The 112,255-nt window shown below is 74.1% G+C and carries 104 protein-coding genes (2 of these 104 only partly in view); 59 read left to right on the top strand and 45 right to left on the bottom strand.

What is annotated here, in order from left to right; translation table 11 throughout:
- Positions 1-804, bottom strand: partial view of an AEC family transporter gene (locus tag HCC30_RS19625; protein ID WP_169443899.1) — the 5' portion only. The gene continues 120 nt to the left of window position 1, outside the view; only the first 804 of its 924 coding nucleotides appear in the window; its start codon is at positions 802-804; the stop codon falls past the left edge of the window.
- A 108-nt stretch (positions 805-912) separates the two neighbouring features.
- Positions 913-1,728: an aminoglycoside adenylyltransferase family protein gene (locus HCC30_RS19620; protein ID WP_240979724.1), complete on the bottom strand. Its 816-nt coding sequence runs from the start codon at positions 1,726-1,728 to the stop codon at positions 913-915.
- Positions 1,729-1,839: 111 nt separating this feature from the next.
- On the opposite strand from HCC30_RS19620, the gene HCC30_RS19615 reads away from it, so the two are divergent.
- The 4 genes from HCC30_RS19615 to HCC30_RS19600 all read left to right on the top strand — a co-directional run bounded on the left by HCC30_RS19615 (position 1,840) and on the right by HCC30_RS19600 (position 4,531).
- On the top strand, positions 1,840-2,550 hold the full coding sequence (locus tag HCC30_RS19615; RefSeq protein ID WP_240979723.1) for a hypothetical protein: 711 nt from the start codon (positions 1,840-1,842) through the stop codon (positions 2,548-2,550).
- A 262-nt stretch (positions 2,551-2,812) separates the two neighbouring features.
- A complete protein-coding gene (locus HCC30_RS19610) occupies positions 2,813-3,994 on the top strand; it encodes a Tat pathway signal protein (protein WP_169443898.1) in 1,182 nt (393 codons plus the stop codon).
- Between the two features lie 82 nt (positions 3,995-4,076).
- Entirely contained in the window at positions 4,077-4,313 is a 237-nt protein-coding gene (locus HCC30_RS19605; protein ID WP_169443958.1) for a hypothetical protein, read from the top strand.
- Complete coding sequence (locus tag HCC30_RS19600; RefSeq protein ID WP_346776704.1) at positions 4,310-4,531, top strand: helix-turn-helix domain-containing protein; 222 nt, start codon at positions 4,310-4,312, stop codon at positions 4,529-4,531. Before HCC30_RS19605 ends, HCC30_RS19600 begins: the two co-directional genes overlap by 4 nt.
- 76 nt (positions 4,532-4,607) lie before the next feature.
- Here the strand turns inward: HCC30_RS19600 and HCC30_RS19595 are convergent, their stop codons facing one another.
- The gene (locus HCC30_RS19595) at positions 4,608-5,006 is read right to left on the bottom strand and encodes a hypothetical protein (RefSeq protein ID WP_169443896.1); all 399 of its coding nucleotides are present in this window, start codon (positions 5,004-5,006) and stop codon (positions 4,608-4,610) included.
- Between the two features lie 228 nt (positions 5,007-5,234).
- Between HCC30_RS19595 and HCC30_RS19590 the strand changes: the two genes are divergently transcribed.
- Genes HCC30_RS19590 through HCC30_RS29035 form a run of 3 tightly spaced genes read left to right on the top strand, consistent with a single transcriptional unit; the run spans position 5,235 to position 7,305 of the window.
- Positions 5,235-5,567, top strand: a complete 333-nt coding sequence (locus tag HCC30_RS19590) for a hypothetical protein (protein WP_169443895.1) — start codon at positions 5,235-5,237, stop codon at positions 5,565-5,567.
- A gap of 17 nt (positions 5,568-5,584) precedes the next feature.
- Positions 5,585-6,952: a hypothetical protein gene (locus tag HCC30_RS19585; protein ID WP_169443894.1), complete on the top strand. Its 1,368-nt coding sequence runs from the start codon at positions 5,585-5,587 to the stop codon at positions 6,950-6,952.
- Positions 6,949-7,305, top strand: coding sequence for a hypothetical protein (locus tag HCC30_RS29035; protein ID WP_169443893.1), 357 nt, complete (start codon positions 6,949-6,951; stop codon positions 7,303-7,305). Before HCC30_RS19585 ends, HCC30_RS29035 begins: the two co-directional genes overlap by 4 nt.
- Positions 7,306-7,322: 17 nt before the next feature.
- Here the strand turns inward: HCC30_RS29035 and HCC30_RS19575 are convergent, their stop codons facing one another.
- Complete coding sequence (locus tag HCC30_RS19575) at positions 7,323-8,207, bottom strand: DUF4231 domain-containing protein (protein WP_169443892.1); 885 nt, start codon at positions 8,205-8,207, stop codon at positions 7,323-7,325.
- Between the two features lie 168 nt (positions 8,208-8,375).
- On the opposite strand from HCC30_RS19575, the gene HCC30_RS19570 reads away from it, so the two are divergent.
- A complete protein-coding gene (locus HCC30_RS19570; RefSeq protein ID WP_169443891.1) occupies positions 8,376-9,164 on the top strand; it encodes an SDR family oxidoreductase in 789 nt (262 codons plus the stop codon).
- 102 nt (positions 9,165-9,266) lie between these two features.
- Here the strand turns inward: HCC30_RS19570 and HCC30_RS19565 are convergent, their stop codons facing one another.
- The 4 genes from HCC30_RS19565 to HCC30_RS19550 all read right to left on the bottom strand — a co-directional run bounded on the left by HCC30_RS19565 (position 9,267) and on the right by HCC30_RS19550 (position 12,655).
- Positions 9,267-9,692, bottom strand: a complete 426-nt coding sequence (locus tag HCC30_RS19565) for a CBS domain-containing protein (protein WP_169443890.1) — start codon at positions 9,690-9,692, stop codon at positions 9,267-9,269.
- 213 nt (positions 9,693-9,905) lie between these two features.
- Positions 9,906-10,211 carry a hypothetical protein gene (locus tag HCC30_RS19560; RefSeq protein ID WP_169443889.1) on the bottom strand — a complete coding sequence of 102 codons (306 nt, stop codon included), beginning with the start codon at positions 10,209-10,211 and terminating at the stop codon, positions 9,906-9,908.
- A 232-nt stretch (positions 10,212-10,443) separates the two neighbouring features.
- Positions 10,444-11,901 carry an MDR family MFS transporter gene (locus HCC30_RS19555; protein ID WP_169443888.1) on the bottom strand — a complete coding sequence of 486 codons (1,458 nt, stop codon included), beginning with the start codon at positions 11,899-11,901 and terminating at the stop codon, positions 10,444-10,446.
- A 325-nt stretch (positions 11,902-12,226) separates the two neighbouring features.
- Positions 12,227-12,655, bottom strand: coding sequence for a MarR family winged helix-turn-helix transcriptional regulator (locus tag HCC30_RS19550; RefSeq protein ID WP_169443887.1), 429 nt, complete (start codon positions 12,653-12,655; stop codon positions 12,227-12,229).
- Between the two features lie 267 nt (positions 12,656-12,922).
- On the opposite strand from HCC30_RS19550, the gene HCC30_RS19545 reads away from it, so the two are divergent.
- The gene (locus HCC30_RS19545; RefSeq protein ID WP_169443886.1) at positions 12,923-14,008 is read left to right on the top strand and encodes a PP2C family protein-serine/threonine phosphatase; all 1,086 of its coding nucleotides are present in this window, start codon (positions 12,923-12,925) and stop codon (positions 14,006-14,008) included.
- A gap of 9 nt (positions 14,009-14,017) precedes the next feature.
- Here HCC30_RS19545 and HCC30_RS19540 read toward each other — a convergent pair whose 3' ends face one another.
- A complete protein-coding gene (locus tag HCC30_RS19540; RefSeq protein WP_169443885.1) occupies positions 14,018-14,914 on the bottom strand; it encodes an aminoglycoside phosphotransferase family protein in 897 nt (298 codons plus the stop codon).
- Between the two features lie 218 nt (positions 14,915-15,132).
- On the opposite strand from HCC30_RS19540, the gene HCC30_RS19535 reads away from it, so the two are divergent.
- Positions 15,133-16,530 carry a glutamine synthetase gene (locus HCC30_RS19535; RefSeq protein ID WP_169443884.1) on the top strand — a complete coding sequence of 466 codons (1,398 nt, stop codon included), beginning with the start codon at positions 15,133-15,135 and terminating at the stop codon, positions 16,528-16,530.
- A 66-nt stretch (positions 16,531-16,596) separates the two neighbouring features.
- On the opposite strand, the gene HCC30_RS19530 is transcribed toward HCC30_RS19535, so the two are convergent.
- On the bottom strand, positions 16,597-18,231 hold the full coding sequence (locus HCC30_RS19530; protein ID WP_169443883.1) for an amidase family protein: 1,635 nt from the start codon (positions 18,229-18,231) through the stop codon (positions 16,597-16,599).
- 273 nt (positions 18,232-18,504) lie between these two features.
- Here HCC30_RS19530 and HCC30_RS29220 point away from each other — a divergent pair, with 273 nt between their 5' ends.
- Positions 18,505-18,978 carry a hypothetical protein gene (locus HCC30_RS29220; RefSeq protein WP_169443882.1) on the top strand — a complete coding sequence of 158 codons (474 nt, stop codon included), beginning with the start codon at positions 18,505-18,507 and terminating at the stop codon, positions 18,976-18,978.
- 49 nt (positions 18,979-19,027) lie between these two features.
- Here the strand turns inward: HCC30_RS29220 and HCC30_RS19520 are convergent, their stop codons facing one another.
- The 6 genes from HCC30_RS19520 to HCC30_RS19495 all read right to left on the bottom strand — a co-directional run bounded on the left by HCC30_RS19520 (position 19,028) and on the right by HCC30_RS19495 (position 26,014).
- Entirely contained in the window at positions 19,028-19,693 is a 666-nt protein-coding gene (locus HCC30_RS19520; RefSeq protein WP_169443881.1) for a response regulator transcription factor, read from the bottom strand.
- Positions 19,690-21,096, bottom strand: coding sequence for a histidine kinase (locus HCC30_RS19515; protein WP_169443880.1), 1,407 nt, complete (start codon positions 21,094-21,096; stop codon positions 19,690-19,692). The genes HCC30_RS19520 and HCC30_RS19515 overlap by 4 nt, the downstream gene beginning before the upstream one ends.
- A gap of 119 nt (positions 21,097-21,215) precedes the next feature.
- Positions 21,216-24,134, bottom strand: coding sequence for an FxSxx-COOH system tetratricopeptide repeat protein (gene fxsT / locus HCC30_RS19510; protein ID WP_206324044.1), 2,919 nt, complete (start codon positions 24,132-24,134; stop codon positions 21,216-21,218).
- 144 nt (positions 24,135-24,278) lie between these two features.
- Complete coding sequence (locus tag HCC30_RS19505; RefSeq protein WP_169443879.1) at positions 24,279-24,776, bottom strand: nucleoside deaminase; 498 nt, start codon at positions 24,774-24,776, stop codon at positions 24,279-24,281.
- Positions 24,777-24,880: 104 nt separating this feature from the next.
- On the bottom strand, positions 24,881-25,351 hold the full coding sequence (cynS, locus tag HCC30_RS19500) for a cyanase (protein WP_169443878.1): 471 nt from the start codon (positions 25,349-25,351) through the stop codon (positions 24,881-24,883).
- A 66-nt stretch (positions 25,352-25,417) separates the two neighbouring features.
- A complete protein-coding gene (locus HCC30_RS19495; RefSeq protein WP_169443877.1) occupies positions 25,418-26,014 on the bottom strand; it encodes a carbonic anhydrase in 597 nt (198 codons plus the stop codon).
- Positions 26,015-26,156: 142 nt separating this feature from the next.
- Between HCC30_RS19495 and cynR the strand changes: the two genes are divergently transcribed.
- The gene (gene cynR / locus HCC30_RS19490; RefSeq protein ID WP_169443876.1) at positions 26,157-27,059 is read left to right on the top strand and encodes a transcriptional regulator CynR; all 903 of its coding nucleotides are present in this window, start codon (positions 26,157-26,159) and stop codon (positions 27,057-27,059) included.
- A gap of 9 nt (positions 27,060-27,068) precedes the next feature.
- On the opposite strand, the gene HCC30_RS19485 is transcribed toward cynR, so the two are convergent.
- Both HCC30_RS19485 and HCC30_RS19480 read right to left on the bottom strand, forming a co-directional pair.
- A complete protein-coding gene (locus tag HCC30_RS19485) occupies positions 27,069-27,722 on the bottom strand; it encodes a response regulator transcription factor (RefSeq protein ID WP_169443875.1) in 654 nt (217 codons plus the stop codon).
- Complete coding sequence (locus HCC30_RS19480) at positions 27,719-28,969, bottom strand: sensor histidine kinase (protein ID WP_346776703.1); 1,251 nt, start codon at positions 28,967-28,969, stop codon at positions 27,719-27,721. Before HCC30_RS19480 ends, HCC30_RS19485 begins: the two co-directional genes overlap by 4 nt.
- A gap of 283 nt (positions 28,970-29,252) precedes the next feature.
- Here HCC30_RS19480 and HCC30_RS19475 point away from each other — a divergent pair, with 283 nt between their 5' ends.
- Together HCC30_RS19475 and HCC30_RS19470 are read left to right on the top strand one after the other, a co-directional pair.
- Positions 29,253-29,822, top strand: a complete 570-nt coding sequence (locus HCC30_RS19475) for a heme-binding protein (RefSeq protein WP_169443874.1) — start codon at positions 29,253-29,255, stop codon at positions 29,820-29,822.
- Between the two features lie 197 nt (positions 29,823-30,019).
- A complete protein-coding gene (locus HCC30_RS19470) occupies positions 30,020-30,595 on the top strand; it encodes an ankyrin repeat domain-containing protein (protein WP_240979745.1) in 576 nt (191 codons plus the stop codon).
- 57 nt (positions 30,596-30,652) lie between these two features.
- On the opposite strand, the gene bla is transcribed toward HCC30_RS19470, so the two are convergent.
- Positions 30,653-31,597, bottom strand: a complete 945-nt coding sequence (gene bla / locus HCC30_RS19465) for a class A beta-lactamase (protein ID WP_169443873.1) — start codon at positions 31,595-31,597, stop codon at positions 30,653-30,655.
- A gap of 164 nt (positions 31,598-31,761) precedes the next feature.
- On the opposite strand from bla, the gene HCC30_RS19460 reads away from it, so the two are divergent.
- Complete coding sequence (locus tag HCC30_RS19460; RefSeq protein ID WP_346776702.1) at positions 31,762-32,646, top strand: LysR family transcriptional regulator; 885 nt, start codon at positions 31,762-31,764, stop codon at positions 32,644-32,646.
- A complete protein-coding gene (locus HCC30_RS19455) occupies positions 32,643-33,545 on the top strand; it encodes a serine hydrolase (RefSeq protein ID WP_169443871.1) in 903 nt (300 codons plus the stop codon). The genes HCC30_RS19460 and HCC30_RS19455 overlap by 4 nt, the downstream gene beginning before the upstream one ends.
- Before the next feature lie 46 nt (positions 33,546-33,591).
- Here the strand turns inward: HCC30_RS19455 and HCC30_RS19450 are convergent, their stop codons facing one another.
- Positions 33,592-34,233: a PhzF family phenazine biosynthesis protein gene (locus HCC30_RS19450; protein ID WP_169443870.1), complete on the bottom strand. Its 642-nt coding sequence runs from the start codon at positions 34,231-34,233 to the stop codon at positions 33,592-33,594.
- A 242-nt stretch (positions 34,234-34,475) separates the two neighbouring features.
- Here HCC30_RS19450 and HCC30_RS29030 point away from each other — a divergent pair, with 242 nt between their 5' ends.
- Positions 34,476-34,943 carry an SH3 domain-containing protein gene (locus HCC30_RS29030; RefSeq protein ID WP_277348009.1) on the top strand — a complete coding sequence of 156 codons (468 nt, stop codon included), beginning with the start codon at positions 34,476-34,478 and terminating at the stop codon, positions 34,941-34,943.
- A 112-nt stretch (positions 34,944-35,055) separates the two neighbouring features.
- Here HCC30_RS29030 and HCC30_RS19440 read toward each other — a convergent pair whose 3' ends face one another.
- Positions 35,056-35,589 (bottom strand): MSMEG_1061 family FMN-dependent PPOX-type flavoprotein, encoded by a 534-nt coding sequence (locus tag HCC30_RS19440; RefSeq protein WP_346776710.1) that lies wholly within the window; start codon positions 35,587-35,589, stop codon positions 35,056-35,058.
- 446 nt (positions 35,590-36,035) lie between these two features.
- Here HCC30_RS19440 and HCC30_RS19435 point away from each other — a divergent pair, with 446 nt between their 5' ends.
- From HCC30_RS19435 to HCC30_RS19410, 6 genes are all read left to right on the top strand, one after another.
- Positions 36,036-37,025: an iron chelate uptake ABC transporter family permease subunit gene (locus HCC30_RS19435; RefSeq protein WP_346776709.1), complete on the top strand. Its 990-nt coding sequence runs from the start codon at positions 36,036-36,038 to the stop codon at positions 37,023-37,025.
- Positions 37,022-38,086: an iron chelate uptake ABC transporter family permease subunit gene (locus HCC30_RS19430; protein ID WP_169443867.1), complete on the top strand. Its 1,065-nt coding sequence runs from the start codon at positions 37,022-37,024 to the stop codon at positions 38,084-38,086. The genes HCC30_RS19435 and HCC30_RS19430 overlap by 4 nt, the downstream gene beginning before the upstream one ends.
- A gap of 56 nt (positions 38,087-38,142) precedes the next feature.
- Positions 38,143-38,949: an ABC transporter ATP-binding protein gene (locus tag HCC30_RS19425; RefSeq protein WP_169443866.1), complete on the top strand. Its 807-nt coding sequence runs from the start codon at positions 38,143-38,145 to the stop codon at positions 38,947-38,949.
- 94 nt (positions 38,950-39,043) lie between these two features.
- On the top strand, positions 39,044-40,090 hold the full coding sequence (locus HCC30_RS19420) for an iron-siderophore ABC transporter substrate-binding protein (RefSeq protein WP_169443865.1): 1,047 nt from the start codon (positions 39,044-39,046) through the stop codon (positions 40,088-40,090).
- 218 nt (positions 40,091-40,308) lie between these two features.
- Entirely contained in the window at positions 40,309-41,064 is a 756-nt protein-coding gene (locus HCC30_RS19415; RefSeq protein WP_169443864.1) for an SDR family oxidoreductase, read from the top strand.
- Between the two features lie 82 nt (positions 41,065-41,146).
- Positions 41,147-42,061 (top strand): LysR substrate-binding domain-containing protein, encoded by a 915-nt coding sequence (locus HCC30_RS19410; RefSeq protein ID WP_169443863.1) that lies wholly within the window; start codon positions 41,147-41,149, stop codon positions 42,059-42,061.
- A 56-nt stretch (positions 42,062-42,117) separates the two neighbouring features.
- Here the strand turns inward: HCC30_RS19410 and HCC30_RS19405 are convergent, their stop codons facing one another.
- Positions 42,118-42,687, bottom strand: coding sequence for a GNAT family protein (locus HCC30_RS19405; RefSeq protein WP_169443862.1), 570 nt, complete (start codon positions 42,685-42,687; stop codon positions 42,118-42,120).
- Positions 42,688-42,808: 121 nt separating this feature from the next.
- Here HCC30_RS19405 and HCC30_RS19400 point away from each other — a divergent pair, with 121 nt between their 5' ends.
- Complete coding sequence (locus HCC30_RS19400) at positions 42,809-43,909, top strand: M20 family metallopeptidase (RefSeq protein ID WP_169443861.1); 1,101 nt, start codon at positions 42,809-42,811, stop codon at positions 43,907-43,909.
- 28 nt (positions 43,910-43,937) lie between these two features.
- On the opposite strand, the gene HCC30_RS19395 is transcribed toward HCC30_RS19400, so the two are convergent.
- The gene (locus HCC30_RS19395; RefSeq protein WP_169443860.1) at positions 43,938-44,537 is read right to left on the bottom strand and encodes a dihydrofolate reductase family protein; all 600 of its coding nucleotides are present in this window, start codon (positions 44,535-44,537) and stop codon (positions 43,938-43,940) included.
- Positions 44,538-45,008: 471 nt separating this feature from the next.
- Between HCC30_RS19395 and HCC30_RS19390 the strand changes: the two genes are divergently transcribed.
- Genes HCC30_RS19390 through HCC30_RS19375 form a run of 4 tightly spaced genes read left to right on the top strand, consistent with a single transcriptional unit; the run spans position 45,009 to position 47,911 of the window.
- Positions 45,009-45,782 (top strand): tRNA-dependent cyclodipeptide synthase, encoded by a 774-nt coding sequence (locus HCC30_RS19390; protein ID WP_169443859.1) that lies wholly within the window; start codon positions 45,009-45,011, stop codon positions 45,780-45,782.
- Entirely contained in the window at positions 45,779-47,017 is a 1,239-nt protein-coding gene (locus HCC30_RS19385; protein WP_169443858.1) for a cytochrome P450, read from the top strand. Before HCC30_RS19390 ends, HCC30_RS19385 begins: the two co-directional genes overlap by 4 nt.
- A complete protein-coding gene (locus HCC30_RS19380) occupies positions 47,014-47,604 on the top strand; it encodes a nitroreductase family protein (RefSeq protein WP_169443857.1) in 591 nt (196 codons plus the stop codon). The genes HCC30_RS19385 and HCC30_RS19380 overlap by 4 nt, the downstream gene beginning before the upstream one ends.
- A complete protein-coding gene (locus tag HCC30_RS19375) occupies positions 47,567-47,911 on the top strand; it encodes a DUF6092 family protein (RefSeq protein ID WP_240979722.1) in 345 nt (114 codons plus the stop codon). The genes HCC30_RS19380 and HCC30_RS19375 overlap by 38 nt, the downstream gene beginning before the upstream one ends.
- A gap of 64 nt (positions 47,912-47,975) precedes the next feature.
- Here the strand turns inward: HCC30_RS19375 and HCC30_RS19370 are convergent, their stop codons facing one another.
- Together HCC30_RS19370 and HCC30_RS19365 are read right to left on the bottom strand one after the other, a co-directional pair.
- On the bottom strand, positions 47,976-49,646 hold the full coding sequence (locus HCC30_RS19370; protein WP_169443856.1) for an FAD-dependent oxidoreductase: 1,671 nt from the start codon (positions 49,644-49,646) through the stop codon (positions 47,976-47,978).
- Between the two features lie 42 nt (positions 49,647-49,688).
- The gene (locus tag HCC30_RS19365) at positions 49,689-50,606 is read right to left on the bottom strand and encodes a diiron oxygenase (protein ID WP_169443855.1); all 918 of its coding nucleotides are present in this window, start codon (positions 50,604-50,606) and stop codon (positions 49,689-49,691) included.
- Positions 50,607-51,154: 548 nt separating this feature from the next.
- Between HCC30_RS19365 and HCC30_RS19360 the strand changes: the two genes are divergently transcribed.
- Positions 51,155-52,402, top strand: a complete 1,248-nt coding sequence (locus HCC30_RS19360; RefSeq protein ID WP_346776701.1) for a SpoIIE family protein phosphatase — start codon at positions 51,155-51,157, stop codon at positions 52,400-52,402.
- 129 nt (positions 52,403-52,531) lie between these two features.
- Complete coding sequence (locus HCC30_RS19355) at positions 52,532-53,677, top strand: hypothetical protein (protein ID WP_169443854.1); 1,146 nt, start codon at positions 52,532-52,534, stop codon at positions 53,675-53,677.
- Positions 53,678-53,727: 50 nt separating this feature from the next.
- On the opposite strand, the gene HCC30_RS19350 is transcribed toward HCC30_RS19355, so the two are convergent.
- Complete coding sequence (locus HCC30_RS19350; RefSeq protein ID WP_169443853.1) at positions 53,728-53,892, bottom strand: hypothetical protein; 165 nt, start codon at positions 53,890-53,892, stop codon at positions 53,728-53,730.
- Between the two features lie 347 nt (positions 53,893-54,239).
- Between HCC30_RS19350 and HCC30_RS19345 the strand changes: the two genes are divergently transcribed.
- The 5 genes from HCC30_RS19345 (at position 54,240) to HCC30_RS19325 (ending at position 60,385) form a co-directional block, all read left to right on the top strand.
- On the top strand, positions 54,240-55,778 hold the full coding sequence (locus tag HCC30_RS19345) for an ATP-dependent DNA ligase (RefSeq protein WP_169443852.1): 1,539 nt from the start codon (positions 54,240-54,242) through the stop codon (positions 55,776-55,778).
- 101 nt (positions 55,779-55,879) lie between these two features.
- Positions 55,880-57,007: an FAD-dependent oxidoreductase gene (locus HCC30_RS19340; RefSeq protein ID WP_169443851.1), complete on the top strand. Its 1,128-nt coding sequence runs from the start codon at positions 55,880-55,882 to the stop codon at positions 57,005-57,007.
- Positions 57,008-57,162: 155 nt separating this feature from the next.
- Positions 57,163-58,254 carry an isopenicillin N synthase family oxygenase gene (locus HCC30_RS19335; protein WP_169443850.1) on the top strand — a complete coding sequence of 364 codons (1,092 nt, stop codon included), beginning with the start codon at positions 57,163-57,165 and terminating at the stop codon, positions 58,252-58,254.
- Positions 58,251-59,606: a nucleobase:cation symporter-2 family protein gene (locus HCC30_RS19330; protein WP_346776700.1), complete on the top strand. Its 1,356-nt coding sequence runs from the start codon at positions 58,251-58,253 to the stop codon at positions 59,604-59,606. Before HCC30_RS19335 ends, HCC30_RS19330 begins: the two co-directional genes overlap by 4 nt.
- 263 nt (positions 59,607-59,869) lie before the next feature.
- Positions 59,870-60,385 carry a lytic polysaccharide monooxygenase auxiliary activity family 9 protein gene (locus HCC30_RS19325; RefSeq protein WP_169443849.1) on the top strand — a complete coding sequence of 172 codons (516 nt, stop codon included), beginning with the start codon at positions 59,870-59,872 and terminating at the stop codon, positions 60,383-60,385.
- Positions 60,386-60,479: 94 nt separating this feature from the next.
- Here HCC30_RS19325 and HCC30_RS19320 read toward each other — a convergent pair whose 3' ends face one another.
- From HCC30_RS19320 to HCC30_RS19295, 6 genes are all read right to left on the bottom strand, one after another.
- Positions 60,480-60,977 (bottom strand): dihydrofolate reductase family protein, encoded by a 498-nt coding sequence (locus HCC30_RS19320; RefSeq protein ID WP_346776699.1) that lies wholly within the window; start codon positions 60,975-60,977, stop codon positions 60,480-60,482.
- A gap of 90 nt (positions 60,978-61,067) precedes the next feature.
- Positions 61,068-61,889, bottom strand: coding sequence for an ABC transporter ATP-binding protein (locus tag HCC30_RS19315; protein ID WP_169443848.1), 822 nt, complete (start codon positions 61,887-61,889; stop codon positions 61,068-61,070).
- 3 nt (positions 61,890-61,892) lie between these two features.
- Complete coding sequence (mdlC, locus tag HCC30_RS19310; protein ID WP_169443847.1) at positions 61,893-63,554, bottom strand: benzoylformate decarboxylase; 1,662 nt, start codon at positions 63,552-63,554, stop codon at positions 61,893-61,895.
- A complete protein-coding gene (locus HCC30_RS19305) occupies positions 63,551-64,363 on the bottom strand; it encodes an ABC transporter permease subunit (protein ID WP_346776698.1) in 813 nt (270 codons plus the stop codon). Before HCC30_RS19305 ends, mdlC begins: the two co-directional genes overlap by 4 nt.
- Positions 64,360-65,184, bottom strand: a complete 825-nt coding sequence (locus HCC30_RS19300) for an ABC transporter permease subunit (RefSeq protein ID WP_346776697.1) — start codon at positions 65,182-65,184, stop codon at positions 64,360-64,362. Before HCC30_RS19300 ends, HCC30_RS19305 begins: the two co-directional genes overlap by 4 nt.
- Complete coding sequence (locus HCC30_RS19295) at positions 65,181-66,140, bottom strand: ABC transporter substrate-binding protein (RefSeq protein ID WP_169443846.1); 960 nt, start codon at positions 66,138-66,140, stop codon at positions 65,181-65,183. The genes HCC30_RS19300 and HCC30_RS19295 overlap by 4 nt, the downstream gene beginning before the upstream one ends.
- 226 nt (positions 66,141-66,366) lie before the next feature.
- Here HCC30_RS19295 and HCC30_RS19290 point away from each other — a divergent pair, with 226 nt between their 5' ends.
- From HCC30_RS19290 to HCC30_RS19275, 4 genes are all read left to right on the top strand, one after another.
- Entirely contained in the window at positions 66,367-67,476 is a 1,110-nt protein-coding gene (locus HCC30_RS19290; protein WP_169443948.1) for an LLM class flavin-dependent oxidoreductase, read from the top strand.
- The gene (locus tag HCC30_RS19285) at positions 67,473-68,129 is read left to right on the top strand and encodes an FMN reductase (protein ID WP_169443845.1); all 657 of its coding nucleotides are present in this window, start codon (positions 67,473-67,475) and stop codon (positions 68,127-68,129) included. The genes HCC30_RS19290 and HCC30_RS19285 overlap by 4 nt, the downstream gene beginning before the upstream one ends.
- 212 nt (positions 68,130-68,341) lie before the next feature.
- A complete protein-coding gene (locus HCC30_RS19280; protein WP_169443844.1) occupies positions 68,342-68,653 on the top strand; it encodes a hypothetical protein in 312 nt (103 codons plus the stop codon).
- 137 nt (positions 68,654-68,790) lie between these two features.
- Positions 68,791-70,887 (top strand): neutral/alkaline ceramidase, encoded by a 2,097-nt coding sequence (locus HCC30_RS19275; protein WP_169443843.1) that lies wholly within the window; start codon positions 68,791-68,793, stop codon positions 70,885-70,887.
- Between the two features lie 76 nt (positions 70,888-70,963).
- Here HCC30_RS19275 and HCC30_RS19270 read toward each other — a convergent pair whose 3' ends face one another.
- Together HCC30_RS19270 and HCC30_RS19265 are read right to left on the bottom strand one after the other, a co-directional pair.
- Complete coding sequence (locus HCC30_RS19270; protein ID WP_169443842.1) at positions 70,964-72,208, bottom strand: acetyl-CoA C-acetyltransferase; 1,245 nt, start codon at positions 72,206-72,208, stop codon at positions 70,964-70,966.
- A 110-nt stretch (positions 72,209-72,318) separates the two neighbouring features.
- Positions 72,319-73,257 carry a LysR family transcriptional regulator gene (locus tag HCC30_RS19265; RefSeq protein ID WP_169443841.1) on the bottom strand — a complete coding sequence of 313 codons (939 nt, stop codon included), beginning with the start codon at positions 73,255-73,257 and terminating at the stop codon, positions 72,319-72,321.
- A gap of 128 nt (positions 73,258-73,385) precedes the next feature.
- On the opposite strand from HCC30_RS19265, the gene HCC30_RS19260 reads away from it, so the two are divergent.
- Positions 73,386-74,546 carry an acyl-CoA dehydrogenase family protein gene (locus HCC30_RS19260; protein WP_169443840.1) on the top strand — a complete coding sequence of 387 codons (1,161 nt, stop codon included), beginning with the start codon at positions 73,386-73,388 and terminating at the stop codon, positions 74,544-74,546.
- 145 nt (positions 74,547-74,691) lie between these two features.
- Positions 74,692-75,507 carry an SAM-dependent methyltransferase gene (locus HCC30_RS19255; protein ID WP_346776696.1) on the top strand — a complete coding sequence of 272 codons (816 nt, stop codon included), beginning with the start codon at positions 74,692-74,694 and terminating at the stop codon, positions 75,505-75,507.
- Positions 75,508-75,714: 207 nt separating this feature from the next.
- Here the strand turns inward: HCC30_RS19255 and HCC30_RS19250 are convergent, their stop codons facing one another.
- A complete protein-coding gene (locus HCC30_RS19250; RefSeq protein WP_169443839.1) occupies positions 75,715-76,899 on the bottom strand; it encodes an MBL fold metallo-hydrolase in 1,185 nt (394 codons plus the stop codon).
- A gap of 367 nt (positions 76,900-77,266) precedes the next feature.
- On the opposite strand from HCC30_RS19250, the gene HCC30_RS19245 reads away from it, so the two are divergent.
- Positions 77,267-77,851, top strand: coding sequence for an adenosylcobinamide amidohydrolase (locus tag HCC30_RS19245; RefSeq protein WP_169443946.1), 585 nt, complete (start codon positions 77,267-77,269; stop codon positions 77,849-77,851).
- Positions 77,852-77,870: 19 nt separating this feature from the next.
- On the opposite strand, the gene HCC30_RS19240 is transcribed toward HCC30_RS19245, so the two are convergent.
- Together HCC30_RS19240 and HCC30_RS19235 are read right to left on the bottom strand one after the other, a co-directional pair.
- Positions 77,871-78,479: a dioxygenase gene (locus tag HCC30_RS19240; RefSeq protein ID WP_346776708.1), complete on the bottom strand. Its 609-nt coding sequence runs from the start codon at positions 78,477-78,479 to the stop codon at positions 77,871-77,873.
- Between the two features lie 221 nt (positions 78,480-78,700).
- Complete coding sequence (locus HCC30_RS19235; protein ID WP_169443837.1) at positions 78,701-79,606, bottom strand: AraC family transcriptional regulator; 906 nt, start codon at positions 79,604-79,606, stop codon at positions 78,701-78,703.
- A 276-nt stretch (positions 79,607-79,882) separates the two neighbouring features.
- Between HCC30_RS19235 and HCC30_RS29025 the strand changes: the two genes are divergently transcribed.
- Positions 79,883-82,735, top strand: a complete 2,853-nt coding sequence (locus HCC30_RS29025) for a SpaA isopeptide-forming pilin-related protein (RefSeq protein WP_206324039.1) — start codon at positions 79,883-79,885, stop codon at positions 82,733-82,735.
- A 152-nt stretch (positions 82,736-82,887) separates the two neighbouring features.
- Complete coding sequence (locus HCC30_RS19225; protein WP_169443835.1) at positions 82,888-83,607, top strand: L,D-transpeptidase family protein; 720 nt, start codon at positions 82,888-82,890, stop codon at positions 83,605-83,607.
- A 64-nt stretch (positions 83,608-83,671) separates the two neighbouring features.
- Here the strand turns inward: HCC30_RS19225 and HCC30_RS19220 are convergent, their stop codons facing one another.
- From HCC30_RS19220 to HCC30_RS19210, 3 genes are all read right to left on the bottom strand, one after another.
- Positions 83,672-84,589, bottom strand: coding sequence for a serine hydrolase (locus HCC30_RS19220; protein ID WP_240979733.1), 918 nt, complete (start codon positions 84,587-84,589; stop codon positions 83,672-83,674).
- A 202-nt stretch (positions 84,590-84,791) separates the two neighbouring features.
- On the bottom strand, positions 84,792-85,487 hold the full coding sequence (locus HCC30_RS19215; protein WP_169443833.1) for an alpha-ketoglutarate-dependent dioxygenase AlkB: 696 nt from the start codon (positions 85,485-85,487) through the stop codon (positions 84,792-84,794).
- Positions 85,488-85,525: 38 nt separating this feature from the next.
- Positions 85,526-86,920: an NADP-dependent succinic semialdehyde dehydrogenase gene (locus HCC30_RS19210; RefSeq protein WP_169443832.1), complete on the bottom strand. Its 1,395-nt coding sequence runs from the start codon at positions 86,918-86,920 to the stop codon at positions 85,526-85,528.
- A 333-nt stretch (positions 86,921-87,253) separates the two neighbouring features.
- Here HCC30_RS19210 and HCC30_RS19205 point away from each other — a divergent pair, with 333 nt between their 5' ends.
- Positions 87,254-88,291 (top strand): hypothetical protein, encoded by a 1,038-nt coding sequence (locus tag HCC30_RS19205; protein ID WP_240979721.1) that lies wholly within the window; start codon positions 87,254-87,256, stop codon positions 88,289-88,291.
- A gap of 55 nt (positions 88,292-88,346) precedes the next feature.
- Here the strand turns inward: HCC30_RS19205 and HCC30_RS19200 are convergent, their stop codons facing one another.
- Complete coding sequence (locus HCC30_RS19200; RefSeq protein WP_169443831.1) at positions 88,347-88,841, bottom strand: hypothetical protein; 495 nt, start codon at positions 88,839-88,841, stop codon at positions 88,347-88,349.
- Between the two features lie 335 nt (positions 88,842-89,176).
- Between HCC30_RS19200 and HCC30_RS19195 the strand changes: the two genes are divergently transcribed.
- Positions 89,177-90,109 carry a 2-dehydropantoate 2-reductase gene (locus HCC30_RS19195; RefSeq protein ID WP_206324038.1) on the top strand — a complete coding sequence of 311 codons (933 nt, stop codon included), beginning with the start codon at positions 89,177-89,179 and terminating at the stop codon, positions 90,107-90,109.
- A 21-nt stretch (positions 90,110-90,130) separates the two neighbouring features.
- Here HCC30_RS19195 and HCC30_RS19190 read toward each other — a convergent pair whose 3' ends face one another.
- Complete coding sequence (locus HCC30_RS19190) at positions 90,131-90,532, bottom strand: RNA-binding S4 domain-containing protein (RefSeq protein ID WP_169443830.1); 402 nt, start codon at positions 90,530-90,532, stop codon at positions 90,131-90,133.
- A gap of 367 nt (positions 90,533-90,899) precedes the next feature.
- Between HCC30_RS19190 and HCC30_RS19185 the strand changes: the two genes are divergently transcribed.
- Positions 90,900-92,072, top strand: coding sequence for a macrolide family glycosyltransferase (locus HCC30_RS19185; RefSeq protein WP_169443943.1), 1,173 nt, complete (start codon positions 90,900-90,902; stop codon positions 92,070-92,072).
- Between the two features lie 124 nt (positions 92,073-92,196).
- Here the strand turns inward: HCC30_RS19185 and gdhA are convergent, their stop codons facing one another.
- Positions 92,197-93,534, bottom strand: a complete 1,338-nt coding sequence (gene gdhA, locus HCC30_RS19180) for an NADP-specific glutamate dehydrogenase (protein ID WP_169443829.1) — start codon at positions 93,532-93,534, stop codon at positions 92,197-92,199.
- A 944-nt stretch (positions 93,535-94,478) separates the two neighbouring features.
- On the opposite strand from gdhA, the gene HCC30_RS19175 reads away from it, so the two are divergent.
- The 6 genes from HCC30_RS19175 to HCC30_RS19150 all read left to right on the top strand — a co-directional run bounded on the left by HCC30_RS19175 (position 94,479) and on the right by HCC30_RS19150 (position 99,627).
- A complete protein-coding gene (locus tag HCC30_RS19175; protein ID WP_240979720.1) occupies positions 94,479-96,113 on the top strand; it encodes an ATP-binding protein in 1,635 nt (544 codons plus the stop codon).
- 4 nt (positions 96,114-96,117) lie between these two features.
- The gene (locus HCC30_RS19170) at positions 96,118-96,525 is read left to right on the top strand and encodes a roadblock/LC7 domain-containing protein (protein ID WP_169443827.1); all 408 of its coding nucleotides are present in this window, start codon (positions 96,118-96,120) and stop codon (positions 96,523-96,525) included.
- On the top strand, positions 96,522-96,908 hold the full coding sequence (locus HCC30_RS19165) for a DUF742 domain-containing protein (RefSeq protein WP_169443826.1): 387 nt from the start codon (positions 96,522-96,524) through the stop codon (positions 96,906-96,908). The genes HCC30_RS19170 and HCC30_RS19165 overlap by 4 nt, the downstream gene beginning before the upstream one ends.
- The gene (locus HCC30_RS19160; RefSeq protein WP_169443825.1) at positions 96,889-97,512 is read left to right on the top strand and encodes an ATP/GTP-binding protein; all 624 of its coding nucleotides are present in this window, start codon (positions 96,889-96,891) and stop codon (positions 97,510-97,512) included. The genes HCC30_RS19165 and HCC30_RS19160 overlap by 20 nt, the downstream gene beginning before the upstream one ends.
- Positions 97,509-99,107: a cytochrome P450 gene (locus HCC30_RS19155; RefSeq protein WP_346776695.1), complete on the top strand. Its 1,599-nt coding sequence runs from the start codon at positions 97,509-97,511 to the stop codon at positions 99,105-99,107. Before HCC30_RS19160 ends, HCC30_RS19155 begins: the two co-directional genes overlap by 4 nt.
- A 331-nt stretch (positions 99,108-99,438) precedes the next feature.
- Positions 99,439-99,627, top strand: coding sequence for a hypothetical protein (locus tag HCC30_RS19150; RefSeq protein ID WP_169443824.1), 189 nt, complete (start codon positions 99,439-99,441; stop codon positions 99,625-99,627).
- Between the two features lie 42 nt (positions 99,628-99,669).
- Here the strand turns inward: HCC30_RS19150 and HCC30_RS19145 are convergent, their stop codons facing one another.
- The gene (locus HCC30_RS19145) at positions 99,670-102,141 is read right to left on the bottom strand and encodes a penicillin acylase family protein (RefSeq protein WP_169443823.1); all 2,472 of its coding nucleotides are present in this window, start codon (positions 102,139-102,141) and stop codon (positions 99,670-99,672) included.
- A gap of 107 nt (positions 102,142-102,248) precedes the next feature.
- Positions 102,249-103,304, bottom strand: a complete 1,056-nt coding sequence (locus HCC30_RS19140; protein WP_169443822.1) for a LacI family DNA-binding transcriptional regulator — start codon at positions 103,302-103,304, stop codon at positions 102,249-102,251.
- Between the two features lie 311 nt (positions 103,305-103,615).
- Between HCC30_RS19140 and HCC30_RS19135 the strand changes: the two genes are divergently transcribed.
- The 6 genes from HCC30_RS19135 to HCC30_RS19110 form a co-directional block, all read left to right on the top strand.
- Positions 103,616-104,896 (top strand): sugar ABC transporter substrate-binding protein, encoded by a 1,281-nt coding sequence (locus HCC30_RS19135; RefSeq protein WP_169443940.1) that lies wholly within the window; start codon positions 103,616-103,618, stop codon positions 104,894-104,896.
- A gap of 13 nt (positions 104,897-104,909) precedes the next feature.
- Positions 104,910-105,863 (top strand): sugar ABC transporter permease, encoded by a 954-nt coding sequence (locus HCC30_RS19130; protein ID WP_206324037.1) that lies wholly within the window; start codon positions 104,910-104,912, stop codon positions 105,861-105,863.
- Positions 105,860-106,756 (top strand): carbohydrate ABC transporter permease, encoded by an 897-nt coding sequence (locus tag HCC30_RS19125; protein ID WP_169443821.1) that lies wholly within the window; start codon positions 105,860-105,862, stop codon positions 106,754-106,756. The genes HCC30_RS19130 and HCC30_RS19125 overlap by 4 nt, the downstream gene beginning before the upstream one ends.
- Before the next feature lie 36 nt (positions 106,757-106,792).
- On the top strand, positions 106,793-108,049 hold the full coding sequence (locus HCC30_RS19120; RefSeq protein WP_169443820.1) for a glycosyl hydrolase: 1,257 nt from the start codon (positions 106,793-106,795) through the stop codon (positions 108,047-108,049).
- A 41-nt stretch (positions 108,050-108,090) separates the two neighbouring features.
- Positions 108,091-110,235 carry an endo-beta-N-acetylglucosaminidase gene (locus HCC30_RS19115; protein WP_169443819.1) on the top strand — a complete coding sequence of 715 codons (2,145 nt, stop codon included), beginning with the start codon at positions 108,091-108,093 and terminating at the stop codon, positions 110,233-110,235.
- 66 nt (positions 110,236-110,301) lie between these two features.
- Positions 110,302-112,255, top strand: partial view of a glycoside hydrolase family 38 C-terminal domain-containing protein gene (locus HCC30_RS19110; RefSeq protein ID WP_169443818.1) — the 5' portion only. It continues 1,073 nt past the right edge of the window; 1,954 of the gene's 3,027 nt are visible here — the first part of the coding sequence; the start codon lies at positions 110,302-110,304; its stop codon lies off the right edge, out of view.

Genomic DNA, 112,255 nt, shown 5'->3' with positions numbered 1-112,255 from the left:
CTGCGCGGTGGGCAGCGCGGCGATCACCGTCACCGCGAGGACGCCCGCCCCGTCCAGCCCCAGCGCGTACCGGGCCAGCAGGAACGTCACCACCGGCTGGACGACGAGCTTCAGGAACACCGTGAAACCGGTACGCCCCAGGCGGGCGCCCCTGCCGGGCAGCGGGCCGAAGCGGAGCGAGAGGCCGTAGGCGAGGAGCATCGCCGGGATCGCCATGCCGCCGACCAGGTCCAGCGGGTCCCGCAGCGGCGCCGGAAGCCGCAGGTCGAGCAGGGACAGCGCGACGCCCACGAGCGAGCCGATCAGCAGCGGGTTGGTGAACGGGGTGGCCACCACGCGGCGCCAGGTGCGCGGGCCGTCCCCGGTGGTGAGGTCCAGCACCGTCAGGCCGGCGGGCTGGAGCACCAGCAGCTGGGTGAGCAGCATGGGCGCGACGAGGGAGGCGTCCCCGAGCACGTAACCGGCGATCGGCAGACCGAGGTTGCCCGCGTTCGCGTACGCCGCGCAGAAGGCGCCGATGGTGCTCTCGGCCGCGCTGCTCCGCCACAGGTACCGGGACACCGCGACCTGCGCACCCGCCGCCACCGCCACCCCGCCCAGCGAGGCCGGGAGCCCGGCCGACAGCACGGCGGAGATGTCGGTGTCGCCGAGCACGGTGACCATGAGCGCCGGGTTCGCCACGTAGAACGCGAGCCGGGAGAGCAGGCGTTGGGCCTGCACGTCGAGCACCCCGAAGTGCCCCAGCACCACCCCGAGGACGATGATCGCCCCGATCGTGCTGAAGCCGGTCAGTATTCCGCTCATCCCGTCATCCCGCTGGGGTACTCCCCGTCGACACCGGCCGGCGCGGTCGCGCGGCCCCGGTGATCTTCCCAGCAGCGGTCCGGCGGCCCCAGGGGGCCTGCCTCCGGGTCAGCGTCCGAGGTCCTCCGGCGTCAGGCGGGCGATGCGGGCCAGGACCTCGTCCACGTGGGGGCGTACGCGGGGGAGCAGCTCCGCGCTCCAGGTCTCGTCCGCGTAGTGGCAGGTGCGGTAGAGCTGCCTGGCGTGTTCCAGAACGGGGCGGTGTTCCGGGGGGAGTTGGTCCAGCGCCCAGTCCGCCGCGGCGTCCTTCGGCCTGATCTCGCCGGTGGCGAGGGTGCACCAGACGCGGGCGAGGGTGAGCAGCACGTTGCGGGTGTCCTCGTCCAGTTCGTCGAGGAGTTCCGGGATGCCGGCGACGCTTGCCCGGACGAGGTCGGCGTGCGGCACCGGATCGAGCACCTCGGCCGGGGGCGGGCCGGTGAGCGGACGGTTTCCGGCCAGGGCCAGGTGCACCAGCAGCGCGAGGTCCGGCATCGGCTCCGGCTGCGGGGGCCCGCCCGCGAGCAGCTCCTCGCGCAGCCACTCGCCGAACAGGAAGTCGCAGGTCGGCGGGGTCCGCCAGGGGCGGACCCCGGACTGGACGATGACGGCGAGTTCGACCGGCCGGACCGCGGCCGTCAGCCCCGAGATCTCCAGCAGGCCCGCGACGAGCGCCCGCCGCTCCCGCGCGTCGAGGCTCCGCCGCGTCACGACCAGCACGTCCAGATCACTCGCGGGCCCGAGCCCCCCGAGCACGGCCGACCCGTGCAGATACGCGCCCACCAGCGCGGACCCGATCACCTCCCGCACGAGCCCGACGGTCTCCCGGAGCTGCTCCGCCCCGCCCGCCTCGTCCCGTCCGTCCATCCCGCGCAGCCCGTCCATGCCACCAGTCTCGGCCACCGGCCCGGCGGCGGTCACCCGGGTTTCCGGGTACCTTGCCCCCTCGGGTGAACGTCCGCGCGGCGCGGGGAAGTTGTGGAATCGGGGGCAGCCATGAGTACGAGCGTCACCTTGCGACGGGCCGGAGTCCGGGCCGGGACGGGGGAGGTGCGGGCCCGGTACGAGCTGGTGGGCCCGGCGCTCCCGGAGGCGGCCGTCGCTCTCGACCGGGAGCTGCCGGAGGGCGGGGCCGAGGCGTACCACGCGGCCCGCAAACGTGGCGTCCGCTCCTTCGGCCTGTGGACCGACCCGCACCGGCGGCGCCTCTGGGCCCGCGTGCTCACGGCCCGTGCGGAGGCGGGCGAGCCCGTCCGGTACGAGGTGTACGGCGCGGAGGGGGAGTTCGTCGGCGGCGCCGTCCGGGAGCGGAGCTTCACCCGCGGGCACGTCCGTACCCGCTGGACCGTGGAGCAGGCGGACGGGACGCGCGCCGTCGGGTACAAGGGCCGGTGGTTCTGGTGGTGCGTGTGGTGGCTGATCTTTCCCGTGCAGTGTGTGCTCGCGGTGCTGAGCCTGGCCGGCGGCGGCGACGTCTTCCGCATGCCGCGCCGGATCGGCTACCGGACCGGCGGCGCCCGGGTCCTGGACTACGGAAGCGGCCTGCAGCCCCACTTCCACCTCACCGCGAGCACCCCGGACTGGGACCCCCGCCTGCTCGCCGCCCTCACGGCGCTCCACTGCAGCCACGACGGCATCATGGGCGAGCCCTGGGACAAGGGCGACCGCGAGAGCACCGAGCCGGAGGTGCCGTCCGTTCCGGTGTGATCCCGTGGCCGACTCGGCGGTCGTGGGGCCGGGGAGCATGCGGTGTCCACATGAAGTGCCCGCTCTCGCTTGCCTCTTGACCGTCGGACGCGGACACGGGCACCCGCCCTTGCCGACCGCGAGCAAAGGACAACGCGCAGGCCGGAGGCCCTTCATCACTCAACTGAGCGATCTATGGCCGGATATCCCATACGGCGCAGGATGTCGGGTAGTCCGGTGCGGGGCAGGCGGCCGCCTGCCCCGGAGAGCGGGAGGGTCATTCATGAGCAATGTGTTCACCGTGTGCTTCAGCGGGACGGCTTGCACGCGGGACGAAGGGGAGGTGTCGCGCGAGGGCAGCGACAAGAGGATCTACAGCCCCGGGACGGGCTACATCCCGGTCCGTGTCCACAAGGAGATCACCGGCGACCTGGCCGCCACCAGTCCCAGCGTGACGGTGCGCGGCGTGGGCGAGAACGACTGGGCGGTGCCTCGGAACACCAGCGAGCCGCTGGTTCTGTCCGGCCCGCTGACCGTCCCGCGGGACCTGCTGGCCGAAACGCAGGGGTACTCCGGCGGCGACCGGTGGTCGACGATGTCGCAGGCGACGGGCCGGGAGGCCGCCGCTCTCGCCCTGCACGGCGCGAATCTCTCGGCGGGCAGCGACGCGGAGGCGTACAACTTCATCGGGCACAGCAGGGGTGCCGTGGAATGCGTCATGGCGGCTTGGTTCCTCTACGCGTACGGCCGCAAGGACGTGCCGGTGCGCATTTTCGCGATCGACCCCGTTCCCGGCCCGGGCGACTGGTACGGGATCATCACCCAACTGCCGCCGAACGTCGCCGAGTACGTCGGCATCACGGCCTGGGACCACCTCGACAGCGGCTTCAACGGGCTGGTGCCGCGGCCCAACGCCAGGATGGCCGGCAGCTCCGCGACCATGAACCTCGGAAAGACCTGGAGCACCCTGGCGGACGACTACCAACTCGCGGACCCGTTGGAGACGATCGAGCTGAACCCGGCGCAGCCCACCGGCTACCAGCTGTTCGCATCCCGGGGGAGGCACGGGACGGTCGCCGGCAACACGACCAGCGACGGCCGGTACGACCCGGCCAACGTCAGCGAGAGCGCCGCGCGGGTACCGGAGCTGATCCACCGGATGGCCCGGGCCCGTCTCGCCGCCTGGGGTACGGAGTTCCTGGTGACCTCGGAGGCCGGCTCCGGCGCGCTGCCGCAGGAGAGCGACCTCGACCACGCGCTGTTCGACAAGATGGGCGGCGGGACGCCACGTGACAGCTACCTGCTGGGGCGCCCCTACGTGCGACGGGTCTCGTCGATCTCCGGGCTGGACCCGTCCAGCTACTACTACCTCGAAGACGTGGTGGGGAACCCGCCGCATCAGCAGCCGTACCCCGTGACCACCGCCCGCGCGGGCTCCGGCTGGGTGCACTGGAACTTTCTCTAGGCGAGGGGTGACGGGGGAGCGGGCGCGGCCCCGGGGTGTCCGATTGCCTCGAAAATCGAACATGCGCTCTAATCGGAGCATGATGGAACGGCAGCCCTTTCCCCCGGATCTCGTGGAGGCACAGATCGCCTGGTACGCGACGTACTGGCAGCTCGCGAGCGGTGACCCCGCGGCGGGCACGACGCAGGGACGGCGCCGGCTGCGGGAGCTGTCGGTCCGTATCGCCGGGCACCCCTACTGGCGGACGGCCGGGGCCACGCCCGCGGCCCGGATGGAGCTCAAGGAACTGGCCCGGCGTGCGTGCGCGGGGGAGCGGTGAGTCTCACCGAGCGGCAGGCCCGGATCGTGCGCTGTGCGCGGGAGTGGGTCGCGGAGCACGGGGAGGCGCCCTCGCTGCGGGAGCTGGCGGCGGCGGCCGGACTCGCCTCCGCGTCCACGGTGAGTTACCAGCTGCGGCGCCTGCGCGAGCGGGGCGTCGTCGTCGAGACCCGGGGCCGCCGAGGCGGCGGGGCCCGCTGCCCGTACTGCGGGCGGTGACGGCGGGTGACCACGACGGCGACGGCGCCGGTCCGGGTGGACGCGGCGCCGTCGCGTGCGGGGTCGGGCGGAGGGGTCAGCTCAGGGTGACCCTGGCGTCCCGGGCCCGGTGCCAGCCGGTGTCGAACCTGGTCGGGTGGCCGCCGCAGTCCTTGTACGTCTTCACCGGGCCGTGCGGCACGAACCGCACCTTGGCCCAGGCGCACCGGCCGTTGTTCCGCCGGTCGTCGAGCACCCCCCGGACCTTGCGGTGTCCGCGGTTCCAGCACTCCTGGTAGCGGAGGACCGCGTTGGAGTCGTGGATGATCCTGGTGCGGGAGCAGCCCGCCACGCTCGTCGTGCCCTGCTCGGCCTGGCTGCTCGCCGCCGGGGCCCGGGTGTCCGCCGGTGCCGTCTGGGTGGCGCCCGCCGGGGCGGCGAACGCGAGAGTGCCCAGCGCCGCGACGCCCACGATCCCCATACGCATCTTCTTCACGGTGTCTCCTTCTCCTGTCGACGAACCCGTCACGACCCAGAGTCCGGCCCGGCGGCCCCCGGCGAGAAGATGTTTCAGCCCAGCCCGAAACACCGTCCGCCGGCGCCCGACACCCCGCCGCAGCCCGGCGGTTGACGTGCAGGCCGGGGCGGGTGCCCGGCTGGCGGGGAGCGAACGGCATTGCCTATGCTCACGGGGCCACCGGGGCCGACAAGGGGGAGTTGACGCATGGGGGACGGCTTCAGCGCTGTGCCGGAGTCGATCGACGGCAGCGCGCACCTGCTGCTGGAGATCGCCGGCCTGCTCGAAGAGGGCAGGCTGGACGGGGACACCGGCACCATGGCCCGGGAGCCGCGCTCGCACCCGGACGTCTCCGCCGCCGTACTGGACTTCGCCCGCTTCGCCGACGACCAGGGCCGGGACTGCGCGGCCCTGCTGACCGCGCTGTCCACGCTGCTCAAGTCCACCGGCGAGAACTACACCACCGTGGAGCACGGCACCGCGAAGGCGCTCAAGGACTTCGTCGACGCCTCCACGTACGTCGCACCCCGCGGCAACTGAGCGGGAGGCGGACGGACATGACCTACTACGAGGACGTCGCGTTCCTGGAGGACTGCGACCCGGCGCTGATCGAGCGCAACGCCGCCGAGTACAAGCGCCTGCGCGACCTGTTCGACTCCGTCGGGCCGTCCGTGCGCAAGGCCCGGGACGTCGAGTGGACGAGCACCGCCCGCGCCTCCTACGAGGACCGGCTGAAGGACGTGCGGGGCCTGCTGGACGGCCTCGTCGACGGCTACGAGGCCGCCTGGAAGGCGCTGTTGGCGTACGCCGACGCCGTCGAGGAGGCCAAGTCCAGACTCCGGCAGGGCGGCGACGCGCAGGACCTGCTGGAGAAGGTGATCGCCCGCGAGGGCACCCCGATCACCCCCACCGCGCAGGAGGCCGAGCCGATGCGCCGCTGGGAGGACATGCGGGCCACCACGGGCGTGCTCGACTGGTTCGCCGAACTGGGCGTCGACGCCGAGGCGATCGAGGCGGAGGCCGACCGCTACCACGCGCAGGCCGACGAGGCGTTCACCGCGGCGCTCCGCGCCGAACGCGGCCCGCGCGCCGACTGCGTGGCCGCCCTGGAGCGCGCCAGGAACCTCATCCCGGACTTCCGCGCCGGCAACCGGGACGCGGCCGCGCTGCTGGACCGGGTCGAGCCCCTCTCCCGCGAGAAGACCGAGGCCGCCGGCGACCCGCTGACCCGGCTGCCCGGCGGCAGCGGGGAGAAGGGGAGCCTGCCGGGCTTCGGCGACGGCGCGGAGTCACCCCTCCTGCGGGACCTGCGGGACCACCGCAGGAACATGCCGGAGGTCGACAGCATGTGGCTCACCGACCGGTTCGGCAGCAAGGACGAGTGGGTCGCGGCCAACAAGGAGGCCATCGGCCAGGCCGCGCGGGCCTACGGGCTGCCGCCCGAGACGCTGGCCGGGATCGCCTGGATCGAGGTCGGCGGCAAACCGTACGTCGCCGACGACCTGACCGGCTGGGTGCGCGAGGCCGCCGCCTCCGACTGGAGTCCCGTCTCCCCGGAGGGCCTCCCCGGCCCGCTCGCCGGCGACCGGGACAATACCTCGTACGGGCCGATGGCCGTGCAGGTGCGCCGGGCCGCCGAGGTGCTGGGGTACGACCCGGACAACCTCACCGAGGGCCAACGCGACGAGCTGAAGGGCGCGTTGAAGGACCCGAGCCAGAACATGCTGATCTCCGCGAAGTACCTGGCCGACCTCAAGGCGCAGAGCTCCTTCGCCGACGTCCCCGCCGAGGACATGACGCCCGGGCAGCACCGCGAACTGGCCGCCCGCTACAACGGCGGCCCCTACTGGGAGGGCGGCGACGCCCAGGGCTACGCCGACCGCTTCGCCGGCAACCGCGAGGACGTCAGGAAGGCACTCGGATGACCGCGCCCGCACCCGCGCACCAGGACCGCCGCGAGCCCCGCGGGGGACGGGCGCGGACCGTCGCGACCGTGCTCAGCGGGCTCGTGCTCGGGGCGCTCGGCCTGGTCACCGCGGGCTGGCTCGCCCTCGCCTACGGCACCCTGCCCGAGGACGGGCACGACCGGGAGGCGCTGGACGGTGCCGGACTCGGTGCCCTCTTCGCGATCGGTTTCGCCGTGCCGACGCTGCTGCTCACGATCCTGCCCGTGGCGCTCGGCTGGCTCCGCCGCCGCTGGTTCCTGCCCCCGGCCGTCCTGCTGCTCCTCGCCGCCGTGCGCTACACGTACCTGGTCCAGGTCTACGACCCCTGGTGACGGGCCCGGCGCGGCCGTCAGGCGTGGGTCGCGCGCCAGAGGCGGTGTTCGCGGGAGATGGCCTCCTCGGCGCCGTCGACGAACCGGGCCCAGCTCTCCTCGTCGAAGGGCCCTCCGGCCCGGGCGTCGATGTCCGCCAGCTCCATCGCGGCCACCGCGTACGCGCGGGCGAGGTTGCCGTGCTGCTTGGTCTGCGTCCACGCCGCGCCCGCCGCCACCACGGCGCCGCAGATCCCCAGCACGTCGACGTCCACGATCCCGGCCGCCTTGAGGATGCCGCCGGTGATGCCCGCGGCCTCGGCGGCCGCCAGGGTCAGTGACCAGAGGGTCGCGCGGCGCTCGTTCCAGGCGGCCTTCGTGGCGTACCAGGTGCGCTGGTCCGCGATGCGGCGGCTGCGGTACAGCCGCTGCCGCTCGGACAGCGGCAGCGCCCGGCACCGCCGCATCGCCTCGGTGATCTGCTCGCCGTCCTCGGGCGCGGGCACCAGGTACACCCCGCTCATGTCCCGCAGCAGCGCCTGGAACCGCCGCAGCAGCGCCTCGTCCAGCTCCCCGGCCGGGGTGGACAGCGGCAGCGGGGCGCCGCCCACGAGGTAGCGCCAGGACAGGGACTTGACCGACTCGGCCACCGCGCGCCCGTCGTACCACTGCCGCTCGGGACGGCTGGTGAGCAGGTAGACCTCCACCACCAGCGCGGTGGCCAGCGCCGCCGCGCCGATGAAGCCCGCCACGTCCAGCCGTCCCGCCTGCCAGGACACCGCGCCGGACACGGCGGCCAGGGCCAGCAGGAGCAGCCGCAGCCGGGTGGCCCGCAGGGTGCGCCGCTGCCCGGCGGCGGAGTTCCGGTCGGCCGCGATGAAGAGCGCGGGGAGGTCGGTCTCGCGGATCGGGTCGTCGGCCACGGTGCTCCTGTCGAACCTGCTGACGCGGATGGGTCCCCCTGTTGATACCTGACGCGGGCCCGTCCCGAACACCCGGCCCCGGCAAGCGAGTTGAGCACGCGCGGGCGGCCCGGGCGCCAGGTCCGATTCCCGCCGGAGATGCGGCGCCCGCGGGACGAGGATCGGAGCATGAACACGGACACGAGAGCAGCGGCGCACCCTTCCCCCGGCCTCCGCATCCGGCCGCTGGCCGGGAAGGCGGCGCTGGTCACCGGGGGCAGCCGCGGGATCGGGGCCGCGGTCGCACTGCGGCTGGCCGCCGACGGCGCGGACGTCGCCGTCACCTACGAGCACAGCGAGCGGCGCGCGGCCGAAGTGGCCGCCGCCGTCGGCGAGTCCGGCGTACGGGGGCTGGCCCTGCGGGCCGACGGCACCCGGGCCGAGGAGGTGCGGGAGGCGGTCGCGGCGGCCGTCCGCGCGTTCGGCGGGCTGGACATCCTGGTCAACAACGCGGGCGTCGGGCACGCGGGCCCGCTGGAGACCGTCACCACGGCCGACCTGGACCACGTGCTGGCGGTCAACGTCCGCGCGCCCTACCTGGCGGCGCAGGCGGCGGCGCCGCACCTCGGCGAGGGCGGCCGGATCGTGACCATCGGGAGCTGCGTGGCCGACCGGGTCGTCTTCCCCGGCATGAGCCTGTACGCGATGAGCAAGTCCGCCTGCGGCGGCATGACCAGGGCGCTCGCGCGGGAGCTCGGCCCGCGCGGGATCACCGTCAACACCGTCGCGCCGGGACCGGTCGACACCGCGCTCAACCCGGCGGACGGGGAGGGCGCCGAGGCGCAGCGGACCGGTACGGCGCTGGGCCGCTACGGGCTCCCGGACGAGATCGCGGACACGGTGGCCCACCTCGCGGGCCCGGGCGGGCGCTGGATCACCGGCGCTTCCGTCGCCGTCGACGGCGGCTTCAACGCCTGAGCCTGGGCACCCGGACTGCCCTGCGGGGAACGGCAGTCGGAACCCTCGCCGCCCTCCGCCCGCGCCGGGGTACGGGACGCGGGACGGAGGGCGGGCGGGTGGTCAGGCGTAGACGCGCTCCACGAAGTGGGCGAGCTGGGCGTCGCTGAGGTGATGGGCCAGGTCGGCCTCGCTGATCATGCCGACGAGGTCCTTGTCCCCGCTGATGACCGGCATTCGGCGGATCTGGTTCGCCTCCATCTCCCGCACCACGTCGTCGACGCTGGCCTCCGCGCTGACCCAGCGCGGAGTGCCCGTGCACAGGTCGCCCGCGGTGACGTGCGAGGGGTCGTGCCCGGCCGCGACGCACTCGGTGACGATGTCGCGGTCGGTGATGATGCCGCACATGCGCGCGTGCGGCTCGCCCGATTCGCCCACGGGCAGGGCGCCCACGCCGTGTTCACGCATCATCTGCGCGGCCCGGTCGAGGGTTTCGTGGGCGGGAATCCACTGCGGGCCCCGGTTCATGATGTCGGCAGCTGTGGCCATGACGTGTCCCTTCGCTCGGCTCCGTCGGCGGTCGCGGTGTCCGGCGCACCGTGCGCGCTCTCCCGTACGCCGGCCTTGTGGCACCGGACGGTTGCATCGTGCGCGGCCGGGCTCCGGCGGGCGATCGCTGTCCGCCGAACGAGTGACCCCCGGCGCCCGGCTTGCGGGACGGCCCGGTACGGGGTGGGGGAGGGAGTGCCGGGACGGGCGGCCTCAGCCGGAGTTCGCGCGGCCCAGCGCGGCCAGCCCCTTGCCGAGGTCCTCGCGGTTCATCACGGGTGAGTAGTGGACCTTCGCACCGAGCTTCAGGAAGAACGGCTCCCCGGTCCGCGGCATCTCGGAGGGGTCGGCCAGATCGATGAACAGGTACGCGGTACGACAGCCGTCCTCGGTGGTGAAGTAGGCCGCTTCGGGCTGGAGTTCGTCCAGTGCCGACTCGATCACCTGCTGCATCGTGCCGCGCGAGATCGCCTCGTTGGACACCTGCGTGTCCAGCTGCACCTTCAACAACATACGCATGTCGATCGCCTCTTCCGGGCCGGACGCACGGGCCCGAGGTCACGGACCGGCACCGCCCGGCCGTGCCCCTCCAGAGTCTCGCTTTCCGCACCCGGCTACCACTCGGGCCCGCACCCCGCGACCCGACCAGCACAACGGGCCCCAACACCCGGGCTGTGCCTGGGTGCTGGGGCCCGTTCCGCCGTACCGTCCCGCCGGGACAGCCGTCCCGGAAACGACCCGGGGGAGTGCGCTACGAGGCGACCTCCCCGGCCTTCTCCTTCGCGGCCCCGGCCGGCACGGCCGGCTCCCCGGCGTCCGCCGCCCGGGCCTCCGGCTCCGCCGCGGCCTGCGGGCGCCTGCGGACGAAGAGCGAGGCGAGGAAGGCGAGCACGCCGAGTCCGCCCGCGACCAGGAAGGCCGTGTGCAGCCCCTCCGCGTCCGGCGCCCCGGAGGACTGCGCGGCACCCATCGAGGCCACCGTGACGAACACGGCGGTACCGAAGGCACCCGCGACCTGCTGGAGCGTCGAGAGGATCGCGCTGCCGTGCGAGTAGAGGTGGTCGGGCAGCGAGCCCAGCGACTCCGTCATCAGCGGCGTCATCATCAGACCGAACCCGGCCATCAGCAGCATGTGGATACCGACCACGGTGGCCACCGAGGACTCCGGCCCGAGCAGCGTGGCGAACAGCCACAGCGCCACCGCCATGGCCAGCGCACCGGGCACCACCAGCGGACGCGCGCCCACCCGGTCGAACAGCCGGCCCACCGGACGTCCCAGCAGACCGAGCACCAGACCGCCGGGCAGCACCGCCAGCCCGCTGACGAACGTGCTCGTCTCCAGCACCGTCTGCAGGTACAGCGGCAGCAGGATGCCCGCGACCGCGAGCAGGCACATGAACAGCAGCGCGGTCAGCACCAGGGCGACCACGAACGGCCGGTGCGTCAGCGGACGCAGGTCGAGCAGCGCCCGGTCCTGCCGCTGGAGCCGCAGCTGACGGGCCACGAACACGCCGAGCGCGAGGAGACCCACCGCGATCGGGGCCCACGGCGGCACCGGGTGGCCGCCCCCGCCGGACTCACCGATGGAGGAGAGGCCGTACAGGACGCCACCGAAACCGACGGCGGACAGGATCACCGAGAGCACGTCCAGCGGGACGGCGCGGGTCTCGCTGCCCAGCCGCATCCGGGCGCTGCCGATGACCAGGGCGAGCAGTGACAGCGGCAGCACCAGCCAGAACATCCAGCGCCAGCCCAGCGAGGACAGCACGGCCCCGCCGATCGTCGGCCCGAGCGCGGGCGCGACGGCGATCACGATGGTGATCGTGCCCATCGTCGCGCCGCGCTTGGCCGGCGGAATCATCCGCATCACGGACGTCATCAGCAGCGGCAGCATCACCGCGGTGCCGCAGGCCTGGATCACCCGGCCGACGAGCAGCACGGCGAATCCGGGCGCGAGGGCGCTGAGCAGGGTGCCCGCGCTGAACAGGGTCAGCGAGGCGAGGAAGATCTGGCGCGGGGTGAAGCGCTCCAGCAGGAATCCGGTCGTCGGGATGACCACGGCCATCGTCAGCAGGAAGCCACTGGTCAGCCACTGGACGGTGGTGGTCGAGACGCCGAGGTCGACGGTGAGGTCGCGCAGCGCGACGCTCAGGATCGTCTCGTTGAGGATCATGACGAAGGCCGACATGACCAGCACGGCGATCATCATCGTGGCTCCCCGTGGAACCGCGTCACCGCCGGAGTCCGTGGACGCGTGCGCCACGGAGCCGTTGTCTGGTTCGGATATCTCGGGAATTTCGGTTGCACCTCGCAGAAAGAGGACCGGCCACCGATGCGCTCTCGGCGCGGGCCGGTCGGTCGGGTCGGACGGGACGGTCGGGCAGGCGGCGGGCGCCGGGCCCGCCGGCTTCGCCCGTGGCGGCGGGCGGCGGCCCCGGCTCCGGCGACGGTGCCGGGCGGGGCGCGGGTTCGAAGGCGGGAGGGAGGTCCGGGCTGCGGGGGAGGCCGGGTTCCGGTTCGCTGCTACGTCGTGGTCACGACGCGCTCATCGCGTTGAAGCGTTCCAGCAGGGCCGCGAGGGTGGCGACGTCGTCCGGGTCCCACGTCGCGAACTGGGCGCGGCGCCATTCCCATTCGTCGCTCCACACGTGGGTCAGCTCCTTGCGTGCCCGGTCGGTGGGGCCGAAGAGGACGGCGCGCGCGTCGTCCGGGGACTCCCGGCGCTCGACGAGCCCCAGCCCCTCCAGGGCCTTGAGCTGACGGCTCATCGTCCCCTTGCCCACCCCGTAGTGCTGGGCGATGTCGGTGAGCCGGGCCGGGCCCGAGTCCGACAGCCACGCCAGGATCAGCAGACCGTTGGGCTCAAGACAGGGATCGATGTGCGCGGCGACGGCCCGGGTGTCGCAGCGCCAGGAGTCGAAGAGCGTGGTCAGCTCACGCTGGATCACCTCCGCCGGATCCATCACACCTCCCATTTGATTGCCCTGAGGCAACTGTGTCACGGCCGGAACGCGCCCCGCAAACGGATTTCCGCCCGGCCCGCGACCCCGCCCCACCGGCACCCGAACCCCACGGAACCGGGAGGCGAACGCCGCCGTACAACGCCTGCGCACAGGGAGACGAACGCCCCGCGCCACCCCGTGATTCCGCCCGTGACGTCGGTCTTTCGCCGTAGGTCCTCCGCCGGTGCCCGCGCTGCGCCGGGCCCGGCCGTGGGGTATTCCTGAGCCATGGCTCCTGGGCGGGACGAGGGCGGGCGGCGGCGCACACGGATGAGCCGGCTCGCGCTGCTGATGCCGCTGGCACTGATCGCCGCGGTACTGGTCGTCGACGTACAGGCCCCCGCGACCATCCACCTCGGCCCCTTCCTGGCCGCAGCCCCCGCGCTCACCGCCGCCTTCGCGGGGCCCTGGGTCACCGGCGCGATCAGCCTCGTCTCGCTCGCCGCGCTCGGCGTCATCAGCCAGGTGCACGGCGGCCTGTTCACCCCCAACCACCAGGCGCAGATCATCGCCCTGCTGCTGATCTCGGTCCTCGTCGTGCTCTTCTGCGCCGCCCGCGAGCGACGCCGGCGCGAACTGCACCGGGCCCGCTCCCTCGCCGAAATCGCCCAGCAGGCCCTCATCCGCCCCCTGCCCCGCACCGCGGGACCGCTCCGTCTCGGACAGCTGTACGTCGCGGCCGACGCCGAGGCCCAGGTCGGCGGCGACCTGTACGGCGCCGTCCGCGGCCGCGGCGCGACCCGCCTGCTCATCGGCGACGTCCGGGGCAAGGGCCTGACCGCGGTGAACGACGCCGCCCTGCTGCTCGGCGCCTTCCGCGCCACCGCCGGACGCTGGGACCTCGACGCCGTGGTGGCCCACCTGGAGGCCACCGCCCGGCACGCGGCGGGCGGCACGGACGACGGACTGGAGACCTTCGCCACGGCGCTCGCGCTGGAGATCGACGACGAGTCGCCGACGCTCCACCTGGTGCAGTGCGGCCACCCGCAGCCGCTCCTGGTCCGCGGCCGCTCCGTCACCGTGCTGGAGTGCGAACCCGGACTGCCGCTGGGCCTGAACGGACTCGCGGGCGAGGAGGCCCGGCCCGTGCACACGTTCCCCTTCGGCGAGGGCGACATGCTCGTCCTGTGCACGGACGGAATCCTGGAGGCCCGCGACGCGCACGGCAGCTTCTACCCCCTAGCCGACCGCATCGCCCGCTGGCAGGCCGACGACGGCCCCGACTCCCTCATCGCCCACGTGCACACCGACCTCCTCGCCCACGTCGGAGGCCAGCTCACCGACGACGCGGCCCTCGTCGTCATCGCACGGTGAGCGCCGCGCTCACCCGCCGGACAGGACGGCCCGCAGGACGTGGCGGGCGTTCCCGGCCATCGACGGGTTGCTCGTGCGGTAGTGCGGCAGCGCGATCAGGGCCTGCGAGAGGGTACGGGCCCGGCCGCGCGCCCACGTCGCGTCGTCCACGCCGAGCGCCGAGCGAAAGGCGTCGCGCGCGCCGGGCGGCAGCAGGTTCCAGGCGGGGAACAGGTCGCAGGCCGGGTCGCCCACGCCCGCGCAGCCGAAGTCGATCACCGCGCCGAGCCCGTCGCCGGTCACCAGCAGATTGCCCGGCATCAGATCGGCGTGCAGCCACACCGGCGGACCCGGGTGCTCCGGCGCGGCCAGCCCCTCCTGCCAGACGGCGGCCGCCGCCTCGCAGTCGACGTCCTCCTCCGGTACGCGGCGCAGCTCCTCGATGGCCGCGCGGGTGCCCGCGTCCAGCGCGGCGAGCGGCCCGCCCCGGTGCGCGGCCGGACCGCCCGGCAGGGCGACGGCCCGCATCGCCGCCACGAACCCGGCCAGCTGCTCGGCCAGTTGCCCGGACCCGCGCACCGCGCCCTCCTCGGGGTGCGCGCCCGGCAGCCACCGGTGCACCGACCACGGCCACGGGTACCCCTCGGCCGGCTCTCCGGCCCCGAGCACCTCGGGCACGGGCACCGGCAGCAGCGGCGCCAGACGCGGCAGCCACTCCTGCTCCCGCAGGACGTCCCCGACCCCGCCCGCGCCGAGCGGCAGCCGCACCACCAGGCCCTCGCCCAGCCGGAACATCGCGTTCACCGTCCCGCCCGACGGCAACCGCACCACCGGCAGCCCCGCCCACCGGGGAAACTGCCCGGCCACCAGCCGCCGCACGAGTCCCTCGTCGACGCGCGGCACACCGTCCGCCCACTGAGTCCTCATGACCCGCCATCCGACCGGCGCCGCTGCCGGGGCGTCAACCGGTTTCCGGGGCCCCGTTGCGCGGTGCGCTTCTGAGCCAGAAACGGCGGCCCCCGTTACGGGACGGAGCTCCACCGGGAAGACCTCCCGGGGGCGGTACGGGTGTCCGCAACAGCGCACCCGCACCCCCGAGTTGGAGCACGCCGCGGCACTGGAACGTCCCCCAACGGGAGGCCCGCATGACCGTGACCACGAACGGCCACGAGCCGCCGGCCGGCCTGGACGTGCACCGGGAGGCGAACACCCGACAGGCCGCGCTGACCACCCTCCGCTCCCGGATCGCCGACGCCGGTGTGGAGTACGTCTACTGCCAGACGGTGACCCTCACCGGGCGCGTCATCGGCAAGGTCGTGCCCGCGGGGCACCTCGTCCGGATCGCCGAGAACGGCGTCCAACTGCACCGCACGGGCCTGGCCGACCTGCACACCACCCAGGAAGGTGTGCTGCTCGGCGGCGGCTTCGACGTGGCCGAGTGCACCGCCATGCCGGACCTGGACAGCTTCGCCGTCCTGCCCTGGGACACCAGCACGGGACGCTTCTTCTGCCGCCTCTACGAACCCGGCCAGCGCGCCGACGGACGCGCCGGAGCACCGCTGGCCACCGACGTACGCGGCAACCTCGCGCGGCGTCACGCGGCCTTCACCGCACGGACCGGACTGGAGCTGCGCACCGGCTGCGAACCGGAGATGTCCTGGACCGGACCCGGCCTCGAACCCCGCAACCGCCCCCACTCCAGCACCGCTTACCACATCGACCACCTGGAGCGGAACCGGCCGATCTACCAGCGGGTCATCGGCTACGCGCGGGCCCTCGGCTTCGACATGATCGAGGGGGACTACGAGGACCCCGCACAGCTCGAACTCAACTGGCTCTTCGACTCCGCGGACCGCACCGCCGACCGCGTCGTCGTCTACCGCCAGATCTGCCGCCAGGTGGCACGCGAACTCGGCGTCACCGCCGGGTTCATGCCCAAGCCCGCCGACGACCGCAAGGGCAACGGCTGCCACCACAACCTCAGCCTGTGGCGCGGCGACCACAACGTCCTCGCCGACCCCGCGCTGCCCTCCCTGCACCTGACCGGTACCGGACGGCACGCGCTGGGCGGCATCCTCGCGCACGCCGCCGCCATGACCGCCGTCATGGGGCCGACCGTCAACTCGTACAAGCGGTACCGGCACCAGGGCCAGTTCGCGCCCACCCGGATCGACTGGGGCATGGACAACAAGTCCTGCACGGTGCGCCTGCCCGCCATCGGCCGCCTGGAGGTCAAGCTCCCGGACGCCATGGTGAACCCGTACCTCTCGCACGCGGTGCTGCTCGCCGCGGTCGAGGACGGACTGCGGCACCGCCTCGACCCCGGCCCGCCGCACGGAGCCGACGGACCCGGACCCGGCGCCGCCCTCCCCGGCACCCTGGGGGAGGCGCTGGAACGGATGGCGGCCGACCCGGTCGTCACCGGCGCCCTGGGCCGGGAGACCACCGAACTCTTCCTCGCCCTCAAGGGCGACGAGTGGAACAGGTACTGCGGCGCCGTCACCGACTGGGAGCACAGGATGTACGGGCAGGAGGGGGCGTAGGGGGGCGTCCGGCGCCCTGCGGGAAGGCGCCGGACGCGCGGCAAATGGCCGCCGGGGGAGAGGAGTTCAGCGTGCGGCGTCCGAGTCCGCCGACGGCAGGTAGCGGGGCGGGCGCCAGGCGTCGAGCTGGTGTTCCACGGCCGCGCCGAGGGCGAGCAGGCCGGCGTCCCGGTGGTTTCCGGTCATCAGGAGCAGGCCGACGGGGAGTTCGCCGACGGTGCCGGCCGGGACCGACAGCGACGGGTATCCGGCCACGGCCGCCGGGGTGGACGAGGGGATCACGTCGTTGTCGCCGCGTGCGCAGTCGGTCTTCCAGGCGGGCGGGTTCGTCGGCGCGGCGATGGCGTCCAGCCGGTACTCGCGCAGGGTCTCGTCGATCGAGCGCCGGGAGAGGTCCTTCAGCTCGGCGCGCATCGCCCGGTACTCCGGATCGGTGACGGGCGGTGCGTCCAGGGCCTGCTCGAAGAGCTGCCGGCCGGTGAAGCAGGTGTTCTCCTCCGGGCTGGACCGGGTGAACTCGATCAGCTCCCCGAGGTCCCGCGGCCCCTCCCGGGTGGCGAGGTAGGCGTCGATGTCCCGGTGGAACTCGCTGAGCAGGGCCGGGAATTCGAGCTCGCCCAGCCGCTTCTGGTACGGCGGCGTCACCTCCACGACCTCGGCCCCCGCCCGGCGCAGCTTCGCCGCCGTACGCTTCATCACCGCGTCCACGCCCTCGCCGAGCGCGGGCAGCCGCCACAGCCCGATCCGCTTCCCGCGCAGGCTCCCCGGCCCGGACGCTTCCAGGGCGCCGCGGGGTGCGGAGCGGCCCTCGTCGAGGACGGAGAGGGTGAGGGCGGTGTCGACGACGTTGCGGGCCATGGGGCCCGCGGTGTCCTGCTCGGCCGAGATCGGCACCACGCCCCGCTGGCTGACCACGCCCAGGCTCGGCTTGTGGCCGACCACCCCGTTCATCCCTGCAGGGCACACGATCGAGCCGTCCGTCTCGGTGCCGATCGCCACCTGCGCCAGCGAGGCGGCGAGCGCGGCACCCGAACCCGAGGACGAGCCGCACGGATTCCGGTCCAGGACGTACGGGTTACGGGTCTGGCCGCCCACCGCCGACCAGCCCGAAGTCGGCTTCTCCGCACGGAAGTTCGCCCACTCCGACAGGTTGGTCTTGCCGAGGATCACCGCACCCGCCTCGCGCAGCCGCGTCACCAGCGCGGCGTCCTTCTCGGGCGGGGCCCCGGCCAGCGCCGTCGAACCGGCCGTGGTGGGCATGTCGCGGGTGTCGATGTTGTCCTTGAGGAGGACGGGGATGCCGTCGAGCGGGCCCCGGGCGCGGCCCTTCCGGTGCCGGGCGTCGCTCGCGGCCGCCTGACGCCGGGCCGTCGGGTCGGTACGCAGCACCGCGTCGATCCTCGGGTCGACCGTCTCGATCCGGTGCAGATAGGCGGCGGTCAGCTGCGAGGCGGTCAGCGAACCGGCCGCCATCCGCGCCTGGAGCTCCGGAATCGTCACCGTGTCCAGATCGACGCCGGGCAGTGCGGGCCCGCGCCGCGCCGGACCCTCGCCCCCAACCGCCGCCGGGGACACGGCGGTTCCCGCGGCTGCCTTCCGTTCATGGTCCGCCGCCTCCGCCGGGCGCGGGCCCGGGACACCGGCGAGGAGGGAGGCCGCGAGCACCGCGGCGACCGACACGGCAACGCATCTCTTCGTCATGCGGCCCAGCGCACTACAGCCCGCACGCCCGCACAAGGGCGCCCTGCCGCCCGCCGCGCCTTTCCCGCCGCCGTCCCCCGTCCTTCCGTACGGGACCGTCGAGCCGGGTCGGCCGGTTCGCGGCGCATGCAGCCGCGCGGCCAGTGGTCGAGCCCGTGCTCCGCCTCGGTCTTCCGCAACTCCCGCAGCCCCGGCGTGGTTTCGGCGTCCGTCAGCCGGCGGAACCCGCAGGGCTCGTAGTACGGGCCGTTCCCCACCACGCCCCGGAAGGTGGTGAGCGTCAGCGCCGCGCGCCCGCGCGCACGGGCCCACCCGGCGCCGCCCGTGGTCCGGGTGCACCGAGATCTGCTCCAGGTGCGCACCCCCGTCGACCAGGACGTACGCCACCGCGACGCCGTCGTCCCTCGCGTGCACCCAGGTACGCCCGTCCTCCAGACAACTCAACAGGACCTCCCGGGACGGGGGTTCGTCCTCGGCGACGGCCCGCGTACCGATCTCCGCGAACACCTGCCCGGCCGCTCACTCGATGTCCCGCAGACGCGGCCCATCGCCCTCCCGCGCGCGCCGGATCACTGCCTTCCTCCCCTTCGTGCCGCGATCTCGCCGTACGCGGCCGTCACTGCTGTCGCCGTGGCCTCGGCGACCCTGACGGTCCTTCTCGCGCTGGCCACCGCCGCCCTCGCCGTCAGCGTGTTCCGCGACGTGCCGGCCAACAGCGGGCCGGAGCAGGGGAGTCCGGGCGGGTGAGTCCGGGGGTCACTGCTGCATGCTCCCTGTCGGCCCGTTCCCGGAGCCGTCACACCCGGCCCATGCCCGGGGTCACCAGGCGGGCCTCGTAGGCGAAGACGGCGGCCTGGGTGCGGTCGCGGAGGCCGAGTTTGACCAGGAGGCGGCCCACGTGGGTCTTCACCGTGGACTCGGCGACGAACAGGTGGGCGGCGATCTCGGCGTTGGACAGGCCCTGTGCGACGAGTACCAGGACCTCCGTCTCCCGGTCCGTCAGTTCGCCGACGCGTTCCCGTACCGGAGGCACGGAGACGTTCAGCCGGGAGAACTCCGAGAGGAGCCGCTTGGTGATGGTGGGCGCGAGAAGCGCCTCCCCGGCGGCCACCACCCGTACGCCCTCGGCGAGTTGGCCGGCCGAGGCGTCCTTCAGTACGAAGCCGCTCGCTCCCGCGCGCAGTGCCTGGTACACGTACTCGTCGAGGTCGAAGGTGGTGAGGACGAGGACCTTGGTGCCGGTGTCGGCGGCGATGATCTCGCGGGTGGCCTCCAGGCCGTTCATCTCGGGCATGCGGATGTCCATCAGCACGACGTCCGGGCGGAGTTCGGCGGCCTTCGCGACGGCCTCCAGCCCGTTCGCGGCCTCGCCGACGACCTCGATGTCCGGCATGGCCCCGAGCAGTACGGAGAAGCCCTCGCGGACCATGCCCTGGTCGTCGACGATCATTACCCGGATCATGCCGTGTGCCCCCCGCTGTCCTCGGCCGCCTCGCTGGTGCCCGCCGGAGCCGGGGCGGCTGCCCGGCGCGCCGGCTCCGCGCCCGGGGAGCAGGGGAGGAAGACGGCCACCTCGAAGCCTCCGTCCTCGGTGGGCTCGGCGCTGATCTCCCCGCCGAGCACCTGCACGCGCTCCCGCATGCCCAGCACCCCGTGCCCCGCACCGGGCGAGGGCTTGGCGAGTCTACTGGGCCGGTCGTTCACGATGCGCAGCCCGAGACCGCCCAGCACGTACGAGATCTCGACCTGGGCCGAGGCGCCCGGCGCGTGCCGCAGCGCATTGCTCAGCGCCTCCTGCACGATGCGGTACGCGGACAGTTCGACGCCCTGCGGCAGTGTCCGCACCGCGCCCGTCGTCACCCGCAGCACCTCCAGGCCCGCGTCGCGCAAGGTGTCGAGCAGCGCGTCGAGTTCGGCGAGGGTGGGCTGCGGCGCGTCCGGGCTGCCCTCGGCGAAGCCCTCGGGGTCGTCGGCCCGGACCACGCCGAGGATGCGGCGCAGCTCCGTCAGTCCGACGACGGCGTTCTCCCGTATCGTGCTGAGCGCGGTGGCCAGTTCGGGCGGGGTCTCCTCGACCCGGTAGGGCGCGGCCTCGGCCTGGATGGCTATCACCGACATGTGGTGCGCGACCACGTCGTGCAGCTCCCTGGCGATGGTGGCCCGCTCCTCCAGGAGGGTGCGGCGTGAGCGCTCCCGCTCGGTGACCGTCTCCGTCCGCTCCGCGTTCCGCCGCTCGTCGCGCCAGGCCCGCACGGCCGCGGCCACCGTCAGGAAGAGCGCCGACGCCCCCGCCATGGCGGCCAGTTCGCCGTCCGTGCCGCTGGTGAGGACCGTCATCACGGCGGTGACGGCCAGGGTGACCAGCCAGGTCTCGGGCGCCACCCGGGGCCGGGTGCGCAGCACCACCAGCGCCATGACGCCGGTGTGGCACACCAGGGCCAGCGTCGTCCACGGGCGCCCCATGTCGTCGACGTGCCCGGCGGTGAGCCCGACGACGACGCCGGCGAGCGAGACCCAGTACGCGCCGACCGGGCGGAAGAGGACCAGCGCGAGCGGCGCCGTCGCCAACAGGCTGAAGAGCAGGGCGAATACGGAACGGAGCGAGCCGCCGTCGGCCGTGTTGGACAGCGAGCCGAGGAACACGGCGGCGGCGAGCGCGCTGAGCAGGAGGTGCGGGAGACGGCCGAGGTGCTTCCCGAGCCAGCCGGGGAGGTACCGGCCGAGGGCGGCGACCCGGGCCGCCCCGAGCGGGGGCAGGGGCCGCAGCGCGAAGGGCTCTTTCAGCAGGTCCTGACGCGCGTTCGCCCACGCGCCCTGTGCGAGTCGGATCTCCGGACCGGTTGCGGTCCGCGGCTTGTCTCTCATGCACTGCACCGTAGGCAGCGCGGGCCTCGTACGGCGTCCCCACCAGTGCTGATTCCCGGCCGTCCTCCTCAGGTACGACATGGTGGGCGACCCGAATCGAACTGCCGCCCCGCGCACAGCTATCGCCGCTTCCGCCCGAACCGCCGCTTGCCCTGCTTCTTGGGGTTCTTCACCCCCGGCTTCAGACCGGCGAGGAGCTTCTGCGCGGTGTGGCGTTTGCCCATGGAGGTGAGGGTGTTGGCGAGGACATTGACGGTCCGCACGGTGTCGGGGTGCCGGCCGCCGAAGAGCCGGCGTCGGCGGTCGAGTGTGTCCTCCAACAGCTCGACCGCTTCCGGGAACCGGCGGAGGTTGTGATACGCGATCGCCAGGCTGTGTGCGGAGTGGAGGGTGTCGGGGTGGTTCTCACCGAGGAGGAGGTGACGCCGGGCGAGTGTGTCCTCCAACAGCTGGGCGGCTGCCGAGGGGCGACCGAGCTCGCCGATGACGATGGCCACTCCGAATACGGAGTCGAGCGTGTCGGGGTGGTCGTCGCCGAGGGTGGCGCGTCGGCGGTTGAGGGTGTCCTCGTGCATGCGGTGGGACTGCTCGTACTCGCCGAGATTCTGCAGCACGATGGCGACGCTGTGTGCGGAGTGGAGGGTGTCGGGGTGGTTGTCGCCGAGGGTGGCCCGTCGTCGGTCGAGGGTGTCCTCGTCCATACGGCGGGCCGGCTCGTACTTGCCGAGGAGCGACAGGGCGTTGGCGGCGCTGTGCGCGGAGCGGAGGGTGTCGGGGTGGTTGTCGCCGAGGGTGGCCCGTCGGCGGTTGAGGGTGTCCTCGTGCATGCGGTGGGCCATCTCCTGCTCGCCGAGCGCTTGCAGGCTGACGGCGGCGCTGTGGGCGGAGCGCAGCGTCTCGGGATGGTTGTCGCCCAGAATGCGTCGTCGGCGGTTGAGGGTGTCCTCGTCCAGGAGCCTGGACTGCTCGTACTCGCCGAGCGTGTGCAGGGTGCTCGCGACGCCATGGGCGGAGTGGAGCGTGTCGGGATGGTCGTCGCCGAGGGTGGCGCGTCGGCGGTTGAGGGTGTCCTCGTGCATCCGGTAGCCCCGTTCCTGCTCGCCGAGGAGACTCACGATGACGCCGAGGTCGTTGGCCGACTGGAGCGTGTCGCGGTGGTTGTCGCCGAGTACGCGCCGCCGCCTGTCCAAAGCGTCCTGGATGAGGGGACGGGCTTCGTTGAGCTTGCCGAGGTCGGACGTCGCATGCCCGAGGTATTGCAGCGCGGTGAGGGTGTCCGCGTGGTCCTCACCCAGCGCGCTGCTCCAGGCTTCGTGAAACGCCCCGGCGAGCTTGCGTGCCGTGCCCGGCTGACCGCTGCGGAGCAGGAACAGCACCGCGTCGAGAAGGGTCGGGCGCAGCTCCGGACGGTTGGTCACCGTGACGGGCTGGGCGGTGAGGTGGGAGGCCAGAGCGGCCCAGGTGGGCCAGGTCTCCGGGGTGTCCGGATCCCCCGCCTCCACCGCCCCCAGCAGCGCCGTGACGTCCTCGCGGATGCGTTCGGCCCGGGCGGGGTCGGTGCCGTCGCGGAGGACGGCCTGGGTGAGGCGGTGGATCTGGAAGCTGGCCTGGTCGGTGCGGGCGAGGCCGATGCGGCCGAGGGGCTGGAGGGCGGTGGGCAGCCACATCGGGTCGTCGGGGTCGCCGAGGACGCTGGAGAGGCGGGACCTGGCCGTCTCCAGCCACAGGGTCGGGATGGGGTCGGGGCCGAGGAAGGCGCCGAGGCGCAGCAGGGCCGCCGCGTCGGGGTGCGATTCGGCGAGGCGGGCCTCGGCGATGCCGACGGCGGCGGCCAGCGAGGCCGGGTAGCCGGGGGCGCCGCCCTCCTTGAGGATGCGGGCGCCGCTGGTGGTGACCAGCTGCCGGTAGCGCTCCAGCGGCATGCCGCTGCTGAGGACGCCCGCGGCCTGCGCGAGGGCGAGCGGCAGGTCGCCCAGGTCGTCGGCGAGGCCGTCCGCCTCGTCGGGGGTGAGGGCCGGCATGCGGGCCTGGAGGTACGCGCGGGAGTCGGCGCGGCTGAAGACGTCCAGGCTGGTCTGGTGGGCGATGCCGTGCCACTCGGGGGTGCGGGAGGTGATGAGGGTGTGGCCGGGGCCTTCGGGGAGCCACTGTTCGATCTGCCGGGGGGCTTCGGCGTTGTCGAGGATGAGCAGCCAGCGCTGCCGGGTGCGCAGGTGCTGGAGGAGCGCGCGGGCGTTGGCCTCCGTTCCGGCCTCGGGTTTGGCGATGCCGAGGCGGTCGGCGAGTTCCGTGTAGTGCACGGGAAGCTGGTCGGCCTGTTCGGCGTCGATCCACCAGACGAGGTCGTACTGGCTGGCGAAGCGGTGCGCGTACTCCTGGGCGATCTGGGTCTTGCCGACGCCGCCCATGCCGTGCACGGACTGGATGAGCGAGTGCCGGCCGCTGAGCAGGTCCCGCCGGAGGCGGCCGAGTTGGGCCTCGCGGCCGTGGAAGTCGGGGTTGCGCCGGCGGACGTTCCACACGTCGGGGCGGAGGCTGCCGGGCAGCCGGGGGCGCTGCCCGTCGGGCACTTCCGCGGCGGTGGTGCTCTCGGGGAGGGCGCCGGGGAAGGCGACGGGGCCCTCCGGGCGGGCCGGGCCGTTGACGGCGGTGAGCAGTGCGGCGGTGGCGGACTGCTCGTCCATGCCGTGCAGGTCGCAGCGCATGCGGCCGCTGAGGATGTCGGGGATCTGCTCGGCGGTCAGCTGCTCGATCGCGACGGGGACGACGTGGTTCCGGGTGGCCAGCGCCGAGGTCCACTCGTCGTGGGTCCACCGGCCGGAGGCGAAGTAGGAGGCGGAGAAGAGGGCCACGACCGCGTCGGCCTTCTCCAGGGCCTCGTTCATCCGCTGGACGAAGTTGTCGCCGGCGGGCCAGTCCCAGGTGTCCAGTTCCACCCGGTGGCCGGCGTGCTCCAGTTGCCAGCCCACCCACTCCGCCCACGCCCGGTCCGGACCTGCGTAGCTGACGAAGAACTGTCGCGCGGCTCCGGTCACCATTGCCCCCGAACCCCTCACCCCTCGGACACAGCACGCTGTGTCGCCGCCATGATTCCCGCCCCAGCTTAGTGACCACGGAGGGTGCCGCGGCTCAACGAGCGGGCGCGGGCGTGCAGTTCGGGCGAGGGGCCGGGGGCCGGGGCCTTACGCGGTGGGCGCGTCCGCGACGCGGCGGCTGCCGCCGTTCCGCCGCTGCCACAGGCGGTAGACGTCGACGGCGTCCTCGTGCGGGTCGTGCCGCATGGGCAGCCGCCGCTCGGTGTGGTCCTTGGCGAACTCGCCGTAGAAGGTGTCGAGTTCGAAGTACTTGCGGTCGTCCACGTAGTGCGGCTCGTAGGCGTCGCGGGTGGTGAGGAAGACGACCTCGTCGGGGGAGCAGTAGTACAGCGAACCCAGGCACATGGGGCAGGGCTGCGCGAGGACGTAGACGGTCGCGCCGACCAGGTGCTCGGTGCCGAGCCTGGTGCAGGCCTCGCGGACGGCGAGGATCTCGGCGTGCGCGGTGGGGTCGGAGGTCTGCGCGACGAGGTTCGGGCTCTCGGCGAGGATCTCGCCGTCCTTGACGATGACGGTGGCGAAGGGGCGCCCGCCCTCCTCGACGTTCCTGCGGGCGAGGTCGATGGTGCGCTGTGCGAAGTCCATTGCGGTGCCTCCGGGGCGTGGGTGTGTCCGGTGGAGAGGGCGGCGGGGCGGACCCGGGGGAGGGGTGGCCCGCCCCGCCGCAGGGGGGGGGATGGTCCGTACGGTCAGAAGGGCTTGGTCGGCAGGTACTTGCCGTCCAGCGTGACGACGGCGCGCTCGCCGCCCTCGGGGTCGGCGACCTTCTGTACGTCCAGCTTGAAGTTGATGGCGCTGATGATGCCGTCGCCGAACTGCTCGTGGATCAGGGCCTTGAGGGTGGTGCCGTAGACCTGGAGCATCTCGTAGAAGCGGTAGATGGTCGGGTCGGTGGGGACGCCGCCGGGGAGGGAGCCGCGGGTGGGGATGGTCTGCAGGAGGCGCGTCGCGTCCTCGTCCAGGCCGAGCAGCTCGGCGACCCGCTCGGCGGCCTCCTTCGGCAGCGCGTGCTGGCCGAGGACGGCGGCGGTCACGAACGCGACGGACAGGCCCGTCACGTCGGCGATCTGCTGCCAGGTGAGGTCCTTGCGGGTCTTGGCGTCGACGGCGGTGGCCGCCAGCTCCAGGCGGGCGGTGGGGTCGAACTGCGCGTGCGGCATGCGGGGCTCCTTGTCTCGGGTTGCCGGCCGGTGGTCCGGCCGGCGGGTGCGGGGGTGGGGTGACGGTCAGGCGGCCGTCGCCGCGCCGGCGTCGACGGTGTCGACCGTGCCGGTGCGGATGTCGAAGACCCAGCCGTGCAGGGCGAGTTCGCCCTCGGCCAGGGCGCGGATCACCGAGGGGTGGGTGGTGAGGTTGCGCAGCTGCGCGGCGACGTTGGCGCGCACCAGCGCGTCCACCCGGTCGGCGTCGGCCGTGCCGGACGCGGTGCGGGCCCGTGCCGCGTCGGCGTGCCGGAGCCAGGCGGCGGTCAGCGGGGCGCCGCTGAGGTCGTGCTCCTCGGCCAGGGCCGTCATGGCGCCGCAGGCGGAGTGCCCGCACACCACGATGTCGCGCACCCCGAGCACGGCGACGGCGTACTCGACGCTCGCGGCGACGCCGTCGGCGGCCGGGGTGTAGGCGGGGACGAGGTTGCCGGCGGTGCGGATGACGAACAGGTCGCCGGGCTCGCTCTGGGTGATCAGTTCCGGGACCACGCGGGCGTCGGAGCAGCCGACGAACAGGGTGCCGGGCCGGTGGTCGGTGGCCAGGAGGGCGAAGAGCTCCTGCCTGGCGGGGAAGGCGTCCTTGCGGAAACGGGCAAGGCCGTCCCGGAGGTCGTGCACGGTGAACTCCCTTCGGTGGCGGGTGGTCCGCCCCGAGGGGCTGACGGGATCCACCATGCACACGCTGGAGCTATAGCGTCCAAGACTTGCTGTCCATGACTCCTATTGGTCACATCTATAGTTCCGTCCTACAGTGCGGAGCATGGGTCCGGAACTGCGCCACCTCCGCTATCTGATCGCGGTGGCAGAGCACGGCAACTTCACACGCGCCGCCGACGAGCTGCTCGTCTCCCAGCCGACACTGTCCCAGCAGGTCAAACAGCTGGAACGGGCCGTCGGCGTCCAGCTGCTGGACCGCAGCGGCCGCAGCGTCCGGCTGACCGACGCGGGCGAGGCGTACGTCCACTACGCGCGCCGCGCCCTGCGGGAGCTGGCCGCAGCCGACCGCGCCGTCCTCGACGTGGCCGACCTCTCCCGCGGGCACCTGCGCCTGGGCATGACGCCGACCTTCACCGCCTACCTGATCGGCCCCCTGGTGCGGGAGCTCCACCAGCGGCACCCGGGCATCACGCTGGAGGTGCGCGAAATGGCGCAGGACCGGATGGAGGCCGGACTCCTCGCCGACGCGCTCGACCTCGGCGTCGCCTTCGAGGACCCGCACCAGCCCGGCGTCACCGGCACACCGCTGTTCACCGAGCACCTCAGCCTCGTCGTCGCGGCGCGCGGCGCCGGCGACCCGGAACCGCTGCCCGTGCACCGCCTCGCCGAGCAGCAACTCGCCCTGCTCAACGGCGACTTCGCCACCCGCGGGCACATCGACGCCTACTTCGCCGAGCACCACGTCAGCCCGGCCGTCGCCGTCGAGGCCAACACCATCCAGGCGCTCACCGACATCGTCCAGCGCACCCCTGGCCTCGCCACCGTCCTCCCCGACGGCATCACCGACGACCACCCCGACCTCGCCCCCGTCCCCGTCGACCCGCCCCTGCCCACCCGCACCGCCACCCTCCTCCGCCGCACCAACGCCTACGAGACGGCAGCGGCCCGCACCTTCACCGCCCTCACCCACGAGGTGGTCCGCGAACGGGGGTACCCGGGGGTGTGAGGGAGCCCGTCACGGCAGCAGTCGCTGCTCCTTGGCGACGGCGACGGCGCCCGCGCGGGTGTCGACGCCGAGCTTGTCGTAGATGCGGCCCAGGTGGGTCTTGACGGTGGCCTCGCTGATGAACAGGGCGCGGGCGATCTCGCGGTTGCCGAGGCCGCGGGCGAGCTGGCCGAGGATGTCGCGTTCGCGGTCGGTGAGCGTGGGGCGCGGGTGCCGCAGCCGGGACATGACCCGCTGCGCGACGGGCGGCGAGAGCGTCGTACGGCCCTGCGCCGCGGCGCGGATCGCGGCGAACAGCTCCTCGGGGCGCTCGGCCTTCAGCAGGTAGCCGGTGGCGCCCGCCTCGATGGCCCGGGTGATGTCCGCGTCGGTGTCGTACGTCGTCAGCACCAGCACGCGCGGGGCGGTGCCGGACGCCGTGCCCGCGAGGATGCGTTCGGTGGCCTCGACGCCGTCGATGCCCTCGCCGAGCTGGAGGTCCATCAGCACCACGTCCGGGCCGAGCGAGGCGGCCATCGCGACGGCCTCCTCCCCGCTGCCCGCCTCGCCCACGACCTCGATACCGGGCGCGCTGCCGAGCAGCGCGAGCAGCCCGGCCCGCACCACCGTGTGGTCGTCGCACAGCAGCAGCCGGACGGGCGCGCCGGAAGGGGGCTGGTTCATGGCAGGGGCTCCAGGGGGACGGCGGCGGACAGTACGGTGCCCTCTCCGGGCGCGGACTCGACGGTGAACGTCCCGCCGAGACGCCGCACCCGCGCCCGCATCGCGGGCAGCCCGTGGCCGCGGGTGCGGCGCGCGGCGTCGGGGCGGTCGGGTGCGGCGGGGTCGAAGCCGAGGCCGTCGTCGGCGACGTCGAGGACGACCTGGTCGCCGAGGTAACTGAGGGTCAGCGCGGCCGTGTTCGCCTCCGCGTGCTCCCGCACGTTGGCCAGCGCGCCCTGCGCGATCCGCAGCAGCCCGGCGGCCACGCTCTCCGGCAGCGGCACGGGGGTGCCCTCCAGGTGGAAGCGGACCTCGGGCGCGTTCCGGCCGCGGCCCTGCTCCCGTTCGGCGGCGGCGAGTTCGGCCAGCGCCGTCTCCAGCGGGGTGCCGTCGGCCAGCGCGGAGGGCGCCAGGTCGTGCACGAAGCGGCGGGCCTCGGCGAGGTCCCGCCCGGCGACGTCGGCCGCCGTCCGCACGTGCTCGCGCGCGGCCGACGGGTCCGTCTCCCAGACGCGTTCGGCGGCCTGGAGCAGCATCTGCTGGCTGGACAGGCCCTGCGCGAGGGTGTCGTGGATCTCCATGGACAGCCGCTGCCGCTCCGCGAGCACGCCCTCGCGCCGTTCGGTGGCGGCCAGTTCGCGCCGGGTGCGCAGCAGGTCGTCGATGAGCGCCCGCTGCCGCGCGCCCTGCCGCTCCATGTGCAGGAAGATCGCGGTCGCCAGCGCGGCCACCGCGGGCGGGGCCAGCACCAGGTTCGGGTCGAACTTCCCGGCCAGCGTCAGCTGCGCGAAGACGACCAGCGCCGTCAGCAGCAGCACCAGCGGCACCGCCGCACGCGGCGGCAGCGTGCGCAGCCCGGTGTAGAACAGCGGGACGGCGCACCACGCGAAGCTCGGCGCCAGCAGCACCAGCACCACCCAGGCCGCGATCACCGCGCCCAGCCAGCACAGCCGCCGCGTCGTGGGCTCCGCCGCGACGCCCCCGGCGGCGGCCGCGCCCGGCACCGAGGCGCCGGGCCCGAGGGCCGGGCCGAGGACGTACAGCAGCGCGAGGACGACGCTGAGCGCGATCACCCACGGGATGCGGGGCTGGCCCGGATGGTTGAGCAGGTAGCGCCACAGGGACGCCCCGAGCAGCAGGAAGAAGGCCGCGTGGATGACGGGTGCCAGCCAGCGGTCCTCGGGCGGCCCTGCGTTCTCGCTGCGCACGCGCGGTTCTCCTCGACGGTGACGGTTCCCGGCCGGTGAGGGCCGGTGGCCAGTGATAGCCGGTGCGGCCGGTCGCGCGCATCAACCGATCGGCTGACCCGGGGGTCCACCATCATGCCCGCGCACCGCATCCGTACCGGCGACGCCCGGCGGTACGGGGCCGCACCACGATGGAACACACGGCGCACCGACAGCGTCCACCCGGGCCGGAACGGCGGCGCGGCCTCCCCGGCGTCAAGGCGCCCCCCGGCCCGGGACCCACGACTCACCCCAGGAGCACAGCATGAGCACGTCCACCAAGAGCCCCCGCCGCACCCGCGTCCTCGCCTCGGCCGCCGTCGGCGCCGTGGCCGTCGCCGGGCTCGGTGTCTTCGGCGCCGTCCAGGCCACCGCCTCCCCGTCGGCCGCGCAGGCCACGCCGGTGAAGGCGGCGGCCGGCGACAAGGACCTCACCACCAGCAAGCACCTGTCCGTCGACGCGGCGACCGAGGCGGCCCAGGCCGTGCTCGACGCCGCCGCGAAGGAGAACCAGAAGGTGTCCGTCGCCGTCGTCGACCGCAACGGCAACACCCTCGTCACCCTGCGCGGCGACGGCGCGGGCCCGCAGTCCTACGAGTCGGCCGAGAAGAAGGGCTACACCGCCGTCTCCTGGAACGCGCCGACCTCGAAGCTGGTGAAGAACCTGGAGAAGACCCCGAACCTGAAGGACATCCCGGGCACCCTGTTCCTGGGCGGCGGCGTGCCGGTGCAGGCCGACGGCGCCCCCGTCGCGGGCATCGGCGTCGCGGGCGCGCCCAGCGGCGACCTGGACGAGAAGTTCGCCGCGGCCGGCGCGAAGGCCCTCGGCAAGTGACCGTGCGGAGGACGCCCCGCGTGCTCCGCACCGCACTGGCCGCGGCGCTCGCCCTGTGCGCCGCGTGCACGACGCAGGACGGCGGAGGCGGCGACGGGGGCGACCCGCCGTCCGGCTCCGCCGCCTCGTCCCCGGCGTCCCCGGGCACGACGTCCCCGGACGGCGGCGAGGAGGCGGACTCCTCCGCCGACCGCGCCCTGCTGACGGCGGCGGAGGACGGGGACGCGGCGGCCGTCGAGAAGGCGCTCGACGACGGTGCCGGCACCGGCGCCCGGGACGACCGGGGCCGTACGCCGCTGCTGCTGGCGGCGCTCGGCGACCACGTCGAGGCGGCCCGCGCCCTGGTGAAGGCCGGTGCCGACCCGGACGCGCAGGACGACCAGGACGACAGCGCCTGGCTGGTCACCGGGGTGACGGGCAGCGTCCGGATGGCCCGCGTGCTCATCCCGGCCGAGCCCGACTACACGCTGACCAACCGCTACGGCGGCACCTCGCTGATCCCGGCGGGCGAGCACGGTCACGTCGCCTACGTGCGGGAGGTGCTGCGGAAGACGGACATGGAGGTCGACCACGTCAACCGGCTCGGCTGGACCGCCCTGTTGGAGGCCGTGATCCTCGGCGACGGCGGGCGGGACCACCAGCAGGTGGTCGCCCTGCTGCTGGAGCACGGCGCCGACCCGGAGCTGGCGGACAAGGAGGGCGTGACCCCGCTGGAGCACGCCGAACAGCGCGGCTTCGACCGCGTCGCGGCCCTGCTGCGGGACGCGGAGTGAGCTGCCGGGCCGGGGGGAACGGCCCCCGGCCCGGCCTCCCGCGGGTCAACTGCCCGGTCAGCCCAGGGAGTCGGCGACGACCGAGGCCGCCTCGGCGATCAGCGCGTTGTCGTACTCGTCCGTCTTCCCGTCGCGGTGCGACATCACCGAGACGACCAGCGGCGCGGCGTCCGGCCGCCACACCACGGCGAGGTCGTTGCGGGTGCCGTACCCGCTGCCCGCGCCGCTCTTGTCGCCGACTGTCCACTCCTCGGGCACACCGGCCTGGATCAGCTCGGCCCCGGTGGTGTTGGTGCGCAGCCACTTCGTGAGCTGGGCCCGGTCCTTCTTGCCGAGGACGTCGCCGAGCACGTAGGCGCGCAGGTTCTTCGCCATCGCGCGCGGGGTGCTGGTGTCGTCCGTGGAGCCGGGGGCCCAGTCGCTCAGGTCGGGCTCGCGGTTGACCATCCGCGTGACGTCGTCGCCCAGGCCCTCCAGCTCGGCGTCCAGGCCCTCCGGGCCGCCGAGTTCGTCGAAGAGCAGGTTGGCCGCGGTGTTGTCGCTGTACCGGACGGCGGCGTCGCACAGCGCGCGCACGGTCATCCCGTCCTCGACGTGCTTCTCCGTCACCGGCGAGTTGGGGACCAGGTCCTTCTCCGCGTACCGGACGACCCGCTCCATCTCCTCGGGCGAGTGTTTCTTCAGCACGGCACCGGCGGCCAGGGCCTTGAACGTGGAGTTGTACGGGAAACGGTCGTCGCCGTGGTGGCTGATCTCGCGCCCGCTGCCGGTGTCGACGGCGTAGACGCCCAGCTTCGCGTCGAACTTCCGCTCCAGCTTCCTGAACTCCCGCGCGGCGTCCGCCGGTTGCTTGTCCTCGCCCTTGGCGGCCGAGGCGGCCGAGGCGTCGCTCGCGTGCGCGGAGGACCGCGAGTCCTCCTGCGCGCAGGCCGTCAGCGGGGCGACGAGGGCGAGCGTGGTGAGGGCGGCCAGAACGCCGCGCCGGGTACGGGTGTGCTGCATGATCCGGACCTCCGGTACGCCCGCGCACGCGGGCAGAGGGGAGCGGGGCGCGGCCCCGTCCCGCCGAGTGGTGGTGAGTGCGGCACCAGCCTCACCGGCCGGGTGTCATGCGGTCCAATACCCCCGTGCGCGGTTCCATGCCGATCGTGCATAGAGTGCCGGTCGTGGATCTGGTGGCAGCCTGCAACGCCTTCGTCAGCGTCAGCAAGTACGGCAGCTTCACCGACGGGGCCGCCGCGGCGCGGATGTCCCAGTCGGTGGCGAGCCGTCGGGTCGCGGCGCTGGAGGAACGCTTCGGGGAGCAGCTGTTCGAGCGCACCTCGCGGCGGGCCGTCCTCACCCCCTTCGGCCGGGACATGCTGCCCGCGGCCAGGGCGCTGGTGCAGTCGGCCGAGGTGCTGCTGCACGAGGCCGAGACCGCCCGGCGCAAGCCGTGGCGGCTCGCCGTCCCCGGCATCTGCTCCACGGCCGGGCTCGCCCGCCTCGTCGCCGAGGCCCGCGCCCTGGGCATCACCCTCGACCTGCGCGTCGCGGCCCCCGGCCGGCGCAGCGAGCTGCTGTACGCGCGGCAGGCCGGCGCGGCCCTGCTCGCCGTGCCGCCGGACGAGGCCACCTGGTCCGTACGGCTCGGCCTCGCCACCGCGCACGACCCCGGGCTCCGCCGCGTCCACCTGGAGACCCTGCGGGTCGGCCGCGCCGCCACCGGCCCGGCCCGGCGCATCTGGATCCAGCCGGAGGACGACGTCCCGCACATCCGCGACCCGCTGACCCGCCTCCGCGACGCGCACGGCCTGCGGCCCGCGCAGCTCGCCACCGCGGCCGACCTCACCGGAGCGGCGGCCGAAGTCCTGTGCAGCCGGGACCTGTTGCTGTGCTCCCCGGCGCAGGCCGGCGAACTGGGCCTGCACTGGCGCCCGCTCGGCGAGCTCACCCTCACCCGCGGCTACGCGCTCGTCGCCGCCGGCGAAGCCAACCCGCAGCGCCTCCAGGCCCGCCTGGGCGACGCCCTCGCCCGCTGCCTCGGAGCCGAGGAAGGGAACACCCCGTGAACACCGAGGCCCTGCTGCGCGAGACGCGCCGGGAACTGCACGACGGCGGCCTGCACGGCTGCCTCCTCGTCCGCGACCTGGACACCGGCGAGGAGCTGGGCATCGAGCCCGACACCCCGCTGCCCTCCGCTTCCCTGGTGAAGGTCCCCCTCGCGCTGGCCACCCTGGAACGCATCCGCCGCGGCGAGCTCGACGGCGCCACCACGCTCGACATCGCACCGGGACGCATCACCACCCCGGGACCCACCGGCCTGAGCCGCTTCCGGCACCCGGCCCGCGTCGCCGTCGACGACCTGCTCTACCTGAGCACCTGCGTCAGCGACGGCACGGCCGCCGACGCCCTGTTCGGGCTCACCCCGCCCGCCGAGGTGTCCGCGATCCTGCACGGGCTCGGCCTGCGCGGCATCACCGTCCGGCACGGCATGCGGGAGCTGTCCGACACCCCCGTCGAGCGCTTCGACGCCGACCAGGCCCACCTCGCGCACGCCCTCGCCATCGACGCGGGCACCAGCGGCCGCGGCCACCGGGTGTCGCAGCTCGACACCACCCGCGCCAACACCGGCAGCGCCCGCGCCTACACCGAACTCCTCCAGGCGCTGTGGACCCCGTCCGCGATCGACTCCGAAGTCGCCGCGCGGGTACGGGAGCTGATGGCGCACAACGTGCTGCGGCACCGGCTCGCGCCGGACTTCGCCTCGGACGCCACCGTCTGGTCCTCCAAGACCGGGAGCCTGCTCAACCTCCGCCACGAGATCGGCGTCGTCGAGCACACCGACGGCCAGCGCTTCGCCGTGACCGCCCTCACCGAGTCCCTCGTCCCCGCCGCCACCCAGCCGGGCGCCGACGGCCTGATGGCCCACGCGGCCCGCACCCTCCGCGACCACCTCCGCCAGCTCTGACGGGCGCGCCCCAAGCCGCCGCGTCCGCCCGGCGGTTGGCGTCGCCTCAGGCCCTGACGACGTGGCCGCCGACCTCGATCCGGCCGTCGCCCAGCGGGGCGGTGCGGATCTGTGAGCCGCGGCCCTGGGTGATGTGCAGCGGCCGGTCCAGGTGTGCGGTGAGCAGCAGCGCGGCGGCGCCGGTCGCCTCGTCCTCGTCGATCCCGTCGCCCCGCCCGGGGAAGGCGCGCGCCCGGACCCGGCCGGCGGGCTCGTCCTGCCAGGCCCACGCGTAGATCCACTCGCCGGGCTCCGGCACGGACAGCGCCTCCACCTCGGCGGCGGAGCCGTGCTCCCGCAGCGTCCGCCCCGGCGCCCAGGCGGCCCGGCCCGCGATCCAGGTGACGTCCCCCTCGGTACGGGCCGGCACCGGCCCGGCAGCGGTGGCCAGTCCGGGCACGCCGAGCAGCCAGGCCGCGCCGACGCACGGGTGGCCGGCGAACGGGAGCCGCGCGGAGGGCGTGTAGATGTCGACGGCCCCGCGTGCGGCGTCGTCCACGAAGACGGTCTCGCTGAATCCGAGCTTCCGGGCGAAGGCGAGCCGTCCGGCCTCGCCCGGGACGGCGGCACCGTCCCGCACCACGCCGAGCTCGTTCCCGTGAGAGCCGTCGGCTCCGCAGAAGACGCGGAGTACCTCGTAGTCAGTCATCCGGGCAGTCAACCACGCCGGGACGGGCCGACTTTCGGCGGTACCGGGCCGGGTGTGCGGCCACGGAACGCCGCGGAATTCCGCGGCGCGAAAAACACGCGAGCGGGCAATCCGTCGCAGAAAGCATTTTGCGTCGCTACCTTCATTCCTGATCCGACGCACCCGCTTTCCGGCCGGATGCCGGTCGCGGTCCGCGGATCGGAATTCGGGGGGACACGTTGAACCTCACATGGAGGAAGTCAATGAGCACGCTTTCCACGTCGTCCACGCCTTCCGTTCCGGCCACGGCCTTCCGGCTCCGCGTCGTGGCCACCGCCGCCACCGCCATCATGGGCGCCTCCCTCGCCGGCGCGGGTGTCGCCCACTCCTCACCGGCCGACACCGGCCCTGACACCCGCCCGATCACCCACACCGAGGTCGCGCCGCACAAGCCCTACGGCACGGTGACCAGCCGGACCGGACTCAACGTCCGCGCACGGCCCAGCACCAGCGCCCCCGTCGTGGGATTCCTCAAGTACCGGGAGCAGGTCGGACTCAAGTGCAAGGTCCGCACCGTGCCCGTCGACGGTAATCCGATCTGGTACAAACTCCGCAGCCAGAAGGGCTGGGTGACGGCCCGTTACATCAAGAACACCGGATCCGTTCCCTGGTGCCACCGGGCGCCCGACGTGACGGAGAACGCCGGCAACTCGGCCGCCCCGAAGGGCTGATTCCCCGCTTCCCGGATTCGCCCCTTCTCCCTTTGTTCCGGCTGTACGGAGCGGAGGGGGAAGGGGCTTTTCGTGTATCCGTGCGGAGTGCCGCCGGGGGAGGGGGAGTTGGTCAGCGCGGGCCCGTCGCGCGGCGTCCGGGCGCGTGCTGCCAGGTGTCCGGACGCCAGACGCCCGAGCGGTGCAGGGAGGCCGGACAGTGGCGGAAGATCTCGTCGATCTCCACGAGCAGCGCGAGCCGCGGCCGGGCGCCCCCGTCCTCGGCCAGCGCGTCGAAGAAGGGCGCGTCCCGCAGCACCCGGGCCCGCCCGTTGATCCGCAGCACGTCCATCACGCCGGGGATCAGGTAGAGCAGCCCGACGTGCGGGTTCTGCAGGACGTTGCGGAAGCTGTCCGAGCGCCGGTTGCCGGGCAGATCGGGCAGGGCGAGGGTGCGCGCGTCCAGGACGTGGGTGAAGCCGGGGGTTCCGCCGCGGGGCGAGGCGTCGCAGTTCCCGGCCGCGTCCGAGGTGGACACGGTGCAGAACGGGGACCGCTCCAGCAGGTCGAGGTCCTGCTCGGTGAGGGTGCCGTGGACCTTCTCGACGACGATCGGGTGCGGGGCGCCGAGCAGTTCGGTCAGCTCGCCCGGCTCGGCGACCGCCACCTCCCCGCGCCCGTCGTACGCGCGGTCTCCGGCGTCGGTGGTCTCGCTGGGTGACACGGGCACTTCCTGACGGTCGGGACGGGGGCGCCTCGCGCGGGGGACGGACTCGCGCGGGGCCGGACGGGGTGCGGAGCCGGTCGCCTCGCGGCGGCTCCGGACGATGTTAGGGTCACCTTACTTCACGGTCCGTGGGGCTCTCCCTCGGGCTTTCGCCGCCCGCACGCACGCCGCCGCACCCCCGCGCGCGGCACGGGCGAGCGCACCCGCACCGGACCGGTACGCCCCCGCGACCGCCGGGTTCCGCCCAACGAGCCGCACATGTCGAGGAGTCCCACGGTGCAGTCAGCCGCCGTCCCGTCCCGCACGGGGAGCGTCCGGTGAACCGGGACGCCGCCGAGCCGTCCGCCGAAGCCGCACCCGTGCTCCCCGTGGGAGCCCCGCGCGGGGTGCGGGTTCTGGGGCTCGGGGCCGCCGTGCTGGCGCTCGCCGCCGCCGTGGCCGTGAGCCTGGCCGTCGGCTCGGGGGACGTGCCGCTCGGTGCGGTGTGGCAGGGGCTGGTGGACCCGGACCGGACGGACCGGCTGCACCTGATCGTGCAGGAGGTACGCGTCCCGCGGACCGCGGCCGGACTGCTGGCCGGGACGGCGCTCGGGCTGGCGGGCGCGCTGATGCAGGGCGTCACGCGCAACCCGCTGGCCGACCCCGGGCTGCTCGGCGTGAACTCCGGCGCCTCCGTCGCCGTGGTGCTGGCCATGGGCGTGCTCGGGCTGACCGCGCCGGAGCAGTACATCTGGTTCGGCTTCGCGGGCGCGCTGCTGGCCGCCGTCCTGGTGTACGGGGTGGGCTCGCTCGGCAGGGAGGGCGCGACGCCGGTGAAGCTGGCGCTCGCCGGCGCCGCGACGTCCGCCGCGCTCGGCTCGCTCACCACCGCGATCCTGCTGACGGACAGCAAGACCTTCGCGCAGTTCCGGTTCTGGCAGGTGGGCGCGCTCAGCGCACGCGAACCCGAGGTGCTGTGGCAGGCGTTGCCCTTCGTCGTGCTCGGGGTCTGCTGCGCGCTGACGCTCGGGCCGCGGCTCAACGCCCTCGCGCTGGGCGACGACGTGGCACGCGGACTGGGCCAGCGCGTCGGCTGGGCCCGGGCCGTCTCGGCCGCCGCCGTCGTCCTGCTGTGCGGCGCCGCCACGGTGGTGACCGGGCCGATCGGCTTCGTCGGCCTGCTCGTACCGCACGCCGCGCGGCTCGTCACGGGCCCCGACTACCGCTGGATTCTTCCCTACAGCGCCGTGCTCGCGCCGCTGTTGCTGCTGGTCGCGGACATCGTCGGCCGGGTCGTCGCCAGGCCGGAGGAGATCCAGGCCGGCATCGTCACGGCGGCCGTCGGGTGCGTGCCCTTCGTGCTGCTGGTGCGCCGCAGGAAGCTGGTGGAACTGTGAGCGCGCGGGCAGCCCAGGAGGCCCGGCGGGCCGCCGCCGTCCGGGAGGTGGCCCGGGTCCGCCGCGCCCGCCGCACCCGGTACGGCACGGTCTGCGCGGTGCTCGTCGCCGGGGTGGCCGCCGCGCTGTGCGGCTCCCTCGCCTTCGGCGACGTCCCCGTACCGTTCCCCGACGTCCTCGCCGCGCTCACCGGGCGGGCCGACCCGGCGACCTGGTTCGTCGTCGGGGAGATGCGGCTGCCGCGCGCCCTGACGGGACTGCTCACCGGGCTCGCGCTCGGGCTGTCCGGCGCGGTGTTCCAGAGCCTGCTGCGCAACCCGCTGGCCAGCCCCGACGTGATCGGGATCAGCGCGGGCGCCTCGGCCGCCGCCGTGCTCTCCTCCTCGCTGCTGGCCGCCGGCGGTCTGCTGCTCTCCGGGTTCGCGCTCGCCGGGGCCCTGCTGACGGCGGTGCTGATCTACGCGCTGGCCTGGCGCCGGGGCGTGACGGGGGCGCGGCTGGTGCTGGTCGGCGTCGGGGTCGCCGCCGGACTGACGAGCCTGATCTCGTACCTGATGACCCGCTCGGCGACCACCGAGGCGCAGGAGGCGCTGGTGTGGCTGGCCGGCAGCCTCAACGGGCGCTCCTGGCCGCACCTGTGGCCGCTGGCCGGTGCGGTCGCGGTCCTGCTCGGGCTGCTGCTGCCCGCCGCGCGCCGGGTGCCGGTGCTGCAGCTCGGGGACGACACGGCGGCCGGTCTGGGCGTCGGCGTCGAGCGGGCCAGGCTCCAACTGCTCGCGTGCGCCGTCGCGTTGGCCGGGGTGGCGACCGCGGCGGCCGGACCGGTCGGCTTCGTGGCCTTCGTCTCCGCGCCCGTCGCGCGGGGGCTGGTGCCCGGGCGCGGGGCCGCGCTCTTCCCCGCCGGGTGCGTCGGCGCGCTGCTTGTCCTGGTCGCCGACTTCGCGGGGCAGCATCTGCTCGGGCCCGCGCAGCTCCCGGTCGGCGTGGTCACGAGCGTGATCGGCGCCCCGTACCTGCTGTGGCTGCTGGCGCGCACCAACCGGGTCGGGCGCGGCGGTTGAGGTCCGGGACGGCGCGTGCCGGCAGAACCCAGGAGAACCCAGGAGAGGAGTACCGCGTGACCGCGGAGCACAGCCTCGGGGTGCGTGAGGTGCACCTCGGATACGCGGGCCGGGAGATCGTCTCCGGGCTCACGGCGGACATTCCGCCCGGCCGGATCACCATGGTCGTCGGCCCCAACGCGTGCGGGAAGTCCACGCTGCTCAGGTCCATGGCCCGGCTGCTGCCCCCGCTGTCCGGATCGGTCCTGCTGGACGGCCGGGACATCCGGACGCTGCCGTCCCGGCAACTGGCCGCCACGCTGGGCATCCTGCCGCAGACGCCGGTCGCGCCCGAGGGCATCACCGTCGCCGACCTCGTGGGCCGCGGCCGCTACCCGCACCAGGGCTGGTTCCGGGTGTGGACGGCCGAGGACGACGCGGCCGTCGCCGAGGCGCTGCTGGCCACTGACGTGCTGGAGCTCGCGGGCCGGCCCGTCGACGAGCTGTCCGGGGGCCAGCGGCAGCGGGTGTGGATCGCGATGGCGCTGGCCCAGCACACCGACGTGCTGCTGCTGGACGAGCCGACCACCTACCTCGACGTCAGCCACCAGCTCGACGTCCTGGACCTGCTCACGGACCTCAACCAGGAGCGCGGCGTCACGCTGGTGACGGTGCTGCACGACCTCAACCTCGCCTGCCGGTACGCCGATCACCTGCTGGTGATGAAGGACGGGCGGATCGTCGCCGAGGGCGATCCGGGCGAGGTGGTGACGGAGCGGCTCATCGCGGACGTCTTCGGCATGCGCTCCACCGTGGTGCCCGACCCCGCCTCGGGCACACCCATGATCGTCCCGATCGGCCGCCACCGGGTGACGGGACGCTGACGCGTGCGGCCCAAGTCCCGGGCCGGGCGCGGGACTTCGCGCGGGCCGCGCCCGCCGTCCCGGTCATGGGCAAGGTTAGGCTAACCTAACCCCCATGAAGAAGCTGCTCCGCCGTACCCCGTCCCCGGCCGGAACCGGGCCGGCCCCCCGTTCCCGCACCGCCCTCGCCCTCGTCGCGGCCCCGCTCGCCGCGCTGCTGCTGGCCGTCACGGGCTGCTCCTCCGGCTCCGAGTCGGGTTCGGAGAGCGGGAGTCCGTCGGGGTCCGGCGCCTTCCCGGCCACCGTGCAGACCACGTTCGGGGACGTCACGGTGGAGGAGAAGCCGGAGCGCGTGGTGGCGCTCGGCTGGGGCGACGCGGAGACGGCGCTGGCCCTCGGCGTGCAGCCGGTCGGCCAGAGCGACTGGCTGGAGTTCGGCGGCGACGGCGTCGGCCCGTGGGCGAAGGGCCGGTACGACGAGCGCCCCCAGAAGATCGGCACCCTGGAACCCGAGTACGAGAAGATCGCGGCGCTGAAGCCGGACCTCATCCTGGACACCAAGTCCAGCGGCGACCAGGAGCGTTACGACACCCTCAGCAAGATCGCGCCGACCGTCGGCATCCCCGAGGGCGGCGAGCGGTACATGAGCTCCTGGAAGAAGCAGACCGAGATGGTCTCCACCGCGCTCGGCGAGGAGAAGCGGGGACGGCAGCTGATCCGCGACGTCGAGGGCGAGTTCGCGGCCGCGAAGAAGAAGCACCCCGAGTTCCACGGCAAGACCGTCACCCTCGGCTCCCGCACGGCCAGTTCCTGGGGCGCGTACGTGCACGGCACCGGCCGGGCCGAGTTCGTCGAACGCCTCGGCTTCGAGAACAACCCCGCCGTGGAGAAGCGCGCGGGCAAGAACTTCTCCGTCTCCGTGTCCGAGGAGAACCTCGACCAGCTCGACGCCGACCTCATGGTGACGGCCCCGATCGGCGTCACCGCGAAGAAGATCGAATCGGACCCGCTGTACCGGAAGATCCCCGCCGTCGCCGACGGCCGCGCCCTGGTCTTCGAGGACGACTCGAACCTCGGCCGGGCCTTCGCCACGGACTCGGTGCTCTCCGTCTCCTACGCGCTGGACAAGGTCGTCCCGCTCTTCGCCGAGCACGTGAAGTGAACCGCGCGGACGGCCCCTCCGAGGGGCCGTCCGGGTCTTTCCCGGCGTCCGGGTGTCGGCCCCGGCGGCCGGTCCGACCTGCGGTTATCCGCGTTCCTGGTGGCGCTACCCGATCTTTCTGTTTCCGCCGGGCGACCCCGCGTCCCTAGCGTGAGATCCGGAAGGCGGGGCCGGGCGGAAGCGCCCGGCGCGCACAGCACGCGGAAGGGTCAAGAGCCATGAGTGACAAGCAGCTCCAGGGCAGGACGGCCGTCGTCGCCGGAGGCGCCAAGAACCTGGGCGGCCTGGTCAGCACCCAGCTGGCGGAGGCCGGCGCCAACGTGGTCGTCCACTACCACGGCGACCCCTCAGGACCCGAGGCCGAGCGCACCGCCAAGGCCGTGCGCGACGCGGGCGCCCAGGCCGTGACGGTGCAGGAGGACCTCACCCGGGTCGCCGGGGTACGCGGCCTCTTCGACCGGGCCGTGGACGCGTTCGGCGGCGTGGACATCGCCGTGAACACCACCGGCATGGTGCTGCGCAAGCCCATCGCGGAGACCACCGAGGAGGAGTACGACCGGATGTTCGCGATCAACGCGAAGGCCGCGTACTTCTTCCTCCAGGAGGCCGGGAACCGGCTCAACGACAACGGCCGCGTCATCAGCCTCGTCACCTCCCTGCTGGCGGCGTTCACCGACGGCTACTCCACGTACGCGGGTGCGAAGGCGCCGCTGGAGCACTTCACCCGCGCGGCGGCGAAGGAGTACGCGGAGCGGGGCATCGCGGTCAACAACATCGCGCCCGGGCCGATGGACACGCCGTTCTTCTACCCCCAGGAGAACGACCAGCGGGTCGAGTTCCACAAGTCGCAGGCCATGGGCGACCGGCTGACCCGGATCGAGGACATCGCCCCGCTGGTGCTGTTCCTCGCCACCGAGGGCACCTGGATCACCGGCCAGACCCTCTTCGCCAACGGCGGCTACACCACCCGCTGAACGCGACGCACGGCGGACCGGGCCGGGGCGCACAGCCCGGCCCGGTCCGCCGTTCCCCCGGCTCCGGGGGCACCCTGAAGAGATGACGGAACCCGAGGCCGGAAGGGGAGGCGGGCCGAGCGTGGACCTGCGGAGGCTGGAGCACCTGATCGCGGTGGCCGAGGAGGCCGGTTTCACCCGGGCCGCCGCCCGGCTGCACCTGAGCCAGCAGGCCCTGAGCACCTCCGTACGCACCCTGGAGCGGCAGGTCGGCGTCCGGCTGCTCGACCGCACCCACCAGCAGGTGACACCGACCCCCGCCGGGCAGGCGCTGATCGACGACGCGCGGCTGCTGCGGGCGCAGGCGCGCGCCGCCCGGGAACGGGCCCGGCGCATCGGACGCGGGGAGCAGGAGCGGCTGCGCATCGCACACACCCCCGCGGTCACGGCCGAGGAGGTCGCCGAACTCCTCGCCCGCGCCCGCGCCGAGACCCACGGCATCCACGCGCAGGCCCAGCAGACCTTCCCCGGCGACCTGCGCGAGCAACTCCTCGCCGGGGGCTGCGACATCGGCCTCACCCGCGCGATGCCCGCCACCGACGGCCTCACCCGCGTCCAGGTCGCCTCGCACCGGCTGCGCGTCGCCGTCCCCGCCGGCCACCCGCTCGCGGAGCGCCCGCACTTGAGCCTTGACGACCTGCGCGGGGAGCGCATCATGGTGTGGGGCCACCCCGGGCACTCGGCCTACACGGACCTGCTGATCGGCCTGTGCCGCCAGGCCGGCTTCGAACCCGAGACGGAACGCAATCCGGTACAGGGCACCCCGCCGGTCACGGCCGTCATCGCCACCGGCCACATCGCCTTCGTCACGGCCCCGCCAGGACCCGCGGCGGGCGGCTCCGCGCGCGTCCTCGACCTCGAACCCCCCGTCCTGGTCCCGGTCCACGCCCTGTGGGTCCCCCACACCACCTCCCCGAGCCGCGACACCTTCCTCGCGGGCCTCGCGAGCAGGGGCTAGTGCCCTTCGTCCCCGACGAGTCCGAGCCGTCCCGCGCCGTGCCGCCGACCTTCCGGTCAGGCGGGTGGAACCCCCTGGGCGGGGGCCTCCAGGACGAGTTCGGGACCGTCCTCCTCGTCCCACTGCTCTCCGACCCGGACGAAGCCGAAGCCCGAGACCGTGGCCAGGGACGCCGCGTTGTCGGGGCCGATCGTCGCCCGCACGGTCGTGACCGCGCTGTCGGCCGCTGCCCGGCGCAGCAACTCGGCCACCGTGGCACGGCCGTATCCCCGGCGACGGAAGCCGGGAGCGACGGAGTAACCGATCTCGACCGTGCCGGCCTCGTCGGGCGGCCCGTGGAACCCGGCGTGTCCGACGACGAGATCCTTCTCCTCGTCGACGACCGCCTGCCGCGCCATCCACCGTGCACGGCCGGGATCGGCGGCCATCTGATCGAGCCGGAACCGCCACAGCCACCGCGCCCGGTCGGTCACGAAGTGCTCGGTCAGGGGGACTCCGGCCGTCCTGCCGGCTCCGGACAGGTCCCCGGCCAGCAGAGCGGACATCGCCTCGCCGGACAGCTCGACGAAGCGGACACGTTTCGAGTGCCGACCGCGCGGCCTTCGGCGAGCGGCTTCCTCTGTCATCCGCGGATGCTCGCCGAGCAACCCGCGAGGTGTCCAGGCATTTCGACGCGGCCCTCCACCACCGCACGGTGAACGATCCTGGCCGCCAGGCCAGTTGCCCCCGCCGTACCCTGACCCCGTGATGACGCACAGGGCTGTCGAGTTGAGTACCGGGGCGATGATCGCGGATCTTCGGGCGCTGGTGGAGGTCGAGTCGCCGTCGCGGGATGTGGCGGCGTTGGCGCGGTCGGCCGAGGTCGTGGCCGGGGTGATCGAGTCGCGGCTGGGTGGACGGGCCGAGCTGGTCGGGAGTGACGGCGGGCCGCATGTGCGCTGGTCGGGAGGCGGGGAGCCGCGGGTGCTGGTGCTCGGGCACCACGACACGGTGTTCCCGCTCGGGACGCTGGAGCGGCGCCCGTTCACCGTCGAGGACGGGCGGGCGACCGGGCCCGGCGTCTTCGACATGCTCGGCGGGCTGGTCCAGGCGGTGCACGGGCTGGCCACGCTCGACGACCTGACCGGCGTCGAGATCCTGGTCTCCGCCGACGAGGAGGTCGGCTCGTACCACTCGCGGGAGCTGATCGAGGAGCGGGCGCTCGCCTGCGGCGCCGTCCTCGTGCCCGAGGGGGCCGCCGACGGCGGGGCGCTGAAGACCGGGCGGAAGGGCGCCGGGGCCTTCCGCGTCACCGTCACGGGACGGGCCGCGCACGCCGGTCTCGAACCCGAGGCCGGGGTGAACGCGCTGGTCGAGGCGGCGCACCAGGTCCGGCGGATCGCGGCGCTGGCCCGCCCGGAGCTCGGCACGACGGTCACCCCGACCGTCGCCGCGGCCGGCACGGTGGAGAACGTCGTACCGGCGCATGCGAGCGTCACCGTCGACGTCCGCGTCGAGTCGGCGGCCGAGAAGGAGCGGGTGGAGGCCGGGTTCGCCGCCCTGACACCGGAGCTGGACGGCGCCGGGCTGACCGTGGAGGGCTCCGTGCGGCGGCCCCCGATGCCCGCCTCCGCCTCGGCCCAACTCTTCGCGCTCGCCCGGCGGTTGCTGCCCGGGGTGGGCGGCACCGAGGTCGGCGGCGGCAGCGACGGCAACTTCACGGCGGCGCTCGGCGTCCCCACCCTCGACGGGCTGGGCGCCGTCGGCGGCGGGGCCCACGCCGACCACGAATACCTGCTGGTCGACGCGATGGCGGAGCGGGCCCGCCTGCTCGCCGGGCTGGCGGAGGCGTGCCGGAACGGCCGGTGAGGGGCCCGCTCCTTGAACCGCGGCGGGCCTAACTCCGGTCCGCTGGCCGGTAGGTGGTGACCTGGACGCCCTGCGGGCTGGTGGTGGTGGAGACGACCTGGAGGGGACGGTGCGCGCCGTCCTCCGGGAAGATCGTCTTGCCGCCGCCGAGGAGCACCGGCATGTGCATCAGCCGGAGTTCGTCGACGAGGTCCTCGCGCAGCAGCGTCCGCACCAGCGTGGGGCTGCCCATGACCAGCAGGTCGCCCTCGCCGCTCTCGCGCAGCTTCCGGAGGTGCGCCACGGCCTCGCCGCCCGGGACGCGGACGCTGTTCTGCCAGGCCGAAGTCGCCCCGTCCGCAAGGGAGTCGGAGACGACGTGCTTGGGCAGGGCGTTCAGCCGGTCGGCGAAGGGGTCGCCCGCGCGCTCCGGCCAGGCCGCGGCCATCGCCTGCCAGGTGCGGCGGCCGAACAGCAGCCCCTCGGCCTTCCGCATCGCCTCGTCGAAGGCGCCGCCCACCACCTCCGGGTCGAAGAACGGGTGCGTCCAGCCGCCGTGCGCGAAGCCGCCGTCGGTGTCCTCGTCCGGTCCGCCGGGCGCCTGGACGACCCCGTCGAGACTGATGAACTCGCTGACCACGATGCGCACGTGACGACTCCTCGCTGCTGCTGACGAACACGACGGAAGGAGAGACCCGAGGGACGCGAGGAAGTCATCGCTCCGGCGCGAACTCCCTTTCCGGGACCGGATTCTGCGCCACCGGGTGCCCGGGGAAGCCCCGCGCGGCCCTCGGTGGGGGTCCGCCCCGGAGCGTGAAATGCATTCCGTGTGTGCGGGGTGGGTCAGGGGAATTCCCGGGATGCGGGTGTGCCGGGGGCCGGGTAGCGTTGTCGGGCGTGCGCCCGCGCCGGGATCGGTTTCCCGCGTGCGGGAGCGCACAATTCCGCATCACTGCTTGGGATGAACCGTCCGACGTGGGCGGTTCGCCCTTCCGCAGGCCGGACAAAACCGTTGCGTGCGGCTCCGCCGTCCCGAATCCCCGTGATTCCGTGGGCCGTTGCCGCGCGTTCCCTTCGGCTCCGGGCCCGTGCCCGAATCCTGCCGACAGGAGGTTTCCGCATGGCGGCAGCAGACGTCACGACGTTATTCCACGCCCGACCCTTCACCGAGCGCTGCGACCGTATTCGACGCGGCGGGGAGCATGCGCTGATCGGGGTCAGTACGGGCAACAGCTATTTCAGCGCGGAGCGGCTGACCGCGCTCGTGCGCTGGGCGCAGCAGCACTTCAGGGCCGTCGACCTGATCTGCGCCGACATGCACGTCGACACCATGCTCGCCGCCGACGGGGCGACCCCGGAGGACTCCGGCAGGCGGGCCCGCAAACGCGTGAAGGACGTGCGGCGCCGCATCCGGCAGGCCGTCGACGCGGCCTCGCCCGAGGGGCCGGCCCCGGGCTCGCACCTGCTGTCGGACTTCACGCAGCTCCCGGAGTACCGGCGGCTGCGCGCCGAGATCGACCGGGCCCTGGACAACGACCCGGAATTCGCCCACGCCTGCCGGGAAATGGTGCGCCGGTATCTCCTGGCGCGCCCGCCGTCCGGGGAGAACCGGGACGGCGACGGGGAAACCGGGCGGAAGATGACGGCGGGGCTGGAGTACCTCGGCAGTGAACTCCCGTTCTTCGTGGACACCCCGAGCATCATCGGCGTTCCCTCCTCGGTTTCCTGCTACCACGTCTCGACTCCCGTGGTGAATGCCCTGTTCCGCCGGAATTCCGGACTGCTGGCCGCCGCGAATCAGGGATTCATGGTGGTGGCCCCGAAAACCCCGGACGGCTCTTCGGAGCCGTGGCGCAGCGACGTGCACCAGCCAGGGAAAGGAACGGCCCCATGACCCTGAACGAGCCACCCACCACACGGGCGGAGGCACCCGCCGGGACGGATGTGGACTTCCCGCTGTCCCGGCGCGGCGACGTGGTCCCCGAGGAGTGCGCCTGGCTGCGTGAGCACCGCCCGGTCGCCCGGGTCCGTACGCTCACCGGCGATCCGGCCTGGCTGGTCTCCACGCACGAACTGGCCACCCGGGTCCTGCACGACGAGACGTTCAGCCTGTCGGCCACGGCCGAGCCGGGGGCCCGCTGCCAGTACGCGCCCATGTTCCCGCTGGAGGTCCGCAGCAGCCTGGAGCACTTCAGCAACGCGGGCCTGCGCGAGGCCGTGATGCGGTCCCTGTCCCCGCCCGTGGTGAAGCGGGCCGTGCCCGTCTTCCGCAGGAGGGCGGACGAGCTGATCGACGAACTGCTGGCCGAGGGCCCGCCCGTCGACCTCAAGGCCCGCTTCGCCGACCCGTACACCGCGCACGTGATGTGCACCGTGCTCGGCCTGCCGGACGACGACTGGCGGCGGCTGATGAGCGGCCTGGACATCAGCACCATGACCGCGCCCCGCGGGTTCGAGGGCGCGCGGGCCAACTGGGACAAGGGCATGTCGTACATGGCCGCGCACCTGCGGGCACCGGACGCCGTCGCGGCCCCCGGCCTGCTCGGGGCGCTGGCCCGCATCCGCGCCGAGGACGCCGGGAGCGGCGCGGTGGACACCGACGAGCACCTGGTCATGACGCTGCACACGCTCTTCGAGGCCGGTTCGGTCAGCACCACGACCTTCCTGCTCCTGGCGGCCATGCTGCTCATGAACCACCCCGACCAGCGGGACCGGCTGCGGGCCGGCCCCGAGGCCATGGGCCCGGCCCTGGAGGAACTGCTGCGGCACCAGCTGTCCGTCGGGGACGGGCTGCCGCGCATCGCCACCCGGGACACCGAGTTGGGCGGTACGCCGATCGCCGCGGGCGACCTGGTGCTCGTACTGATCGAGGGCGCCAACCACGACCCGTCCGTCTTCAGCGAGCCGGAACGGCTGGACCTGTCCCGTACGCCCAACCCGCACCTGGCGTTCGGCGGCGGCCGCCACTACTGCCCGGCCACCCCGCTGGCCCGCGCACACGCGGCCACCGCGCTCGGCGCCCTGCTGGAACGGCTCCCGGAGCTGCGGCCCGCCATCCCGGCCGACGAGATCAACTGGCGCTCCGGCTGGATCAAACGCACCCCCGAGCGGCTCCCGGTGCTGTGGTGACCGGCCGGCCCCCACCGGCGAACGAGCCGTCCCCCGCGGCCACTTCGCCGGCCGGCCTGCTGCGTTCGCGGGCCGTGGTACGCCGCTACACCGGCGAACCGGTGGACGACGCAAGGCTGTCGGACCTGCTGGACGCGATGCTCGCCGCGCCCACCGCGGCCAACAAGCAGGCATGGGCCTTCGTCGCGGTCCGCGACCCGTTCAGGGTGCGCGCCCTGCGGGCGTTCGCGCCCGGCATGATCGGCGTGCCGCCGCTGGTCGTCGCCGCCTGCTTCGACCGGGACCGCGCGGTACGGGACGACGACGCCCCGGACGACGACGCCTGGGACGTGGGCCTGCTCTGCGTGGCCATGGCCGTGCAGAACCTGCTGCTCGCGGCGCACGCGGCCGGGCTGGGCGGCTGCCCGGTGTGCAGCTTCTGGCCGCCGGCGGTGCGCCGCCTGCTCGCGCTGCCGCCCCGCCTGGAGCCGGTGCTGCTGGTACCGGTCGGCCGCCCCGCGGAGCCGGTGACCCCGTCCGCCCGACGCGAGAGGGACGAGGTGATCCGCTATGACGTCTGGTCCGAACCGGCCGGAGGCGAACCCTGAACTGGCCCGCGAGGCCCTGCTGTTGGCGGCCTTCCTGCTGAGCAGCGGCCGCGGCCTGCTGGACGAACCACCTGCCTACGGCCCCGCCCGCTGCGCCGACGGAGCCCGCCGGGCCCTGGAACTCCTCGCCCTCTGCGGCCCGCCGGACCCGCGCCTGACGCACGTCCGCGAGCGCCTGGAGGACGCGCTGTGCGGCCCGATGGCCGACGTGGACCTCCCGGAGCTGCTCCGCTCCACCTGCGGCCAGGTCCTGGACGTGGTCGCGGAGACGGCGGAGAGCAGCACCCGCCCGGCGGCTCCCGGCTGAGGGGGCCCGGCCGTCTCTCCGTCCGCCCGCGCGGAGGGACGGCCGGGCCGTTCGGGGGCGCCGGTCAGCGGCGGAGGGACAGGCGGCCGCCCCGGGCCGCGGCGAGGAGCTCGTCGACGGTGGCCAGCTTGACGCGCGGACGCCCGTCCCGCAGGCCGCGGCTCAGTTCGGCGCGCTCGATGGCGGCCAGCCCGCGGGCGTCGACGACGTTCCGGTTGCGGCTGCGCACCAGCCGCTTGAACGCCTTCGGGGTGCCCTTCGGCGCGGGCAGCGCGCCCGCGACGGCGTCCGCGAGGAGCGTGCCGACGGTCTCGGCCGCGCAGGTCCGGTTGGCGCCGATGCCGCCGGAGGGCCCGCGCTTGATCCAGCCGACGACGTACGTCCCCTCCCGGCCGCGCACCCGGCCGGACTCGTGCGGGACGGTTCCGGTCGTCTCGTCGAAGGGCAGCCCGGCCACCGGCCTGCCCCGGTAGCCGACGGCCCGCAGCAGCATGCCCGTCGGGATCTCCAGCTCGCCCGACCCGCCGGTGACGCGCAGCCCCCGGACGGCGCCGTCCCCCAGCGCCTCCACCGGCGCGCTGCGGAACCGGAGCACGATCCGCCGCCCCGGCGCGGGACCGGAGGCCACATCCACCCGGGCGCGGGGCACGTCGCGCAGCACGGCGGCCTTGTCACGCGGCCCGGCCGCCTCGACGGCCTCGCCGACGCGCGGGTCGTGGTCGTCCACGACCAGCTCCACGCCGGGCAGTTGCTTGAGCGCGAGCAGTTCGGACGTGGTGTACGCGGCGTCCTCGGGGCCGCGCCGCCCGAGCAGCACCACCTCGCGGACCCGGCTCGCGCGCAGCGCCGCGAGCGCGTGCTCGGAGATGTCGGTCCCGGCGAGCGTGTCCGGGTCGGCGACGAGGAGCCGGGCGACGTCCAGCGCGACGTTGCCGTTGCCGACGACCACCACCCGCTCGGCGTCCAACACGCCGGCCTCCGGAGCCACTTCGGGATGCGCGTTGTACCAGGAGACGAAGGTGGTCGCGGAGAGGCTGCCGGGCAGGTCCTCGCCGGGGATGCCGAGGCGGCGGTCGGTGGCGGCGCCGACGGCGTAGATCACCGCGTCGTGGTGCGCGGCGAGTTCCTCGGCGCTGATGTCCCGGCCGACCTCGACGCCCAGCCGCATCCGCACCCGGTCGTGCCCGTGGAAGCGGGCGAAGGTCTCGCCGACCTTCTTCGTCGCGGGGTGGTCGGGCGCCACGCCGTACCGGACCAGCCCGCCCGCGACGGGCAGCCGGTCGAGGAGGGTCACCTCGGCGTTGGTGTGCAGCAGCAGGTCCTCGGCGGCGTACATGCCCGCAGGCCCCGTGCCGACGACGGCGACCCGGAGCGGCGCGAAGTCGGCGGGCAGGGTGCGGGTGAAGGCGGGCTCGTCCCAGGCGTGGAAGTTCGGCCCGTGGCCGGCGGGTCCGGGCTCCGGCCCGGCGGCTTCCCCGTCGCCGTCCTCGTACCAGGCCGCGTTGATCGCGGCGTACTCCCGCTGCGCGGGCGGCAGTGCGGGGACGGGGAAGATCGCGTCGACGGGGCAGGCGTCCGCGCAGGCACCGCAGTCGATGCAGGTCTTGGGGTCGATGTGCAGCATCTCCGTGCTGCCGAACGCCCGCTCCTGGGGCGTCGGGTGGATGCAGTTGACCGGGCAGACGGCCACGCAGGTGGCGTCGCTGCAGCAGGTCTGGGTGATTGCGAAGGCCATGTCGTCAGCTCAGTTCGGCTCGTGCGGCTCGGCGGTCCGGGGTCAGATCAGGTGGGCGCGCTTGTAGAACAGCAGCGCGGGCCTGGTGAGCAGCCGGGACGAGGCGAGGAAGTCCATCAGGCCCGAACAGCTGGAGCGCATCATCGACTTGTGGTGCTCGTTGTGCTTCCGCTCCGCCATCGCCCGCTCGGTGTCCAGCCCGGCGTTCCGGTACACGTCGCGGCTGACCATGCTGGTGGTGATGACGTAGGCGGCGACGGCGATCACGAAGGCGGAGAGCTGGCGGCGCAGCCGTCCCGCGTTCCGCATCCGCTCCCGCGTCTCGTCCCGCGCGAACTTCATGTGCCGGGACTCCTCGACCACATGGATGTTGTTGATCGTCCGCACGAACGGGACGACGCGCTCGTCCCGCATCCAGTCGCGCTGCATGACGTCGAGGACCTCCTCGGCGACCAGGATCGCCGCGTACGCCGTCTCGCCGACCGCCAGCGTCTTGAAGGCGCGGCCCAGTTCGACCGCCCACCGCCGGGGGCGGTACGCCGGGGCGCGCAGCTTCTTCGCGCCGCGCGCGAACATGATCGAGTGGCGGCACTCGTCGGCGATCTCCGTCAGCGCCCACTGGAACTTGGCGTCCGTCGGGTCCTTCGCGTACATGTCGCGCAGCACCATCTGCTGGAGGATCATCTCGAACCAGATGCCCGTGCTGGCCACCGAGGCGGCCTCCTGCCGGGTCAGCTCCCGGCGCTGCTCCTCGCTGAGTTCGCTCCAGTACCGGGTGCCGTACAGCGTGCTCCACTCCGGGCTGGCGCCGTGGAAGCCGGTGTCCAGCGGCGTCTCCCAGTCGACCTCGGTCACCGGGTCGTACGAGAGCTGCGCCGAGGAATCGAGCAACCGCTCGGCGACGTCCTCGTCCTGGGGACGGGCCGCCGGTGTCTCCGGCTGAACAGTGCTGCTTGCCATGCGGGACTCCTCGTCGAGTTGCGTGCGGGTGCCGGTGCCTGTTCCGGGGTGGTGCGGGGGAGGGCGCGGGGGCCGGGGCGGACGCGGGATCCGGGTGTGCGCGTCCGCCGGGGCCGGCAACGGGGGGCGGGCGGCGGGTGGTTGCCGCCCCCGGCTACGGGTGTGCGGGTGCCTGCGGGGGAGCGGGCGTTCCGCGTACGGCACACGAGCGCGCCGGCGTCACAGTGACCGCCATGACCGACACCTCCGGTGGCAGCGCGAGACGCCCTTCCGCCTCGCTTGTTAGACGGAACGTATAACAAGCGGGGGTGGCTGGCCTACCCCCGAGTACACGGAACCTGAATCACTTCGCCGGAACACCCCTCGGCCCGCACCGTGCCGCACCGCGTGACCCGGGGCACGGAACGGGCCCCAACCACCCACCGGACAGGGCGCGTTCGGGCAGCCCCGCGCACCCGGCCCCGCCCCCGCCCGCGTGCGGCGGGCGGCCAGGCCGCGGCGGGTCCATCATCGGGAGGAAGGACGTTCCGGAGCGGGAGGGCTTCCGTGTGGGCGATCAGGACATCACGCTCGGGCAGCTGATCGAGGCGGTGGAGCGGGCGGCTCCGGCCGACTCCGTCCAGGTCGTCTCCCGCATGCTGGCGGCGCAGCTCGGCGCCCGCGACGTCGGGCTGCTCCTGGTCGACTTCGGCGGCGACGCCGTCTGGCGGCTCCCGGACACCCTCTCCCCGGGCGACGGCGGCGGCCGCCGCCGGATCGACCTCCCCGGCACCGTCTACGACGAGGTCATCAGCACCCAGGAGCCCCGCCTCGAGGACGCCGCGCCGGAGGAGGCCCCCGGCGCCCCGCGCGGCTGCCGGATGGTGCTGCCCGTCACCAACCGGGGCGACGTCATGGGCGTCCTCCAGCTGACCCTGCCGCACCCGCCGGACGCGACGGAGCGGCGGCAGGCCGAGCAGGCCGCGCTCGCGCTGGCGTACGTCGTCACCACCAACCGCCGGTTCACGGACCTCTACGAGTGGGGGCGGCGCACCTCGGCGCCCACCCTGGCCGCCGAGATCCAGCAGAACCTGCTGCCCGACACGCTGTGCTGCGAGGCCGGCCCGGCCACCGTCGCCGCCGCGCTGGAGCCCGCGCTCACCATCGCGGGCGACACCTTCGACTACAGCCTGGACCGCGGCACCCTGCACCTGTCCATCACGGACGCCATGGGCCACGACACGGCGGCGGCGCTGCTGGCCACCCTCGTCGTCGGCGCGCTGCGCAACTCCCGCCGCGCCCGGGCCACTCTGGCCGAGCAGGCCCGCGCCGCCCACCAGGCCGTCCTCACGCACGGCGAGGCCGCGACCGTCACCGGCCAGCTCCTCCGGATCGACCTGCGGACCGGACGGTTCCTCCTGGTCAACGCCGGGCACCCGTGGCCGCTGCGGCTGCGCGACGGGCGGGTCGAGGAGCTGAGCCCGGCCGTCGACCCGCCGTTCGGCGCCCCGCACCGGGGCGCGTACCAGGTGCAGAGCCTGGACGTACGCCCCGGCGACCGGTTCGTGCTGTTCACCGACGGCATGACCGAACGCAACGCGGCCGCGCTCGACATGCCCGTGCTCATCGCCCGCGACGCGGACCTGCACCCGCGCGAGGTCGTCCGCGGCCTGACCCGCAACCTGCGCAAGGTCACCCGGGGCGACCTGCGCGACGACGCCACCGTCATCTGCCTCGACTGGTACGGCCCCGAACCGGACGCCGGGGCCGCCCCCGAAGCCCCCGAGGCCGGCGACACCACCCCGTCCCCGCGCTGACGTACGCGCCCGGACTCCCGGGCGGGGGTGTCACGGCACCACGCCCGGCCCCGGAGCAATCGGCCCGCCCCGGCGGCGGTCGTGGCCAGTCTGGGAAGATCCCACGCCCCTCGCCCCGGAGGTGGAGCCGTGCCCCGGACCCCGTTCCCCCTCGTCCCCTCGGAAGACCTGCCGCACGGCTGGGCCGCTCCCGCTGTCACCGCGCAGGCCCGGTCCCTGGCCCGTGAGTTGCTGGCGCTCTCCGACCGTTCCGGGGCGCGCCGCGCGGCGGCAGCGGCCCGCCGCCTCCGCCAGGAGTGCGCGGACGCGGCCTCCCTGCCGTACGGCGAGGACGCGCGGGCCTCGCGGGGCAATCTGGACAACGACCGGTTCTTCGGCGTCCTGCGGGTACGGGGCGACGCGCGGACCGTGCTGCTGGGCTCGACGGCACAGGCGTACGCCGAGCTGCTGGACGAGCTCGCGGCGGCCGGCAGTGCGCTGGAGCGGAGCACGCTGGACGAACTGGGGCGCGGGCTGGGCGAGTTGGTGGCGGCGGTCACCGGCGAGCCGTCCTCGGTGCTGCCGACCCCGCGCGGCGTCTCCTGCCCGCGCGCCGCCACCGACCGGCCGCTGCGCCGCTGGCGGCGCGGCCACCACCTGTTCCTCGTCCTCCTCCAGGGCCTGGCCGTCACCACCGGCGGCCTGACCTCGGCGCTCGACGGCCCGCGCACCGGAAGTGACCGCACCGGAACCGACCGCGCCAGGCGGCCCGTTCGCGGGTACGAGGCCCGGGGCTGGGCGCGGCTGATCACGCTGCTGCGGGCGTCCTCGGCGGCGCTGTCCTTCACCGGTGACTTCGCGGGCCTCGACTACCGCACCCACGTCCGCCCGCTGATGTCGGACCCGGTGGTGCCGGGCGGCATGACGGGCCTGGACCTGCGCGACCACGCCTGCCTGCTGGACCGGCTGCGCGACCTCGGCACGGCACTCGTGCGGAACCCGCCGCCGGACGAGGAGTCGGCGCGGCGACCGGCGCTGCTGTGCGAGGTGCTCACCGAGGTCTACGAGGACCACGGGCGGGTGTGCGCCCGCTTCGTCGGCGAGGACCGGACCAGCCTGATCGCGGACAGCGGCCCGCCCGCGGTGACCGCCCTGCGCCGCATGGCCACGGCCCGGCTCCACCTGCTGCCGGGTCCGCACCACGACGGCCCGGCCGGAGCCGGTCCGGGGGAGCGGACGCGTCCTGCCGCGGACGGTCCGGACGACGGCGACGCGGGCCCGGAACAGGCGCGCTGAACGGCCGGCTCATGCCCGGTGGGCCCGCTCCCGGCGGGCGGCGGGCCCCGTCAGGCGCCCTCGACCGCGGGCGCGGGTGCCCGGTTGCCGAAGACGGCGGCCTCGGTCTCCCGGAGCACGGTCTCGGCGGTCGCGGCCACGTCACCCGGTACGTCACCGAGTTCCTCGACCACGTCCCGGTATATCGGCGGATGTTCTCGTGTATCGGTTCCCATCACGGCCCTCCTCCATCGGTAGCAGGCTGTCGCCAGGTCGGCCGCAGGCGGCTCGTAGCGGCCTGGGGAGCCGCAGCCCGAGATGGTAGCCGCTTCCGGTGACGCGCCCGAACAGCGGGCCTGCACAAACGCGCCACCACCGCCCCCGCGCGAGGCCGCCCGCCGGACGCCGGAACGCGCCAAGATCCGGCGCGGACAGGGGGCTCGCGCGGAACCGGAACGGCCCGGCCGCCGCCCGCGACCCTGGCCGATACCGACCGGCTTTCGCGCCCGGCGAACTTCCGCGGCCCGCGCGCGGGTGCGGGCCGCGGAAGCCGGGGGCAGCCTGGGGTGGTGAGGAAGGGCGCATGCTGCTGAGCGACGTGGCACGGACCTCGCGGGAGATCGCCGCCGCGTCCGGCCGCAACGAGAAGACCGCCCTGCTGGCCGGGCTGTTCCGCGCCGCCGAACCGGCCGAGGCGCCGCTGGTCGTCTCGTACCTGGCGGGCGCCCCGCCGCAGCGCCGCACCGGGCTGGGCCACCGGACGCTGAGCGCCCCGCCCCCGCCAGCCGCCGCACCCCGGCTGACCGTGCCCGAGGTGGACGCGGCGCTGGAGCGGATCGCCCAGGTCGCCGGGAAGGGCGCGCAGGCCGAGCGGAAGCGGCTGCTGGACGGGCTGCTGGCGGCGGCCACCGCCGAGGAACAGCGCTTCCTGTACCGCCTGCTGACGGGTGAGCTGCGCCAGGGCGCGCTGGACGCGCTCGCCGTCGAGGGCCTCGCCGAGGCCGTCGGCGTACCGGCCGGGGAGGTGCGGCGGGCCGTGATGTACGGCGGCTCGCTCGGCGCGGTCGCCCGCGAGGTGCTGGCGGACGGGCCCGGGGCGCTGGCCGGGTTCCGGCTGCGGGTGGGCCGGCCGGTGCGGCCGATGCTGGCGCGCAGCGCGGCGACGGTCGCCGAGGCGCTGGAGCGGCTGGGCCCGTGCGCGGTCGAGGAGAAGCTGGACGGCATCCGCGCGCAGGTGCACATCGACGGGCCCGAGGTCACCGTCTACACCCGCACCCTGGACGAGATCACCGGCCGGCTCCCCGAGATCACCGAGGCGGCCCGGGAGTTGGCGGCCGGTTCCGCGGTGCTCGACGGCGAGGTCGTCGCCTTCGACGAGGCGGAACGCCTGCGTCCGTTCCAGCAGGTCTCGCAGCGCGTCGGCTCGCGGCTGGACGTGGCCTCGGCGCGGGCCGCGCTCCCCGCGCACGTCCGGTTCTTCGACGTGCTCTCCGCCGACGGCCGCGACCTGGCCGACGAGCCGGTACGGGAGCGGCACGCGGCGCTGGCCCGGATCGTGCCGCCCGGGCTGCGGGTGCGGCGGCTGACGCTGGAGGAGCCGTGGGAGCCCGAACAGCGGGCGGCGGCCGAGCGGTTCGCGGAGGAGGCGCTGCGGGACGGGCGCGAGGGCGTCATGGTCAAGGGCCTGGACTCGGCCTACAGCGCCGGGCGGCGGGGCGCGTCCTGGCTGAAGGTGAAGCCGGTGCACACCCTGGACCTGGTGGTCCTCGCCGCCGAGTGGGGCCACGGCCGCCGCACCGGCACCCTCTCCAACCTGCACCTGGGCGCCCGCGGCCCGGACGGCTTCGTGATGCTCGGCAAGACCTTCAAGGGCCTCACGGACGCACTCCTCGCCTGGCAGACCGAACACCTCCAGCGGATCGCCGAGTCCAGACCGCCCTGGGGCGTGAGGGTACGGCCCGAACTGGTCGTGGAGATCGCCTTCGACGGGCTCCAGCGCTCCACCCGCTATCCGGCCGGCGTCACCCTGCGCTTCGCCCGCGTGGTCCGCTACCGGCCGGAGAAACCCGCGTCCGAGGCGGACACCGTCGACCACGTCCTGACCTTCGCCCGCGCGCCCTGACCCACGCGCGCACCTGGCCGGTTCCCGCGTTACCCCGGCCACGGGCCCGGGTACGACGCGCTACCGGGCACCCCACACTCCCGGACGGAAGGACTGCGCGGATGCGGATCGTCGTCGTCGGTTCCGGGGCCGCCGGAGCCGGAGCCGGGTACGAGCTGGCCGCGGCCGGAGCCGAAACCGTCCTGGTCGACGCGGAGTTCGCCGGTGCCGCGACCGCGGCGGGCGCCGGGATCGTCTGCCCGTGGCTGAGCCGCCTCACCGACCCGCGCTGGCACCGGCTGGCGAACGCGGCCGCCGCCGGATTCCCGCCGCTGCTCGCCGCGCTGGCCCGGGACGCGGACGGGTTCGGGCCCGGCGAGGACCCCGGCTACCGCCGCGTCGGCGCCCTGCGGCTGCTCGACGAGGAGTCGGCCGACGCGCTGTACGCACGGGTCGCCGTCCGCGCCTCGGGCTCGCCCGCCGCGGGCGAGGTGAACCTGCTCGACGGCGCCCGCGCGCGGGAGCTGTTCCCGCCGCTGCGGCACGAGGGCCCGGCGCTCTGGGTGTCCGGGGCGGCGCGGGTCGACGGACGGCGGCTGGCCGCCGCGCTGCGGCGCGGCGCCCGGCGGCACGGGGCCCGCGAGGTCACCGGACGGGCCGAACTCGTCACCCGGGGCGAGGCGGTGCGCGGGGTGCGCGTCGACGGTGAACTCCTCGCCGCCGACGCGGTGATCGTCGCCGCCGGGGCCTGGGCGTCCCGGCTGCTGGAGCCGCTCGGGGTGCGGCTCCCGGTGCTGCCGCAGCGCGGGCAGCTGGCGCATCTGCGGGTGCGGGACGCGGACACCTCCGGCTGGCCGGTGGTCTTCCCCGACTCGCCGCACTACCTGCTGGCCTTCGACGGCGGCCGGGTCGTGGCCGGTGCGACACGCGAGGACGGCAGCGGCTTCGACCCCCGGGTGACCGCCGCCGGACTGGCCGAGGTGCTCGGCGAGGCCCTCTCCGTGGCGCCCGGACTCGCGGACGCCACCCACCTGGAGACCCGCGCCGGACTCCGCCCCGTCGGCCCCGACGCGCTGCCGCTGCTGGGCGCACTGCCGCCGTACGCGGGCCTGTTCACCGTCAACGGGCTCGGCGCCTCGGGCCTCACCCTGGGCGCCCACGCCGGTTCCCTGGTGGCCCGCCTCGCCCTCGGCGACACCCCGGACACCGACCTCACCCCGTACGACCCGCTCCGCGCCGCCCGCGTCTGAGCCGTCCCGCGCGGCGAACTCTTCCTGACCCGCGGATTTCTGATGCCCCATCAAGAACTTGCATGCTCCCTCTTTACAGCCCCCGGTGCCCGCAACAAACTGTTGAACCGCCTGACGGGGCAGCGGCCCCGTTCCCCCACCGGAAGGACGCTGTGATGGCACGAGCGGAGAGCGGACACACGGCGCACGGAGCCCTGGACGTACCCGTCATCGACGTCTCCCGCTGGGCGACGGGCACGGCACGTGAGCGCGCGCTGATCGCCGAGGCCGTCGACGCGGCGGCCCGCGACGTGGGCTTCATGCAGATCACCGGGCACGGCGTCCCGGCCCGCGCCGAGGCGGCCCTCGCCCGGGCCATGGACGGCTTCTTCGCGCTGCCCATGGCCGAGAAGAAGGCGCTGACCTCGCCGCCCGAGATCAACCGGGGCTACACGCCGCCCCGCGCCGAGAAGCTCAGCCTCAGCCTGGGCCACACGACCCCCGAGGACCTCTTCGAGGCGTTCAACGTCGGCGTCGAACAGGGCGCCGTCCCCGGCGCGGTGCTCCCCGTCGAGCACTTCCCCGCGAACGTGTGGCCCGAGCCGTCCGCCGTGCCCGGCATGCGGGAGGGCGTCGAGGAGTGGTTCGCGCACGCGGGGGCGCTGGCCCGGCGGCTCACCGAGATCTTCGCGCTCGCGCTCGGCCTCGAACCCGGCCACTTCGCGCCGTACACGGACCGCTCCGTCGACGTGCTCCGGATGAACAACTACGCGCTCCCCGCCGAGCCCACCGTCGTCGACAACCGGCAGATGGGCATGGGCGCGCACACCGACTACGGCATCGTCACCGTGCTCTGGGCCGACCGCGTACCGGGGCTCCAGATCCTGGACGACGACGGCACCTGGCACGACGTGCTCCCCGCCGAGGGCGCCCTGCTGGTCAACCTCGGGGACGCGCTGGCGCGTTGGACCAACGACCGCTGGCGTTCCACGCTGCACCGGGTGCTGCCCCCGACCGACGGCGAGGGCCGACTGGTGCGCCGCAGGTCCGCCGCGTTCTTCCACGACGGCAACCACGACGCGGTGATCAGCCCGCTGCCCGGCTGCGTGCCCGAGGGCGAGGAACCGCTGTACGCGCCGGTCACGCTCGGCGAGCACATCACGGCGAAGCTGGCGGGCTCCCGCGCCCTCCGCCTCAACACCGCGGCCGAACGCGAGATGGCCCGGCTGCGCGCCGCGTCCGCCGACGGCCCGTCCCCACGCGCGTGACCGGCACCGGGACACAGGCGGCGGAACGCGACGAGGGCGCCGGGCCGGCCGGGGAGCGGCATCCCGTCGACCAAGTGCCCTCCCTGGGAAGGCTCCTGGCCCTCGGCATCCAGCACGTGCTGGTGATGTACACCGGCTCCATCGCCGTCCCGCTGCTCTTCGGCAGCGCGGCCGGGCTCCCGCACGACACCGTCGCCCTGCTCATCGACGCGGACCTGCTGGTGGCCGGCGTCGTCACCGTGCTGCAGAGTGTCGGCGTCGGGCGGGTGCTCGGGGTGCGGCTGCCCGTCGTCGCCGGTGCGGGGTTCAGCGCGATCACGCCGATGGTGCTCATCTCGCAGCAGTACGGCATGCCCGCGGTCTACGGGTCGATGCTGGCCGCCGGGGTCTTCGGGATGCTCGTCGCGGCGCCGTTCGCGCGGCTCGTGCGGTTCTTCCCGCCGGTCGTCGGCGGCTCGGTGATCATCGTGATCGGCCTGTCCCTGCTGGGCGTGGGCACCGACATGGTCGCCGGTGAGGACGCCTCGGCCCCCGGCTACGCGGCCCCGTCCCGGCTGCTGCTCGCCGCGGGCGTCATCGTGCTGATCGTCGTCATGATGCGGCTCTTCCGCGGGTTCCTCGGCCAAGTCGCGGTGCTGGCCGGCCTGTTGGCGGGTACGGCCGCCGCGGTGCCGCTCGGGTACGCGGACTTTTCCGCCTCCGGTGACGCCGACTGGTTCGGCACGCCCCAGCCGTTCTTCTTCGGGGCGCCGGAATTCCCGCTCGCCGCCGTGGTGTCGATGTGCGTGGTGATGCTGGTGATCTTCACCGAGTCCACGGCCAGCATGCTCGCCGTCGCGGAGATGACCGGGAAGACGCTCACCACCGGCGACCTGGGGCGCGGACTCGCGGCCGACGGCGCCTCCGGCGTACTGGCCGGGGCGATGAACTCCTTCCCCGACACGGTGTTCGCGGAGAACCTCGGCCTGGTGGAGATGACCCGGACCCGCAGCCGGTGGATCACCGCCGTCGCGGGCGTGATCCTGATCGTGGTCGGCTGCGTGCCCCGGCTCGGCTCCCTGGTGGCCGCGCTGCCCGACCCGGTGGTGGGCGCGGCGGCGCTGGTGATGTTCGCGATGGTGGCGGGCGTCGGCATCCGGATGGTCAAGGACGTCGACTTCGACGGCACCCCGAACCTGCTGATCATCGCCATCTCGCTGGCCGTCGGCATGGTCCCGGTGATGGCCCCGCACATCTACGACGGCCTGCCCGACAGCCTGCGGATCGTCTTCGGCAACGCGATCACCTGCACCGCCGTCTGTGCCTTCGTCCTCAACCTGCTCTTCCACCACCTCCCCACCCGCCGACGGTGAACTCGCCGTGCCCGTAAGGCGGTTGGGTGCGCGAGGTATTGACCGAGGGCAAACAATCGGTAAGGTCTAGACCTAATGGCGGGCGTGGAGCCGGGCCCTCCAGCGCGCGGTCGTCAGCACTTCACGGGGGCGGCCGGCCCCCACCGCTGGCAATCCGGAACCACGTTGCCCTCACGCGCAACGACGCCGTCCCGAGGAGCGGTACGCACCTCCCGTGCCGCACTCCCCACCTCGACGGGGCGGCCCACCGTGAAGGAGCTTGCATGCACACGAAGCGGAAACTCGCCGCGATGATCGGCGCGGGTGTCGCGCCCGTGCTCGTCCTGGCCATGCCGGGCCCGGCCAGCGCGCACGGCTACGTCAACTCCCCGCCGAGCCGTCAGGCGCAGTGCGCCCAGGGCACCGTCGACTGCGGGCAGATCAAATGGGAGCCGCAGAGCGTCGAGGGGCCCAAGGGGCTGAAGAGCTGCAGTGGCGGCAACCAGCAGTTCAAGGAGCTCGACGACGACAGCAAGGGCTGGAAGGTCACGCCCGTCGGCAAGTCCGCTTCCTTCAACTGGAAGCTGACCGCACGTCACGCCACCAGCACCTGGGAGTACTTCGTCGGCGGCCAGAAGGTCGCCTCGTTCGACGACGGAGGCAAGCGGCCGGGCGAGACCGTCTCGCACCAGGTCGACTTCGGCGGCCACAGCGGCAAGCAGAAGGTGCTCGCCGTGTGGAACATCGCCGACACCGCCAACGCCTTCTACGCCTGCGTGGACGTCAACATCGGCGGCTGACCGCCGGGTTGCCGACCCGCACCCGAGCCGTGCCCCCGGGCAGCAGCGCCGTCTGCCCGGGGGCACGCCCCTGTTCCGGGGCGGCCGGCGCCGGTCAGCCGAGGACGCGGAAGCGTAACTGGGTGGCCTCCGGGCCCTCGATCACCTTCGTCCGCTCCAGGTCCACCCGCCGCGTCCCGAGGTGGTCGAACAGCCGGATGCCGCCGCCGAGCAGCCGCGGCACCAGCCGGATGCGCAGCTCGTCCAGCAGCCCCGCGCGCAGGCACTGTCGCACCGCGGCGCCCCCGTGCAGCCCGACGTCCGCGTCCCCGGCGGCCGCCCTGGCCCGGTGCACGGCGCTCTCGATCCCGTCCGTGACGAAGGTGAACGGGCCGTCGCCGGCGGCCGGATGCGGCTCGGCGGTGAGGACGAAGCAGGGCACGGACGCCCCGGGCCCCGACCCGTCCCGGCAGTACTCGTAGGAGCGCCTTCCCATGACGAACGCGCCCGGGGGGTCCTCCGGAGCGTCGGAGGTCTCCGGGAACGGGTCGCGGTCACCGGAGGCGACGAAGCCGTCCAGTGACATCGACATGCTGGAAATGACGCGACCCACGACGCCTCCACTGCTGCGGCCGCCGGGCGCGGACGCGCCACGGGCGGGGACCGGTACGGACGCAGTGGTGACCGGCGTGCTCGGCGGAACTCATCGCGGGCCGGTGAAATTCTCCGGATTTTCTTGAAGTCCCTGGTCAGCGGCGTCCGTTCGGCCGGTCGCCGGGTCCAGCCCCCGGACGGCGGCGCCCGCGCGGGCCCGTAGCGCGACGAACGCCGGGTCCTGCCGGGTGGCCACCTGGTCGCGCACCGCCGGGAGTTCCACCGGCAGGTCGGCGCGCACCCGCCCGGGGGAGGGGGTCAGCACGACGACGCGGTCGCCGACGTACACGCTCTCGTCGATGTCGTGCGTGACGAGCAGGATCGTCGCGTCGGAGTTCGCGTGCACCGACAGCAGCAGATCCTCCAACTCCTCCCGCGCGCCCGCGTCCAGGGAGCCGAACGGCTCGTCCATCAGCAGCAGCGCCGGCTCGCACACCAGCGCTCTGGCCAGCGCCACCCGCTGCTGCATCCCGCCGGACAGCTGCCACGGGTACCGCCGCCCGCTGCCGCCCAGCCCGACGCGCTCCAGCATCCCCGCCGCGCGCTCCCGCCGCTCGTCCCGCGCGAGGGCGGTGCGCCGCAGCGGCAGCGCCACGTTGTCCCGTACCGAGAGCCAGGGGAAGAGGGAGCGGCTGTAGTCCTGGAAGACGACGGCGAGCCGCTCGGGCACCCCGTCCACCTCGGCGCCGTCGACGGTCACGTGCCCGCCCGCCGGGCGCAGCAGCCCCGCGGCGCAGCGCAGCAGCGTCGACTTCCCGCAGCCGGACGGGCCGACCAGGCTGAGCAACTGGCCGCGCGGCACGGTCAGATCGACCCCGTCGAGCACCCGGTGCCCGCCGTAGTCGTGGCGGACGGAGTGGAAGGTGAGCACCGGTCAGCCCTCCCGCGCCGGATAGGCCGCCGAGGCGTCCCGCTCGTCGTCCTGGACGCGGACGTGCAGCAGCGCCGGGCCGCCGCCGTCCGGCTCCAGCGCGGCGGCGAGCGCGTCCGCGAGCCCCTCGGCCCGGTCCGTGTACGCGGCGGGGCAGCCCAGCGAGCGGGCGAGCGCCGCGAAGTCGATGCCGCCGACGTCCGTCCCCGGCACCCGCGCCACCCCGGCCCGCGCCCCCAACTGCCGTACGGCGGCGTACCCCTGGTTGTCCAGCAGCAGGAACGTGACCGGGGCGCCGAGCCGGGCCGCGGTCCACAGCGCCTGCACCGAGTACATCGCCGAACCGTCCCCGACGACGCACACCACCCGCCGCACCGCGGACCCGTCCTCCTCCGCCGAGGCGAGGGCGCGGCCGACCGCCAGCGGGAGGCCCCAGCCGAGCGCGCCGGTGCCGGTGGTCAGGTAGCCGCCGGGGGCGGTGACGGGCAGCCGGGTGTGCAGCGCCTCCTTGTGGCTCGGCGCCTCCTCGACCAGCACCGCGTCCCGGGGCAGCCGCTCGCGCAGCAGGTCCAGCAGCCGCGCCGCCGTCGCGGGGCCCGACTCCGGCGCGGGGCGGGGGCCTTCGGGGCTGCCGGGCAGCGGGCGCGGGGCCGGCGCGGTCCTGGTGGCGGGGGCGACCAGGGCGTTCAGCGCGCGGACGGCCGGGCCGAGCGCGGTCAGCACGCTGGTGCCGTGCGGCAGCCAGGCCGCGTCCTCCGCCGAGCAGTCGAGGTGGAACAGCTCCGTCCCCGGGTGCAGATGGGGCCCGTCGGCCCGTACGTGGTAGCGGAACACGGGGGCGCCGAGCGCGAGGACGAGGTCGTGGCCGCCCAGCCGGTCGGCGAGCTGACCGGGGACCGGCGGCAGGAAGCCCTGGAACAGCGGATGGTCCTCGGGGAACCCGGACCGGCACGACATCGGGCTGAACCAGACGGCGGCGCGGGTCCGTTCGGCCAGCTCCACGACCTCGTCCGTGACCCGCTCGTCGTCCACGCCCGGGCCGACGACCAGCGCCGGACGCGCGCACTCCGCCAGCCGCTCCGCCAGCCGGGACAGCGACCCGGCGCCCGCGGTGAACCCGTCGTCCACGGCGCGCGGCGGCACCGGCGCGGCCGCGCGGTCCCAGTCGTCCTCGGGCACCGACAGCAGCACCGGGCCGCGCGGGCGGGTCGTCGCCACCCGGTGCGCCTCGGCCAGCGCGGCCGGCACGTCCTCGGCGCGGGCGGGCTGGCGGCTCCACTTCACGTACGGGCGGGGCAGCTGCTCGGGCTCGTCGGCGTGCAGGAAGGGCCGCAGCGGCAGCAGTTCGCGGGACTGCTGGCCGGAGACGATCACCACGGGGACGCGGTCCCGGTACGCGTCGTACACCGCGCCCATGGCGTGCCCGACCCCGGCCGCCGAGTGCAGCAGCGCCAGGGCCGCGCGGCCGGTCCCCAGCGCGTGCCCCGCGGCCATGGCCACCACGACGGACTCCTGGAGGCCCAGCACGTAGCGGAACTCCTCCGGCCAGTCGCGGAAGAACGCGGCCTCCGTCGATCCCGGATTGCCGAAGACCGTCGTCATGCCCGTGCTCCGGCACAGGCCGAACACGGCGTCGCGGACGGTCGGTCGGGTTCCCCCGGTCATGGGGCACCTCCGTTGCTGGTTCCGGTACGGGTACGCGGGACGACGCGGTGCTCGACGGCGAGCAGCAGCGTGTTCAGCAGGTAGCCGAGCACCCCGAGCAGCACGATCGCGGCCCAGACGGTGAGCAGGTCGGAACGGGTCTGCGCGTCCGTCAGCTGGAAGCCGATGCCGTTCGCCGAACCGGGCAGCAGCTCGGAGAAGACCATCAGGATCAGCGCCAGCGACAGGCTCAGCCGCAGCCCGGCGAAGATCCGCGGCAGCGCGGCCGGGAGCAGCAGCAGCCACAGCCGCTGCGCGCGCGAGAGCCGCAGCACCACCGCCGTCTCCTGGTACGCCGGGTCCACGCCCCGCGCGCCCTCGGCGGTGTTGATCAGCACGGGCCAGACGGCGCTGAAGACGATCGAGGCCAGCTGCATCGGCGTCCCGAAGTCGAACAGCACCACGAACACCGGCACCAGCGCCGGCGGCGGCACCGCGCGGGCGAACTGGAGCACCGGATCGCACAGCGCGTACGCCGTCGCCGAACGCCCCAGGGCGAGCCCGGCGACGATCCCGGCCAGGGCGGCGAGGGCGAAGCCGAGGGCCATCCGGCCGAGACTGGGCAGCAGGTTCCCTACGGCGGTGTCCGTGAGGAACACGTGCCCGGCGGGGCCGGAGAACCACAGCCCGTAGGCGTGCGCCACGATCCGGGACGGCGGCGGGAAGAACACGCTCCCCTCGCCCCGCGCCGCCACCTCCCAGAGCAGCACGGCCAGCGCGGGCACACCCCAGCGCAGCGCCCGGTCCCGCAGCACCCGCGGCCCGGTCACGCCGCCGCCCCGGCCGTGCGGGCGCGGTGTTCCGGGGCCCAGGGGAAGAGGCGGCGTTCGGCCGCGACCAGCGCCGTGTTGATCGCGAGCCCGGCGGCGCCCGCCCAGACCACACCGGCGAGCACGTCCACCGTCCCGTCGGTGGCGTTCCCCGCCTGCGCGATGAAGGTGCCCAGGCCCTCCCCGAAGCCCGCCAGGATCTCGGTGGCCACCGCGAGGACCAGCGCCGTCCCGGCGGCGATCCTGACCCCGGCGGCGATGAACGGGGCGGTGGCCGGCAGCGCGGCCCGGAGCAGCACCTGGAACCTGTCGAAGCCGAAGGCCCGCAGCGTCTCGCGGGCCGCCGGGTCGACCTCGCCGAGCCCGTACACCGTGTTGAACAGCACCGGCCAGACGGACGCGTAGGTGATCAGCGTGACCTCGGTGGCCGTGCCCGAGCCGAGCAGCAGCGAGACCAGCGGGATCAGCGCCACCGAGGGCACCGGCCGCAGGAACTCGACGAGGGCGCGCGCCGCCGTCGCGGCCGCGGGCACACTGCCGAGCAGCAGCCCCGCCGGGACGGCGAGCCCGACCGCCAGCCCCAGTCCCGAGGCCCAGGCCCGCGCGGTGGCCAGCAGCCCGTCCAGGAACAGCGGATCGGCGGCCAGCCCGGCGGCGCGGGCCAGCACCTCGGTGACGGGCGGCAGGTCCTCGCGCCGTACGAGCCCGGCCCGGCCGAGCGCCTCGCAGACCCCGAGCGTGACCAGCACCCCGAGACCGCCGAGCAGCACCGTCCGCGCCCGGCCGGAACGTGCCGTGCCCGGCGGCCCGTGCCGGCTCACCGGCCGGGGGAGTGGACGAGGGAGGCCGCGTCGGCCTTCCGCTTCAGCAGCCCCTGCTCCGTCATCAGGTCGGCCAGCCGCTGGAGCCGGGCCGTGCTGGTGGTCCGCGGATAGCCGGGCAGCGTGATCCGCCGGGCCTCCTCGGGCTTGATCCGCGCGTACCCGGGCAGCACCTGCTCCACCGCGCCCCGGTCCTTCGCGGCGATCGCCTGGGCCGCGCGGACGGCGCGCTGGAAGGCGGCGGCGGTCCTCGGGTTGCGCTGCGTGAACTCCTCGGTCGTGACGTACCCGCTGATCGGCAGGCCCTCGGCCGGGGCGGCGCCGCCGTCGACGACCGTGCGGGCGCCGAGGTCGCGCTTGACCTCGCTGAGGAACGGCTCGGCCAGGTGCGCCGCGTCCACCTGGCCCTTCTCCAGCGCGACGCCCATCTGCGGGAAGGGGATCTGCCGGTACTCGGGGCCCTTCGCGCCCTTGCCGTCCTGCCCCTCCCGGAGGATGTGGTCGAGGGTGAGGGACTGGATGTTGTTGAGGACGTTCACCGAGACGTTCTTCCCGGCGAGGTCCCGCGCGTCCTTGATCCGCGAGCCGCGGGGGACGACGACGTCCATCATGTGCGGGGAGAGCGTCGCACCCTCCGCGAGCACCCGCGGTGCGAGGGTGCCCTTCTCCCCGGCCTGGAGGAACGTCACGTAGTTCGCCGAGGAGATCACGTCGACCTGCCCCTTCGCGAGCGCCGGGAGGGCCTGGATGCTCTGCTGCACGGGCTGGATGCGGACCTTCAGCCCTTCCTTCTCGAAGAGCCCGCGCCGCTGGGCGATGTGCAGCGCCGCGCCGTCGGTCAGCGGCAGACCGGCCACGGTGACGGTGCTCTTCTCCAGGCCGCCCTTGTTCTCCTGCCGCCCGCTCCCGCCGCAGGCGGTCAGGAGCAGCGCGGAGACGACTGCGGATGCGGTCAATCGTAAGGACACCAGGGGCAGTTGGGGCCACATGTCCGTGACGATACGGCGCTCCGGGCGGAGTGACCAGCTCCCGTTGTGCAGATCGCGCGCCGGATCCCGGAAGCGGTACGTGGCCCTCCGTTCACCCTCGGGAACAGGGGCCGGGGGTGGGGGAATACCCGCCGGGCGGGTACGGTTGGCCCGGATGTAGTTGAATGATGAACAACCTCGACAGGTGAGTGCCATGCAGTTCGGGATCTTCAGCGTCGGCGATGTCACGACGGACCCCACCACCGGCAGGACCCCGACGGAGCACGAGCGGATCAAGGCGATGGTCGCCATCGCGCTCAAGGCGGAGGAGGTCGGCCTCGACGTCTTCGCGACCGGCGAGCACCACAACCCGCCCTTCGTCCCGTCCTCGCCGACGACCATGCTCGGGCACATCGCGGCACGCACGGAGCGGCTGCTGCTGTCCACCTCGACGACCCTGATCACCACCAACGACCCGGTGAAGATCGCCGAGGACTTCGCGATGCTCCAGCACCTGGCCGACGGCCGGGTCGACCTGATGATGGGACGCGGCAACACCGGCCCCGTCTATCCCTGGTTCGGGCAGGACATCCGGCAGGGCATCCCGCTGGCCATCGAGAACTACGCGCTGCTGCACGAGCTGTGGCGGAAGGACGTGGTCGACTGGAAGGGCCGCTTCCGCACGCCGCTGTCCGGCTTCACCGCCACCCCGCGCCCGCTCGACGGCGTACCCCCGTTCGTCTGGCACGGCTCCATCCGCAGCCCGGAGATCGCCGAACAGGCCGCCTACTACGGTGACGGCTTCTTCGCCAACAACATCTTCTGGCCCCGCGAGCACTTCGTGCGGCTGATCCGGATGTACCGCGAGCGCTACGCCCACTACGGGCACGGCACCCCGGAGCAGGCGGTCGTCGGCCTCGGCGGCCAGGTGTTCATGCGGAAGAACTCCCAGGACGCCGTCCGCGAGTTCCGGCCGTACTTCGACAACGCGCCGGTGTACGGACACGGGCCCTCGCTGGAGGAGTTCACCGAGCAGACGCCGCTGACCGTCGGCAGCCCGCAGGAGGTCATCGAGAAGACCCTCGGCTTCCGCGACAGCTTCGGCGACTATCAGCGCCAGCTGTTCCTGATGGACCACGCGGGGCTCCCGCTGAAGACCGTCCTGGAGCAGCTCGACATCCTCGGCGAGGAGGTCGTGCCGGTGCTGCGCCGCGAGTTCGCCAAGGGACGGCCCGCCGAGGTGCCGGACGGGCCGACGCACGCCTCGCTGCTGGCCCGTCGCGAGGCCGGGGACACCAACGACCAGGAGAGGACGCAGGCATGAAGAACCCGAAGCTCGTCGTCGTCTCGGCCGGGCTGAGCGAGCCCTCGTCCACCCGGCTGCTCGCCGACCGCCTCGCCGAGGCCACGTCCCGCGATCTGGCCGCCGGGGCGCGCCCCGCCGCCGAGGCGCGCGTCGTCGAACTGCGGGACCTCGCCACGGAGATCGCGCACAACATGGTCACCGGCTTCCCCGGCGCCGCGCTGCGCGAGGCGCTGGAGGCGGTGGCCGGGGCGGACGGCGTCATCGCGGTCACGCCCGTCTTCAGCGCCTCCTACAGCGGGCTGTTCAAGTCGTTCTTCGACGTCCTGGGCAACCTCGACAACACGGCGCTGCACGGCAAGCCCGTCCTCGCGGCGGCCACCGGCGGCACGGCCCGGCACTCGCTGGCGCTGGAGCACGCGCTGCGCCCGCTCTTCGCCTACCTGCGCGCGGTGGTCGTCCCGACCGCCGTCTACGCGGCCCCGGAGGACTGGGGTGCCGGCGGCGACGGGCGGACGGACGGCCTCGGTGAACGTATCGACCGCGCCGCCGGCGAACTGGCCGCCCTGATCGCGGGTACGACGGCGGCCGGCGAGGAAGCCGCCGGGGCGGACGGCGAGTTCGCGGACGTCGTCCCGTTCGCCGACCAGCTCGCGGCGCTGCGGGTGGACTGAGCGCACGTACCGCTGCCGCGCCCGGGGCGTGCGGAGGGCCAACCTCCGTGCGCCCCGGGCGCTTTCGTGTGCCCGCGCCCGCGTCCGTCGTGGGCCGATCGGGCGAAAGCGGCGTTACGGTGCAACCCGGGACGGTGTTCGTGATGTGGGAGCAGCCGGAAGCCGGTGGCCGCACGGGCCGCCGGTCCGGTCGGTGAGGAGGCGAGAGCGTCATGGAGCACGAGTTCCGGGAGTCAGGGAAGGGCGGCGCGCGGCCCGGGCTGCGCGCCGCGGACCGTCACCTGTTACTGCTGCAGGCGAAGTTGACCGAGATCGGCGTCCCGCCCGCCCAGGGCGACCGGCTCGCGCTGCGTCGGCTCTCCGAGCTGGACGACGGCGCGGTGGACGCCGTCGTCCGCTGGCTGGCGCACGCCGCGGCCGGTGCCGAGGCCTTCGCCCGCCTCGCCGGGCGCGAGGCGCCGTCCCCCGAGGCCGAGGCCTCCGCCCCCGAACCGGCCCCCGATCCCCGCCTGTTGGCCTGGTGAGACGCGGACGGGTCGCCACTCCGGTGTGCGGCGATGTTTTTGTGCGATCTTGCGCCGACGCATTGCCAGGGGGTGCCCGGGCTGAGAGCCTCTCCTCGCCTTACCTGGAGTAACCCCGAGGGGAGCGCGTCCGAACGATGTCCCACGACCACAGCCGCCGGAAGGTTCTGCGCACGGGAGCCGGTGCCGCGCTCGCCGCCGGAGTGACGGCCGCCGCGTCCCCGGCGCAGGCCGCGTCCCCCGCACCCGCCGCATCCGAAGCGCCCCGGGCCCGCTACCTCGTGGGCCGGGGCGTCGCCGACGCCACCGGCGAGATCGCCGAGGTCGGCATGATGGGGTACGGGCGGACGGACCAGCAGGCCGAGGGCCTGCACACCCGGCTGCGGGCCCGCGCGTTCGTCATCGCCGACCCGGAGCGGGCCGGGCGCGGGGGAGCGGCGGACGAGCGGGTGCTGCTGGTGATCGTCGACTCCCCGATGATCTTCGAGAGCGTGCACCAGGAGGTGCTCCGGCGCCTGGACGAGCGCTACGGCGGCCTCTACACCGAGCAGAACGTCATGATCGCCGGAACGCACACCCACGCGGGCCCCGGCGGCTACTCGCACCACCTGCTCTACAACATCACCACCCTCGGCTTCCACCGGGCGACCTTCGACGCCGTCGCCGAGGGCATCACCGAGGCAGCCGTCCGCGCCCACGAGGACCTGGCCCCCTCCGAACTCGTCCTCACCCACGGCACCTTGCACGGCGCCAGCGTCAACCGCTCCCGCGAGGCGTTCGCGCGCAACCCGGCCGACATCCGCTCCCACTTCCCCGACGCCGTCGACCCCCAGACGACGCTGCTGCGCGTCGAACGCGACGGCCGCCCCGTGGGCGCCGTCAACTGGTTCGCCACCCACGGCACCAGCATGTCCGGCGACAACCGGCTGATCAGCGCCGACAACAAGGGCTACGCCGCCTACCACTGGGAGCGCGAGACCGAGGGCGGCGACTACCTCACCGGCGGGGGCTCCGGAATCGGCTTCGTGGCCGCCTTCGCGCAGACCAACGCGGGCGACATGTCCCCCAACCTGGAGCTCCAGCCGCCCACCACCCCGGCCGACTTCGAGGCCACCCGGGAGAACGGGCTGCGCCAGTACGAGGCCGCCGCCCGCCAGCTCGCGCGGCGCGGCACCCGGATGGGCGGCGGGGTCGCCTCGCGGCTGGTGCGCGTCGACCTCTCCGAGGTCACCGTCGAGCCCGAGTTCACCGGCGACGGGCGGCGGCACCGCACGTCCAAGCCCGCCGTGGGCGCGGCGATGGCGGCGGGCAGCCTGGAGGACGGGCCCGCCTTCCCCGGCTTCGACGAGGGCGACAACCCCTTCTGGGACGCGGTGTCCGACTCCGTCCTGTACCAGGCCTCGCCCGAACTCCGCGAGGCGCAGGCCCCGAAGGGGATCTTCGCGCCGGTCGGCGAGATGAACCGGATCTACCCCTGGGTGCAGGAGATCGTCCCCGTCCAGCTGATGCGCATCGGCGGCCTGTACCTGATCGGCATCCCGGGCGAGGTCACCATCGGGGCCGGGCTGCGGCTGCGGCGGACCGTCGCGGAGGCCGTGGGTGCCGAGCTGGAGGACGTCCTCGTCGCCGGGTACGCCAACTCCTACTTCCACTACGTGACCACGCCCGAGGAGTACGACGCGCAGCACTACGAGGGCGGCAGCACCCTCTTCGGCCGCTGGCAGCTCCCCGCGCTCCAGCAGACCGCCGACCGGCTCGCCCGCGCCCTGCGCGACGGGCGCACCCTGCCGCCAGGACCCGCCTCGCCCGACCTCTCGGACAAGGCGCTGTCGCTCCAGCCCGGGGTGGTGCACGACGCGCCGGGCGCCGGACGGGAGTTCGGCGAGGTGCTGACCCAGCCGCGGGCCGCCTACCGCGCGGGCGACCGGGTACGCGCGGTGTTCTGCGGCGCCCACCCGGGCAACGACCTGCACCGGGGCGGCACCTTCCTGCGCGTCGAGCGGCGGCGGCCCGGCGGCGGCTGGCGCACGGTCGCCGACGACGGCGACTGGTCCACCGCCTTCCGCTGGTCCCGCGAGGGCGTCGCGGCCTCCCAGGTCACCGTGACCTGGGACGTGCCCCGCGACGCCGAGCCCGGCACCTACCGCGTCCGGTACTTCGGCGACGCGAAGCCCCTCGCCGGTGCCGCCCGGCCGGTCCGGGGCACCACCCGCACCTTCCGCGTCCGCGGCTGAGACGCCGGAACGCGCGGGCCCGGCAGGGGAGTTGCCGCCGGGCCCGCGCCTCGTACCCGCGCCTCGTACCCGCGCCTCAGACCCGCGCGAAGACCGCCGCCAGGCCCTGGCCGCCGCCGATGCACATGGTCTCCAGCCCGTACCGGGCGCCGGAGCGGCGCATCTCGTGGGCCAGGGTGGCGAGGATGCGCGCGCCGGTGGCGCCGACGGGGTGGCCCAGCGAGATGCCCGAGCCGTTGACGTTGATCCGCTGCTCGTGGTCGGTCTCCGTCAGGCCCAACTCCCGGGTGCAGGCGAGGACCTGGGCGGCGAACGCCTCGTTCAGCTCGATCAGGTCCAGATCCGCCAGCGACAGCCCGGCGCGCTCCAGCGCCAGCCGGGTCGAGGCCACCGGGCCCAGGCCCATGGTCGCCGCCGGAACACCGGCCCGCGCGAACGAGACCAGCCGCACCAGCGGCGTCAGGCCCAGCCGCTCGGCCGTGGCGGCGCTGGTGACCAGGCAGGCGGCGGCCGCGTCGTTCTGCCCGCTGGCGTTGCCCGCGGTGACCGTCGCCTCCGGGTCCTGCTTGCCCATCACCGGGCGCAGCCCGGCCAGTTGGGCCGCGGTGGTCTCCGGGCGCGGGTGCTCGTCGGCCGTGACCGTGATGTCGCCGGCGTCGCCCTTCCGGCCCGGCACGGTGACGGGCACGATCTCGTCCGCGTACCGGCCCTCCGCGACGGCGCGGCCGGCGCGGGCCTGCGAGCGGAGCGCCAGCGCGTCCTGCTCGTCCCGGCCGATGCCGTACGCGCGGCGCAGGTTCTCGGCCGTCTCGATCATGCCGCCGGGTACCGGGTGGTGCGCGCCGCCCGCCGTGACCCGGCCGCGCGCCAGCGCGTCGTGCAGCTGGAGCCCCGGGCCCTTGATGCCCCACCGGCCCTCGTGCGTGTAGTACGGCGCGGCGCTCATCACGTCCACCCCGCCCGCGACGACGACCTCGCTGAAACCGGCCCGGATCTGCATCGCCGCGTCCAGCACCGCCTGGAGCCCCGAGCCGCAGCGCCGGTCGATCTGGCTGCCGGTGACCGTCACCGGCAGCCCCGCGTCCAGCGCGGCGACCCGGCCGATCGCCGGCGCCTCGGCGCTCGGGTACGCGTGGCCGAGGATCACCTCGTCGACCCGCTCGCCCGCGATCCCGGCCCGCGCGACCACCTCGCCGACCACCCGCGCCGCCAGCTCCGCCGGCCGCAGCCCGGCGAACGCGCCGCCGAACCTCCCGATCGGGGTGCGCAGCGGGGCGCTGACGACGACGTCGGACGGTGCGGTGAGGGGCGACGCGGACATGGGCGACCTTTCCGGATGCGAACGGGGAACCGGCTACGGCTGACGAGCCTTCCACCGGCGCCGGGACCGGTCCAATACCCGATCCCCCTCGGACCGAGACGAGATCCGTCTCAATCCGGCGGACGCCTCAACTCCGCCGCCGCGGAAGGCCCTTCGGCCCCCGGCGTCGGCAGGCAGTCCGCGGCGACGTCCAGCACGCTGCGCAGCGCTGCCGAGGGGTTGTCGCGCCGCCAGGCCAGCGCCGCCTGGAGCACCACGGGCGGCCCCGCCAGCGGCCGGTAGACCAGGCCCGTCTGCTGGATGTGCATGCAGGACGTCAGTGTCAGCGTGACGCCCACGCCCATCGCCACCAGGGCCAGGATCGTGTACGAGTCCGGCGCCTCCTGCACGATCCGCGGCCGGTGCCCGGCCGCCTCGCACGCCTGGAGGCCGATGTCGCGCAGGCTCGACCCGGTGTTCGCGGGAAAGGTCACGAACGGCTCGTCCGCCAGGTCCGCCACGGCGATCCGCTCCTGCCGCGCCAGCCGGTGGTCGGCCGGCAGCGCGCACACCATCTCCTCCTCGCCGATCACCCGCGTCTCCACCCCGGGCTGCGCCACGGGCAGCCGGACGAAGCCGAGGTCGAGCGAGCCGTCCGCCACCCGGGACAGCGCCCGGTTGGCGTACGTCTGGCCGCGCATCACCAGCTCGATGCCCGGGTGCGCGGCCCGCACCGCGCGCGTCAGCCGGGGCAGCGCCGTATGGCTGGACGCGCCCGCGAAGCCGACCCGCACCCGCCCGTACTCGCCGCGCCCGGCGGCCCGCACCACCCGGGTCGCGATGTCCAGGTCCTCCAGGACGGTGCGTACCGGCGCGAGGAACGCCTCGCCCGCGCTGGTGAGCCGCACCGAGCGGGTGCTCCGCTCGAAGAGCGGCACCCCCAGCTCCTTCTCCAGCTGCCGGATCTGCTGGCTCAGCGGCGGCTGCGCCATCTGCAGCCGCTTCGCGGCCCGGCCGAAGTGCAGCTCCTCGGCGACCGCCACGAAGGAGGTCAGATGGCGGAGTTCCACGCGTTTCCCCTCCGCTGCCACCGACTCATCGCTGCCACGTCTCAAAGCGACCTTAGTTCGGTATTGGACCCCGATCAATGCCGCTGGCAGCGTGAGCGGGAACAGCAGAGGGAACGGGAGAACACCCCATGGACCCACGGGACTTCGGCCTCACCGACACCCAGCGCGACATCCGCGCGACCGCTGCCGCCTTCGTCGACAGCGAGATCGTCCCGCACGTCCGCGAGTGGGACCGGGCCGAACGCGTCGACCCCGGCATCGTGCCCCGCCTCGCCCGGCTCGGCTTCCTCGGCCTGATGATCCCCGAGGAGTACGGCGGCGTGGACACGGACATGCTCGGCTACACCCTCGTCACCGAGGAGCTGGGACGCGGCGACTCCTCCGTGCGCGGCATCGTCTCCGTCTCCCTCGGCCTCGTCACCAAGACGATCGCCGCGCACGGCACCGACGCGCAGAAGGCGGAGTGGATACCCCGGCTGGTGCGCGGCGAGGCGCTCGGCTGCTTCGCGCTGACCGAGCCGGGCACCGGCTCCGACGCCGCCTCCGTCACCACCAGGGCCCGGCGCGACGGTGGCGACTGGATTCTCGACGGCACCAAGATGTTCATCACCAACGGCACCCTCGCCTCCGTCGCCCTCACCTTCGCGCGCACCGGCGACGACGGCCTCACCGCCTTCCTCGTCCCCACCTCCGCCCCCGGCTTCACCGCCACCGAGATCCACGGCAAGCTCGGCCTCCGCGGCCAGGCCACCGCCGAACTCACCCTGGACGGCGTCCGCGTGCCCGACTCGGCCCGGCTCGGCGAGGCCGGCCGCGGGCTCGGCATCGCCCTCGGGGCGCTCTCCCGCGGCCGGATCTCCGTCGCCGCCGGCGCGGTCGGCCTCGCCCAGGCCGCACTCGACGCGGCCGTGCGGTACTCCACCGAGCGCGAGCAGTTCGGCAGGCCCGTCGCCTCCTTCCAGCTCGTCCAGGAACTCCTCGCCGACGCCGCCGTCGACACCAGGGCCGCCCGGCTGCTCACCCGCCAGGCCGCGCTGACGGCCGACGCGGGCGCGACGCCGAAGGAGTACGCGACGGAGGCGTCCGTCGCCAAGTACCACGCGAGCGAGACCGCCGTGCGGGTCAGCAACAACTGCCTCCAGGTGTTCGGGGGTTACGGCTTCATCGACGAGTACCCCGTCGGCAAGTACCTCCGCGACGCCCGCGTCCTCACCCTGTACGAGGGCACCAGCCAGGTGCAGAAGCTCCTCATCGGCCGCCACCTCACCGGTGTGGACGCCATGGCCTGAACCGCGACCACGCACGCCCAAGTACCGGCGTCCGTGCGGCGGTTCACCCACCCCCGAGGGCGAAGGAGGCGCCCGTACGGTGCCGGGGAGCGCCGATCGGTGAGAGGCTGCCGGGAGATCCCCGCGTGATGGAGACGACGAGACCGTGACTTCACAGCCGCCGATACCGCCGATCGACACCAGCAGACCGCACTCGGCCCGCGTCTACGACTACTGGCTGAACGGCAAGAACAACTACGAGGCCGACGCGGTCGCCGCCGAACGCGTCGCCCGCATCTGGCCCGGGGTGAAGCTCGGCGCCCAGCTCAACCGGGCCTTCATGCGCCGCGCCACCCGCTGGCTCGCCGCCGAGGCCGGCGTACGGCAGTTCCTCGACATCGGCACGGGCATACCCACCGAGCCCAACCTGCACCAGGTCGCCCAGTCCGTCGCCCCCGATTCCCGGGTGGTGTACGCGGACAACGACCCGATCGTGCTCCAGTACGCGCAGGCGCTGCTCACCAGCAGCCTGGAGGGCCGCACCGCGTACGTCCACGCCGACGTCACCGAGCCCGAACAGCTCCTGGAATCCCCCGAGTTGCGCGAGACGCTCGACCTCGGACGCCCCGTCGCGCTGTCCATGATCGCGCTGCTGCACTTCCTCACCGACGAGCGCGGCGCCTACGACCTGGTGCGGCGGCTGCTGGACCCGCTGCCCTCCGGCAGCTACCTCGTCCTCACCCACGCCACCGCCGACTTCGACCCCGACCTGCTCACGCGGGTCTCCGAGGCGTACCAGTCGACCGTCACGGAGGGGCAGATCCGCTCCAACACCGAGGTCGCCCGCTTCTTCGAGGGCCTCGAACTCCTGGACCCGGGCCTCGTCGTCTGCCACCGCTGGCGCCCCGACCCGTCAGAACCCCAGCCGGACATCACGGACGCGGAGCTGTCGGTCTACGCGGGGGTGGCGCGCAAGCCGTGACGGTTTCGGCACGGGGTTCGCGCAGTTCCCCGCGCCCCTTTTCGGGGTCACCCCGCGCTTGGGAGAACTGCGCCAAGGCGCAGGGCTGGCAAGCGCAGCGCCCGCCCCGGCGCGGGGTGCGCAATGCCGTCACCGGGCCGCCCCGTACGCCGTGGCTTGTCGCGCAGTTCCCCGCGCCCCTTAACGGGGCGCACCTCCCCGCGCCCCTTACGGGGCCGGGGAGCGTTCGTCGGTGGTGGCTGCTTCGCCTGCCGCTTCGGCGCCCGTGGCGAGCGTCTCGCCGAGGCCCGCGCCGCCGGTGCCCTTCGAGGCGCTCCCCGGCACGGTGCACTCGCGCCACCAGGGGTGGACCGGAAGCTCCCGCTGCGCCGGCTCGAAGCTGCCGCCCGGCACCGGCGCCGCCACCCGCACGCCCGCCTCCCCGGCGGCCGCCAGCGTCCGCTCGCCCGGCTCGCCCCACGGGTGCGGCGCCAGGTTGAACGTCCCCCAGTGGATGGGCAGCAGGGCGCTGTCCGCGCGGGTCAGGTCGAGGTGGGCGCGCAGCCCCTCCTCCGGCGTCATGTGGATGTCCGGCCAGAACTCGCTGTACGCGCCGATCTGGATCATCGTCGCGTCGAACGGCCCGTACTGTTCGCCGATGTCGGCGAAGCCGGGGAAGTACCCGGTGTCGCCGCTGTGGAAGACCCGGTGCTCGGGGCCCGTCACCGTCCACGAGGCCCACAGGGTGCGCTGCCGGTTGCGGATGCCGCGCCCGCAGAAGTGCCGCGCCGGGGTCGCCGTCAGCGTCAGCCCCGCGACGTCCACCGACTCGTACCAGTCGAGCTCCGTGAAGCGGTCCCCGGGGACGCCCCACCGCTCCAGGTGCGCGCCCACGCCCAGCGGCACCGCGAAGAACGTGCCGCTCCCGGCGAGCGCGCGGACCGTCGGCAGGTCGAGGTGGTCGTAGTGGTCGTGCGAGATCACCACGGCGTCGACGGGGCCGAGCTGCCGCAGCGGCAGCGGCGGCCGGTGCATCCGGCGCGGCCCGACGAAGCTGAACGGCGAGCAGCGCATCCCCCAGACCGGGTCGAACAGCACCCGCCGCCCGTCGATCTCGGCGAGCACCGTCGAGTGCCCGAACCAGGTCAGCCGCAGCCCCGACGAGGGCGGCACCGACAGGTCGGGACGGCGTACGGGGATCTCGCCCGCGGGCCTGCGCCCCGCGCGGCGGAGCAGGGCGCGGGCCATCGCGCCCCGGGTGCCGGTGGGCGCCGGTGCGTCGGGCGCCGGCTCGGGGTTGCGGAAGCGTCCGGCGGCCCGGTCGTAGTGCGGTGACCGTTCGATCCTGGCCAGCCGGGCGCCCGAGGGTTCCGCGCCGAAGGACAGGGGGCGTGCGCCGCGCGAAGCGCTCATGTGATCTCCCGTTCTGCCGATGACTCTTCCGGAACGCCTGCCGGGCGGCGGATGTTCCGGCCGCCGGGGAGCGGATCCTCGCCCTCCGGCCCCCGGATAGGGTGACTCGGCGGCCCTTCCCCGGCCGGCCGCACCCGTACCACCCGCGCGGCCCGTTCCACCCGGATCCACCCGTCCCGGACGCCCGGCCCCGGGCCCACGGGACCGCCCGCCGCCCGCCCGTCGAAGGAGCCCTGTGACCCTCGCCGCGTCCGCCGGAACCGCCGGTCCGCCCGTCCCGCAGGTGGAACTGCTGGCGCCCGCCGGGCGCGGCACGGCGGGCGAGCACCGCGGGGCGCTGCTGTGGCGGGCCGGGCCCGGCTGGCGGATGGTCAGCAGCGCCGTGCTCGGCGGCGGGCTGGGGGAGCGGGCTTGGGTGCTCAACCTCCAGGTCCCGCCCGGGTACGGGCGCACCGACCCGGTCGCGCACCTGCGCGAGGTCGCCGGTGCCGCGGGCGCCGAGGGCCCCGGCGTCGGCCTGATGACGGCGGCCGAGGTCGCGGCGTACGGCGAGGCGGACGACGAAGGGGTACGGGCCCGGGTCACCGCCGGGGTCGGCGTCACCTGCTGGGCGGCGGCGCCGGGCGTCGGCGGGCGGACGGTGCCCCCGCCCGGGACGGTCAACATCCTCGTCGCCGTGCCCGTGCCGCTGACCGACGCGGCGCTGGTCAACGCCGTGGCCACGGCCACCGAGGCGAAGACGCAGGCCCTGCTGGAGAGCGGCCTGGACTGCTCCGGCACCCCCACCGACGCGGTGTGCGTCGCCGCGCGCACCGAGCACGACGGAGGCGCCGCCGCCGAGAGCTTCGCGGGCCCGCGCTCCCTGTGGGGCGCGCGCCTGGCCCGCGCCGTGCACACCGCGACGCTGCGCAGCCTGGCCCCCGCCGCCGGGACCGGGCCGCCCCGGAACTGACGGGGCGGCCCGGCGCGGTTCAGCGTGCGGAACCGGCCTCCAGGACGAAGTCGAACGTGGCCTCCTTGCCGCCGTCCGCGTCCCGGACGTTCATCAGCAGCGCCGGATCGAAGATCGTGTCCGTCTCGTTCCGCGGCTCGCCGGGGAAGTACAGCTGCGTCGTCAGCACCCGCTCGCCCGGCGCCTGTGCCTTGACGTGCAGGTGCCGCGTCCGGCCCGGGTAGAGCCCCGGCAGCACCGTCGTCAGCGTGAACGCGCCGTCCTGGCCGGTGAACTGGTGCCCCCGGTACCGGAATCCGGTGTTGTCGTAGGCGCCCTGGGTGTCGGCCTGCCAGAAGTCCAGCAGCACCTCGGGCAGCGGCCGGCAGCCGGTGCCGAACACGTAGCCGGTGACGGTGAGCAGCACGCCGCCGCCCGGGTCGCCCTGCTCCAGCAGGGAGGAACGCTCGGGCGAGTCGGGCTTGAAGTACGGGCCCTCGGTCTGCGGCGGCGTCGGGTCGTCACCGTCGTCGCAGGCCGGCGTCGGGGCCAGGGTCCGCCCCGCGGCGGCCTGTTCGCGGGCCAGCGCCGGTACGCCGCCGCCCAGCAGCACGGCGGCCGGGACCACGGCGGCGGCAGCGCGCAGCACCGTCTTCCGGCTGACGCCGCGCCGGGAGGGCGCCTCGTGCCCCGCGCCCTCGGCGGCGGGGCGGTCCGTACGGTCTCTCGGATGGTCCTGCACAGCGGTCTCCTCGGGAGGTTCGGGAAGCCTGCCCCGAGCGGCCGCGCGCGGCGGCAGCCCGGAGCAACGGGCCGCGTGGCGCGGCCCGTTCGGCGCGGCGGACAGGGGAGTGCCGCGCCCGACCGACGCTAGGAAGCGTCCACCGGCCGGTCGATGGACGGACTGCGGTGACCGTGGTGAATCCCTCCGGTACGCCCGCCCGCAGCCTCCCGGAACGCGCCGGGCGTCAGCCCCGTCTCCCGCCGGAAGAAGCGGCAGAAGTACGCCGGGTCGGCGAAGCCCAGCTCCCGCGCGACCCGCCCCACCGGCAGCCCCGTACCGGCCAGCAGCCGCTTGGCCTCCAGCACCTGCGTCTCGCGGATCAGCTGCGCCGGGGTCCGGCCCGTCGTGCCCTTCACCACCTCGTGCAGATAGCTGACCGAGACGCCCAGTTCGGCCGCCCAGGACCGCACCGAGTTCCGGGCCGCGCCGCCGGGCAGTGTCAGCAGCCGCGCGAACTCCCGGGCCAGCGCCGCCGCCCGCCCGGGCCGCGCCGCCGCACCGCCCGCCGGGGTACGGGCCCGGCTCGCGCGGACGCACAGGATGTGCAGGTACGCCTGGAGCACCGAGGCCGCCGCCTCCCCGTGCTCCTCCGACTCGCGCCGCATCTGCGTCAGCACCGAGGCGGTCTCCGCCGCGGCCCGGTCGTCGAGCCGGGGCGGGGGCTGTTCGCCGAGGACGCGCAGCAGTTCGCGGTCGCCCGGGTGCGCCATCAGGAACACGTCGTCGAACAGCACCACCCAGCCCTGGAGCCCGCTGACGTCCTCCCAGTGGTGCACCTGGCCCGGGGTGATCACGCACAGGTGCGGCGGGCGCAGCGGGCGGCGGCACAGGTCGACGACGTGGGCGCCGCGCCCGCCGGTGACGAAGGCGATCTCGTAGAAGGTGTGCCGGTGCGGGAACGCGGCCCGGGACAGCGGCCCGATCGTGTCGAACGTCCCTATCGCGAACGGCAGCCGGTGCGGCTCCGGTACGTCGAGACGGTGCAGCGGCATCGTTCCCCGGACCCTGACCACCGAGCCCACCCGTCCTTCCGGCCTCCACGCCCCCGTCCGTCACCGCCACCACTACCCGCGGCCCCGCGCCCGGAAGCCCGACGCGGGACGGGAGGCGCGCGGGGCGTACGCCGGACGGACCGACCGCCGGGGTCGTACGGGTGGAGCTCGCGGGCCGGTCGGTGGCGTACCCCGGCCTCGCGCGGAGCGCTGTCCATGCTGGGCCGGTCGACAGCGCGGACACCCGTCCGTGTCACCCGCACCACCGAGGACAGCATGGACAACACAGCCGTCGTACCCCCGAAGCGGGGCAGGAAGAGACTCCTGCGCTGCGCCCTCGCGTTCCTCTGCGCCCCCGTGCTGACCTGGGGCGTCGCCGTACCGGCAGCCCAGGCGGCCCCGCTGCCCGGCGGCCTGGGCCCCTGCCTCCCCGGCAACTGCCCCGACCCGTACCCGCCCGTCAACAACGGCGCCTTCGCCGGACGGGACGCCAACATCAACATCTTCACGGGCGGGGACTTCCGCGTCCGCGAGCGGGCGGCCGAGGCCGAGGGCAAGGTCGTCTCGCTCGGCGACTTCGACATGAACAAGTCAGCGGGCGGCAGCCAGGTCTACAACGTCGGGATCGTGGGCGTCGGTTCGCGGGTGCCGCCGCCCGACGGCTCGGACTTCCTCACCACCGGCGGCGGCGTCTCCGTGGCGCCCGGGCAGCGGCTCCTCGCCGAGGGCGGCGTCGTCCGGCACGCCGGGCCCGCCTCCGGCACCATCGTCGACCGCCCCGTGCAGGACCCGGAAGCGGCCGAGCCCTACCGGAAGCTGCGCGGCGAACTCGTCGACGCCAGCCACTGCTACGCGCAGGGCGACACCGGCACCCGCCCGGCCACCGGCACCGCCGTCAACAACGGCTACGAGACCGTCTTCACCGGGGACGGCAGCTCCTCGCTCCAGGTCTTCAACGTCGACTTCGACCTGCAGAGCGCGAGCGGCGGGCAGCAGGGCATCCGGTTCGCGAACATCCCGGCGGACGCCACCGTCCTGGTCAACATGACCGGCGAGGCCCGCACGATCAACACCTACAGCGGCCAGCTCGACGACAGCGACCCGTTCAACCAGCTCCGCGAGCGGCTGCTGTGGAACTTCCCCGACGCGTCCCGGATCGGCCTGATCGGCACCGGCCAGTTCCAGGGCAGCGTCCTCGCGGGCAACCCCCAGTCCGAGATGACGGTGACCCTGCCGGGCACCAACGGCCGTCTCTACACGGCCGGTTCGCTCACCCACACCAGCGCGGCCTCCGGGAGCGGCGGCCAGGAGATCCACGCCTACCCGTTCGACGGCGACCTGCCGGACTGCGCCGAGCCCGCGCCCCAGTCCGGCGTGCTCACCGTCGAGAAGCAGGACTCCGAGGACCAGGTGCCGCTGCCCGGCGCCGAGTTCCAGCTCTGGCGGGAGACGAACGGCGTCGACGGTCTCCAGACCGGCGGCGAGAACCCGGACGCCACCGTCGGCGAGCCCTGCACCACCGGCGCCGAGGGCACCTGCGAGCAGTCCGTCACCGAACCCGGCACCTACTACTGGCAGGAGACGGCCGCGCCCGAGGGCTACGACCTGCCCGAGAACCCGGTGGTCGGCCCCGTCGAGGTGACCGCGGAGAACATCTCGCAGGGCAGCCGGGTCGAGGCGGACAACACCAGGTCGGCCGAGCCGGACAACACCGTCCGGGTCGAGAAGCGGGACGCGGAGGACGGCAGCCCGCTGCCCGGCGCCGAGTTCCAGCTCTGGCGGGAGACCAACGGCACCGCCGGTCTCCAGACCGGCGGCGAGAACCCGGACACCGCCGTCGGCGACCGCTGCACCACCGACGGTGAGGGCGTCTGCGCCGAGACCGTCACCTCGACCGGCACCTACTACTGGGAGGAGACCGCCGTCCCCGAGGGCTACGAGATGCCCGCCGACACGGTGATCGGCCCCGTCGAGGTCACCGAGCCCGGACAGACGTACGAGGTCACGGCCGACAACCAGAAGACGCCGGAGCCGGGGCCCGACCCCGACCCTGACCCCGACCCCAACAACGAGGACGGCCCGCTCCGGATCGACAAGCGGGACGGGGAGAGCGGGGCCCGGCTGCCGGGCGCCGAGTTCCAGCTGTGGCGGGAGACGAACGGCGTCGAGGGTCTCCAGACCGGCGGCGGGAACCCCGACACCACGGTCGGCGAGCCGTGCACCACGGGAGCGCTCGGCCGCTGCGAGCGCACCGTCTCGGAGCCGGGCGCGTACTACTGGCAGGAGACGGCCGCGCCCGAGGGGTACGACCTGCCGGAGAACACGGTGACCGGCCCCGTCGAGGTGACGGCGGAGAACATCGGGCGCGGGCAGACCTCCGAGGCCGACAACGCCAGGTCCCAGGACCCGGACAGCACCGTCCGCGTCGAGAAGCGGGACAAGGAGAGCGGGGCCCGGCTGCCGGGTGCCGAGTTCCAGCTGTGGCGGGAGACCAACGGCACCGCCGGTCTCCAGACCGGCGGCGAGAACCCGGACACGGCCGTCGGCGGGCCCTGCACGACCGGCGGCCGCGGCGTCTGCGAGGAGACGGTCACCTCGACCGGCACCTACTACTGGGAGGAGACGGCCGCACCCGACGGGTACGAGCTGCCCCGCGACACCGTGACCGGACCCGTCGAGGTCACCGAGCCCGGGCAGACGTACCGGGTCACGGCCGACAACCGGAAGGCCCCCGAGCCGGGCCCCGGGCCCGACCCCAAGGGCGACATCCGACTCGACAAGACCGACCGGAAGAACGGGGAGCCGCTGCCCGGCGCCGTCTTCCAGCTGTGGCGGGAGACCAACGGCACCGCCGGTCTCCAGACCGGCGGCGGCGACCCCGACACCCGCACCGGCAGCGCCTGCGCCACCGACGACAAGGGCCGGTGCTCCTTCGACGAACTGCCGCTCGGCACCTACTACCTGGAGGAGACCGCTGTCCCCGAGGGCTACGAGCTGCCCGCCGACCCGGTGAGCGGCCCGTACGAACTCACCGCCGGCAACGCCGGGAAGGGCCTCACCGTGCCGCTGGAGAACACCCGCGGCGAGCCCGGAAAGGGTGAGGGCAAGGGCGACAACGGCGGCAAGTGACCCCGGAACCAGGGGACTTGCCCGACGAACGCCGGGGCCCGCGCGGCGACGCCACACCCGCGCGGGCCCCGGCCCCCCCACCGGGCCGCCCGGCCCGGCACACACCGGACCAGCCATCACGGGAACACCAGCCAGACGAGGGGACGATGGGTATGCGAGGCACCACCTACCGCCGCCGGATCGCGGTGGCAGCCGTCACCACGGCGCTGCTGACCGGCACGCTCCACTCCGTTTCCGCGCAGGCCGCTCCCGCCGGGCCGCGCGCGGACCGCCCGGCCGCGTGCACGGCCCCGACCGGGCCGTACCAGCGGCAGCTGGAGCGCTACCTCCAACTGCCCGTCGACGGGCGCCAGTCCACCGAGGACTGCGAGGCCGTCCGCGACTTCCAGCGGCAGAACGGCATCCGCCCGGCCGACGGCCAGGCCACGCTGGGCACCTACCGGATCAGCGTCGTCCTCACGGCACGGAAGAACCCCAACGCGGCGGGCAAGTGCCCCGTCCGCTCCTACCGGGTCACCTGCGTCGACATGGACCGGCAGGTGCTGTGGGTGCAGAAGGGCGAGCGCGTCCTCGTCCCGCCGGTGCCGATCAGGACCGGACGGGAGGCGGAGGAGACCCGGCGCGGCATGCACACGATCTCCTGGCGCAGCCGCGACCACCACTCCACGCTCTACGACAACGCCCCCATGCCCTACGCCCAGTTCTTCGACGGCGGGCAGGCCCTGCACGGGCACCCGGGCGACCTGTACGACGGCGGCGGCTCGGCGGGCTGCGTCAACCTGCGCATGCCCGACGCCAAGCGGCTGTGGGACCTGCTCGACGAGGGCGACCACGTCTACGTCTGGGGCACCAAGCCGGGCACCGGCGCCTGACCACCCGCACGAGGCCCCGCCCCCGCATGCGCCAGGGGGCGGGGCCTCGTCGTGTGCCCGTCCCTCAGACGCGGGAGAAGGCCCAGTTCAGGACCTTGGTGGCGTCCGAGGTGCGGGCGGCGCTGTTGAGCAGGGTGCCGGAGACGGTGTGGCCGTTCCGCGTCGCGGCGAAGACCAGGCAGGCACCGGCCTTGGTGCCGGTACCGGTCTTGATGCCGATCATGCCCTGGTAGGTGGCGAGCATCTTGTTGGTGTTGTACCAGGTGTACGTACGGCCGTTGGTCGCCTTCTGCACGGCCTTCTGCGCGCCCACCACCTTGCGGATGTTCTTGCTGCCGAGCGCGTAGTGCGCCAGCGTCGTCATGTCCCGCGCGGTGGAGCGGTTGCCGCCGGACCGGGAGATGCCGTCGAAGGTGTCGAACCGCGTGTTCTTCATGCCGAGTTGGCGGGCCTTGGCGTTCATCTTCGCGATGAACGAGGCGGTGCGCTCGGCGTTGGTGCGGCCCTCGCCGAAGGTGTCGGCGAGCGCGTACGCGGCGTCGCAGCCCGAGGGCAGCATCAGCGCGTACAGCAGCTGGCGGGCCGAGAGCTTGTCGCCGGTCTTCAGATCGGCGGTGCTGGCGCCGTTCCGCGCGACGTAGTCGCGGTACGCCTGCTTGACGGTGATCTTCCGGTCGAGGTCGACGCCCTTGGTGCTGACGACCACGGCGGCCGTCATCACCTTCGTGGTGCTGGCCATCTCGCGCGGGGTGTCCGCGTCCTTGCTCCACATCCGCTTGCCCGCGTCGTCGTTCAGCACGAAGGCGCTCTTGGCCTTGATCCCGGAGGGGCCGGCCGCGGCGGGGGCCTGCTGAGCGGTCCCGGGCGCCCGGTCCGTCGTGGGTGTCCGGGCCGCCTGGGCCGGAGTGACCAGGGGCCCCGCGGCGAGGACGGCTCCCGTCACCACTGTGGCGGCGGCCGTTCTTCGGCGGGGGTGCGGCAGTCTGCTGACCGGGTTCACGTGAGGCTCCGTCATATGTCCGAAGAGATGGGGGAATTCGGCGATTCCCGCCCGCCGCCTCGGCGCGGGGGCACCCGGAACGACCACCGGCCCCGCGCGAAGGTTGTGCCCCGGCGCCCGTGCGCGGGAGCACGGAGGACGCGGACCGGCCACCCGCGCGCCCCCTCTGCGCCGGGACGCCGGGTCAGTCCGTCAGCCCCGTGACCCGGAGCGTCAGGTTCAGCCGGCCCCCGGCCAGGCCCGTCGCGGGGTCGCCGGTGCCGGGACGTACCCGGGGCACCCCGTGGAAGGCGAAGCGGGACGGGCCGCCGAAGACGAACAGGTCGCCCGAGGCGAGTTCGACGTCCGTGTACGGCCGGCCCCGGGTCTCGGTGTTGCCGAAGCGGAAGACGCAGGTGTCGCCGATGCTCAGCGAGACCACGGGAGCGGCCGAGCGCTCCTCCCGGTCCTGGTGCATCCCCATCCGCGCCTGCGCGTCATAGAAGTTGACCAGCGCGGTGTCCGGTGCGTACGCCCCGGCCCCCGGCACCTCGGGGAGGCGCTCCCCGTACGCGTCGGCCACCGCGCGGCGGCCCAGGTCCGCGAGCCAGTCCGGCAGCGGCGCGACGGGGCGGCCGTTCACGTCGTCGGCGGTGCGGGTGTAGGCGTACGGCTTCCAGTGCCAGCCCAGGCAGACCGTCCGCACGGACATCACGCCGCCGCGCGGCAGCCGCGTGTGCCGCATCGGTACCGGGCCCGTCGCCCAGGCGCGGCAGGCGGTCACCAGCTCGCGCTGCCCCTCGGCGGACAGCCAGTCCGGTACGTGCACCGCGCCGGGCGCGATCTCGGACCGCCGCCGCCCCTCTCCGGGGAACAGGGGCGGCGTCGTCCCGCCCTCCATCGCTCACACCTCTCGCGGGTCTCCTGCCGGGGCGCGGCTCACTCCTCGCCGTGCCACACCGTAGTCGGGTTGCAGAACTCGCGGATGCCGTGCCCGGCGAGCTCGCGCCCGTAGCCGGAGCGCTTCACGCCGCCGAAGGGCAGCGCGGGGTGCGAGGCCGTCATCCCGTTGAAGAAGACGCCGCCCGCCTGGAGTTCGCCGGCCAGCCGCTCCTGCTCGTCCGGGTCCCGGGTCCACGCGTTCGAACTCAGCCCGAACGGGGTGTCGTTGGCCGTCTCCAGCGCCTCGTCCAGGCTCTCCACGCGGTACAGCGAGGCGACCGGTCCGAACGCCTCCTCGCGGTGGATGCGCATGTCATCGGTGATCTCGGCGAGGACGGTCGGCTCGTAGAACCAGCCCCGGTCGAAGCCCGCCGGACGGCGGCCCCCGCACAGCGCCTCGGCGCCCCGCCGGATCGCGTCGTCGACGAGCTCCTCCACGTCCCAGCGGCCCTGCTCGCTGGAGAGCGGCCCGACGTCGGTGGTCTCCTCCATCGGGTCGCCGACCCGCAGCGAGGCCATCCGTTCGGTGAACCGCGCCGCGAACGTCTCGTAGACGTCGGCGTGCACGATGAACCGCTTGGCCGCGATGCACGACTGCCCGTTGTTCTGCACCCGGGCCGTCACCGCGGTGCGGACGGCGCGGTCCAGGTCGGCCGAGGGCAGCACCAGGAACGGGTCGCTGCCGCCCAGCTCCAGCACCGTCTTCTTCACCTCGTCCCCTGCGACGGAGGCCACCGACCGGCCCGCGTGCTCGCTGCCGGTCAGCGTCGCGGCAGCCACCCTGGGGTCCCGCAGGATGCCCTCGATCTCGCCTGAGCCGACCAGCAGCGTCTGGAAACAGCCCTCCGGATACCCGGCCCTGCGGAACAGCTCCTCCAGGTACAGCGCGGTCTGCGGCACGTTCGAGGCGTGCTTCAGCAGGCCCGTGTTGCCCGCCATCAGCGCGGGCGCCGCGAAGCGGATCACCTGCCACAGCGGGAAGTTCCACGGCATGACGGCCAGCACCGTCCCCAGCGGGCGGTAGCGGACGTAGGCCCGGGTCGCGCCGGAGTCCTCCACGTCGGCCTCGGCCGGGTGCTCGTTCGCCAGCAGCGTCGCCGCGTGCCGCGCGTACCAGCGCATCGTCTTCACGCACTTCGCCGCCTCGGCACGGGCCGCCGCCAGCGGCTTGCCCATCTCGGTCGTCATCATCCGCGCGACCGGGCCGCTCTCCTCCTCCAGCAGCGCCGCCGCCCGGTTCAGCAGCTCGGCGCGGTGGGTGAAGGTGGTGTGCCGCCAGGCGGCGGACGCCTGCTCGGCGCGGACCAGCCGTTCCTCGATCTCGCCCCCGTTGAGCGGCTCGAAGGTCCTGAGCGTCTCGCCCGTCGCCGGGTTCACGGTGGCGATGGCCATGCGGACCGCCTCCTCGCACGTGGTCGGTTCCCGGAACGGGGAACCCGCGGCCTCACGGTTCCCCAGTCTCGTCCAGCGCCGGTACCCCCGCACCCGCTTCGCACACGCCCCGCGCCGGGGACGTGTGCGAGGCCGCCGCACGGGTACGCGAGCCCGTCCGTCCGGGCCGTGCCGCCCGCGCGGGAGCGGCCCGGGAGCCGTACCGCGTGCGGTGGCGGGTGGGCGGCGGCACCGTGGAGGGACGACAGACCCACCACGGGCACGACCCGCAGCGGCGGCTGCGGACCGGTACGGCAAGGAAGCACCGCACGACGTCCGAGTCTGGAGTCAACGATGGAACTGTCCGTTCTGCGCCCGGTGTACGAGCACGAAGGCCCCTTCGCCACCGTCTACCTGGAGGGCCGTTCACCCAGCGAGGACGCCCACAACCAGATGCGGCTGCGCTGGAAGGCGCTCCGCGAGCGGCTGGAGGGCGCGGGCGCCGACAACGCGGCGCTGGACGCGATCGGCACCGCGCTGGACGGGGGCGCCGCGGGGGAGGAGCAGACCAACGGGCGGGTGATGGTCGCCGACGCCTCGGGCGTCGTCCTCGACGAACCGTGGGACGCCGCGCTCGGCGCCGGCGACGACGCGCACTGGACCGTCCTGCCCGAGCTCGGCGCGTACGTGCGGGAGCGGGCGCGCGGGGTGCGGGCCCTGGTCGTCGTCGCCGACCAGGAGGGCGCCGTGGTGCGCCGTGAGGTGATCGCGCGGCAGCACCGCCCGGTGGTGGAGGGCGTCACCGAGGTCACCGGGAGCGCGCCCGAGGGCATGGAGAAGCAGCGCGGCCAGGCGCACGCGCACAGCCGCGTCCAGCGCCGGGCCGAGGAGGTGGTGCAGCGCAACGCGCGGGACGTCGTCGAGTACGCGCGCAAGGCCGCCGAGAGCTTCCGCCCCGACGTGCTCGTCCTCGCCGGCGAGGTGCAGGCCAGGACCGCCGTACGGGACGAGATCGGCCCGGACCTGCTCCCGCTGCTCACCGAGACGGACCGGGGCGGCGACGACGGGCACTCCCCGGACGGGGCGCTCGCCGAGGAGCTGCTGCGGATCGCGACCGCGGTCGACGAATCGGTGGTCAAGGAGCGGACGAACGCGTTCCGCGAGGGGCTCGCGCACCAGGAGGCGACGGAGGGCGGCACGCCCGTGGCCGCGGCCGCGGAGAGCGGCGCGGTGGACACGCTGCTCTTCGAACCCGGCACCGACGCCTCCCGCGAGGCCTTCCTGATCAAGGTGTGCGCCGGGACGGGAGCCGCGTTCGGCCTGGTCGAGGAGGGGACGGGCATGCACGAGGGCGTCGGCTCCCTGCTCCGCTTCCCGCCCGTGCCGTCCTGAGCCGGACGGTTCTCCCCTCCGGCGCCCCGGTGCGGGGCGCCGGAGGGGGCCGGGGTCACTCGTAGAGCTTGATGCCCGAGATCTTCCCCGTCTTCAGGTCGGTCTGGACGTGCAGCTTGGTGTCCGGCTGGTCGCCGCCGTCCCACTTCAGCGTCACGATCGTCCACGAGTGGCCCGCCCCGCTGCCGTCGTAGGCGACGTCGAAGCCGACCGGCACGTCCTGCGAACGCAGCACGCCGTCGGCGCCGTTGCGGTCCTCCCACTGTTCCAGCTTCAGCAGGTAGTCCTCGCGGACGGTGTCCTGGCGCAGCTTCTCGGCCCGGTTGGTGTCCCCCTCGCCGAGCGAGGTGATGTAGCCGTCGTAGAACCCGGAGACGGACGAGACCACGTCGGACTCGGCCGCGGCGGGAGCGGTGACCGCGGCCGGACTCCCGGCGGTGGTCAGCCCCTGGGCCGCGGCGGGCCCGGCGAGCCCGAGCGGGAGGAGCACGGCGACGATGCCGCCGGCCACGACGGCGTTGCGCTTGGTCCTGGGCGCTGCACGATGCATGGTGCCTTCACTTCTCTTCCTGTCAGCCTGCGTTCACCCGCGCAGGGAATCCCCGTGGTCGGGATGGGCGGGCGCGGACGGCGGCGCTCGGGGCCCGCGTCCGGCGCGTCCCACCGGTACCGGTCCACCGTCGCACGCGCGGAGCGCGGCCCGTCGGGCCCGGCCGCCCCCGCCGCCGCACTGTGACAGGGGTGTGACGGACGGGCGACGGCCCGATGGACACCCCGTCACGGAGGTGCGGGACCGCCCCGGAGACCCCCGCCGCACCGGGCGTCACCCGGGGCACGCGCGCCGCACCCTTCGCACGTCAACTTCCGGTGCGTAGGCTCCCGTTCATGATTTCTCCCGTTTCCGGCGCGCGGGTCGCGGTGATCGGCGGCGGAGCCGTCGGCGGGCTCCTCGCGGTCCTCCTCCACCGCGCGGACCACCGCGTCACCCTCTGCCTGCGCACCCCCGTCGACCGGCTGACGCTCCGCACCGGCGGCGAGGAGGCGGAGGTGCCCGTACGGCTGGCCACCGCGCCGGCCGAAGTCGGGCCCGTGGACTGGGTGTTCCTCACCACCAAGGCGCAGGACACCGCCGGCGCCGCCGGCTGGCTGCGCGCGCTCACCGGCCCCGGGACCGTCGTCGCGGTGGTGCAGAACGGGGTGGACCACCGCGAGCGCGTCGCACCGCTCCTGCCGCCGGACGCGCGGGTGCTGCCCGCGCTGGCCTACACGGCCGTCGAACGCGTCGCGCCCGGCCGGATCGTGCACCACGCGGCCAGCGAACTGCACGTACCGCGGGGAGAGTTCGCCCGGGCGCTGGAGGAACTCCTGGACGGCAGCGGGGTGACCGTCAAGGCCGTGGACGACTTCCGCACCGCCGTGTGGGAGAAGCTGTTCACCAATCTCGTCGCCAACCCGCTCACCACCCTGCTCCAGCAGCGGCTCGGAGTGCTCACCCACCCCGAGATGCGGCGCCTCGGCGAGGACATCCTCCGCGAGGCGCTCGCCGTCGCCCGCGCCGACGGCGCCGCGAACGACGAGCGGCACATCCGGCGCACCATGAACCGCTTCCGCCACGTCCCGCCCACGGGCGGCACCTCGATGCTCTACGACCGCGCCGCCGGACGCCCCCTCGAACACGAGCACATCACCGGCGCCGTCGTCCGCGCCGGTGAGCGGCACGGCATCGCCACCCCGCTCAACAGCATGCTGCTCACCCTGCTCCGCGCCGTCGACCGCGAACTGCGCGGCGAACCGGCGGGCGCCCAAGAGGCCGAGTGAACCGGTGAGTTGAGGGGAAGCTCAGAGCGTGCCCGGCGGCTGCCCCGCGCGGCCCTCGCGCAGGCGCTCCAGCTCGCGGCGGTCGCGCTTGGTCGGACGCCCGGTGCCCCGGTCCCGCCGCGGCACCTCGGCGACGGCCTCGCGCGGCGGGGGCGGCGGGCTCTTGTCGACGTACGCCTCCGCGGCCACCGGCGCGCCCACGCGCTTGCGCAGCAGCCGCGAGACGATCACGATCCGCTCCCGGCCCGCGTACCGCAGCCGGATCTCGTCGCCGGGCCGCACCGCCTGCGCCGGTTTGGCGCGGTCGCCGTTGACGCGCACGTGCCCGGCGCGGGCGGCGGAGGCGGCCGCCGACCGCGTCTTCGTGAGCCGCGCGGACCAGATCCAGACGTCGACGCGCACGGTCCCCTCGTCAGAAGCCATACGACGACTCTACGACCCTCTCCGCACCCGGACTCCCCGGCCTCGGGACGGGCGGCGGCGGGAGCGGTGCCGCGCGGAAAATCCGGTCCCGCCTGTCACCGGTGCGGGTTACAGTGACGCGCATGAACTTCCTCCAGATCTACGGCTGACACGGCGGCGGCGCGCAGCGCGCCCTTCCCGCCCGCGCACCCGCCCCCGCGTGCCGCGCGCCTCTCCGGCGTGCCCCGGGGTGCGGTCGCGGTGTCCTGCCCACCGCAGATCCGGAGACGAGAGATCCCGTATGCAGTCCCAGAGTTCGCCGTCCCAGCAGTCCGTTCCGTCCGCCGCCCCCGGGCGGCGCCGCGTCCCGCGTCCCGCGCACATCGCGATGGCCGGGGTGCCGGTGATCAGCCACACGCTGCCGGGGCTGGAGATCATCCGTGAGCTGGTCGCCAGGGGCCACCGCGTGACATACGCCAACGACCCCTACCTCGCGCACGTCATCGAGCCCACCGGGGCCGAGCTCGTGCCGTACACCTCGGTGCTGCCGTACCGCGACAACAAGTGGCCGGAGGACCCCGTCGCGGCCATGGACCTCTTCCTCGACGACGCCGTCCAGTCGCTGCCCCGGATGCGCGCCGTCTACGACGAGGACCGCCCCGACCTGTACCTGTACGACATCGGCGGCTACGCGGCCCGCGCCCTCGCCGAGGCGCAGGGCCGCCCGGCCGTGCAGCTGTCGCCGACGTACGTCAGCTGGGAGGGCGCGGACGAGACCGTCGGCGAGCAGCTGCGTCAACTGCCCGGCGCAGCGGAGCACTTCGCGAAGTTCGGACGCTGGCTCGCCGGGTGCGGGGCCACCACGACGGACGCGCAGGAGTTCCTCGGGAAGCCCCCGCGGGCGCTCGCGCTGATCCCGCGCGCGATGCAGCCCTTCGCCGACCGCGTCGACGCGCGGAGGGTCACCTTCGTCGGCCCGTGCTTCGGCACCTCGGCGGGGGACGGGCCGGGCGGACGGGCCCAGCAGGGCGGCTGGGAGCGGCCGGCCGGGGCAGGGAAGGTGCTGCTGGTCTCGCTCGGCTCGGCCTACACCCACCTGCCCGGGTTCTACCGGGAGTGCCTGGCCGCCTTCGGCGGGCTGCCGGACTGGCACGTCGTCCTCCAGGTCGGAAAGCACACCGACCGGGCCGAGCTGGGAGAGATCCCGCCGAACGTCGAAGTCCACTCCTGGGTACCGCAGTTGGCGATCCTGGAGCAGGCCGACGCCTTCGTCACGCACGCGGGGATGGGCGGCAGCAGCGAGGGCCTGTTCACGGGTACGCCGATGATCGCCGTGCCGCAGGGCGCCGAACAGCCCGCCAACGCCGACCGGCTCGTCGAACTCGGCGTCGCCCGCCGCCTCGACACGGCCGACGCCACCGCCACGGCCCTGCGCACCGCGCTGCTGGAGCTGACCTCGGACGCGGAGGTGGCCCGCCGCCTGGCCCGGCTGCGCGCCGAGGTCCGCGCCGAGGGCGGCACCGTGCACGCGGCCGACCTGATCGAGGGGATGCTCCCGTAACGGCCGGAACGAGGAGGCGGCCGGGGCGGCTCCGCGGAGTGCGGGCCGTCCCGGCCGCCGTGCCCCGCCGCGCGGGCGGGGCGTCACGCCTCGGGGAAGCGTGTCAACGGGCCGTGTGCGGGGCTCAGATGAGGCCCTGCGCGAGCATCGCGTCGGCCACGAGCTCGAAGCCCGCGATGTTGGCGCCGACGACGTAGTTGCCGGGCGAGCCGTAGCGCGCCGCCGTCTCGTGGCTGGAGTCGTGGATGTGCCGCATGATCTCCTGCAGCCGCTCCTCGGTGTGCGCGAAGGTCCACGAGTCCCGGGAGGCGTTCTGCTGCATCTCCAGCGCGCTGGTGGCGACACCGCCCGCGTTGGCCGCCTTGCCGGGGGCGAAGGCGACGCCCGCCTCCTGGAACAGCCGGACCGCCTCGGGGGTGGTCGGCATGTTGGCGCCCTCGGCGACGGCCTTCACGCCGTTCCGGATGAGCACCTCGGCGTCCTCGGAGGTGAGCTCGTTCTGCGTGGCGCAGGGCAGGGCGACGTCGGCCTGCACCTCCCACACGCGTCCGCCGGGCACGAAGCGGGCGTTCTCGCCGCGCTCGCGCGCGTAGTCGGCGACCCGGCCGCGGCCCTGCTCCTTGATCTCCTTGAGCAGCGCCAGGTCGATGCCCTTGTCGTCGACGACGTACCCGTCCGAGTCGGAGCAGGTGATGACCGTCGCGCCGAGCTGCTGTGCCTTCTCCGTCGCGTAGATGGCGACGTTGCCGGATCCGGAGACGGCGACCCGCTGGCCGTCCAGGTCCTCGTCCCGGCTGCGCAGCATCTCGGCCGTGAACATCACGCAGCCGTAGCCGGTCGCCTCCGTACGCGCCTGGGCGCCGCCCCAGCCGAGTCCCTTGCCCGTGAGGACGCCGGACTCGTAACGGTTGGTGATCCGCTTGTACTGGCCGAAGAGGAAGCCGAGTTCACGGCCGCCGACGCCGATGTCACCGGCGGGCACGTCGGTGTACTCGCCCAGGTGACGGTGGAGTTCGGTCATGAAGGACTGGCAGAAACGCATGATCTCGGCGTCGGAGCGGCCCTTCGGGTCGAAGTCGCTGCCGCCCTTGCCACCGCCGATCGGCATTCCCGTCAGCGCGTTCTTGAAGACCTGCTCGAAACCGAGGAACTTGACGATTCCGAGATTGACCGAGGGGTGAAAGCGCAGGCCGCCCTTGTAGGGGCCGAGTGAGCTGTTGAATTCCACCCGGAATCCGCGGTTGACGTGGATGCCGCCCTGGTCGTCGGCCCACGGCACGCGGAAGATCAGCTGGCGCTCCGGCTCGGCTATACGCTCGATGATCCGGGCGTCCACGAATTCCGGCCGGCGCAGCAGCACCGGCTCCAGGGTTTCCAGGACTTCCCGGACCGCCTGGTGGAACTCCGTCTCGCCCGGGTTCCGGCGCAGGATCTCGGCGTAGAGGGTTTCGATCTGTGCCATGTGTGCATTCCCTTCCTGAGGTTCCGCTGCGGAACCCGCGCCGGGAGATCGCGTGATGATCACCAGCCGGCGCCGGGACGGGGTCGCCCCCCTGGCACGGGATCCTTCTACACCCTAAGCGTTGACGGAGCGTGAGCAGAGACCTGTCTGCGCCACCTTGCTCCGTAGCAGGTCACCGAGGTGCTCCGACGAGATTCGGACAGTCCGTGCGCGTCCGATCACCCCTCGGAGGGCCGTGACGGGGCCCTCGGGTACGCGCGGTGGAGGGGTACGGGCGGCGCTCGCCCACTAGTGGAGCCGCTGGGGGAGCGCAAGGGGGAGGCTCCGGCTTTCCGCGTCTCACTCGTTCGAGTGGTGAGGGGAACAGAGGTGCGAGGATTGATTCCGGCCCGCCGTGGAATCCGGCGCTCGTGCCCGCTGGCCCAATGATCGGGAAAACCTCCTTTCACCCCGGCGGCCAGCGAGGACGCGTTGACGGGGCCAACTCGCGGGCCCCTGTGGCACCTTGCCGGCCGGGCACGGTCACCACTTGTCAAGTCCCCTTCCGTGTACGGGAGATGGGAGAATTGAGCCATTTGTTTTTCGTACGCGAGTGCATTCCCGGGCTGTCTCAGGAAGGCCCCCGGGTGCCGGATGCGAAGGGCTATGCTCCGTGATGCGCAGCGGGTCGGCACAGGCCCGAACCGGAAACCTGACCGGTCGGCCGACGCACCGCCAGAACCGCACCGGAATCCGGGAGTTCACCACGAACTCCGGACGCGGCCACCACGCGGCCGGACCGGTACGGGGAATTGCCTCCGCGCGGTCACGTCATGCCCGTACCCGGTCCGGCGTCGGCCACGGCGGAAGCGGCGTGCCCCCGGCGCGCACGCGCACCCGCACGCAGCAGCCCACCCAACAGACCACTCACCTCTGTCCCTTCGATGAGCGTTCCAAGGATGCCCATGGCTCGTGCCGGCTCTTCACCCGAAGACGGGGGGCCCGCCTCCGCCTCCCTGTGGATACTGCCCCCAGTCCTGGTGGCCGCGGCCTCCGTCGCCGCGGTACTGCTCTCCCCGGCCGGAGCGAAGCTCCCGGTCACCTGGTGCGGTGTCGTCGCCACCGTCGCCGTCGGCCTCGTCGCGGGCGAGGCCCTGCGGCGCGGCCGCACCATCACCGCGCTGCGCAGGCAGCAGGCCGAGCGGGAGGCCGCCGACCGGCAGCGCCTCGCCGATCAGGAGGCCGAGACCAGGCGGCTCGCCACCGACCTGCTGCCCGTCGTCGTCGACCGCCTCCAGCGCGGCGTCGTCGGTGACGAGGTGCTGCGCGGCCTCACCTTCGAGTCCGAGGTCGGACCCGAGTTCCGCGCCGCGCACGCCGCCGTCCTGCGCGCCGTCATCGACGCGGTCGAGGCGGAGGAAGGACTCCGCGACACCGCGCAGCGCGCCTTCGTCAACATCGCCCGCCGCGTCCAGGCCATCGTGCACCAACAGGCCCAGGACCTGCGGGAGATGGAGGACAAGCACGGCAAGGACCCGGACGTCTTCGGCGACCTGCTCCACCTCGACCACGGCACGGCCCTGATCGGCCGCCTCGCCGACAGCATCGCCGTCCTCGGCGGCGCCCGGCCGGGACGCCAGTGGCAGCAGACCGTCCCGCTGTTCAACGTGCTGCGCGGCGCGATGTCCCGGATCATGGACTACCGCCGCGTCGACCTGCACTCCGTCGCCGAGATCGGCATCGTCGGGCCCACCGTCGAACCGCTGATCCACGCGCTGTCCGAGCTCCTGGACAACGCCACCCGCTATTCCCCGCCGCAGACCCGGGTCCATCTCACCGCCAGCGAGGTGCAGTCCGGCGTCGCCGTCGAGATCGAGGACGCGGGCGTCGGCCTCACCGACGAGGCCCGGGTGCGCGCCGACGAGATCCTCGCGCAGGCCTCCGCCGGGCTCGACCTCGACGACCTCGGGGAGACCCCGCGGCTCGGCCTCGCCGTGGTCGGCAGCCTCGCCAAGGCCAACGACTTCACCATCTCGCTGCGCCCCTCGGCGTACGGCGGGGTCCGGGCCGTCCTCATCGTCCCTGAGGACCAGACGACCACGACCCCGACCCCCGGCGGCCAGATCGCCAAGGCCGCCTCGCTGCCCCCGCCGCGCAGGCGCTCCCGTCCCGGAGCCCCGGTCAAGCAGCAGCCGGCCCCGTCCGGCCCGGTCACCCCGGCGAACGGGACCGCGGCGGGCGCCGGGACCGGAAGCACCACCGGCCTCAACGGGGCGGGCGGCGCCCTCGGCACCAAGCGGCCGGCGGCCTCCGGCGGCCCGCTGGGCCCCGGGCCCGCCGAGCCGCCCCCGGCGGAGATCAACGCCAACGGCCTGCCGCAGCGCAGGCGTTCGTCGGCCGCCGTGAACCCGCGTCCCCGGACGATGTCCCCGGGCCAGGGCGACGCTTCCAGCACCGCGCAGCAGCGGGGGACCGGCACGGAGGACGCGGTACAGCCCGGGATCTGGCTGGCCGACTTCCACAACGCCGTGAACGGTGAACCGTCCCCCGGCGTACCGGACAGCCCGCACAGCGGCCAGCCGTCAGAAAAGGATGAGTAAGCACGTGACACAGCAGCGGCGCAACATGGACTGGATGCTCAAGGACCTGGCATCCAGCGTTCCGGAGACCCGCCATGTCGTGGTGCTGTCCTCGGACGGCCTGTGCATGGCGCAGTACAGCACGGACATCGACGTCGCCGACCGGCTCGCTGCCGCCTGTGCCGGGCTGCAGAGCCTCTCGGCGGCCATCGCCACCGAATTCCCGCACGGCGACGGGCAGATGAGACTCGTCGTCATCGAGGTCAGCGGCGGATTCTTCTACCTCATGGCGGCGGGCGCCGGCGCGTACCTCGCGGTGCTCGCCGACAGCGGCGTCGACGCCGGGCTCATGGGGCAGCGGATGCGGGACCTGGTGGCCCGCCTCGGTGAGCATCTCACCAGCCCGCCGCGGGTCGACGGGCAGGTCACATGAGCGATGTACCGGAAGAGAAGGACCTGGAGGAACAGCAGGAGAACTGGGAGGAAGGCGGTCCGGAGCGGCTCTATGTCGTGACGTCCGGGCGCAGCCAGCCCACCGAACGGGCCACCCTCGACCTCGTCACGCTCATCGTGACCCGGGGCCGGCCCAGCTCGGGCACCCAGCCCGAGCACGCAGCGATCATCCGCATGTGCAACTACCCGCTGTCCGTGGCCGAGATCTCCGCGTACCTGCACCTGCCCGCATCCACGGTCACGGTGCTGCTCGCGGACCTGCTCGACGGCGGCCATGTCGAGGCACGAGCCCCCATCCCCACGAGCTCGCTGCCCGACGTCGAACTTCTGGAGGCGGTGATGCATGGACTCCAAAATCTCTGAGGAGTTCGTCGGCCCGCGCAGCGAGGACACTCTTCCGGCCTCGGCCGCCGCCGCGGTCAAGGTCGTCATCGTCGGCGGCTTCGGCGTGGGCAAGACCACGCTCGTCGGCTCGGTGAGCGAGATCAGACCGCTGACGACCGAGGAGACGATGACGCAGGCCGGCGTCGGCGTCGACGACGTCGCCGGGGTCGAGCGCAAGACCGAGACGACCGTGGCCATGGACTTCGGCCGGATCAGCATCAACGAGCAGCTCGTGCTGTACCTGTTCGGCACCCCGGGCCAGGAGCGCTTCTGGTTCCTGTGGAACGGGCTGTTCGAGGGTGCGCTGGGTGCCGTCGTGCTCGTCGACACCCGGCGGCTGGAGGTCAGCTTCGACGTCATCGGCAGGCTGGAGGAGCGCGGGGTGCCGTTCGTCGTCGGCATCAACGCCTTCCCCGACGCGCCCGTGCACCCCGTCGAGGACCTCCGCGCCGCCCTGGACATCCCCGCCTCCGTTCCGATGATCGACTGCGACGCCCGCGACCGCGGTTCCTGCCGCGACGCGCTGATGACCCTCATGCGCTATCTGCACACCCTGACCACCTCGACCCCGGAGCCGCAGTGACCGCATCATCGTCCGGCCCCTCCCCACGCGGGGGCTCCTCCCCGTTCGAGAGCACGGCCGCACCGCCTCCGGAGTGCCCGGCCCACGCCGCCCACGGCCCCAACTCCGCGGAGGGGCAGGCCGCTTCGGAACCGGCGCCGCCGAAGGGCCGCAGGCCCGTCGACGGGCTGGCCGACCTCTTCGGCACCGAGAACGAGCGCGACCCCATGGGCCTGTACGAGCGGCTGCGCGCCGAGCACGGCCCCGTCGCCCCGGTGCAGCTGGACGGCGGGCTGCACGCCTGGCTGCTCCTCGGGTACCGGGAGAACCTCGAAGTCACCCGCACCCCCTCGCGGTTCTCCCGCGACTCGCGCCGCTGGCGCGACCTCAAGGAGGGCAACGTCGCCCAGGACAGCAGGCTGCTGCCGGTGGTCGCCTGGCAGCCCACCTGCATGTTCGCGGACGGCGCCGACCACGAGCGGCTGCGCGGCGCCGTGACGGAGAGCATGGGGCGCATCGACCGCCGGGGCATCCGACGGCACATCATGCGTTTCACGCACCAGCTCGTCGACGAGTTCAGCACCCGCGGAAAGGCGGAGCTGGTCGGCCAGTTCGCCGAGCACCTGCCGATGATGGTGCTCACGCACATGATCGGCATGCCCGAGGACTACAGCGACCGCATGGTGCAGGCCAGCCGGGACCTGATCAAGGGCTCCGAGAACGCCGTCGAGAGCAACGACTTCGTTACCGGGACGATCCGGCAGGTCGTCCGGCGCAAGAAGCAGGAACCGGGCCGCGACCTGGCCTCCTGGATGCTGGAGCACCGCTCCGAGCTGTCCGAGGACGAGGTCGTGCAGCACCTGCGCGTGGTGCTGCTCACCGGGTACGAGACGACCGCCAACCTCGTCGCGAACACCCTGCGCATGGTGCTCACCGACCGGCGCTTCCGCGCCTCCCTCGCGGGCGGGCACATGACGCTGCCGGACGCGGTCGAGCACGTGCTGTGGAACGAGCCGCCGCTCACCGTCGTCCCCGCGCGCTGGGCCACCGGCGACACCGAACTCGGCGGCCAGCAGATCCGGGAGGGCGAGATGCTGCTCCTCGGGCTCGGCGCGGGCAACGTCGACCCGGCGATCCGGCCCGACATCGACGCGCCGATGCTCGGCAACCGCTCGCACCTGGCCTTCAGCAGCGGCCCGCACGAGTGCCCCGGCCAGGAGTTCGGCCGGGCCATCACCGACACCGGGATCGACACCCTGCTGATGCGGCTGCCGGACCTCCATCTGGCCGTCGCCGAGGACGAGTTGGACTGGCGCGCCTCCTGGGTCTCCCGCCACCTCGTCGCGCTGCCCGTCGCGTTCACCCCGCGCCGCCGGAAGAGCGACGAGGACGCGGAGCTGCTCGCCGAGCCGCTCGGCGGCGCCGGTCTCCCCGGGCCCGGTGCCGCGGCGGCCACGGCGAACGGCGGCGGGACGGAGGGCCGTCCGGCCTCCGCCACCGCGACGGCCACGGCGCCGGACGGCGGGGCCGTCGCGCCGGACGGCGCCCGGGTGCCGGGGCAGACGCGCCGGCCCTCGCTGTGGCAGGTCGTCTCGGAGTGGTTCCGGAGCCGCTGAGCCCGCCCGGCCGCACGCCCCGCGCCCCGCCGCTCACGGGACGCGGGGCGCGGTGCGTTCCGGGGGCGGGCGTCAACCGGCCCCGGGGGAAAGGGTGTTGTGCGGCTGGGCCGGCGCTCGTAAGGTGAGAGACCGTCATCAGCCCGCCGAGGAGCGGAAGGAGGCCGGTGTGCGCATGATCCGAGTGCAGAGTCCCGCGGTGCGGTCGACGACCGGCCGCCGCAGGGGCGAGTCGTCCGGGGAGAGGCCGGTTCCCCGGGGCTCCGCACAGCTGAAGCGTGTCCGCTAGCTGAGGCTTCCTCGTGTCCGGCCCACGGGACCGGAGGCGATCATGCCGGACCTCGATCTCAACGGAATCGGTGCCTTACTGGCCGGAATCGGCGGACTTCTCGCCGGGGCGGGCCAGCTTCTCCAGGCCCTCAAGAAGGACGGCAAGCCGCAGGGCTCCGGCGCGTGCGACGACCCGGGCGGCAGCAGGGACGCGCACGTGATGTTCCCCCTGCTCACCACCCTCGGCTGACCGCCGGGCCCGGATGCGGAATCCGGGCCCGGCCGCCACGGCTCAGCCGCCGCTCACCCGCACCGTCCGCAGTCCCGGCGCGTCCCGCACGTCCCGCTCGCAGAAGCGCTCCCGCACCATCCGACCCTCGGAGTACAGCCGGGTCTGGTCGCTGTGATGCGGTGAGTTCGGGTTCTGCGACTGGGAGTACGTCAGCAGCGTCCGGGCCCGTACGGGGCAGCCCTTGTCGCCGAAGGTCACGGCCTGGATGTAGCTGGAGCCGTTGTCGACCTCGCGGTATCCGCCCCGTGCCTCGTCCCACACGGCACGCGTCTGGTTCCACACGCCCAGCGCCTCCGGGCCGCCGGGCACCGGCAGGCGGGTGCCGCCGCGTTCCACGAACTGGTGCTCGCCGAGCGGCGCGTCCAGGGGGATGCCGTGCCGGTCCAGCTCGGCCACGGCGTCGGCCAGTGCCGAACGGAAGGCGGGCGCCGCCGTGTTGAGGTCGCGCGGCGTCGTCACCGGCGAGGCCGGATCGAAGGGCGTACGCCACGGCCCGGCCGGCTTCGCCGCCTCGGTCAGCTTCTGCCAGAAGCGGTCGAAGAGCAGCGCGCCCTCGCTCCCGGTGCCCGCCGTACGGTCCCAGGCCGCGAGGACGCGGCAGGCTCGCGAGACGTCGACGGGTCTGCCGTCGCTGCCTCTCGCGGTGCCGCCCGGCAGTGCGGCGCAGGCCCGTGCCGCGTCGGCGGCGGCGAGGTCACCGGCCGGGACCCGGTTGGCGAACTGCTGTTGCTCCAGGTCGTCCAGGGTGAGCCCGCCCCGGTCCGCCATGGCCGCCACGTCCTGGACGCCGCCGCGGGTGCGCAGCGAGCGTGCGGTGGAGTGGTCGCCGTAGATGCGCGGGTAGTCGGTGAGCGGCCGGTCGGCGTTGGTCAGCCAGGCGCTGTCGTTGGAGTTCTCCGCGTACGGCGCGTCCTTCAGGACCGGCGACTCGCCGGGGCCGAAGGTGCCCGGCTGGATCGCGCCGGGGCCGGTGCCGGGACGGCAGCCGGAGCGGGACCCGTCGAGCACCGCGAGCCCGGAGACCGGGAAGGTGATCCGGCCGAGCGGGGTGTTGCACCGCGCGGCCAGCCCGTCCGTGACGCGGGGGAGGACCTGGGACTGGGCGAAGTAGGTGCGCCCGCCGGAGTCGGCGGCGAGGGTGTTGACCCAGGGCAGGCCCTGCGTCGTACGCAGCACCTCGGCGATGCCGTCCACGTCGCGGGCCCGGCTGAAGCCGAGACCGGTCTGCGAGGCGCGGAGGTTGCCCGCGTTGGGGTCGTTGAGCGCGTACGCCGTCCCCGCCGTCCAGGGCAGGTCGATCCCCTGGAGGCTGGTCACGACGGGGCCGTAGCGGGTCCACCACTGGCTGCGGGTGATCCGCTTCCCCTCGCGGTCCCGGACGGTCACCTTCCGCTCGCGCATGCGCTCGGTCTTCCCGTCGACGGTGTACGCCGTCGGGTCGGACGGGTCGAGGGTGAGCCGGTGCAGGTTGAGCGGTGCGCCGGTGGCGACGGTGTGGCTCCAGGCCACGTGCCGGTTGTGGCCGATGGACAGCGTGGGCGAGCCCACCAACGAGCCTCCCGCGGCGTCCAGTTCACCGGGGATGGTCATGTGCGACTGCCAGAAGCGCCGCCCGCCGGACCACGGGTAGTGCGGGTTGCCGAGCAGCATGCCGTGGCCGCTGGCGGTGGTGGAGCCGCGGAAGGCGACGGCGTTGGAGCCCATGTCGGCGGTGCCCCGGTCGAACAGCCGCCGCGCCTGCCGGGCCGTCTCCCGCGCGTCGGGCGCGGACGCCTTCTTCGGGGCCCCGCTCCCGGAACCCGGCGGCTTCGCGCCGGTGATGCCGTCGACGGCCATGCCCTGGCCCGCGAGCACGGCGAAGGCGAACTCGCGGTGCGCGACGTCCGTCCCGGTGACCGGCCGGAGCCAGGGCTTGCCCTTGCAGGCGGGGTCGGTGATGTCCTCGCGGTGCTCGCGCAGCCAGGCGTTGTACCCGGCGGCCCAGCCCCGGGACAGCTCGCGCATCTCGCGGCTGATCCCGGCGGGCGGCGGCTGCTTCAGCAGGCGCTCCACGGTGCCGGCGCGGCGTACGCCGGTGAAGAACAGGTCGCTCGCGAGGTTGCTGGAGGCGGCGGAGAGCGAGCCGTCCGGCTTGCCCTCGGCGCCGAACCAGCGGGAGCGTTCGCCGCGTACGGTCGCGAAGCCCTCCGCGAGCACGCAGATCTGGTCGGTGGCCTGGGCCCAGGCGTTGCCGAAGCCGAGCCCGGGATAGTCCTCGGCGGTGATGTGCGGGATGCCGTACTCGGTGTAGCGGATGACGGCCGCGTACGGGCCGTCGGCGAGCCGGTCGTCCGGCGGTGCGGGCCCGGGGGCCGCGGCGGCGGGCAGCGCGGTCGCCGCGAGGAGCAGTGCGGAGCCCGCGAGGGCCGCCCGGCGGAACCGCTGCCGGGACCCTGTGCGCTGCCGGGACGGTGGTCTGAGCCGTAGGTGCATCGCGCCTCCCAACGGGAGTGACGGCAGGGCGAGTTGAGCACCGGCGAGCGTACCGGGCGGTTGGTATGCCGAGAAGGAGTACGGCGCGGGCAGTTGCGGCGGCCCCGCTACTCCGGCTCCGGCGGGCCGGTGCTCTCGCGGACGGTCAGGCGGGGGAGCGGGAGGCGCGCGGTGCGGGAGGCCGCACCGTCCAGCAGGCGGGTGAGTTCGCGGGCCGCGCGGTCGCCGAAGTCCATCGGGTCGCGGGCCAGCGCGGTCAGCCAGGGGTGGACCATCCGGCACAGCGCCGAGTCCTCCCACGAGACGAGGGACAGCTCGCGCGGCACGGCCAGCCCCTGCCCGGCCGCCTCGGCCACCCCGGCGGCGGCCAGCACGTCGTTGTCGTACACCAGGGCCGTCGGCCGGGGCTCCCCGGCGAGCAGACGGCGGGTGGCGGCCGCGCCCTCGGCGTCGGAGTAGTCCGTCGTCAGGGAGCGGACGGCCAGCCCGCGCCGGCCGGCCTCGGCACGCAGCGAGGCGATGCGCCGCTCGGTGTGCGCGAGCCCGGGCAGCCCCGCGACATGCCCGATCCGCCGGTGCCCCAGCCCGTGCAGATGCCCGACGACCTCCGCCATCGCCCCCGCGTCGTCGGCCCGTACGGCGGACAGGCCGGGGCCGCACGCCTCGCCGCCGATGACGACACCGGGCAGGCCGAGGGACTCCAGGACGCCGGGGCGCGGGTCGTCCGCGCGCGGGTCGACCATCAGGACGCCGTCGACCCGGTGCTCGGCCCACCAGTGCCGGTAGACGGCGCACTCCGCCTCCACGTCCTCCACGACCTGGAACAGCAGGCCCAACCGCCGCTCGGCCAGGACCTGCTGGACGCCCGAGATCAGCCGCAGGAAGAAGGGTTCGACGCCCAGCGTGCGGGCGGGGCGGGCGAGCACCAGCCCGACCGTCGCCGCGCCCTCGCCGGAGAGCGCGCGGGCCGCCGTGCTCGGGCGCCAGCCCGCCTGCTCGGCGACGCGCCGCACCCGTTCGCGGGTGCGCTCCGACACGCCGGGGCGCCCGTTCAGCGCGAACGAGACGGCGCTCTCGGACACGCCCGCGCGCCGCGCGATGTCCTTGATGGTCGGCCGGCGCGCCGGTGAACGGGGGCCGTCCGGCGCGGGGTTGGGCTGCATCGCGACCGGCCTTCCGTGCTGCTGCGGGACCGCCGGGGGCTAAAGCGGTTCAGTGGTCGGCAACTAAAGCGCATTAGCCGAGATCTCGGCAAGAGGCCGGACGCGCTTTTCCGGGGGAGGGCCAACTCTCCGGCGAGGCCCGGGAATTCACGCTTCCCGGGCCCTTGACTTTGCCCCGTGGCGGGGTCAGTTTGTCGTGCGGTGCTCACGGCTGACATCGATGTCCGACCCGTTGTCCCGGCCGCCCCAGCACCGTCACCGGACCTGTGCGAAGGAGCCGTTGCGCAGTGCGTTCTCCGAGTTCCCCCCGAATTCCGCCCTCCCGCCGGACGGCCGCGGCGCTGGCCTGCGGGCTGCTGCTGAGCGCCTGCGCGCCCGGCACCGAGGAGGTCGACACGCGCAGCGCCCGCGGCGAGGTGCGCGGCACGATCACGTTCCAGACCTGGAATCTCCGCGCCACCTTCCAGGACTACTTCCGGCGGCTGATCGCGGATTTCGAGAGGAAGTACCCGGGGACGCGGGTGAAATGGATCGACCAGCCCGCCGAGGGCTACGCCGACAAGATCAGCGCGGACGCCGCCGGCGGCACCCTGCCCGACGTCGTCAACGTCTCGCCCGACCTTGTCGCGCCGCTCGCGAAGGCCCGGCTCGCCGTCGACCTCGACAGCGCCGCCCCGCAGCACCGCGACACCTACCTGCCCGCCGCCTGGCGGAGCCACCGCATCCCCGGGATGCGGGGCACCTACGCGTACCCCTGGTACCTCAACACCGGGCCGATGTTCTACAACAAGCGCCTCTTCGAGGAGAACGGGCTCGACCCGGACGACCCGCCCCGCACCTACTCCGAACTCTTCGAGGACGCGCTCACCCTCGCCCGCAACAGCGACGGACGCACCGCCACCCTCGCCAACACCCCCACCGTCGAGGACTTCGGGCGGTACGGCGTACGGCTGATGAACCGCGAGGGCACCGCCTTCACCTTCGACGAGCCCCGCGGCGTCGAGCTGCTGAAGCGGTACAAGGAGCTCTACGAGGCGGGTGCCCTGGACTCCCAGGTGCTCACCGCGACGCCCGAACAGGCGGGCCGGAAATTCCTCCAGCAGTCCGTCGCCATGAACCCCGGAAGCGCCCTGGACCTGGCCAAGTTCAAGAAGGACGCGCCGAGCCTGTACCGGAACATCGGCATCACCGACGCGCCCGACAACACGGGCAGGCCGAACATGTACGTCCAGGGCCTGATGGTCAACGCGGCGGGCGGCAACAAGGCGACGGCCGTGGCCTTCGCGCACTTCGTGACCAACGCGCGGAACCAGATGGACTTCGCCCACGAGACCGCCGTCTTCCCCAGCACCAGGGGCGCGCTGGACCACCCGTACTTCACCCGGCAGGACGGCACCGACGAGACCCGGGTACGTGTCGCCGCGGCCAAGTCCCTGGAGAACGCGGTGAATTACACCCCCGTCCTGCTGAGCGACGACATGAAGACCGTCCTGCAGAACACCGTCGCGCGCGCCCTGCGCGGCGACGCCACGCCCGAGGAGGCCCTGCGCGGGGCCGCCGAGGAGTGCAACCGGCTGCTGAGAATCGGCTGAGGGGAGCCCCGCGATGGCCACCGTGAGAACCGGCGCCCCGCCGCCGGCCCGGAGCGCGCCGCGCCGCCCACGGGCGCGCGGCACCGGCCCCGGGCTCCGCAGGCAACGCCCGTCCGCGCCCTGGCTGTTCCTCGCTCCCGGCCTGCTGGCCGTCGGCGCGTTCAGCCTGTTCCCGTTCCTCAGCACCGTCGGCAACGCCTTCACCGACAACCGGACGCTGGTGCCGGGACGCTTCGTCGGGCTCGCCAACTTCCGTGAGCTGCTGCACGACGAGATGTTCTGGACGGGGCTGCGGAACAGCGCCCTCTACGTCGCTGTCGTCGTGCCGCTGCTGGTGATCCTGCCGCTGCTGCTGGCGATGCTCGTCCAGCGGCAGCTGCCCGGGATGACCTTCTTCCGCTCCGCCTTCTACACCCCCGTCGTCGCCTCCGTCGTGGTCGTCGGCCTGATCTGGGTCTGGCTGCTGGACGACCGCGGCCTGGTCAACGGCATCCTGGAGGCGCTCGGCGCGAGCCCCGTCTCCTTCCTCAGCGACCCCTGGCTGCTGCTGCTCAGCGCCATGCTGCTGACGGTGTGGAAGGGGCTCGGGTACTACATGATCGTGTACCTCGCCGCGCTCGGCGCCGTCCCCAGGGAGCTGCACGAGGCGGCCGCCGTCGACGGCGCCGGCGCCGTACGCCGCTTCCTCACCGTCACCGTGCCCGCGCTGCGGAACACGATGGTGCTGGTCGGCGCGCTCTCCTCGGTCAGCGCCTTCAAGGTCTTCTCCGAGGTGTACCTGCTCGCGGGCGAGAACGGCGGCCCGGCCGGCGAGGACACCACCCTGGTGCTGCTGATCCAGCAGGTCGGCACCGGCCTCAACGGACGCGTCGGCTACGCCTCCGCGCTCTCCGTCGTCGTCTTCGCCGTCACCCTCGGCCTGATGGCGCTGGTGCTCCGGGCCAGCCGCAAGGAGGACCCGCGATGACGCAACCGGCCCCCGCACCCCCGCGCCGGAACCGCCGCCGCCCCTTCGCCGCGGACGACGCCGGGCGGCGGATGCCCGCCTGGCAGATCGCCCTGCGGTACGCGCTGCTGCTCGCCGTACTGGCCCTCACCGTCGGCCCGTTCCTGTGGCAGCTGTCGACCTCGCTCAAGGGCCCGGGCGAGGACGTCTACCGCTACCCGCCGCAACTCCTGCCCGCCGACGCCACCTTGGAGAACTACGCGGGCGTCGCCGAGATCATCCCCGTCTGGGACTACGCGCTCAACTCGCTCACCGTCGCCGTCGCCGCCGTGCTGACCAACCTGGCCGGCGCCTCGCTCGCCGGGTACGCGCTGGCGCGGCTGCGCTTCCGCGGGCGGGCCGCGGCGCTCGCGGTGTTCGTGCTGGCCATGCTCGTCCCGCTGGAGAGCATCGTCATCGCGCAGTTCACGATGATGCGCGAGCTCCAGCTCAACAACACCCTCGCGGGCGTCGTGCTGCCCGGAGCCATCGGCGCGCTGAACGTCCTGCTGCTGCGCAACGCCTTCTCGCACCTGCCCTACGAGGTCGAGGAGGCGGCCGTGGTGGACGGTGCGAACGTCTGGCAGCGCTTCTTCCGGATCGCCCTGCCCTCGGTCAGGGGCACCCTCGCGGTCGTCGCGATCTTCGCGTTCATGGCCGCCTGGGACGACTTCCTGTGGCCGCTGATCGTCCTGTCCGACCCCGAGAACTTCACCCTCACCGTCGGACTCAACTACCTGCACGGCACCTTCGCCGACGACCAGCGGCTCGTCGCCGCGGGCACGATCATCGCGGTGCTGCCGCTGATCGTGATGTTCGCCTGCCTCCAGCGGTACTTCTTCCGCGGGGTGAGCGAGGGCGCCGTCAAGGGCTGACCACCCACCCGCCCCCCCACCACAGGACGGACCCGCATGACCGCACCCACCGCCCCCCGCTTCGGCGTCAACTACACGCCCGCGCAGGGCTGGTTCCACCACTGGCTGGACTTCGACCTGGACGCGGTACGCACCGACCTGGACGCCGTCGCCTCCCTCGGCCTCGACCACGTCCGGGTCTTCCCGCTCTGGCCGCTGTTCCAGCCCAACCGCACCCTGATCCGCCCACGCGCCGTGGAACAGCTGCGGCAACTCGCCGACGCGGCGGCCGAGCGCGGACTCGACGTCAACGTCGACGGGCTCCAGGGCCACCTGTCCAGCTTCGACTTCCTGCCCGCCTGGACCGCCACCTGGCACCGGCGCAGCATCTTCACCGACCCCGAGGTCCTCGCGGGCCAGGAGGCGTACCTGCGCACCCTCGCCGCCGCGCTCGCCGACCGGCCGAACTTCCTCGGCATGACCGTCGGCAACGAGGTCAACCAGTTCTCCTCCGGGCCCCACCCCGACCCGGACCGGATCACCCACACCCAGGCGGGCGAGTGGCTGCGGCGGATGCTCGCCGCCTGCGAGGACGGCGCCCCGGGGAAGCTCCACCTGCACGCCTCGTACGACGCCGCCTGGTACCAGGACGGCCACCCGTTCACGCCCGCGCACTCGGCCCGTCTCGGCGCCGTGACGGCCGTCCACTCCTGGGTGTTCAACGGCACCGCGCAGCGGCACGGCCACGACGGCACCGCCACCCGGCACCACGCCGCCTACCTGACGGAACTGTCCAAGGCGTGGGCCGGGGACCCGCACCGCCCCGTCTGGCTCCAGGAGACCGGGGCGCCCTCCCCGCACATCCCGCCCGGGCACGCGGCCGCGTTCACCACGGCCACCGTCGAGGCGGCCCTGGACTGCCCGGACCTGTGGGGCGTCACCTGGTGGTGCTCGCACGACGTGTCCCGGGAGCTCGCCGACTTCCCCGAACTCGAGTACGGCCTCGGCCTGTTCAGCAACGACCAGCAGGCCAAGCCCGCCGCGCACGCGCTGGCCGGGGCCGCGGCCCGGGTACGCGCCGGCTGGCGGCCGCCCGCGCCCCGCACCACCGCGCTCGTCGCGGACCTGCCCGCCGGTGGCCCGGTCGCCGAGCGGGCCGCCTGCGCGCCCGGCGGCGACGTGTTCGAGGCGTTCGCGCGGCTCACCGCCGACGGCGTACGCCCCGCCGTCGTCCTCGCCGAGCACGCCGCCGACCCCGCGCACCTCGCCGCCCGCGGCATCACCGAGACCGTCACCCCGTCCGAGACCCGCTGACCCCGGCCCGCCGAACACCCCCCAGCCCACGCGGAGTTCACGTGACCCCAGCGACCCCGCCCCCCTCCTCCCGTGCCACGCGGCGCACCGTCGTCCTCGCCGGAGCCGCGGCGGCCGCCGCGCTCACCGGGACGGGAACCGCCACCGGCGCCGCCCGGCCCGCACGCGGCACGGGGGACGCGCCACGCGCGTACGCGCCCTACTGGTTCCCCGACTCGCTGCCCGAGGGCCCTCCCGACCCGGGCGTCGTCCACCGCAGCCTCAAGACCTGGCGCCCCGAGGACGACCCCGACCTGCCGTTCAACCGGTCCACCGTGCCGCTCGCCGCCCGCTTCACGCCCGTACCGGCCCACACCACCGCCCGCGCGGGGCAGGCCGGGATCAGCGCGCTCGCCGCCTTCGGCCACACCTCGGGGAACCCGTCCCAGGGCGGTGCCACGGCCGAGGCGTACGCGTTCAGCCACTGGGCGTACCTCGACGAGCTGGTCTTCTGGGGCGGTTCGGCGGGGGAGGGGCTGATCGTCGCGCCGAACGCGCCCGTCGTGGACGCCGCGCACCGCAACGGCGTCCCCGTGCTCGGCACCGTCTTCCTGCCGCCCGTGCACCACGGCGGAAAGCTGCGGTGGGCACGCGAACTCGTCCAGCAGGACGACCGCGGCGGCTACCCGCTCGCGGACAAGCTGGCCGAGGCGGCGACCGCGCTCGGCTTCGACGGCTGGTTCGTCAACGCCGAGACGGAGGGCGGCGACACGCGGCTCGCCGCGCACACCCGAGGCTTCCTGCGCCGCCTGCGCAGCCTCTCCGACACCCACGGCCTGCGTCTCACCTGGTACGACGCGATGACGAGCGACGGGGACGTCGAGTGGCAGGGCGCGCTCAACGGGCGCAACCAGGACTTCTTCCAGGACGGCCGGCGGCGCGTCGCCGACACCATGTTCCTGGACTTCCGCTGGACCCCGGACCGGCTCGCCTCCTCCGGCGAACTCGCCGTCGAACTCGGCCGGGACCGCTACGAGTTGTGGGCCGGCGTCGACGTCGAGGAGAAGGGGCGGCACACCCGGACCGACTGGGACGCCTTCGTTCCCCTCGACCGCCCGCACGTCACCGGCCTCGGCTTCTACCGGCCCGACTGGACCCTCCACCACCTCCCCGAGAAGGACCGCCGCGACCCGGGCCGGTTCCACGCCGCGGACGACGCCTTCTGGTCGGGGCCCGCGCTCGACGCCACGCGGCCGGGCGACGGCGCGGACGCCTGGCGGGCCCCCGCCGCCGTGGTCGCCGACCGCTCCACCGCCGATGCCCTTCCGTTCGCCACCTGCTTCAACACCGGGCACGGGCTGCGCTGGTACGAGGAAGGACGTGTGACCTCGGACTCGCCCTGGAACCACCTCGGCCTCCAGGACCCGCTGCCCGCACGCCGCTGGGCCGTGCACGGCGAGGGCGCCCGCCCGGAGATCTCCCTCGACTTCGCCGACGCCTGGCGCGGCGGCAGCAGCCTCCTCGTCGACGGTGTCCCCGGGACGCCCGCCACCGTGGAGCTGTACGCCACCCGCCTGCCGCTGACCCCGGCGACGACCGTCCGGCTCACGCACCGCACCGGACCCGGCTCCGGCGGCCTCACCGTCGAACTCGCCCTCGCCCGGCGCGAGTCGGACGGGCCCGGCGAGCCGCCCCCGTACACCTTCCTGCCGGTGGCCGCCGTGCCGCCGGGCGGCACCGGGTGGAGCACGGTCACCGTCGACGCCGGGGCGCTGCTCGCCCGGGCCCGGGAGGCCGGCGACGGGCCGCTCCGCGCCCTCGGCGTACGGCTCACGGCGGGCCCCGGCGCGCGGGTCAGCTGGCGGCTGGGCGCGCTGGCCGTGCACGACGGGACCGGACCGCCCGCGCCGGGGCGTCCCACGCGGGCCCGGGTCACCGGCGTCTCCCGCGACGGGGGCGGCACGGCGCTGCGCCTGGCCTGGCAGCCGCCCCGCCGGGGACGCGGCCCGGCGGCCACCCGCCACTACGAGCTGCACCGGGTGCTGCCCGACGGCAGCCGCCGCTTCCTCGGCGGCACCTGCCAGACCGTCTTCCACCTGCCCGACCTGCGGCCCGAGGGCGACGAGCCCGCCCTCCGGGCCGAGATCCGCGCCATCGGCCCGCTCCACACGGCCGGTTCACCCGCCACGGTCGTCCACCCCTGGTGACGGCCGCACCCCGTACCCGCATCCGCCCCGTGCCGACCGTCGGCCCCGTACCCCGGAGCACCGCACATGCATGACGACCGCAAGCTGACCGAGGACCGGCTCACCCGCGTCCTCGACGAGCGCATCCGCCCCGCCGTATACCCGGCCTCCGTCCCGCTGGAGGTGACCGTCTGGCATGCGCCAGGGGAGCCTGTTCCCGTCGCCGAGGGGATCGCGGCGCCGCACGAACCCGTCGCCGTGGGCGCGCGCTGGGGCGCGCCGTGGGGGACGAGCTGGTTCCGCGTCACCGGGAGCGTCCCGGACGAGTGGGCGGGCCGGACCGTCGAGGCGCTGCTCGACCTCGGGTTCGACGAGAACATGCCCGGCTTCCAGTGCGAGGGCCTGGTGTACCGGCCGGACGGCTCGCCGGTGAAGGGCCTCAACCCGCGCAACCAGTGGGTCCGCGTCGCCGACCGGGCGTCCGGCGGGGAGCGGGTCGACCTGCACGTCGAGGCGGCGTCCAACCCCGTCATCCTCGACTACCACCCGTTCCTGCCCACCGAGTTGGGCGACAAGGACACCGCGGGCAGCGAGCCGCAGTACCGGCTGGCGCGGATGGACCTGGCCGTCTTCGACGAGACCGTCTGGCAGCTCGTCGCCGACCTGGAGGTGCTCGGCGAACTGCTGCGGGAGCTCCCGGAGGACGGCGCACGCCGCTGGGAGCTCACCCGCGCCGTCGGCCGCGCGCTGGACGCCGTGGACCTCCAGGACGTCGGCGGCACCGCGGCCGCCGCGCGCGAGCTGCTGCGGGACGTGCTGGCCGCGCCCGCCGAACCGTCCGCGCACCGGATCAGTGCCGTCGGGCACGCGCACATCGACTCGGCGTGGCTGTGGCCGCTGCGCGAGACGGTGCGGAAGGTGGCGCGTACGGCCTCGAACATGACGGCGCTGCTGGAGGACGAGCCGGAGTTCGTGTTCGCCATGTCGCAGGCGCAGCAGTTCGCCTGGATCAAGGAGCACCGGCCCGAGGTGTACGCGCGGGTGAAGAAGGCGGTGGCCGAGGGCAGGTTCGTCCCGGCGGGCGGCATGTGGGTCGAGTCGGACACCAACATGCCCGGATCGGAGGCCATGGCCCGGCAGTTCGTGCACGGGAAGCGGTTCTTCCTGGACGAGTTCGGGATCGAGAACGACGAGGTGTGGCTGCCCGACACCTTCGGCTTCGCCGCCGGGCTGCCGCAGATCATCAAGGCCGCCGGGGCCAAGTGGCTGCTCACCCAGAAGATCTCCTGGAGCCGCGTCAACTCCTTCCCGCACCACACCTTCGACTGGGAGGGCATCGACGGCACCCGGATCTTCACGCACTTCCCGCCCGTCGACACCTACAACTGCGCGATGAAGGGCGAGGAGATCGCCCACGCGGCCCGCAACTTCAAGGAAAAGGGCGCCGCCACCCGCTCCCTCGCCCCCACCGGCTGGGGCGACGGCGGCGGGGGCACCACCCGCGAGATGGTCGCCAAGGCGGCCCGTATGCGGGACCTGGCGGGCTCGGCCACGGTGACCTGGGAGACGCCCGCCGCGTTCTTCGCGAAGGCCCAGCGGGAGTACCCGAATCCGCCGGTGTGGTCCGGCGAGCTCTACCTGGAGCTGCACCGCGCCACCCTGACCAGCCAGGCGAAGACGAAGCAGGGCAACCGGCACAGCGAATCCCTGCTGCGGGAGGCCGAGTTGTGGGCGGCGACGGCCGCCGTGCGGGCGGGTTTCCCGTACCCGTACGAGCGGTTGGACCGGCTGTGGAAGACGGTGCTGCTGCACCAGTTCCACGACATCCTGCCCGGATCCTCCATCGCCTGGGTGCACCGCGAGGCCCGTGAGACGTACGCGCGCGTCACCGCCGAACTGCGGGAGATCGTGGACGCGGCACAGCGGGCGCTCGCGGGCGAGGGGCAGGTGCCGCTGGAGTTCAACAGCGCCCCGCACGCCAGGAACGGTGTGCCGGCCGGCGGCGCGGCCGTCGTCCCCGAGGGCGGGCCGCCGGCCGTCT

The sequence above is a fragment of the Streptomyces sp. HNM0574 genome, assembly GCF_012726235.1.
Taxonomy (GTDB): domain Bacteria; phylum Actinomycetota; class Actinomycetes; order Streptomycetales; family Streptomycetaceae; genus Streptomyces.
Note: the sequence above shows the minus strand (reverse complement) of the source record. Positions and strands in the feature narration are given on the sequence as shown.

Excerpts from the sequence above, each read along its gene's own strand:
- HCC30_RS19620 (WP_240979724.1), bottom strand. The coding sequence starts at position 1,728 with ATGGACGGGCTGCGCGGGATGGACGGACGGGACGAGGCGGGCGGGGCG.
- HCC30_RS19615 (WP_240979723.1), top strand. The coding sequence starts at position 1,840 with ATGAGTACGAGCGTCACCTTGCGACGGGCCGGAGTCCGGGCCGGGACG.
- HCC30_RS19610 (WP_169443898.1), top strand. The coding sequence starts at position 2,813 with ATGAGCAATGTGTTCACCGTGTGCTTCAGCGGGACGGCTTGCACGCGG.
- HCC30_RS19605 (WP_169443958.1), top strand. The coding sequence starts at position 4,077 with ATGGAACGGCAGCCCTTTCCCCCGGATCTCGTGGAGGCACAGATCGCC.
- HCC30_RS19590 (WP_169443895.1), top strand. The coding sequence starts at position 5,235 with ATGGGGGACGGCTTCAGCGCTGTGCCGGAGTCGATCGACGGCAGCGCG.
- HCC30_RS19585 (WP_169443894.1), top strand. The coding sequence starts at position 5,585 with ATGACCTACTACGAGGACGTCGCGTTCCTGGAGGACTGCGACCCGGCG.
- HCC30_RS29035 (WP_169443893.1), top strand. The coding sequence starts at position 6,949 with ATGACCGCGCCCGCACCCGCGCACCAGGACCGCCGCGAGCCCCGCGGG.
- HCC30_RS19570 (WP_169443891.1), top strand. The coding sequence starts at position 8,376 with ATGAACACGGACACGAGAGCAGCGGCGCACCCTTCCCCCGGCCTCCGC.
- HCC30_RS19565 (WP_169443890.1), bottom strand. The coding sequence starts at position 9,692 with ATGGCCACAGCTGCCGACATCATGAACCGGGGCCCGCAGTGGATTCCC.
- HCC30_RS19560 (WP_169443889.1), bottom strand. The coding sequence starts at position 10,211 with ATGCGTATGTTGTTGAAGGTGCAGCTGGACACGCAGGTGTCCAACGAG.
- HCC30_RS19555 (WP_169443888.1), bottom strand. The coding sequence starts at position 11,901 with ATGATGATCGCCGTGCTGGTCATGTCGGCCTTCGTCATGATCCTCAAC.
- HCC30_RS19550 (WP_169443887.1), bottom strand. The coding sequence starts at position 12,655 with ATGGATCCGGCGGAGGTGATCCAGCGTGAGCTGACCACGCTCTTCGAC.
- HCC30_RS19545 (WP_169443886.1), top strand. The coding sequence starts at position 12,923 with ATGGCTCCTGGGCGGGACGAGGGCGGGCGGCGGCGCACACGGATGAGC.
- HCC30_RS19540 (WP_169443885.1), bottom strand. The coding sequence starts at position 14,914 with ATGAGGACTCAGTGGGCGGACGGTGTGCCGCGCGTCGACGAGGGACTC.
- HCC30_RS19535 (WP_169443884.1), top strand. The coding sequence starts at position 15,133 with ATGACCGTGACCACGAACGGCCACGAGCCGCCGGCCGGCCTGGACGTG.
- HCC30_RS19530 (WP_169443883.1), bottom strand. The coding sequence starts at position 18,231 with ATGACGAAGAGATGCGTTGCCGTGTCGGTCGCCGCGGTGCTCGCGGCC.
- HCC30_RS19520 (WP_169443881.1), bottom strand. The coding sequence starts at position 19,693 with ATGATCCGGGTAATGATCGTCGACGACCAGGGCATGGTCCGCGAGGGC.
- HCC30_RS19515 (WP_169443880.1), bottom strand. The coding sequence starts at position 21,096 with ATGAGAGACAAGCCGCGGACCGCAACCGGTCCGGAGATCCGACTCGCA.
- fxsT (WP_206324044.1), bottom strand. The coding sequence starts at position 24,134 with ATGGTGACCGGAGCCGCGCGACAGTTCTTCGTCAGCTACGCAGGTCCG.
- HCC30_RS19505 (WP_169443879.1), bottom strand. The coding sequence starts at position 24,776 with ATGGACTTCGCACAGCGCACCATCGACCTCGCCCGCAGGAACGTCGAG.
- cynS (WP_169443878.1), bottom strand. The coding sequence starts at position 25,351 with ATGCCGCACGCGCAGTTCGACCCCACCGCCCGCCTGGAGCTGGCGGCC.
- cynR (WP_169443876.1), top strand. The coding sequence starts at position 26,157 with ATGGGTCCGGAACTGCGCCACCTCCGCTATCTGATCGCGGTGGCAGAG.
- HCC30_RS19485 (WP_169443875.1), bottom strand. The coding sequence starts at position 27,722 with ATGAACCAGCCCCCTTCCGGCGCGCCCGTCCGGCTGCTGCTGTGCGAC.
- HCC30_RS19475 (WP_169443874.1), top strand. The coding sequence starts at position 29,253 with ATGAGCACGTCCACCAAGAGCCCCCGCCGCACCCGCGTCCTCGCCTCG.
- bla (WP_169443873.1), bottom strand. The coding sequence starts at position 31,597 with ATGCAGCACACCCGTACCCGGCGCGGCGTTCTGGCCGCCCTCACCACG.
- HCC30_RS19450 (WP_169443870.1), bottom strand. The coding sequence starts at position 34,233 with ATGACTGACTACGAGGTACTCCGCGTCTTCTGCGGAGCCGACGGCTCT.
- HCC30_RS29030 (WP_277348009.1), top strand. The coding sequence starts at position 34,476 with ATGAGCACGCTTTCCACGTCGTCCACGCCTTCCGTTCCGGCCACGGCC.
- HCC30_RS19420 (WP_169443865.1), top strand. The coding sequence starts at position 39,044 with ATGAAGAAGCTGCTCCGCCGTACCCCGTCCCCGGCCGGAACCGGGCCG.
- HCC30_RS19415 (WP_169443864.1), top strand. The coding sequence starts at position 40,309 with ATGAGTGACAAGCAGCTCCAGGGCAGGACGGCCGTCGTCGCCGGAGGC.
- HCC30_RS19410 (WP_169443863.1), top strand. The coding sequence starts at position 41,147 with ATGACGGAACCCGAGGCCGGAAGGGGAGGCGGGCCGAGCGTGGACCTG.
- HCC30_RS19405 (WP_169443862.1), bottom strand. The coding sequence starts at position 42,687 with ATGACAGAGGAAGCCGCTCGCCGAAGGCCGCGCGGTCGGCACTCGAAA.
- HCC30_RS19400 (WP_169443861.1), top strand. The coding sequence starts at position 42,809 with ATGACGCACAGGGCTGTCGAGTTGAGTACCGGGGCGATGATCGCGGAT.
- HCC30_RS19390 (WP_169443859.1), top strand. The coding sequence starts at position 45,009 with ATGGCGGCAGCAGACGTCACGACGTTATTCCACGCCCGACCCTTCACC.
- HCC30_RS19385 (WP_169443858.1), top strand. The coding sequence starts at position 45,779 with ATGACCCTGAACGAGCCACCCACCACACGGGCGGAGGCACCCGCCGGG.
- HCC30_RS19375 (WP_240979722.1), top strand. The coding sequence starts at position 47,567 with ATGACGTCTGGTCCGAACCGGCCGGAGGCGAACCCTGAACTGGCCCGC.
- HCC30_RS19370 (WP_169443856.1), bottom strand. The coding sequence starts at position 49,646 with ATGGCCTTCGCAATCACCCAGACCTGCTGCAGCGACGCCACCTGCGTG.
- HCC30_RS19365 (WP_169443855.1), bottom strand. The coding sequence starts at position 50,606 with ATGGCAAGCAGCACTGTTCAGCCGGAGACACCGGCGGCCCGTCCCCAG.
- HCC30_RS19350 (WP_169443853.1), bottom strand. The coding sequence starts at position 53,892 with ATGGGAACCGATACACGAGAACATCCGCCGATATACCGGGACGTGGTC.
- HCC30_RS19345 (WP_169443852.1), top strand. The coding sequence starts at position 54,240 with ATGCTGCTGAGCGACGTGGCACGGACCTCGCGGGAGATCGCCGCCGCG.
- HCC30_RS19340 (WP_169443851.1), top strand. The coding sequence starts at position 55,880 with ATGCGGATCGTCGTCGTCGGTTCCGGGGCCGCCGGAGCCGGAGCCGGG.
- HCC30_RS19335 (WP_169443850.1), top strand. The coding sequence starts at position 57,163 with ATGGCACGAGCGGAGAGCGGACACACGGCGCACGGAGCCCTGGACGTA.
- HCC30_RS19325 (WP_169443849.1), top strand. The coding sequence starts at position 59,870 with ATGCACACGAAGCGGAAACTCGCCGCGATGATCGGCGCGGGTGTCGCG.
- mdlC (WP_169443847.1), bottom strand. The coding sequence starts at position 63,554 with ATGACCGGGGGAACCCGACCGACCGTCCGCGACGCCGTGTTCGGCCTG.
- HCC30_RS19290 (WP_169443948.1), top strand. The coding sequence starts at position 66,367 with ATGCAGTTCGGGATCTTCAGCGTCGGCGATGTCACGACGGACCCCACC.
- HCC30_RS19285 (WP_169443845.1), top strand. The coding sequence starts at position 67,473 with ATGAAGAACCCGAAGCTCGTCGTCGTCTCGGCCGGGCTGAGCGAGCCC.
- HCC30_RS19280 (WP_169443844.1), top strand. The coding sequence starts at position 68,342 with ATGGAGCACGAGTTCCGGGAGTCAGGGAAGGGCGGCGCGCGGCCCGGG.
- HCC30_RS19275 (WP_169443843.1), top strand. The coding sequence starts at position 68,791 with ATGTCCCACGACCACAGCCGCCGGAAGGTTCTGCGCACGGGAGCCGGT.
- HCC30_RS19270 (WP_169443842.1), bottom strand. The coding sequence starts at position 72,208 with ATGTCCGCGTCGCCCCTCACCGCACCGTCCGACGTCGTCGTCAGCGCC.
- HCC30_RS19260 (WP_169443840.1), top strand. The coding sequence starts at position 73,386 with ATGGACCCACGGGACTTCGGCCTCACCGACACCCAGCGCGACATCCGC.
- HCC30_RS19250 (WP_169443839.1), bottom strand. The coding sequence starts at position 76,899 with ATGAGCGCTTCGCGCGGCGCACGCCCCCTGTCCTTCGGCGCGGAACCC.
- HCC30_RS19245 (WP_169443946.1), top strand. The coding sequence starts at position 77,267 with ATGGTCAGCAGCGCCGTGCTCGGCGGCGGGCTGGGGGAGCGGGCTTGG.
- HCC30_RS19235 (WP_169443837.1), bottom strand. The coding sequence starts at position 79,606 with ATGCCGCTGCACCGTCTCGACGTACCGGAGCCGCACCGGCTGCCGTTC.
- HCC30_RS29025 (WP_206324039.1), top strand. The coding sequence starts at position 79,883 with ATGGACAACACAGCCGTCGTACCCCCGAAGCGGGGCAGGAAGAGACTC.
- HCC30_RS19225 (WP_169443835.1), top strand. The coding sequence starts at position 82,888 with ATGCGAGGCACCACCTACCGCCGCCGGATCGCGGTGGCAGCCGTCACC.
- HCC30_RS19215 (WP_169443833.1), bottom strand. The coding sequence starts at position 85,487 with ATGGAGGGCGGGACGACGCCGCCCCTGTTCCCCGGAGAGGGGCGGCGG.
- HCC30_RS19210 (WP_169443832.1), bottom strand. The coding sequence starts at position 86,920 with ATGGCCATCGCCACCGTGAACCCGGCGACGGGCGAGACGCTCAGGACC.
- HCC30_RS19205 (WP_240979721.1), top strand. The coding sequence starts at position 87,254 with ATGGAACTGTCCGTTCTGCGCCCGGTGTACGAGCACGAAGGCCCCTTC.
- HCC30_RS19200 (WP_169443831.1), bottom strand. The coding sequence starts at position 88,841 with ATGCATCGTGCAGCGCCCAGGACCAAGCGCAACGCCGTCGTGGCCGGC.
- HCC30_RS19195 (WP_206324038.1), top strand. The coding sequence starts at position 89,177 with ATGATTTCTCCCGTTTCCGGCGCGCGGGTCGCGGTGATCGGCGGCGGA.
- HCC30_RS19190 (WP_169443830.1), bottom strand. The coding sequence starts at position 90,532 with ATGGCTTCTGACGAGGGGACCGTGCGCGTCGACGTCTGGATCTGGTCC.
- HCC30_RS19185 (WP_169443943.1), top strand. The coding sequence starts at position 90,900 with ATGGCCGGGGTGCCGGTGATCAGCCACACGCTGCCGGGGCTGGAGATC.
- gdhA (WP_169443829.1), bottom strand. The coding sequence starts at position 93,534 with ATGGCACAGATCGAAACCCTCTACGCCGAGATCCTGCGCCGGAACCCG.
- HCC30_RS19175 (WP_240979720.1), top strand. The coding sequence starts at position 94,479 with ATGGCTCGTGCCGGCTCTTCACCCGAAGACGGGGGGCCCGCCTCCGCC.
- HCC30_RS19165 (WP_169443826.1), top strand. The coding sequence starts at position 96,522 with ATGAGCGATGTACCGGAAGAGAAGGACCTGGAGGAACAGCAGGAGAAC.
- HCC30_RS19160 (WP_169443825.1), top strand. The coding sequence starts at position 96,889 with ATGGACTCCAAAATCTCTGAGGAGTTCGTCGGCCCGCGCAGCGAGGAC.
- HCC30_RS19150 (WP_169443824.1), top strand. The coding sequence starts at position 99,439 with ATGCCGGACCTCGATCTCAACGGAATCGGTGCCTTACTGGCCGGAATC.
- HCC30_RS19145 (WP_169443823.1), bottom strand. The coding sequence starts at position 102,141 with ATGCACCTACGGCTCAGACCACCGTCCCGGCAGCGCACAGGGTCCCGG.
- HCC30_RS19140 (WP_169443822.1), bottom strand. The coding sequence starts at position 103,304 with ATGCAGCCCAACCCCGCGCCGGACGGCCCCCGTTCACCGGCGCGCCGG.
- HCC30_RS19130 (WP_206324037.1), top strand. The coding sequence starts at position 104,910 with ATGGCCACCGTGAGAACCGGCGCCCCGCCGCCGGCCCGGAGCGCGCCG.
- HCC30_RS19125 (WP_169443821.1), top strand. The coding sequence starts at position 105,860 with ATGACGCAACCGGCCCCCGCACCCCCGCGCCGGAACCGCCGCCGCCCC.
- HCC30_RS19120 (WP_169443820.1), top strand. The coding sequence starts at position 106,793 with ATGACCGCACCCACCGCCCCCCGCTTCGGCGTCAACTACACGCCCGCG.